The 111,367-nt window shown below is 66.7% G+C and carries 106 protein-coding genes, 4 tRNA genes and 3 pseudogenes; 70 read left to right on the forward strand and 43 right to left on the reverse strand.

Features of this window, described 5'->3' with window-relative positions; all coding sequences use genetic code 11:
* The first annotated feature begins 194 nt into the window (after window positions 1–194).
* The 8 genes and pseudogenes from adhP to ACZY0Y_RS00040 all read left to right on the forward strand — a co-directional run bounded on the left by adhP (window position 195) and on the right by ACZY0Y_RS00040 (window position 7,325).
* The gene (adhP, locus tag ACZY0Y_RS00005) at window positions 195–1,205 is read left to right on the forward strand and encodes an alcohol dehydrogenase AdhP (RefSeq protein ID WP_463956508.1); all 1,011 of its coding nucleotides are present in this window, start codon (window positions 195–197) and stop codon (window positions 1,203–1,205) included.
* A gap of 16 nt (window positions 1,206–1,221) precedes the next feature.
* Window positions 1,222–1,629 (forward strand): DUF779 domain-containing protein, encoded by a 408-nt coding sequence (locus ACZY0Y_RS00010; RefSeq protein WP_463883955.1) that lies wholly within the window; start codon window positions 1,222–1,224, stop codon window positions 1,627–1,629.
* A 183-nt stretch (window positions 1,630–1,812) separates the two neighbouring features.
* Window positions 1,813–3,411: an APC family permease gene (locus ACZY0Y_RS00015; protein WP_463956340.1), complete on the forward strand. Its 1,599-nt coding sequence runs from the start codon at window positions 1,813–1,815 to the stop codon at window positions 3,409–3,411.
* A 233-nt stretch (window positions 3,412–3,644) separates the two neighbouring features.
* On the forward strand, window positions 3,645–4,475 hold the full coding sequence (locus tag ACZY0Y_RS00020) for an ABC transporter substrate-binding protein (protein WP_463956509.1): 831 nt from the start codon (window positions 3,645–3,647) through the stop codon (window positions 4,473–4,475).
* Window positions 4,472–5,168: pseudogene (locus ACZY0Y_RS00025) on the forward strand (ABC transporter permease). The gene ACZY0Y_RS00020 and the pseudogene ACZY0Y_RS00025 overlap by 4 nt, the downstream one beginning before the upstream one ends.
* On the forward strand, window positions 5,165–5,557 hold the full coding sequence (locus ACZY0Y_RS00030; protein ID WP_463956341.1) for an ABC transporter permease family protein: 393 nt from the start codon (window positions 5,165–5,167) through the stop codon (window positions 5,555–5,557). Before ACZY0Y_RS00025 ends, ACZY0Y_RS00030 begins: the two are co-directional and overlap by 4 nt.
* 174 nt (window positions 5,558–5,731) lie before the next feature.
* Window positions 5,732–6,595, forward strand: a complete 864-nt coding sequence (locus ACZY0Y_RS00035; protein ID WP_463956510.1) for an ABC transporter ATP-binding protein — start codon at window positions 5,732–5,734, stop codon at window positions 6,593–6,595.
* Window positions 6,596–6,719: 124 nt separating this feature from the next.
* Window positions 6,720–7,325 carry a TetR/AcrR family transcriptional regulator gene (locus tag ACZY0Y_RS00040; RefSeq protein ID WP_463956343.1) on the forward strand — a complete coding sequence of 202 codons (606 nt, stop codon included), beginning with the start codon at window positions 6,720–6,722 and terminating at the stop codon, window positions 7,323–7,325.
* A 51-nt stretch (window positions 7,326–7,376) separates the two neighbouring features.
* Here the strand turns inward: ACZY0Y_RS00040 and ACZY0Y_RS00045 are convergent, their stop codons facing one another.
* From ACZY0Y_RS00045 to ACZY0Y_RS00055, 3 genes are all read right to left on the reverse strand, one after another.
* A complete protein-coding gene (locus ACZY0Y_RS00045; protein ID WP_463956344.1) occupies window positions 7,377–8,027 on the reverse strand; it encodes a DUF2461 domain-containing protein in 651 nt (216 codons plus the stop codon).
* A gap of 139 nt (window positions 8,028–8,166) precedes the next feature.
* A complete protein-coding gene (locus tag ACZY0Y_RS00050) occupies window positions 8,167–9,675 on the reverse strand; it encodes a catalase (RefSeq protein WP_463883945.1) in 1,509 nt (502 codons plus the stop codon).
* Window positions 9,675–10,166: a Fur family transcriptional regulator gene (locus tag ACZY0Y_RS00055; protein ID WP_463956346.1), complete on the reverse strand. Its 492-nt coding sequence runs from the start codon at window positions 10,164–10,166 to the stop codon at window positions 9,675–9,677. The genes ACZY0Y_RS00050 and ACZY0Y_RS00055 overlap by 1 nt, the downstream gene beginning before the upstream one ends.
* Window positions 10,167–10,292: 126 nt before the next feature.
* On the opposite strand from ACZY0Y_RS00055, the gene ACZY0Y_RS00060 reads away from it, so the two are divergent.
* On the forward strand, window positions 10,293–11,564 hold the full coding sequence (locus ACZY0Y_RS00060; RefSeq protein ID WP_463956348.1) for an MFS transporter: 1,272 nt from the start codon (window positions 10,293–10,295) through the stop codon (window positions 11,562–11,564).
* A gap of 51 nt (window positions 11,565–11,615) precedes the next feature.
* A pseudogene (gene htpX / locus ACZY0Y_RS00065) lies at window positions 11,616–12,487 on the forward strand (zinc metalloprotease HtpX).
* Between the two features lie 147 nt (window positions 12,488–12,634).
* Here the strand turns inward: htpX and ACZY0Y_RS00070 are convergent.
* Complete coding sequence (locus tag ACZY0Y_RS00070; protein ID WP_463883937.1) at window positions 12,635–13,126, reverse strand: YajQ family cyclic di-GMP-binding protein; 492 nt, start codon at window positions 13,124–13,126, stop codon at window positions 12,635–12,637.
* Window positions 13,127–13,323: 197 nt separating this feature from the next.
* Between ACZY0Y_RS00070 and ACZY0Y_RS00075 the strand changes: the two genes are divergently transcribed.
* The 5 genes from ACZY0Y_RS00075 (at window position 13,324) to ACZY0Y_RS00095 (ending at window position 15,008) form a co-directional block, all read left to right on the forward strand.
* Entirely contained in the window at window positions 13,324–13,578 is a 255-nt protein-coding gene (locus tag ACZY0Y_RS00075; protein ID WP_463956349.1) for a hypothetical protein, read from the forward strand.
* A gap of 150 nt (window positions 13,579–13,728) precedes the next feature.
* Window positions 13,729–13,810, forward strand: a tRNA-Tyr gene (locus ACZY0Y_RS00080).
* A gap of 134 nt (window positions 13,811–13,944) precedes the next feature.
* Entirely contained in the window at window positions 13,945–14,262 is a 318-nt protein-coding gene (locus ACZY0Y_RS00085) for an SRPBCC family protein (RefSeq protein WP_463956351.1), read from the forward strand.
* 355 nt (window positions 14,263–14,617) lie between these two features.
* A complete protein-coding gene (locus ACZY0Y_RS00090) occupies window positions 14,618–14,755 on the forward strand; it encodes a hypothetical protein (protein ID WP_463883933.1) in 138 nt (45 codons plus the stop codon).
* 73 nt (window positions 14,756–14,828) lie between these two features.
* Entirely contained in the window at window positions 14,829–15,008 is a 180-nt protein-coding gene (locus tag ACZY0Y_RS00095; protein ID WP_463956353.1) for an SHOCT domain-containing protein, read from the forward strand.
* Window positions 15,009–15,023: 15 nt separating this feature from the next.
* Here the strand turns inward: ACZY0Y_RS00095 and ACZY0Y_RS00100 are convergent, their stop codons facing one another.
* The 3 genes from ACZY0Y_RS00100 to ACZY0Y_RS00110 are packed head-to-tail and all read right to left on the reverse strand — an operon-like array spanning window position 15,024 to window position 16,186.
* Window positions 15,024–15,521 (reverse strand): SRPBCC family protein, encoded by a 498-nt coding sequence (locus ACZY0Y_RS00100; RefSeq protein WP_463956354.1) that lies wholly within the window; start codon window positions 15,519–15,521, stop codon window positions 15,024–15,026.
* Window positions 15,522–15,534: 13 nt separating this feature from the next.
* Window positions 15,535–15,867 (reverse strand): ArsR/SmtB family transcription factor, encoded by a 333-nt coding sequence (locus tag ACZY0Y_RS00105; protein ID WP_463956356.1) that lies wholly within the window; start codon window positions 15,865–15,867, stop codon window positions 15,535–15,537.
* A 52-nt stretch (window positions 15,868–15,919) separates the two neighbouring features.
* Complete coding sequence (locus ACZY0Y_RS00110) at window positions 15,920–16,186, reverse strand: hypothetical protein (protein ID WP_463883929.1); 267 nt, start codon at window positions 16,184–16,186, stop codon at window positions 15,920–15,922.
* Between the two features lie 1,006 nt (window positions 16,187–17,192).
* On the opposite strand from ACZY0Y_RS00110, the gene ACZY0Y_RS00115 reads away from it, so the two are divergent.
* On the forward strand, window positions 17,193–17,369 hold the full coding sequence (locus ACZY0Y_RS00115; protein WP_160664143.1) for a DUF1059 domain-containing protein: 177 nt from the start codon (window positions 17,193–17,195) through the stop codon (window positions 17,367–17,369).
* On the forward strand, window positions 17,366–18,520 hold the full coding sequence (locus ACZY0Y_RS00120) for an EAL domain-containing protein (RefSeq protein ID WP_463956357.1): 1,155 nt from the start codon (window positions 17,366–17,368) through the stop codon (window positions 18,518–18,520). Before ACZY0Y_RS00115 ends, ACZY0Y_RS00120 begins: the two co-directional genes overlap by 4 nt.
* Here ACZY0Y_RS00120 and ACZY0Y_RS00125 read toward each other — a convergent pair.
* The 3 genes from ACZY0Y_RS00125 to ACZY0Y_RS00135 all read right to left on the reverse strand — a co-directional run bounded on the left by ACZY0Y_RS00125 (window position 18,492) and on the right by ACZY0Y_RS00135 (window position 20,379).
* Window positions 18,492–18,965, reverse strand: coding sequence for a DUF1810 domain-containing protein (locus tag ACZY0Y_RS00125; protein WP_463956359.1), 474 nt, complete (start codon window positions 18,963–18,965; stop codon window positions 18,492–18,494). The genes ACZY0Y_RS00120 and ACZY0Y_RS00125 overlap by 29 nt on opposite strands.
* 26 nt (window positions 18,966–18,991) lie before the next feature.
* Window positions 18,992–19,357: an ANTAR domain-containing protein gene (locus ACZY0Y_RS00130; RefSeq protein WP_463883926.1), complete on the reverse strand. Its 366-nt coding sequence runs from the start codon at window positions 19,355–19,357 to the stop codon at window positions 18,992–18,994.
* A 176-nt stretch (window positions 19,358–19,533) separates the two neighbouring features.
* Entirely contained in the window at window positions 19,534–20,379 is an 846-nt protein-coding gene (locus ACZY0Y_RS00135; protein ID WP_463956511.1) for a GAF and ANTAR domain-containing protein, read from the reverse strand.
* 229 nt (window positions 20,380–20,608) lie between these two features.
* Between ACZY0Y_RS00135 and ACZY0Y_RS00140 the strand changes: the two genes are divergently transcribed.
* The 5 genes from ACZY0Y_RS00140 to ACZY0Y_RS00160 all read left to right on the forward strand — a co-directional run bounded on the left by ACZY0Y_RS00140 (window position 20,609) and on the right by ACZY0Y_RS00160 (window position 23,738).
* Window positions 20,609–21,331, forward strand: a complete 723-nt coding sequence (locus tag ACZY0Y_RS00140; RefSeq protein WP_463956360.1) for a GAF and ANTAR domain-containing protein — start codon at window positions 20,609–20,611, stop codon at window positions 21,329–21,331.
* Window positions 21,332–21,346: 15 nt separating this feature from the next.
* Window positions 21,347–21,694, forward strand: a complete 348-nt coding sequence (locus tag ACZY0Y_RS00145) for a hypothetical protein (RefSeq protein ID WP_463883924.1) — start codon at window positions 21,347–21,349, stop codon at window positions 21,692–21,694.
* A gap of 62 nt (window positions 21,695–21,756) precedes the next feature.
* On the forward strand, window positions 21,757–22,464 hold the full coding sequence (locus tag ACZY0Y_RS00150; RefSeq protein ID WP_463956362.1) for an MgtC/SapB family protein: 708 nt from the start codon (window positions 21,757–21,759) through the stop codon (window positions 22,462–22,464).
* A 552-nt stretch (window positions 22,465–23,016) separates the two neighbouring features.
* Window positions 23,017–23,283, forward strand: coding sequence for a GNAT family N-acetyltransferase (locus ACZY0Y_RS00155; protein ID WP_463956364.1), 267 nt, complete (start codon window positions 23,017–23,019; stop codon window positions 23,281–23,283).
* A gap of 50 nt (window positions 23,284–23,333) precedes the next feature.
* Window positions 23,334–23,738 (forward strand): VOC family protein, encoded by a 405-nt coding sequence (locus ACZY0Y_RS00160; RefSeq protein ID WP_463883921.1) that lies wholly within the window; start codon window positions 23,334–23,336, stop codon window positions 23,736–23,738.
* A 42-nt stretch (window positions 23,739–23,780) separates the two neighbouring features.
* Here the strand turns inward: ACZY0Y_RS00160 and ACZY0Y_RS00165 are convergent, their stop codons facing one another.
* Entirely contained in the window at window positions 23,781–24,269 is a 489-nt protein-coding gene (locus tag ACZY0Y_RS00165) for a GNAT family N-acetyltransferase (RefSeq protein WP_463956366.1), read from the reverse strand.
* A 104-nt stretch (window positions 24,270–24,373) separates the two neighbouring features.
* On the opposite strand from ACZY0Y_RS00165, the gene ACZY0Y_RS00170 reads away from it, so the two are divergent.
* Window positions 24,374–24,919: an acyl-CoA thioesterase gene (locus tag ACZY0Y_RS00170; protein ID WP_463883919.1), complete on the forward strand. Its 546-nt coding sequence runs from the start codon at window positions 24,374–24,376 to the stop codon at window positions 24,917–24,919.
* 12 nt (window positions 24,920–24,931) lie between these two features.
* Here the strand turns inward: ACZY0Y_RS00170 and ACZY0Y_RS00175 are convergent, their stop codons facing one another.
* Window positions 24,932–25,732 (reverse strand): ABC transporter permease subunit, encoded by an 801-nt coding sequence (locus ACZY0Y_RS00175; RefSeq protein ID WP_463956368.1) that lies wholly within the window; start codon window positions 25,730–25,732, stop codon window positions 24,932–24,934.
* Window positions 25,729–26,736 (reverse strand): ABC transporter ATP-binding protein, encoded by a 1,008-nt coding sequence (locus ACZY0Y_RS00180; protein ID WP_463956369.1) that lies wholly within the window; start codon window positions 26,734–26,736, stop codon window positions 25,729–25,731. Before ACZY0Y_RS00180 ends, ACZY0Y_RS00175 begins: the two co-directional genes overlap by 4 nt.
* Window positions 26,737–26,883: 147 nt before the next feature.
* Between ACZY0Y_RS00180 and trxA the strand changes: the two genes are divergently transcribed.
* Window positions 26,884–27,297: a thioredoxin gene (gene trxA / locus ACZY0Y_RS00185; RefSeq protein ID WP_160664163.1), complete on the forward strand. Its 414-nt coding sequence runs from the start codon at window positions 26,884–26,886 to the stop codon at window positions 27,295–27,297.
* 107 nt (window positions 27,298–27,404) lie between these two features.
* Here trxA and ACZY0Y_RS00190 read toward each other — a convergent pair whose 3' ends face one another.
* Complete coding sequence (locus ACZY0Y_RS00190) at window positions 27,405–27,683, reverse strand: putative quinol monooxygenase (RefSeq protein ID WP_024367726.1); 279 nt, start codon at window positions 27,681–27,683, stop codon at window positions 27,405–27,407.
* 102 nt (window positions 27,684–27,785) lie between these two features.
* Here ACZY0Y_RS00190 and ACZY0Y_RS00195 point away from each other — a divergent pair, with 102 nt between their 5' ends.
* Together ACZY0Y_RS00195 and ACZY0Y_RS00200 are read left to right on the forward strand one after the other, a co-directional pair.
* A complete protein-coding gene (locus ACZY0Y_RS00195) occupies window positions 27,786–29,462 on the forward strand; it encodes an AMP-binding protein (protein WP_463883916.1) in 1,677 nt (558 codons plus the stop codon).
* A 132-nt stretch (window positions 29,463–29,594) separates the two neighbouring features.
* Window positions 29,595–30,515, forward strand: a complete 921-nt coding sequence (locus ACZY0Y_RS00200; RefSeq protein ID WP_463883915.1) for a putative endonuclease domain-containing protein — start codon at window positions 29,595–29,597, stop codon at window positions 30,513–30,515.
* Between the two features lie 75 nt (window positions 30,516–30,590).
* On the opposite strand, the gene ACZY0Y_RS00205 is transcribed toward ACZY0Y_RS00200, so the two are convergent.
* Window positions 30,591–31,571, reverse strand: coding sequence for a DNA-3-methyladenine glycosylase family protein (locus ACZY0Y_RS00205; protein ID WP_463956371.1), 981 nt, complete (start codon window positions 31,569–31,571; stop codon window positions 30,591–30,593).
* 164 nt (window positions 31,572–31,735) lie between these two features.
* Here ACZY0Y_RS00205 and ACZY0Y_RS00210 point away from each other — a divergent pair, with 164 nt between their 5' ends.
* Window positions 31,736–32,164, forward strand: a complete 429-nt coding sequence (locus ACZY0Y_RS00210; protein ID WP_463956373.1) for a VOC family protein — start codon at window positions 31,736–31,738, stop codon at window positions 32,162–32,164.
* A 22-nt stretch (window positions 32,165–32,186) separates the two neighbouring features.
* Here the strand turns inward: ACZY0Y_RS00210 and ACZY0Y_RS00215 are convergent.
* Window positions 32,187–33,319, reverse strand: a pseudogene (locus ACZY0Y_RS00215) (SLC13 family permease).
* A gap of 142 nt (window positions 33,320–33,461) precedes the next feature.
* On the opposite strand from ACZY0Y_RS00215, the gene ACZY0Y_RS00220 reads away from it, so the two are divergent.
* From ACZY0Y_RS00220 to ACZY0Y_RS00245, 6 genes are all read left to right on the forward strand, one after another.
* A complete protein-coding gene (locus tag ACZY0Y_RS00220; RefSeq protein ID WP_463883912.1) occupies window positions 33,462–34,847 on the forward strand; it encodes a cystathionine beta-synthase in 1,386 nt (461 codons plus the stop codon).
* 84 nt (window positions 34,848–34,931) lie between these two features.
* On the forward strand, window positions 34,932–36,146 hold the full coding sequence (locus tag ACZY0Y_RS00225) for a cystathionine gamma-synthase (RefSeq protein ID WP_463956375.1): 1,215 nt from the start codon (window positions 34,932–34,934) through the stop codon (window positions 36,144–36,146).
* Between the two features lie 6 nt (window positions 36,147–36,152).
* Complete coding sequence (locus ACZY0Y_RS00230) at window positions 36,153–37,427, forward strand: glycosyltransferase 87 family protein (RefSeq protein ID WP_463956377.1); 1,275 nt, start codon at window positions 36,153–36,155, stop codon at window positions 37,425–37,427.
* A 33-nt stretch (window positions 37,428–37,460) separates the two neighbouring features.
* Window positions 37,461–37,976 carry a winged helix-turn-helix transcriptional regulator gene (locus ACZY0Y_RS00235; RefSeq protein WP_463956379.1) on the forward strand — a complete coding sequence of 172 codons (516 nt, stop codon included), beginning with the start codon at window positions 37,461–37,463 and terminating at the stop codon, window positions 37,974–37,976.
* Complete coding sequence (locus tag ACZY0Y_RS00240; RefSeq protein ID WP_463956381.1) at window positions 37,973–39,334, forward strand: MFS transporter; 1,362 nt, start codon at window positions 37,973–37,975, stop codon at window positions 39,332–39,334. Before ACZY0Y_RS00235 ends, ACZY0Y_RS00240 begins: the two co-directional genes overlap by 4 nt.
* Window positions 39,335–39,403: 69 nt before the next feature.
* Complete coding sequence (locus ACZY0Y_RS00245) at window positions 39,404–40,753, forward strand: glycosyltransferase 87 family protein (protein WP_463956383.1); 1,350 nt, start codon at window positions 39,404–39,406, stop codon at window positions 40,751–40,753.
* 66 nt (window positions 40,754–40,819) lie between these two features.
* Here ACZY0Y_RS00245 and ACZY0Y_RS00250 read toward each other — a convergent pair whose 3' ends face one another.
* Window positions 40,820–42,025 (reverse strand): acyl-CoA dehydrogenase family protein, encoded by a 1,206-nt coding sequence (locus tag ACZY0Y_RS00250; protein WP_463956385.1) that lies wholly within the window; start codon window positions 42,023–42,025, stop codon window positions 40,820–40,822.
* 244 nt (window positions 42,026–42,269) lie between these two features.
* Here ACZY0Y_RS00250 and ACZY0Y_RS00255 point away from each other — a divergent pair, with 244 nt between their 5' ends.
* From ACZY0Y_RS00255 to ACZY0Y_RS00280, 6 genes are all read left to right on the forward strand, one after another.
* Entirely contained in the window at window positions 42,270–42,923 is a 654-nt protein-coding gene (locus tag ACZY0Y_RS00255; RefSeq protein WP_463956387.1) for an MOSC domain-containing protein, read from the forward strand.
* Between the two features lie 393 nt (window positions 42,924–43,316).
* Window positions 43,317–45,422, forward strand: a complete 2,106-nt coding sequence (locus tag ACZY0Y_RS00260; protein WP_463956389.1) for a DEAD/DEAH box helicase — start codon at window positions 43,317–43,319, stop codon at window positions 45,420–45,422.
* 231 nt (window positions 45,423–45,653) lie between these two features.
* Window positions 45,654–45,725: transfer RNA gene (locus ACZY0Y_RS00265), tRNA-Thr, on the forward strand.
* A gap of 62 nt (window positions 45,726–45,787) precedes the next feature.
* Window positions 45,788–45,861 (forward strand) — tRNA-Met (locus tag ACZY0Y_RS00270).
* Between the two features lie 146 nt (window positions 45,862–46,007).
* Entirely contained in the window at window positions 46,008–46,667 is a 660-nt protein-coding gene (locus ACZY0Y_RS00275; protein ID WP_463956391.1) for an NAD(P)H-binding protein, read from the forward strand.
* A 122-nt stretch (window positions 46,668–46,789) separates the two neighbouring features.
* The gene (locus ACZY0Y_RS00280; RefSeq protein ID WP_463956393.1) at window positions 46,790–48,361 is read left to right on the forward strand and encodes a Na+/H+ antiporter; all 1,572 of its coding nucleotides are present in this window, start codon (window positions 46,790–46,792) and stop codon (window positions 48,359–48,361) included.
* 192 nt (window positions 48,362–48,553) lie between these two features.
* On the opposite strand, the gene ACZY0Y_RS00285 is transcribed toward ACZY0Y_RS00280, so the two are convergent.
* Together ACZY0Y_RS00285 and ACZY0Y_RS00290 are read right to left on the reverse strand one after the other, a co-directional pair.
* Window positions 48,554–51,661, reverse strand: a complete 3,108-nt coding sequence (locus ACZY0Y_RS00285) for a M43 family zinc metalloprotease (protein ID WP_463956395.1) — start codon at window positions 51,659–51,661, stop codon at window positions 48,554–48,556.
* A gap of 188 nt (window positions 51,662–51,849) precedes the next feature.
* Window positions 51,850–53,028, reverse strand: a complete 1,179-nt coding sequence (locus tag ACZY0Y_RS00290; protein ID WP_463956397.1) for an ROK family protein — start codon at window positions 53,026–53,028, stop codon at window positions 51,850–51,852.
* 107 nt (window positions 53,029–53,135) lie between these two features.
* On the opposite strand from ACZY0Y_RS00290, the gene ACZY0Y_RS00295 reads away from it, so the two are divergent.
* From ACZY0Y_RS00295 to ACZY0Y_RS00315, 5 genes are all read left to right on the forward strand, one after another.
* Window positions 53,136–54,842, forward strand: a complete 1,707-nt coding sequence (locus ACZY0Y_RS00295) for a glycoside hydrolase family 13 protein (RefSeq protein WP_463879654.1) — start codon at window positions 53,136–53,138, stop codon at window positions 54,840–54,842.
* Window positions 54,839–55,819 carry an aldo/keto reductase gene (locus ACZY0Y_RS00300; RefSeq protein WP_463879656.1) on the forward strand — a complete coding sequence of 327 codons (981 nt, stop codon included), beginning with the start codon at window positions 54,839–54,841 and terminating at the stop codon, window positions 55,817–55,819. Before ACZY0Y_RS00295 ends, ACZY0Y_RS00300 begins: the two co-directional genes overlap by 4 nt.
* An 81-nt stretch (window positions 55,820–55,900) precedes the next feature.
* A complete protein-coding gene (locus tag ACZY0Y_RS00305; protein WP_463956399.1) occupies window positions 55,901–56,764 on the forward strand; it encodes an HpcH/HpaI aldolase/citrate lyase family protein in 864 nt (287 codons plus the stop codon).
* A gap of 24 nt (window positions 56,765–56,788) precedes the next feature.
* Window positions 56,789–57,730 carry a DUF2797 domain-containing protein gene (locus tag ACZY0Y_RS00310; protein WP_463956402.1) on the forward strand — a complete coding sequence of 314 codons (942 nt, stop codon included), beginning with the start codon at window positions 56,789–56,791 and terminating at the stop codon, window positions 57,728–57,730.
* Window positions 57,731–57,858: 128 nt separating this feature from the next.
* Complete coding sequence (locus tag ACZY0Y_RS00315) at window positions 57,859–58,083, forward strand: DUF3188 domain-containing protein (RefSeq protein WP_463879665.1); 225 nt, start codon at window positions 57,859–57,861, stop codon at window positions 58,081–58,083.
* Here ACZY0Y_RS00315 and ACZY0Y_RS00320 read toward each other — a convergent pair.
* Together ACZY0Y_RS00320 and ACZY0Y_RS00325 are read right to left on the reverse strand one after the other, a co-directional pair.
* Complete coding sequence (locus ACZY0Y_RS00320) at window positions 58,073–59,734, reverse strand: SulP family inorganic anion transporter (protein WP_463956404.1); 1,662 nt, start codon at window positions 59,732–59,734, stop codon at window positions 58,073–58,075. The genes ACZY0Y_RS00315 and ACZY0Y_RS00320 overlap by 11 nt on opposite strands.
* The gene (locus ACZY0Y_RS00325; RefSeq protein ID WP_463956406.1) at window positions 59,731–60,108 is read right to left on the reverse strand and encodes an ArsR/SmtB family transcription factor; all 378 of its coding nucleotides are present in this window, start codon (window positions 60,106–60,108) and stop codon (window positions 59,731–59,733) included. The genes ACZY0Y_RS00320 and ACZY0Y_RS00325 overlap by 4 nt, the downstream gene beginning before the upstream one ends.
* A 139-nt stretch (window positions 60,109–60,247) precedes the next feature.
* On the opposite strand from ACZY0Y_RS00325, the gene ACZY0Y_RS00330 reads away from it, so the two are divergent.
* Genes ACZY0Y_RS00330 through ACZY0Y_RS00345 form a run of 4 tightly spaced genes read left to right on the forward strand, consistent with a single transcriptional unit; the run spans window position 60,248 to window position 63,567 of the window.
* A complete protein-coding gene (locus ACZY0Y_RS00330) occupies window positions 60,248–60,721 on the forward strand; it encodes an FAS1-like dehydratase domain-containing protein (protein WP_160664214.1) in 474 nt (157 codons plus the stop codon).
* 2 nt (window positions 60,722–60,723) lie between these two features.
* A complete protein-coding gene (locus ACZY0Y_RS00335; RefSeq protein ID WP_160664216.1) occupies window positions 60,724–61,161 on the forward strand; it encodes a MaoC family dehydratase in 438 nt (145 codons plus the stop codon).
* A 15-nt stretch (window positions 61,162–61,176) separates the two neighbouring features.
* A complete protein-coding gene (locus ACZY0Y_RS00340) occupies window positions 61,177–62,454 on the forward strand; it encodes an MFS transporter (protein ID WP_463956409.1) in 1,278 nt (425 codons plus the stop codon).
* A 45-nt stretch (window positions 62,455–62,499) separates the two neighbouring features.
* On the forward strand, window positions 62,500–63,567 hold the full coding sequence (locus ACZY0Y_RS00345) for a UDP-N-acetylmuramate dehydrogenase (protein ID WP_463956411.1): 1,068 nt from the start codon (window positions 62,500–62,502) through the stop codon (window positions 63,565–63,567).
* A 65-nt stretch (window positions 63,568–63,632) separates the two neighbouring features.
* Here ACZY0Y_RS00345 and ACZY0Y_RS00350 read toward each other — a convergent pair whose 3' ends face one another.
* Window positions 63,633–64,112 (reverse strand): hypothetical protein, encoded by a 480-nt coding sequence (locus ACZY0Y_RS00350; RefSeq protein WP_160664222.1) that lies wholly within the window; start codon window positions 64,110–64,112, stop codon window positions 63,633–63,635.
* A gap of 70 nt (window positions 64,113–64,182) precedes the next feature.
* On the opposite strand from ACZY0Y_RS00350, the gene ACZY0Y_RS00355 reads away from it, so the two are divergent.
* Complete coding sequence (locus ACZY0Y_RS00355) at window positions 64,183–65,286, forward strand: winged helix DNA-binding domain-containing protein (RefSeq protein ID WP_463956413.1); 1,104 nt, start codon at window positions 64,183–64,185, stop codon at window positions 65,284–65,286.
* A gap of 39 nt (window positions 65,287–65,325) precedes the next feature.
* Here ACZY0Y_RS00355 and asd read toward each other — a convergent pair whose 3' ends face one another.
* From asd to ACZY0Y_RS00420, 13 genes are all read right to left on the reverse strand, one after another.
* The gene (gene asd / locus ACZY0Y_RS00360; protein ID WP_463879680.1) at window positions 65,326–66,456 is read right to left on the reverse strand and encodes an aspartate-semialdehyde dehydrogenase; all 1,131 of its coding nucleotides are present in this window, start codon (window positions 66,454–66,456) and stop codon (window positions 65,326–65,328) included.
* A 105-nt stretch (window positions 66,457–66,561) separates the two neighbouring features.
* Window positions 66,562–66,966, reverse strand: coding sequence for a hypothetical protein (locus tag ACZY0Y_RS00365; RefSeq protein WP_160664230.1), 405 nt, complete (start codon window positions 66,964–66,966; stop codon window positions 66,562–66,564).
* Window positions 66,963–67,604, reverse strand: a complete 642-nt coding sequence (locus ACZY0Y_RS00370) for a hypothetical protein (protein WP_463956414.1) — start codon at window positions 67,602–67,604, stop codon at window positions 66,963–66,965. Before ACZY0Y_RS00370 ends, ACZY0Y_RS00365 begins: the two co-directional genes overlap by 4 nt.
* Before the next feature lie 21 nt (window positions 67,605–67,625).
* Window positions 67,626–68,642: a WXG100 family type VII secretion target gene (locus ACZY0Y_RS00375; RefSeq protein WP_463879688.1), complete on the reverse strand. Its 1,017-nt coding sequence runs from the start codon at window positions 68,640–68,642 to the stop codon at window positions 67,626–67,628.
* A gap of 156 nt (window positions 68,643–68,798) precedes the next feature.
* Window positions 68,799–69,017 (reverse strand): NF038396 family protein, encoded by a 219-nt coding sequence (locus tag ACZY0Y_RS00380; protein WP_160664236.1) that lies wholly within the window; start codon window positions 69,015–69,017, stop codon window positions 68,799–68,801.
* A gap of 4 nt (window positions 69,018–69,021) precedes the next feature.
* Entirely contained in the window at window positions 69,022–69,609 is a 588-nt protein-coding gene (locus ACZY0Y_RS00385; protein ID WP_463956415.1) for a dihydrofolate reductase, read from the reverse strand.
* Window positions 69,606–70,409 (reverse strand): thymidylate synthase, encoded by an 804-nt coding sequence (locus tag ACZY0Y_RS00390; protein WP_160664240.1) that lies wholly within the window; start codon window positions 70,407–70,409, stop codon window positions 69,606–69,608. The genes ACZY0Y_RS00385 and ACZY0Y_RS00390 overlap by 4 nt, the downstream gene beginning before the upstream one ends.
* Before the next feature lie 33 nt (window positions 70,410–70,442).
* Window positions 70,443–70,847, reverse strand: coding sequence for a GntR family transcriptional regulator (locus ACZY0Y_RS00395; RefSeq protein ID WP_463879697.1), 405 nt, complete (start codon window positions 70,845–70,847; stop codon window positions 70,443–70,445).
* The gene (locus tag ACZY0Y_RS00400) at window positions 70,844–72,490 is read right to left on the reverse strand and encodes a hypothetical protein (RefSeq protein ID WP_463956416.1); all 1,647 of its coding nucleotides are present in this window, start codon (window positions 72,488–72,490) and stop codon (window positions 70,844–70,846) included. The genes ACZY0Y_RS00395 and ACZY0Y_RS00400 overlap by 4 nt, the downstream gene beginning before the upstream one ends.
* Before the next feature lie 79 nt (window positions 72,491–72,569).
* A complete protein-coding gene (locus tag ACZY0Y_RS00405; RefSeq protein WP_463956417.1) occupies window positions 72,570–73,547 on the reverse strand; it encodes an NUDIX hydrolase in 978 nt (325 codons plus the stop codon).
* An 11-nt stretch (window positions 73,548–73,558) separates the two neighbouring features.
* On the reverse strand, window positions 73,559–75,823 hold the full coding sequence (locus tag ACZY0Y_RS00410) for an RNA degradosome polyphosphate kinase (protein ID WP_463956418.1): 2,265 nt from the start codon (window positions 75,821–75,823) through the stop codon (window positions 73,559–73,561).
* Window positions 75,824–75,936: 113 nt separating this feature from the next.
* Window positions 75,937–76,905, reverse strand: a complete 969-nt coding sequence (gene mshD / locus ACZY0Y_RS00415; protein WP_463956419.1) for a mycothiol synthase — start codon at window positions 76,903–76,905, stop codon at window positions 75,937–75,939.
* A 493-nt stretch (window positions 76,906–77,398) separates the two neighbouring features.
* Window positions 77,399–78,097 (reverse strand): winged helix-turn-helix transcriptional regulator, encoded by a 699-nt coding sequence (locus tag ACZY0Y_RS00420; RefSeq protein WP_307465631.1) that lies wholly within the window; start codon window positions 78,095–78,097, stop codon window positions 77,399–77,401.
* A gap of 257 nt (window positions 78,098–78,354) precedes the next feature.
* Between ACZY0Y_RS00420 and ACZY0Y_RS00425 the strand changes: the two genes are divergently transcribed.
* From ACZY0Y_RS00425 to ACZY0Y_RS00455, 7 genes are all read left to right on the forward strand, one after another.
* On the forward strand, window positions 78,355–79,089 hold the full coding sequence (locus ACZY0Y_RS00425) for a permease (protein ID WP_463956420.1): 735 nt from the start codon (window positions 78,355–78,357) through the stop codon (window positions 79,087–79,089).
* Between the two features lie 175 nt (window positions 79,090–79,264).
* Entirely contained in the window at window positions 79,265–79,879 is a 615-nt protein-coding gene (locus ACZY0Y_RS00430) for a nitrobindin family protein (RefSeq protein ID WP_463879711.1), read from the forward strand.
* Window positions 79,880–79,970: 91 nt separating this feature from the next.
* Window positions 79,971–80,696 carry a flavodoxin family protein gene (locus tag ACZY0Y_RS00435; RefSeq protein ID WP_463879713.1) on the forward strand — a complete coding sequence of 242 codons (726 nt, stop codon included), beginning with the start codon at window positions 79,971–79,973 and terminating at the stop codon, window positions 80,694–80,696.
* A 22-nt stretch (window positions 80,697–80,718) separates the two neighbouring features.
* Window positions 80,719–81,801, forward strand: a complete 1,083-nt coding sequence (gene ygfZ / locus ACZY0Y_RS00440) for a CAF17-like 4Fe-4S cluster assembly/insertion protein YgfZ (protein WP_463879715.1) — start codon at window positions 80,719–80,721, stop codon at window positions 81,799–81,801.
* Window positions 81,798–82,193, forward strand: a complete 396-nt coding sequence (locus ACZY0Y_RS00445) for an ankyrin repeat domain-containing protein (protein WP_463956421.1) — start codon at window positions 81,798–81,800, stop codon at window positions 82,191–82,193. The genes ygfZ and ACZY0Y_RS00445 overlap by 4 nt, the downstream gene beginning before the upstream one ends.
* Before the next feature lie 120 nt (window positions 82,194–82,313).
* Window positions 82,314–82,877: a PadR family transcriptional regulator gene (locus ACZY0Y_RS00450; RefSeq protein ID WP_463879718.1), complete on the forward strand. Its 564-nt coding sequence runs from the start codon at window positions 82,314–82,316 to the stop codon at window positions 82,875–82,877.
* A 75-nt stretch (window positions 82,878–82,952) separates the two neighbouring features.
* Window positions 82,953–84,479: a DHA2 family efflux MFS transporter permease subunit gene (locus ACZY0Y_RS00455; protein ID WP_463956422.1), complete on the forward strand. Its 1,527-nt coding sequence runs from the start codon at window positions 82,953–82,955 to the stop codon at window positions 84,477–84,479.
* A 23-nt stretch (window positions 84,480–84,502) separates the two neighbouring features.
* Here ACZY0Y_RS00455 and ACZY0Y_RS00460 read toward each other — a convergent pair whose 3' ends face one another.
* The 5 genes from ACZY0Y_RS00460 to ACZY0Y_RS00480 all read right to left on the reverse strand — a co-directional run bounded on the left by ACZY0Y_RS00460 (window position 84,503) and on the right by ACZY0Y_RS00480 (window position 88,634).
* The gene (locus ACZY0Y_RS00460) at window positions 84,503–85,213 is read right to left on the reverse strand and encodes a GNAT family N-acetyltransferase (protein ID WP_463956423.1); all 711 of its coding nucleotides are present in this window, start codon (window positions 85,211–85,213) and stop codon (window positions 84,503–84,505) included.
* A gap of 52 nt (window positions 85,214–85,265) precedes the next feature.
* Window positions 85,266–86,291, reverse strand: a complete 1,026-nt coding sequence (locus ACZY0Y_RS00465) for a 6-phosphofructokinase (protein WP_463879723.1) — start codon at window positions 86,289–86,291, stop codon at window positions 85,266–85,268.
* Window positions 86,292–86,449: 158 nt separating this feature from the next.
* A complete protein-coding gene (locus ACZY0Y_RS00470; protein WP_024367654.1) occupies window positions 86,450–86,704 on the reverse strand; it encodes a PspC domain-containing protein in 255 nt (84 codons plus the stop codon).
* A gap of 3 nt (window positions 86,705–86,707) precedes the next feature.
* Complete coding sequence (locus tag ACZY0Y_RS00475; RefSeq protein ID WP_024367653.1) at window positions 86,708–87,004, reverse strand: hypothetical protein; 297 nt, start codon at window positions 87,002–87,004, stop codon at window positions 86,708–86,710.
* Window position 87,005: 1 nt separating this feature from the next.
* The gene (locus tag ACZY0Y_RS00480) at window positions 87,006–88,634 is read right to left on the reverse strand and encodes a PspC domain-containing protein (RefSeq protein ID WP_463956424.1); all 1,629 of its coding nucleotides are present in this window, start codon (window positions 88,632–88,634) and stop codon (window positions 87,006–87,008) included.
* A 124-nt stretch (window positions 88,635–88,758) separates the two neighbouring features.
* Between ACZY0Y_RS00480 and ACZY0Y_RS00485 the strand changes: the two genes are divergently transcribed.
* Together ACZY0Y_RS00485 and ACZY0Y_RS00490 are read left to right on the forward strand one after the other, a co-directional pair.
* Window positions 88,759–90,171, forward strand: coding sequence for an ATP-binding protein (locus tag ACZY0Y_RS00485; RefSeq protein ID WP_463956425.1), 1,413 nt, complete (start codon window positions 88,759–88,761; stop codon window positions 90,169–90,171).
* Complete coding sequence (locus tag ACZY0Y_RS00490; RefSeq protein ID WP_463879730.1) at window positions 90,168–90,842, forward strand: LuxR C-terminal-related transcriptional regulator; 675 nt, start codon at window positions 90,168–90,170, stop codon at window positions 90,840–90,842. Before ACZY0Y_RS00485 ends, ACZY0Y_RS00490 begins: the two co-directional genes overlap by 4 nt.
* Before the next feature lie 157 nt (window positions 90,843–90,999).
* Here the strand turns inward: ACZY0Y_RS00490 and ACZY0Y_RS00495 are convergent, their stop codons facing one another.
* On the reverse strand, window positions 91,000–92,217 hold the full coding sequence (locus tag ACZY0Y_RS00495; protein ID WP_463879732.1) for a pyridoxal phosphate-dependent aminotransferase: 1,218 nt from the start codon (window positions 92,215–92,217) through the stop codon (window positions 91,000–91,002).
* A 284-nt stretch (window positions 92,218–92,501) separates the two neighbouring features.
* On the opposite strand from ACZY0Y_RS00495, the gene ACZY0Y_RS00500 reads away from it, so the two are divergent.
* From ACZY0Y_RS00500 to ACZY0Y_RS00545, 10 genes are all read left to right on the forward strand, one after another.
* Window positions 92,502–92,574: transfer RNA gene (locus tag ACZY0Y_RS00500), tRNA-Trp, on the forward strand.
* Window positions 92,575–92,653: 79 nt separating this feature from the next.
* Window positions 92,654–92,938, forward strand: a complete 285-nt coding sequence (gene secE, locus ACZY0Y_RS00505; protein WP_160664273.1) for a preprotein translocase subunit SecE — start codon at window positions 92,654–92,656, stop codon at window positions 92,936–92,938.
* A gap of 115 nt (window positions 92,939–93,053) precedes the next feature.
* Window positions 93,054–93,938: a transcription termination/antitermination protein NusG gene (gene nusG / locus ACZY0Y_RS00510; protein WP_463879734.1), complete on the forward strand. Its 885-nt coding sequence runs from the start codon at window positions 93,054–93,056 to the stop codon at window positions 93,936–93,938.
* Window positions 93,939–94,068: 130 nt separating this feature from the next.
* Window positions 94,069–94,500, forward strand: coding sequence for a 50S ribosomal protein L11 (gene rplK / locus ACZY0Y_RS00515; RefSeq protein WP_024365990.1), 432 nt, complete (start codon window positions 94,069–94,071; stop codon window positions 94,498–94,500).
* Window positions 94,501–94,639: 139 nt separating this feature from the next.
* A complete protein-coding gene (gene rplA, locus ACZY0Y_RS00520) occupies window positions 94,640–95,347 on the forward strand; it encodes a 50S ribosomal protein L1 (RefSeq protein WP_024365991.1) in 708 nt (235 codons plus the stop codon).
* Between the two features lie 83 nt (window positions 95,348–95,430).
* Entirely contained in the window at window positions 95,431–96,537 is a 1,107-nt protein-coding gene (locus ACZY0Y_RS00525) for a GNAT family N-acetyltransferase (protein WP_463956427.1), read from the forward strand.
* A 157-nt stretch (window positions 96,538–96,694) separates the two neighbouring features.
* The gene (locus tag ACZY0Y_RS00530) at window positions 96,695–97,804 is read left to right on the forward strand and encodes a GNAT family N-acetyltransferase (RefSeq protein ID WP_463879738.1); all 1,110 of its coding nucleotides are present in this window, start codon (window positions 96,695–96,697) and stop codon (window positions 97,802–97,804) included.
* A 311-nt stretch (window positions 97,805–98,115) separates the two neighbouring features.
* Window positions 98,116–98,724: a 50S ribosomal protein L10 gene (gene rplJ / locus ACZY0Y_RS00535; protein WP_463879740.1), complete on the forward strand. Its 609-nt coding sequence runs from the start codon at window positions 98,116–98,118 to the stop codon at window positions 98,722–98,724.
* A gap of 73 nt (window positions 98,725–98,797) precedes the next feature.
* Window positions 98,798–99,172, forward strand: coding sequence for a 50S ribosomal protein L7/L12 (gene rplL, locus ACZY0Y_RS00540; RefSeq protein ID WP_024365995.1), 375 nt, complete (start codon window positions 98,798–98,800; stop codon window positions 99,170–99,172).
* 215 nt (window positions 99,173–99,387) lie between these two features.
* Window positions 99,388–101,229 carry a bifunctional metallophosphatase/5'-nucleotidase gene (locus ACZY0Y_RS00545; RefSeq protein ID WP_463956428.1) on the forward strand — a complete coding sequence of 614 codons (1,842 nt, stop codon included), beginning with the start codon at window positions 99,388–99,390 and terminating at the stop codon, window positions 101,227–101,229.
* A 35-nt stretch (window positions 101,230–101,264) separates the two neighbouring features.
* Here ACZY0Y_RS00545 and ACZY0Y_RS00550 read toward each other — a convergent pair whose 3' ends face one another.
* Together ACZY0Y_RS00550 and ACZY0Y_RS00555 are read right to left on the reverse strand one after the other, a co-directional pair.
* Window positions 101,265–101,783: an aminoacyl-tRNA deacylase gene (locus ACZY0Y_RS00550; protein WP_463956429.1), complete on the reverse strand. Its 519-nt coding sequence runs from the start codon at window positions 101,781–101,783 to the stop codon at window positions 101,265–101,267.
* Window positions 101,784–101,788: 5 nt separating this feature from the next.
* The gene (locus ACZY0Y_RS00555) at window positions 101,789–102,988 is read right to left on the reverse strand and encodes an acetyl-CoA C-acetyltransferase (protein ID WP_463879746.1); all 1,200 of its coding nucleotides are present in this window, start codon (window positions 102,986–102,988) and stop codon (window positions 101,789–101,791) included.
* A 377-nt stretch (window positions 102,989–103,365) separates the two neighbouring features.
* Between ACZY0Y_RS00555 and rpoB the strand changes: the two genes are divergently transcribed.
* Together rpoB and ACZY0Y_RS00565 are read left to right on the forward strand one after the other, a co-directional pair.
* The gene (gene rpoB / locus ACZY0Y_RS00560; RefSeq protein WP_463879747.1) at window positions 103,366–106,884 is read left to right on the forward strand and encodes a DNA-directed RNA polymerase subunit beta; all 3,519 of its coding nucleotides are present in this window, start codon (window positions 103,366–103,368) and stop codon (window positions 106,882–106,884) included.
* 119 nt (window positions 106,885–107,003) lie between these two features.
* A complete protein-coding gene (locus tag ACZY0Y_RS00565; protein ID WP_160664292.1) occupies window positions 107,004–110,903 on the forward strand; it encodes a DNA-directed RNA polymerase subunit beta' in 3,900 nt (1,299 codons plus the stop codon).
* The last annotated feature ends 464 nt before the right edge of the window (window positions 110,904–111,367 follow it).

The following is a 111,367-nucleotide window of genomic DNA, read 5'->3' on the forward strand; positions in this document are numbered from 1 at the left end:
AACAAAAAAAAAAACAGCTTTGTCTTCTCAAAAACCCAACAAACCAGGGAAGGACGGCCCCGGCCTCCCCCCCCCCCGCCCGTACCACTTGTGCACCTGCGCGGAAGGACGCCGGCACGCTGCACACGCCCTCCAGCTACACCCAAGTTTGATGACGCAAGGATTTCGCTATGACGACGACAACGACGACGACAATGCAGGCCGCAGTAGTAACCGAATTCGGCAAGGACCTGCAGATCCAGACCCTCCCCGTTCCAGTGCCGGGCCGGGGCGAGGCCCTCGTGAAGGTACTTACCACGGGCGTCTGCCACACAGACCTCCACGCCGCGGAAGGCGACTGGCCGGTCAAGCCGACCCCGCCGTTCATCCCAGGCCATGAAGGCGTCGGGGAGGTCGTTGCCCTCGGCGAGGGCGTCACTGACCTGGCCGTCGGAGACCTCGTCGGGAATGCCTGGCTCTGGTCAGCCTGCGGCGATTGCCAGTACTGCCGGACCGGCTGGGAAACCCTCTGTGAAGCGCAGCAGAACGCCGGCTACAGCGTTGACGGCTCGTTTGGCGAGTACATGCTGGTGGACACGCGTTTCGCGGCCAGGATCCCGGCGGGCTCGGACCCCGTCGAGGTGGCCCCAGTACTTTGCGCCGGAGTGACCGTCTACAAGGGGCTCAAGATGACCGAGGCCCGGCCCGGCCAGTGGGTCGCGATCTCCGGCATCGGCGGGCTCGGCCACATCGCCGTCCAGTACGCGGTTGCCATGGGCCTGCGTGTTGCCGCGGTGGACATTGCTGACGACAAGCTGGCCCTGGCCAAGAAGCACGGTGCCGAGCTGACCGTTAATGCTTTGCATGAAGATCCCGCCGAAGTCATCCAGCGCGAAACCGGAGGTTGCCATGGAGTCCTGGTCACGGCAGTGCACCCGTCAGCATTCGGCCAGGCGATCGGGATGGCCCGCCGCGGCGGAACGATTGTGTTCAACGGCCTGCCGCCGGGTGACTTCCCGGCACCGATCTTTGAGATTGTGCTCAAGGGCCTGACCGTCCGCGGTTCCATCGTGGGAACGCGGCAGGACCTGGAGGAGGCCCTGGACTTCTACGCCCAGGGCAAGATCCACCCCACCGTCTCCACCCGGGAGCTCTCCGACGTGAATGCCGTGCTCGACGAAATGAAGCACGCCAGGATCGACGGCCGCGTTGTCATCAAGTACTGACAAAGAAAGGACTCTGATGCCCCAGACCAAGCTCGACGCCGCCGTGACCGTTCCCGGGGAGGACTTCTCCCGGGTGGCGCTCACCCCGGAGTCGGTGGAGCTGCTGCGCAAGATGTGGCTGCAGCACGGTCCGCTGATGTTCCATCAGTCCGGCGGCTGCTGCGACGGATCCTCGCCGATGTGCTACCCCGCCGGGGAGTTCATCACCGGGGACTCGGACGTGCAACTGGGCCTGTTCGACATTTCCGACGGGCTGCAGCCGCAGCCCATTGAGTTCTGGATGTCGAAGGAGCAGTTCAACTACTGGAGCCACACCCACCTGACCGTGGATGTTGTTCCCGGCCGGGGGAGCGGGTTCTCGGTGGAAGCGCCGGAAGGCAAGCGCTTCCTGATCCGGTCCAAGCTGATGGACTGGCCGGTCTAGCGGGTCTGGCCGAGTCTGGAGGGTTCAGAAGCGGGCAAATGGTTCACGAGCGGGCCGTGCAGGGCAACCTGCGCGGCCCGCTTTTCCCGTCTCACTATGTGGGACAAAAATAGCCGTCCAGTGGATGGACACTACTATGGATAGGTCTGTTTCCACCAAGCTACCGAGATTATGGACTTTGCTATGAACTTATTCCGGACCAAATCGATCGAGCAGTCCATGTCGGACGCCGAAGAACCCGGACGTAAGCTGAAGCGCTCGCTCAGCTCCTGGGACCTGATGATCATGGGCGTCGCCGTTGCTGTCGGCGCCGGCATCTTCTCGGTGGGCGCCAAGGCGGCAGCAAACTTCGCCGGCCCGGCCGTGACCCTTTCCTTCGCCATTGCCGCCGTCACGTGTGCCCTGGCCATCATGTGCTACGCGGAGTTCGCCACGGCCATTCCCGTTGCCGGCTCCGCCTACGTCTTCACCTACGCCACCATGGGCGAGTTGCTGGCCTGGATCATCGGCTGGAACCTCATCCTCGAGCTGTTCACCGCCGGCGCGGTGATCGCCAAGTACTGGGGCATCTACCTCAGCAAGGTGTTCGCGCTGATGGGCGTGGACATCCCGCCGTCGATCGCCCTGGGCGGTGTGGACCTGTACTGGGGTGCGTTCCTTATCGTCGCCGTGTTCACCGTGCTGCTGGTGCTGGGGACAAAGCTGTCCGCCCGCGTCGGCAACGTTTTCACGCTGATCAAGATCGCCGTCGTGCTCTTTGTGATCGTGGTGGGCTTCAGTTACGTGAAGTTCGAGAACTACGCCCCGTTCGTGCCCACCTCCGAGCCGACCGGCGGCACGGGCGTCGCCGACGTTATGAAGCAGTCCTTCTTCGGCTTCCTCACGGGCGCTGCCCCGGCGCAGTACGGCACGCTCGGCATCTTCGCCGGCGCCGCGCTGGTCTTCTTTGCCTTCATCGGCTTTGACGTTGTGGCCACCTCGGCCGAGGAGGTCAAGAACCCGCAGAAGACGCTGCCGCGCGGCATCTTCGGCGGCCTGGCCGTCGTCACGGTGCTCTACATCCTGGTGTCCCTCGCGCTGACCGGCATGGTCTCTTACACGAAGCTGGCCGAGGCCAAAAACCCCACCCTCACCACGGCATTCGAGGCCGTGGGCAACAATGATGCCGCCAAGGTCATTGCTTTCGGCTCGCTTGTCGGCCTGACCACCGTGATCATGGTGCTGCTGATGGGCCTCTCCCGCGTCGTGCTGGCCATGAGCCGCGACGGCCTGCTGCCCCGCTCACTGTCCAAGACCAGCACCATCCGTGCGACGCCGGTCCGGCTCCAGATCATCTGCGGTGCCGCCGTGGCGGTTGTCGCCGGCCTCACCAACGTGGACCTGCTCGAAGAAATGATCAACATCGGCACGCTGTCCGCGTTCGTGACGGTGAGCATCGGAGTCCTGGTGCTGCGCAAGAAGCGTCCGGACCTTAAGCCCGCCTTCCGGGTGCCGTTCGGCAAGGTGCTGCCGATTGTCTCCGCCGTCCTGTGCCTCTACCTCATGACCAACCTGGCCGTGGAGACCTGGATCTTCTTCGCCGTGTGGCTCGTGATCGGCGTGGTCATCTACTTCTCCTACGGCCAGCGGCACTCCCGCCTGAACGAGAAATTCGCCGAGGCAAAGGCTTCCGTCAATGGGCACGGCGACAAGCCCGCCGCCCAGGCTGGGTCCGGGGCCGCCCTACAGAACGGGGCCGCGGCGGAGGACGCCGGGCTCGACGCCACCCTCACCCGCTCCTAGCGAGCCCCAACAATTAACCCCAACGCGGGGTCACATATCGCCCATCCCGACCCCCGGGATGGGCGATATGTGACCCCGCGTTGGTGTTTGGGCCTACTCCGGCGACTTCTGCGGTAGAGGGCACATCCGGATGGCCCGTCTCATAGCTGTAACGATGGTCCGAATGTGGTTGACCTCACTCCCTCTTTAGATAAGACTAAATTTGAACTTATGTTCGAAGGGCGAACATTCCGATTGTCGACTGCGCCCCCATTTACCTCGGCGACAAGCAGGGCTTCTTCAAAGAAGAAGGTCTCCAGCTGGACATCCAGACGGCAACCGGCGGCGCGGCGATCGTTCCGGGCATTGTCAGCGGAAGTTTCGACTTCGCCTTCTCCAACCTGATCTCGGTCATGGTTGCCAAGGACAAGGGACTTGACCTGAAGTTCGTGGCCAATGGTGCGTCCACCACCGGCGAAAAAGGCAAGGACATCGGCGGCGTCGTCGTTCCTGCAGGGTCGGACATCAAGACCGCGAAAGACCTCGCCGGCAAGACCGTTTCCGTGAACAATCCTTCCAACATCGGCGACACCACCATCAAGTCGGTAGTCGAGAAGGACGGCGGGGACCCCAAAAGTGTGAAGTTCGTCGAGGTAGCATTCCCGGACGCCCCGGCGGCCTTGGCCAACAAGCAGGTTGACGCGGCGTGGATCCTCGAGCCCTTCCTTTCCACGGCCGTGGCCGAAGGCGGCAAGGTGGTTTCCTGGAACTTCGTGGAGATGAGCCCGGAGCTCGACATCGCCGGTTTCTTCACCAAGTCAGACACCATCAAGGGCAAGGCTGAGCTCACCCAGAAGTTCACCCGTGCCATGAACAAGTCGCTCGAATACGCGCAGCAGCACCCGCAGGAAGTCCGCGACATCGTGGGCACTTACACAAAGATCGACGCTGATGCCCGGGCCAAGATCGTGCTGCCGCGATACCGGGTCGAATTCAACCAGGATGCTTTCAAAACCCTCGGCGACGCAGCCGCCAAGTACGGCACGCTGACCAAAGCTCCGAACGCCGGCGAACTCCTCCCGTGAGTTCAACAACCCTGACCTCCGGTGGTGCCGCCCCGAGTACGGAGCGGCACCACCGGAAGGTGCGAAAAATACCAACAAAGCAGCTGCTCGGCCTCGCCGGGATCCTCGGCTTCCTGCTGACCTGGGAGATGATTCCCCGGCTGGGCATCATTGACCCGCGCTACCTGCCGCCAGCCAGCGAGGTCATTGCCGCACTGGTTGCTGACTTTGGACTCACGGCTTTCTGGGTTTCCGTGGGCGAAACAATGAAGGCCTGGTTCCTGGGTCTTCTGATCCCCGTGGTGGCGGCCGTGGTGCTGGGCTTCGTCATCGGCTCCAGCAACTTCCTGCGGAAGGCTACCAACTCCACCATCGAGTTCCTGCGCCCGATCCCGTCGGTCGCCCTGATCCCGCTTGCCGTGTTGCTTTTCGGCGTGAAGATCGAGTCCTCTTTGCTGCTGATCGTTTACGCGGCCTTCTGGCAGATCCGGAGCGGTGGCGCTGGTGCTGGCGATCACGGCCGAACTCGTGATCGGATCCCCGGGACTCGGCCGGGGAATCGCACTGGCCCAGTCCGGCGGCGCCATCTCCGGCATGTATGCCCTGGTTCTCGCCACCGGCCTGATCGGAGTCCTGATCAATATGCTGATGCGCTTTATCGAGAAGAAGACCCTGGCCTGGCACTCGTCGGTCCGCTCCGAGGTGATCGTATGAAAATTCTGAAGAATCTCGGCTACCTCCTGGGCCTGCCGGTGCTGCTGGTTCTGATCTGGTGGGCCGCCACCCTGGGGACGACCAACTTCTTCGTTCCCACCCCGGCGAACCTGGTCAAAACGTTCGGCGAGGTCTGGTTTGGCGAGCGTTTCTTCACGGACGTCCTGCCCAGTATCTGGCGGCTCGTGGTGGGCGTCGTCGCAGCGATCGTGATCGGCGTCGTCGGCGGAGTCCTGATCGGATCCATCCGGTGGCTCCGGGCGCTGCTGGAACCGACGCTGGAGTTCTTCCGCGCCATCCCGCCTCCGGTCCTGGTGCCGGTGCTGATGCTGCTCATGGGCATTACCGACTCCATGAAGGTCGTCGTTATCATTTCCGGCTGTCTCTGACCGGTGTTGTTGAACACGATCGAGGGTGTCCGCGCCGTCGACCCGGTGCTCTCCGATTCCACTCACACCTACGGCATCGACGGCTGGGCCCGCGTCCGGTACCTCGTGCTGCCGTCCGCCAGCCCCCAGATCATGGCCGGCGTCCGCCAGTCCATGTCCCTCGGGCTGATCCTGATGGTCATCTCCGAAATGTTCGCCTCGTCCTCCGTCCGCGGGCTGAAAAAGGTGTATCAGACCGACGGCGGCGACGTGGAGGCCGCACGGAACCTCACCTTCGACCTGCGCGCGGGCGAACTCGCCTGCCTGGTGGGGCCCTCCGGTTCCGGCAAGACCACGCTACTGAAGTGCATCTCCGGGTTAATGGCCCCGACCGAAGGCGAAGTGCTGCTGGACGGCAAGCGCGTGGTGGGTCCGCCCAAGAAGATGGCCGTGGTCTTCCAGGAATACGGACGCTCACTGTTTCCGTGGATGCGCGTCCGGGACAACGTGGAGCTGCCGCTGAAAAACCAGGGTGTCCCCAAGGCCGAACGCGACCGGCTCGTGGATGACGCCCTCGAGGCCGTGGGCCTGTCCCACGTCCCGCGGTCCTACCCCTGGCAGCTCTCGGGAGGCATGCAGCAGCGCGTGGCGATTGCCCGCGCCATCGCCTACCAGCCCGAGGTCCTGCTGATGGATGAGCCATTCGCGGCCGTCGACGCCCAGACCCGGGCCGACCTGGAGGACCTGATCCGCACCGTGTGGAAGAAGCTGGGCATCACTGTCCTCTTCGTCACGCACGACATCGACGAACCCGTGTACCTCGGCGAGCGGGTCATCATCCTCTCGAGCTCCCCGACAGTCGTGCAGGAAGACATCACCATTGACCTGCCCGCCGACCGCGACCAGCTGGAGACCCGTTCGCTGCCGCGCTTCACCGAACTGCGCCACCACGTCTACGAACAGATCCAGCTCGCTAAAAAGGGGCACCGCCCGGCTGCTGCGGGAGGGCCCGCAGCACGCCCGACGCCGGCAGCCGCCACGGACGCGGGCGTCGCCTAACAGCTAACGCCAGCAACAAAACACTCCGCCTCTGATCATCCATGGCGGGGTGTTCTTGTTGGAGGTTGCAACATCGATCAGACCTGTATCGCTGGCTGCCCGTTATGCTCCCTATGATGGAATCATGGCCCGCCCAGCACGACCTGAACGCAAGGCAGAGCTGCTGGCCGCCATTCTGGACTACCTGATGGACAAGACCCTCGCGGACCTCACCTTCCGGAGCCTGGCCGAGGGGCTGGGGGTCAGCAGCTACGTGCTCGTGTACCATTTTGGCCACCGCGAGGAGCTGGTGAACGAGATCATCCGCACCATCGAATCCCGGCTGGACAGCATCCGGGCCACGGATGTGAAAGACATCGACAGGGAAGCGTGGCGGGCATTCCTGCTGGAGTCGTGGCGTTGGACCATGGCGCAGCGCAACCGGCACTTGGCCAGGCTTGAGTTCGAGGCCACGGCGCAGGACATCGTGGCCGAGTCACCGCGGGGAACGGCGCAGGAGCATTTCAGGGTGCTGCATGAGAAAGCCCGTGACTGGCTCATGCTCCAGGGCATCCGGGAGGGATTCGCCGACATCGACGCCCGCCTCTTTACTGCCGCCTTTTACGGGCTGCAGTTCGACTTCGTGGTGAACAACCAGCCCGAGGAGGCCAGTGAGGCCTTCGACCTGATGCTGATGGTCTTCTTCGACAACCTGGACCGGCGCCTGGCCGCCGACGGCCAGCACATCTGACCCGCGCGCCTGACAGACGCATCTGGCGGGCCGGACCCAGGCCGCTCCCGGTCAAGGCGCGGCGTGGCGGCCGATCCAGTCGACCAGGGGCCTCAGCTCCTCCCACCGCCGGGCCACTTCAGCGGCCGCACCGGGGGTCGCGAGCCAGCCGGGTTGGCCCACGTTGACACCTGCGGTGAGGGACTTGTGCTTGAGGAGCTCCGCCCGGGAATGGTCCTTGTCGAAGCCGCGAGGAACCGTTTTGAGGCTGTCGCCCTCCACCGCAAAGCCGGCCGCCTCGATGGCTTCAACGATCCCCTGCAGGGCCTCGCCGCTGGCCGGTGCATCGACGGCGCTTCGATAACGTGTCAGCTGGGCAGGCGTATGGGTGTGGCAGCCGCCTCCGATGAGGAGGCCGTCGGCGCTGAGCTGGATGTAGAACCCCACACCCTCGGCAGTTGAGGCGAACGCGCCCTGGGCAGTCTTGTAGGGCGACTTGTCCAGTGAGAACCGGATGTCCCTGTTCGGCCGGAAGAGCTTGGCCGCACCGAAGGACGTTTCCAGCTCGGCAAGCAGCAGAGTCAGCGGCACCTTCACCGCGGAGTCGTAGGTTGCCTTGTGCTCCAGCCACCAGTCGCGGTTGTTGTTGCGTTCAAGGTCTGCATAGAACCGGAAGGCGGCATCCGGGATGCCTTCAAACGGGATGCCTTCAAATGTGTCCATAAAGGGATCGTAGGGACACCGCCTGCGTCCTGGCGAGCGGGTTCGGCGGCCATGTGGAAAAGCGCAAAACTCCCCGCCACGGGGATCCGTAGCGGGGAGTTTCAGCAAAGCGGGAAAGCGCGGGCAAGCGCGGGAAAGATCAGAACTTGTTGGCGGCCTCAGCGTCCGACTCGACCTGGCCTGCACCCAGGTTGGCCCGCAGCTTGGCGCCGAGTTCGGCGTCGACGTTGGTCCAGTACTGGATGGCGCGTTCCTTGACGGCGGCGTTCTTCACGCCGCCCACGGCACCGGTGATGGTGTCCAGGAAACGGGCCTTGGCTGCCTCGTCAAAGACGTCGCGGTACAGTGTGCCGGCCTGGCCGAAGTCGCTGTCCTCGGAGTGCAGGGTCGCTGCGGTGCGGACCAGGGCGCCGTCGAACTCCCAGGAACCTTCACCGGCGCGGGCCGGGTCGGCCACAGGGCCGCCGAAGGAGTTCGGGGCGTAGACAGGGGCCGTTGCCGGCTTGTAGCCGTGGCGCAGCGAGCCGTCCTGCGAGTAGTTGTTCACCGGCGAGACCGGGCGGTTGACTGGCAGCTCGTTGAAGTTGGTGCCGACGCGGTAGCGGTGTGCATCCGGGTAGGAGAACACGCGTGCCATCAGCATCTTGTCCGGCGAGATGTCGTGGCCCGGAACGACGTTCGCGGGAGACAGGGCGATCTGCTCGATCTCGGCGAAGAAGTTCTCCGGGTTGCGGTTCAGCTCGAAGCGGCCCACCTCGACCAGCGGGTAGTCCGCGTGCGGCCAGACCTTCGTCAGGTCGAACGGGTTGAAGCGGTAGGTCTTGGCGTCCTCGTACGGCATGACCTGGACGTGCAGGTCCCAGCTGGGGAAGTTGCCCTCGGCGATGGCCTCGTACAGGTCGCGGCGGTAGTAGTCGGCGTCGGCGCCGGCAAGCTGCTCAGCCTGTTCGTTGGTGATGTTGTGCTCGCCCTGGTTGGAGCGGAAGTGGTACTTGACCCAGAAGCGTTCGCCTGCGGCGTTCGTCCACAGGTACGTGTGGGAGGAGAAACCGTGCATCTCGCGCCAGGAGCGGGGCAAGCCGCGGTCACCCATGAGGTAGGTGACCTGGTGGGCGGATTCGGGGGAGAGCGTCCAGAAGTCCCACTGCATGTCGGCATCACGCAGACCGGAGCCCGGCAGGCGCTTCTGCGAGTGAATGAAGTCCGGGAACTTAATGCCGTCCTTGATGAAGAACACGGGGGTGTTGTTGCCCACGATGTCCAGGTTGCCCTCAGGGGTGTAGAAGCGGGTCGCGAAGCCGCGGACGTCGCGCCAGGTGTCCGGGGAGCCCTGCTCGCCGGCCACGGAGGAGAAGCGGATGGCCGTGCCAACCTGGGCGCCCGGCTGGAAGGCAGCCACGCGGGTGTAGCGGGACACGTCGCCGGTCACCGTGAAGGTGCCGAAGGCGCCACCACCCTTGGCGTGCACAATGCGCTCCGGGATCCGCTCGCGGTTGAACTGTGCGAGCTTCTCGACCAGGTAGCGGTCGTGCAGCGCGGTAGCCCCGTCGGCACCGGCGGTCAGCGAGTGCTCGTCGGACGCGACCGGCGCCCCGGTCTGGGTCGTGGTCGCGGTGTGCGGGATGGGCGCGGAAAGGTTCGCAGTCATCATTCTCCTTTGTTGATTACTTGCACTTCAGATGTGGCGGGAAGTTGTTGGGTGCGCTGGCAGTCCTGGCAGATGCCCTGGTACAGCACATCGGCGATCTGGATGGTCATCGGCTGGGAGTTCCCACCCCAGTGCGGCGTGAGGCAGGGGGCGTGGCCGACGGCGCATTCGACGTCCTCCACCCGGCCGCAGCTGATGCAGACGGCGTGGTGGTGGTTGTCGCCCACCCGCGTTTCATAGAGGGCGGGGGAGTGCGGGGGCTCGAAGCGGCGCAGCATCTGCAGGTCGGTCAGGTCGCCCAGGACCACGTAGACGGACTGTGCGGTCAGCTCGGGAAGCGCCTGGCGGGCGGCGGCGAGGATGTGCTCGGCGGGGGAATGCGGGTGATGCTCGACGGCGGTGAGCACAGCCAGCCGCTGTTTGGTCACCCGTCGGCCGTGGGCACGCAGGGCCGCGGCCCATGCTTCGTGGGTGCCCGTCGAATCCGTCATGCCACCATTCAAGCACCTATTATGATTCGATCATAATAAGGGCGGGCATGTTACGCGGGCTCACGTCACCCTGCGCGCGCCACTCACCTGGATCACCGGCCGCTCCGCCGCCGCTAGAGTGTCCGGGTGGGGAAATATCTGGCGGACATCACGCCCTTGCGCGAGAGTCCGGCGTTCCGCCGCCTGTGGCTGGGATCCGCCGTCGCCGCCCTGGGCAGCCAGTTGACTCTCGTTGCCGTGAGCCTGGAGGTCTACCGGCTCACCCAGGACAGCCTGTACGTCGGACTGCTGAGCATCTTCGCCCTCGTCCCGCTGGTTTTCGGCGGACTGCTCGGCGGCTCCATCGCCGATGCCCATGACCGCCGCAAGGTGGCCCTGCTCGCCTCCTCGGTGCTGTGGCTGACCACCGCCTGCCTTGCCTTGCAGGCCTGGCTGCAGCTGGGAAATGTCTGGCTGCTGTACGTCCTGATCGCGGTGCAGAGCGGCGCCCAGGCCATCAACCAGCCAGCCCGCAGCGCCATCATCCCGGTGCTGGTCCGCAGGGAGCTCCTGCCGGCCGCGAATGCACTGAGCATGATCAGTTTCGGCCTCACCCTGACGGCCGGGCCCCTGCTGGCCGGGCTTCTGGTGGCCACCGTCGGCTTCGCCTGGACCTACACGATCGACGTCGGCACCTTCGTCTTCGCCCTGTGGGCCCTGCTGATGCTGCCCGCCATGCCGCCCGGGGAACATGCGCGGCCGGCGGGACTGCGGTCCGTCGTCGAGGGCTTCCGCTTCCTGGGCACACGGCCCAACCTGCGGATGACCTTCATTATCGACCTCGTCGCCATGATCTTCGCCCAGCCCCGGGCGCTCCTGCCGGCGATTGGTGCCGTGATGATCGGCGGCGGTGAAACAACCGTGGGGATCCTGCTGGCCTCCACCGCTGTCGGCGCGTTCCTGGCCGGCCTCTTCTCCGGGCCGCTGGGGGCGGTGCGACGGCAGGGGACCGCCGTCGTCTGGTCCGTGATGGGCTGGGGCGCCTCCATTGCCGGCTTCGGCCTCGTCGTCGTCCTCGCCGGGAACGCCGGCGCCGGCGGCGTGACGTGGTGGCTGCTGCCCGCGGCCCTGTGCTGCGGGCTGGCCGGAATCGCCGACTCCGTCAGCGCTGTCTTCCGCACCACCATCCTGCAGGCCTCGGCGCCGGACCACCTCCGCGGCCGGTTGCAGGGCGTGTTCATTGTGGTGGTGGCGGGCGGCCCCAGGGTGGGGGACATGCTGGCGGGCGGTGGGACTAAGATTCTGAGTGAAGGCTGGGTCCTGCTTCTGGGCGGTCTGTTGTGCATCGCGGTGGCCTGGAGCGTGGCGCACTGGCAGTCGGGCTTCCTGGAGTATGACGCGCGGCACCCCGTGCCCTAGCGGGACGTTTTTCTTGTGTGGGTCGATATTGGGACGACTTCTGGAGGAACAGTGCATCAGCATCACAACGGACTGAAGACCGCCGCGCTGTTCGGCGTGCTGTGGGCGGTGCTGCTGGGCCTTGGCGCGCTCATGGCTTCGAGTATGCGCAGTGCCGCACCGATCTGGATCATGGCCCTGATCGGCGTCGCCACGACGGCGTACGGCTACTGGAACAGTGACAAAATCGCCATCCGGTCCATGCAGGCCTATCCCGTGACGGAGGCCGAGGCGCCCCAGCTCCACCAGATTGTCCGGGAACTCTCCGCCGCGGCGCAGCAGCCGATGCCCCGGATCTACCTCTCGCCGACGATGGCCCCGAACGCCTTCGCGACCGGACGGAACCCGCAAACCGCGGCGGTGTGCTGCACCGAAGGCATCCTGCGGCTGCTCGACGCCCGGGAACTCCGCGGCGTGCTGGGCCACGAGCTGATGCACGTGTACAACCGGGACATCCTGACCGCCTCGGTGGCTGCCGCCGTCGCCGGGGTCATCACCTCGGTGGCGCAGATGTTCCTGATTTTCGGCGGCGGGGGGACCGGCGCAACGCCAACCCGATCGCCGCGATCGCCATGGCCCTCCTCGCACCGTTTGCTGCCTCGCTGATCCAGATGGCCATCTCCCGCACCAGGGAGTTCGACGCCGACGAGGACGGTTCCAAGCTCACGGGAGATCCGCTGGCGCTCGCCTCCGCCTTGCGCAAGATTGAGCAGGGCGTGCAGCTGGCGCCGCTGCCACAGGACCAGCGGTTGGTCAACGCCTCTCACCTGATGATCGCGAACCCGTTCCGCGCCGGCGGGGTCGCGAAAATGTTCTCGACGCACCCGCCGATGAGCGAACGGATCGGCCGGCTCGAGCGGATGGCCGGCCGGCAGCTGGGCTAGTCCGCTGGCCCCGGGGCTGGCGACGCGCAAAAGTCCTGGCGACGCGCCTGCGGACTCGTGACACGCGGAAGGGCTGTCGACCCGGGAATACCCGGTGCGACAGCCCGTTTGCGCAGCGTGAGGAAATCTGCGCCGCGGAGAGAGAGCCTAGCTGCGGAAGTTCACGAACTGCAGGTCGGCCTCGTCAAAGTCCTTCAGCAGCGCCATGACGGCCTGCAGGTCATCGCGGGACTTGGACGAGACACGGAGTTCGTCGCCCTGGATCTGGGACTTGACGCCTTTGGGCCCCTCATCCCGGATCAGCTTGTTGATCTTCTTGGCCAGGTCCTGCTCGATGCCCTCCTTGATGGTGGCCTCGAGGCGGAACTCCTTGCCGGACGCGTAGGGCTCGCCGGTGTCCAGGGACTTCAGCGAGATGCCGCGGCGGATCAGCTTGGACTGGAGCACGTCCAGGACGGCCAGAACACGCTCTTCGGAGTTGGCCTTCATGAGGATTTTCTCGCCACTGAAATCGACCTCGGCCCCGACGCCCTTGAAGTCGTAGCGCTGGACCAGTTCCTTCTGCGCCTGGTTCAGCGCGTTGGCGACTTCCTGCTTGTCGACCTTGCTGACGACGTCGAACGTCGATTCGCCTGCCATAACTGTCCTCCTGGTGGTTGGGGGGCCCGGTGACGGGCTGAAGCATCTGCCATCCAGCCTAATACGGATGCCCCCGATATGAAGGCCGGCGGGGCATTGTCCCGTTCACAGTCCGCTCAAAGCTGGGTCAGGGCGGGAACGAAGTTTCGCACGGCACAGTTGCATGAGTTGGAAGAGTCGCTCGAAAGGTACAGCTCATGCAGAACCAGGCCGTCCGGTACGTCATCCGCTCCACCGTAGCTGCCGCCGGTGGCATTGCCGCAGCCGCGACGTCGGTGGCGGCGGCAACACTGGCAGCCTCGATCATCTTCAGCCCGGCTGCGGATGCCTCCTCGAGGCTCGACGGCGTCCATGCGGACCTGGCCCGTGCCGTCCAGCTGAACCAGGTCACGGCGGAGCAGGCCGCGAAGTTCGAGTCCAAACTCGCTGGCCGGATCCTCGGGGAGGCCTGAGTTTCCGGGCTTTTCAGGGCCACAACGCACCGATTCGATTCTTCGGCGGAAGTTCTGTAAAGTTGTCTTGCCCGCGGTTACTGGAAGCGGAACGGACTGGAAACAGGCGTTCTGAACACGGAGGCCGCGAGTGATCTTCTTTTGAAGTTCGGCAGATTACCCGAGCGGCCAAAGGGGGCTGACTGTAAATCAGCTGGCAACGCCTACGGGGGTTCGAATCCCTCATCTGCCACCCTTGGAAAAGCCTCCGGAACCAACAGGTTCCGGAGGCTTTTTCTTTGCCCTGCGGGGGTGGGGCTGCCCGCGGGCTTCAGGAGCACGCCGTCGCGCATCGAAAGTCTTCGCGCTTCGGCGTGACCTTCTCCCATGTTGAGGTCTGCGTGCGCTGTCTACTGTGCGAGGCATAGACCCGCTCACAGCGGCGGACTTCGCGAAGGAACCATCGAGTTCACCAGGGTCGTCCCCAGCCAGCGCATCCTCGCGAAGTCCTCTGCCGGCCCGACCTTCACATTCACGTGCGAGGCCAACGGCGGCGGAACAAAGCTGACGGTCGACGCCGAGTGGCACCTTCCGGTCCCGCTGGTCGGCCCGCCGGTCGAGGCGCTGATCATGAATCGGAGCGAGAAAGACGGCGAGGCGATGCTGGCAGGCATCAAAGCCCAGGTGGAGGGAACCGCGGCGTGACTGGAGGGGCCATCAGGCACCCTGCCACGAGTCCGGCGTCGTAAGCGTTGCCCCTGTGGGCTCAGCCGAAAGGGATGATGCGGCGACCGCGCGTTGGCGCTGTAGTGGTCTCAAGATCCCCTTGACGACAGAAGCGGACTGACCCGCGGCCCGCTGGCGCCCTGCCTCGGGTATCACCCCACGCGGGTGGTGACCGCCCGGCACGCGACGTCCACACCTAAACGAACGCGCCGGACAGCGCGCTCGAATCTGAATGGAGGAAAGCCAGTGACAACCACACCGGAGACCGAGGCCCACGGGCCGGTCGACTTTGTGCTCCTCGAGTTCCCCATGGCAGGACTGACCGGACGGGCGAGTGAAGAACTCGTACGGCTCGTCGAGGGACGAGGACGGTGCGGTCGAGGTGCTTGAACTCACCGACCCTGGTGGTCCTGCGGAGGCGTTCTCGTACTTCGACGGGGTGCGAGCACGCGGATCCCTGCGCCGGACGTGATGGCAGCACTCGAAGCCCTCGACGCCAGGACGCCGCGACCGCGGCGAAGCAGCAGCGGGCCTACGACCAACAAATGGGCCAGCAGCAGCAGGCTGCGTACCAGCAGCCGCCGCCGCCCCCGCCTCCGGCTGCCGCCGGCGGAATCTCCAACGACGCCATCGAGCAGCTCAAAGAGCTCGCGGCGTTGAAGGAGCAGGGGATTCTCACCGAGCAGGAGTTCGGAGCCCAGAAGGCGAAGATCCTCGGCGGATAGTGCCGCCGGAGCCCGTCAGCCGACTTTGGAGCCGGCGAGGATGGCGTCGATCTGGCCGAGGGCCTGCTTCATGCCCTCTTCCATGCCCATGGCGAGAACCTGTTCCAACGCCTCTGCGGAGTCAAAGGTCGACACAATGGTCATCCGGGTGCGGTTCTCGACTGCCTCAAGCCTCATCACGGCATGGCTCGTGCCCAGGTCGGGGTTCGGATCGCCGTTCTCGTCGGCAAAACCGTCGTCGAACTCCAGGTGGTGCGGAGCCTCGATGGCCGTGAACCGCCACCAGCCCCGGCTCTTCTCGCCGTCGGGCCCGGTCATGAAGTAGCTGGCCTTACCTCCGGACACGAAGTCGTGGCTTTCAAAGGTTGCGGGCCAGGTGGGCGGACCCCACCAGCGCTCCAGTTGGCGGGGGTCTTCCCAGACCTGCCACACGCGATCGACGCCGGCATCGAACTCGGCGACGACGGTGAAGCTCAGGGCTTCGGCATTCTTGTGCGAACTGATAACGGTCATGACGGAATTCTTCCTATCCCTCGGCGAGAATGTCGGCGATCCGGTCGGCCCGCTGCCGCCAGATCGTTTCGTACTCATCGAGCAGCCGTCGGGCCCTTTGCAGGCCTTCGTGGTGGGCCCGCACGATCTGCTCCCGTCCGCGCTTTTCCTTCGTAATGAGGGAGGCGCGCTCCAACACCGCCACGTGTTTCTGCACGGCGGCGAAACTCATGGCGTAGTGCCCCGCCAGCCTTGACACTGAATACTCGCCGGCGGTCACGCGGCTGACGATGTCCCGGCGCGTCGCATCGGCGAACGCCTGGAACAGGCGGTCAAGGTCGGCATCCCGGAGCTCATCTACAACCATTTGGTTGTAGAATAATCCGCCCGATCCGCGGTGTCAATGGGTGCCGGGGCGGCTATTTGGCCATCCCGGGGTGCACCGCGACGAACTCGATCTTGTTCGCAGGCTGGACCGTCCTTTTCGGTGCCCGGGAGTACCCCCTGGCATCCAGGTGGTTCTCCGCCCGGAAGACGGCTAGGGCATCGTCATAGATCGCGTTGAGTTGCTGCCCGGAAAACTCCTCCGACGAGCCATCGGTGAACGTGACGGAAATGATGGTGCTGCCCGGAAAGTGCCGCTTCATGCGGATGAAGCCTTCGGCGTCCTGCTGGAGATTGATCAATGCGGTCCTGCCTTCGTGATCGTGGACTTCCAGTCTCCCGTACCTTCTTCGGAACGTCCGCACGCCGCAGCCTGGCTGCCCCTCATAGAGGCGGAAGGCCCCTCATTGAGGAGCCTTCCGTTGACTGTCGGGTCATACCTTCTCGCGGGTCCGGTCAGCTGTCGCCGGCTCCTCGACCGTGAATGCCCTGCTGCGGCGGGGGAACGCCCAAAACTTGAAGTCAGGGGCTTCCGCCCGGGGCTCCGGGCGCGGCTCAGTTTCCTTTGATTCATCCTTCTTGATGTCCCGCCGGAAATCCCTGTCGTACGGATAGCACATCACTTACCTCCTTAAACGTGAGCGCCCTTTAATCGTCCTCCGCATCGATCCCTGCGTCGATACCCTGTTTCCGGATCCGCCGAATGGTCCGGGATGCCCTTCGGCCCCGGCCGGAGTTCCGGTTTACTGAACCATGAGACACACACTGGAGGGGGAACCATGATGTCCAAGGGAACATGGCAAATTGCAGCAGGGGGCGTTGCCCTGGCTGCCACCATCTTTGTCCTGCCGACGCCGCTGTTCCACGTTGCTTCCGGCAACGCCGATGCGGGGGCTGTGGGTCTTTTTGTTTTGGGACTGGCGCTGCTGGCGGGCCGGCCTCGGATCGCTCGGCTTCGGACTGTACCGACGCTCCCGCGACCTGAAAACCGCGCGGAGCTACGCCACCAGGGAGCCGTCCTCGTTGGATGAGGACCGGCCAGTCAACCCGTATGGGATCCCCAGGTCGTACGGCGCCGCGCCCCCGCTGACCTGAGGCGATCGCCCGGCCTGCCAGGGAGATGTTCGGCCCGGACCCATCCCTTGGCTGACGGACAACGAAGTCTCCTTCGGGAGGCCGCCGCGGCACGTGGTCCTACGCGGCCGTCCGGCAGCCAAAACACCTGGCGGTCTCGGGGCGGATATCGCTTCCTCCTTGTGCGCAAGGCAGTAGGGTGGTGCAGTTCGCCGTCGAATATAAGGAGCCTTAGTGAAATCGTTTGCGTGTGGAGATGTAGTGCCCGGATGCGAAGCCCGATGGGTTTGCAGCACGGAAGATGAAATCCTGGTCAACGTCGCCGCGCACGCCGCGTCCACGCATGGGCTGGTGGAACTGCCGGCCGAACTCGTCCAGTCGGTCCACAAAGCAATCAGTCCGGTGAGTTGAGCAGTACCGCGGCAGGCGGGCCGTCTCCCGCTGCCGGTGCAGCCAGGGGGCCGGACTGGGGTGAGCTCCTGGCGGCCGCCTGCCGCGGAGAAGGCCTGGCCTCGGCTTACCAGCCCATCGTCGACACGTCACGTGGCACGGTGGTGGGCTATGAAGCGCTCGCACGTTTCCCCGGCTTCGCCGAAAAGAACCCCGAGGTGTGGTTTTCTGCTGCCCGTGCCCACGGCAGATCCGCGGAGCTGGAGTCTGCGGCGCTGCGGACGGCGCTCGCGGCCCGTTCCTCGCTGCCCACAAACTGCTTCCTGACCGTCAACGTCTCGCCCGAACTGCTGAGCACCGAGGAGATCCGGAGCGTCTGGCGGGACGAGGGAAACCTGGGCGGCCTCGTCGTCGAGCTCACCGAGCAGACCCCCATCGACTCCTACGTGGGGCTGGAACCGGACCTCAACCAGCTGCGCGCGGCCGGCGCGTTGATCGCCGTCGACGACGCCGGTGCCGGCTACGCGGGATTGCGGCACCTGCTGGCGTTGCGACCCTCGCTGATCAAGATCGACCGTGAACTGGTCCAGGATATCGACCGGGATGAGGCCAAGCGTGCCCTGATCGAGATGCTTGGCACCTTTGCCGGCCGGGTGGATGCGTGGATCCTGGCCGAGGGTGTGGAACGGCTGGAGGAACTCGATGCGCTGGTTTCCCTGGGCGTGCCGCTGGTGCAGGGGTATTGCCTGGCCCGGCCGGCGCCGGCGTGGGCGGGCATCGATCTGGATTTGGCCCACCGCCTCGCCTCGAAGCCGCCGGTGACCCACAAGGCCGTGGTTCGCGATGTCCTCGAATCCGCGACGACAGCCGCGACTGCCGCGCTCGCCGCGGAGGCCTTCGCCGGGAACCCCGGGCTTCAGTCGGTGGTACTGATCGGCGACCACCTGCGGCCGGTCTCGGTGCTGGACCCGGTGGCGGCCGGGTTGGGCGTGGTGAGCCCCGGGATGCGCGTGAATCTGGACACCCCCCTGAACGAGGCGCTGGCCCGGTCCATGACGCGGACCGCCGCCAGCCGGTTTGAGCCCCTTTTGGTGACGGATAACGCCGGGCGGTACGCCGGCGTCGCGCGCATGGAACGGATGATTACTGCGCTGGCGGTGCCGGGGGAGTAGCTGGGTCCGCCTGGCCGCTGCCAAGGAGCCGGTCGGTGGCCGCGTCGGGCAGCCCGTCGAAGTATTTCGCCAGGACCTCCTGGAAGACACCCGCCCGGGGGTCGGCCCGGAGGAAGAGGGTCATCGAGGAGTGCAGTTTCCGCTCATCGATGCCGCCGAAGATCTGCCCCGCCGTGCGCCCTTCGAGACCGGCCACAGCCCTGGCGCATTCGACCAGCCGAGGACCGAGTGCGGGGTGCAGCAGATAGGCCTGCGCCTCATCCAGCGAGGTCACGGCATACTTCCGGGCCGTCGGGCTCTGCCCGAGCCCGGCGATCTGCGGAAAAACAAACCACATCCAGTGGCTGCGCTTGGAACCGCCGTGGAGCTCGTCGAGGGCGTGCCGGAAGGTTCCGCCCGAGTCCTGGGCCGTGACGAACCGTTCCAGATCGTAGGGATCTTCCACTGTGTCCTCCCTGGTCCCGCGTGACATCAGTCCTCGAATCGTGCCGTGATGTCGGTATCGCCGGCGATGGACGCCACGACTGCTGCTGCGACGTCGCGGATCTTCATGTTCCTGTTGTTGGAGGTATTCCGGAGGATCTTGAAGGCGGCTTCGCGCCCGCACCGGTTCTGGGCCATGATCGCCCCGATGGCAAGGTCGATGATGGTCCGGGACTGCATGGCGGCGGCGATGTCGTCCCGGGATTCCCGGAGCTGGGAGATCCTCAAGGCCAGAAGCAGTGCCCGCGAGGCGTCGGCGCCGAACCGCCGCGCCTGCTCCATGTCGTCCGGGGAAAATGCCGCGCTCCGCGCCGAGTAGAGACTGACGACGGCGGAGTTCTCACCGTCGAGCACCAGGGGGACCTTGAGGGTGCTGGCGGACCCCTCTCCGGTGCTGCCCCATTCTGCCGGCGGCTGCTTCCGCCTGGTGACGGTGATTCCGCACGGTGACGGTGATTCCGCACGTCACCTCGCGTTCCGGGCGGGACAGCTCCGCCGCCGCCAGCCGGGCCAGTCTGGCCAGGAAGTAGTCAACGTTGGATCCTGCTTCGGTGCTGTCCAGCACGAGATCCAGCAGCGTACTGCCGCTGACGGCGATGCTGTGCCACGTAGATGAAAGGGCGGGGCTGTCCCGCATGGTTCCCCCAATTCCTGGTCGCGCGCTGCAATAGAGCGGCGGCTTTTTCCATCCTATTGCGGGGGTCCGCCGCGGGTAGAGCGACTCCCCGCAGAATGTCCGCGGCAATCGTGTGGAGCTTCGTGTCCGTGGCCCTGGCGGCCAGGTGCAGCAGCTCCATGGACCGTTCCCTGCTGTACCGGTTCTGGACCATGACCAGAGCGACGGCGGCGTCAACAATGGCCCGGGATTTCAAGGCGGAGCGGAGATGCTCGGGATAGATTTCCGGGGGGTGGACCTTGAGCGCCAGCCGCAGAATCCGCGAGATGGACGTGGCATGGCGCTCCACCTCCGCAACGGTGGTGCTGTCAAAAACGCCCTTCGAGCGTGCGTAGCAGTTCATCGCTGCGGCTGCACCCGGATCCGTGGCGATCGGTACGGCCAGGACCGACACGATGCCCTCACCGGAGACCGCGGAGGCGTAGTGCTCCCAGCGGTCGTCAGCCGCCACATCAGGAACCAGAACTGTGGTGCCATGCCGCAGGGCCGTGAGGCAGGGGCCGTCGTCGAACGCGTACTGCTTCTCATCCAGCAGTCTCGCGTCCTCGCCGCTGCTGGCGACGGTGGCCGGAGTGCCGTCCCGTTCCACCGTGATGGCGCACAGCATCGGCTCGGACCCGCCGAGACGGGTCGCGGAGACGGTGGTCAGGCCCAGGAGGAATTCGGTGAACCCGGGACTTTCCAGCAGGAGGTCTTGCAGCTGCTCGGGTGTTGGAGACGCGCCGGCTCAGCGGCTGCGGACTCTTGATCGCCCGCAACCCAAATAGCGCACCCCGGACCCGTCCGGGCCGTGATCCAGCTACTCGCGACAATACGCCGTGCGGGGGGGACAGTGAATATAGGCCGCCCCGGCCGGCCCGCCGTATGCTTGGATCCTGCGGCGATGCGCGCCGGCTGGCGACCTGCCGGTATGGACTTCTGAGGTGAAGATGAGCGCCGAACTGCCGCTGGCTGACGAGATCACTGCCGTTTTTGCCCGGGCCACGAGGCTGCTGCTGACGGAAGAAACGGTGGGCCACGCCCTCCGGCTGATTACGGACGCCGCGACTGCTGCGATTCCCGGCGCGATCGGCGCCGGAGTGAGCCTGATCAACGGTTCAGGCCGGCGGCAGACGACCGCCGCGTCCGATGCCGTCGTCGCTGAAGCTGACGCACTCCAGTACAAGCTGGGGGAAGGCCCGTGCATCACGGCCTGGGCGAGCGGGGAAACGGTCCTGGTCGAGGAAATGGCCTCCGACCGGCGATGGTCCCGGTGGGCTCCCGCGGCCGCAGCGCTGGGAATTTCGTCCTCGGTGAGCTGCCCCCTGTTGTCCGGCGGTCTTGCGTTGGGAGCCGTCAAGGTGTACTCGGACGGCGGCCAGTTTGCAGGAAACGGCACGATCCGATTGGCTGAACTCTTTGCCGAACAGGCGACGCTCTTTGTCATCCACACCCACGCCCGGGAGGCTGCCCGGACGCTGAGTGACCGGTTGCAGGAGTCCCTTGCGCAGAGGGACACAATCAGCATGGCCAAGGGCCTGCTGATGGCCCGGAATGGAACCAACGATGAAGTGGCCCTCCGGGATTTGATGATGCTGTCGCGGCAGGCAGGGAAGCCCCTTGCCCTGGTCGCGGCAGAACTGCTGGCTGCGGCCAGTCCCTTCGAAAACTGAGCGCAGGACGACGGCATGGCCTTGGGTGACGAGGAGAGCGAGCAGCGGCGGCGATTCGCCGACTCGCTGCGCCACGCCGACGTCAGTATTGAGGAGCTGTGGCTGCGGTACTTTACGCTCGGTGGCCACGCCGGACAGTTCGAGATCGAGGCCTACATCCACGGCGCGATGGCACTGCCCGCCCTCCAGCGCGACATCCTCGCCCATGCCCTGAATGAACGCCTGGATGAGCTGCACTCCGGGGCGCCGCGGGCGCCGTACAGCGTAGACGGCCCCGATGAGGAGACCGGCGACCGGCCCGGCAAAGAGTCCGGCGACCGGCCCGACAAGGAGTCCCGCGACGACGGACCTTGGCCTTGCTAGAGTCAGCAACAGGGACAGTGATCCCGGGCCGGGTCCGTCGCTGACTAACGGGCCACAGGAAGGTGGGCGGCAAGTTCGCGTTTTTCCCCGAAACCAGCCTGGTGGAAGCCGGGCTGCTGCTCGCGACGTTTGTGCTGTGTTCGCTGATCGGCATCGAGCGGCAGGTCCGGCAGAAGAGCGCAGGCTACCGGACCCACGTGCTGGTGGGGCTTGGCTCGTGCGCCTTCACCCTGGTCTCCGCCTATGGCTTCGCGTTAGTGACGGGGCCCGGAGCTGTCGTGGACCCTTCCCGCATCGCGGCCCAGATCGTAAGCGGGATCGGCTTCCTGGGCGCCGGCGTCATCTTCAAGGGCCGGGACGTGGTCCGCGGCCTCACCACGGCCTCCACCATCTGGGTATCGGCAGCAGTGGGCATGGCCTGCGGAGCCGGCATGGTCTCCCTGGGGGTGGTGCTGACGATCTTCCACCTCATCACACTGTTTGTGATTGCCCCCGCGGTCCGCAGGATCCCCTCTGTGGACCGGAACCGGGTGATGCACGTCGACTATGCCGATGGCCAAGGGGTGTTGCGGCAGATCCTTGAAATCGCCACCACCATGGGGTTCAGCTCGTCGATCCTGCGCACCCGGCGGACCGGGGATGAGCAGAAGCCGATGGTCTCGATGGAGGTGCGGTGTCGGCGGGCGCCATCCGCTGCGCAACCTCGTCCTGCCCCTGATGGACCTGCACGGCGTGGCAAGTGTGATCGTGCGCGGTGCCGACTCCAGTGAGGATGACGACGACGATGACGATGAAGCCTGAGCTGCTGCCTCGATCATCACCCCGGGGCACGGGAACAAGACCGCCCGCACCGTGGCTGTGCGGCAGGGCGAGGCGATCAATGCCACGGCTCTGCTCGGGTTGTTCCGGCAGATCATCGCCAACAACCGCGCCGGTGGCTGGCGGAAGCTCAAACAGGAGGGTCGAGCGCGGCAGAGCCGGGCGGTGTTGACGGCGGTGCGGGGTGCAAGGATGGGGGCATGCGCTTCTTTGACGATCTTCCGGCGCCGCTGTGCCAGCCCAAGCAGCCGTGCCAGCCCAACTTTGTGCTGCCCCCGTGGGGGGAGTGAGGCTACGGATGCCCGGCAACAGCACGACCCTGGCCGGCAGCATCCGGATCCGGGTGTTGCGGGCCTCCGACGTGGAAGCTATGTGCGCCGCCTACCTGCGGAACCGTGAACATCTGGCGCCCTGGGAGCCGCTGCGGGCAGAGGAGTTCTTCACCGTCGACGGTCAAATGATGAGCGTCCAGTCCAAGCTGGCCCTGTTTATTGCGGGATCGGATGTTCCTCAGCGCCCATCTCGGATACTGGGTGGACAAGGACTACAACGGACGAGGGATCGGCTCGGCGGCCGTGGCTTTCGCCGTGGACGCTGCACGGGAGGAGCTGGGCCTGCACCGGCTGCAGGCCGCCACGCTCCAACACAATGCCGCCTCCCAGAAGATCCTGCAGCGCTCGGGGTTCACGGAGATCGGTGTGGCCCCGGCCTACCTCAACATCGCCGGAGCCTGGCAGGACCACATTCTCTTCCAGCGCATTTTGTATTGAGCCCCGGGGGCCGGCGAAAACCTGTGCCACGGCCGTGCGAGACTCTCCTCGTGACTGATGAATCACTCGGGGCCCTGCACCATGTGGAACTGTGGGTCCCGCACCTGGGCCGCGCCAAGGATGAATGGGGCTGGCTCCTGACCCGGCTGGGCTACCTCAAGTACCAGGCCTGGCCGGACGGGTGCAGCTGGCGGCGGGGCCCGACGTACATCGTCGTCGAGGAATCCCCGGCCCTGAGCAGCCGAACGCACGACCGCGCCGCTCCCGGCCTCAATCACCTGGCCTTCAGGGCGGGGACCCGGCCCCAGGTCGATGCCCTGGCGGCAGACGCGCTCGCGCACGGCTGGAGTGAACTGTTCCCGGAACAGTACCCGCACGCCGGCGGCCCGGACCACTTCGCCGCGTACCTGGTGAATTCAGACGGCTTCGAGGCCGAGCTGGTCGCCACGGACTGACGCCTGGCCCGCCGGACCCCGTATAGGGCGCCGGCACACGGCTCAGCGCACCATCCGCAGGATCCGGACTGGCGTACCGATCAGCTCATGCGCCGCGGTGGAACCGTCAGGGACGAAGCCGTTGCGCCGGTAGAAGGCGAGGGCGCGGGGGTTCTGTTCCGCAACCCAGAGGTAGGCGCCGCCGCCGGCCACGGCTGAATCGAGCAGCATTTGGCCTGCCCCGGAGCCGTAGTGGCTGGCCAGCACGTAGATTCCCTGCAGCTCCCAGTGCCGGGGTGCGTCGTCATCGCGTCCGGCCCCGGCGCTCGCCCAGGCGACGATATCCATACCCGCGCAGGCAACCCAGACGTTCGAGGCGGCGGCGGAGATGTTGGCGCGCCATTTGTCCTCCCGCGGGCCCTGTTGCAGCCCGGCCAAGTCTTCGGCCGGCAGCAGGTGGGCGTAGCACTCGCGCCAGGCCTGGATGTGCACCCGGGCAATGCCGGCGGCGTCCTCCAGCACGGCGGCCCTGACAGTCAGGTCTGTTCTCATCCGGCAAGAGTAATACGGGTTGCACGCGCTGATCCGCGGTGCCGGGCCACGAGCCACGGCCCCGGTCCTTGGCTGTGTTGTTACCCGCGGGTAACATAATCCCTATGCACCTGCTCCTCCGCACGCTTGTCCTGCTGTTCACGTCCTCCCGACGCTCCCCGCTGAGCATCTGGGATACCGCGTCATTGCCGTTGAAGGTCCTGCCGACCGACATCGACATCGCGATGCATGTCAACAACGGAATGTACTTCTCCCTGATGGACCTGGGCCGGTTCGATCTGATGGCCCGCAGCGGCACCTGGAAGGCCATGCGCCGCCGGGGATGGAGTCCCGTGGCGGCGGGGGAGACCATCGCCTTCCGCCGTTCGCTGCAGTTGTGGCAGCGGTACACGATCGAAACGAAGATCATTGGCCTCGACGAGAAGGCCATCTACTTCGAGCAGCGCATGGTGGTGGACGGGGAAATCTACGCCCGCGCCTTCATCGCGACCCGCCTGGTCAGCAAGGGCAAGCCGGTCAGCCAGGAAGAAATCATCCGGGAGTTCGGTGCGCCTCCGGCGGACCTGGAACTTCCCGCCTGGATCCATGAGTGGCGCGAAACCAACGCCCTTCCGGGGGCGCGGCGGCCCGCCCCGCACGCCTGGGCCTGAGACGGCCTGCGCCTAGGTCCCGACGTCGCGCCGGCCCAGTGCCACCGCGCTGAGCCCCACGAGCGCGGCCGAAATGCCCCATAGCCAGCCCGCGGCCAGCCAGTCCGCCCCGTTGGCCAGCGGGTTGTTGGCGTAGGCCCAGTTGTAGGGGGACAGGTTCAGGAGCCAGTCGACGTCCCTGCTTTGCCGTCCGACCGCGTTGAACACATAGCCCAGCACGCCGACGCCGGCGCCGGCGGCCAGCCCGTAAGTCTTCCGCCCCGTCACCGCGCCGGCGAACAGCGCCGTGCTGCCGGTGAGCATGCTCAGCCCGGCGAACAGCACTGAGGCGCCAAAAAGGTTCTCCGGCTGGATGTTCAACTCCGCGGAATCATTCGGCAGCCGGATGAGGGCGAACACGAGGGCCGCGAGAAGCAGCACGCGCAGCAAGATGGCCAGCGCCCGCTCCAGGACCACCTGCGTGCGGGTCACGCCGTGGGCCAGGGTGAGTTCGAGCTGGCCGGATTCCTCGTCCCCGCCGACTGCCGCCGCGCCCCACGCCACCGAGGCGATGGTCATCAGCAGGAAGCCGATCAGCCCGAACATCGTGGCCTGGGTGTAGCCGGGGCCGGTGGTCACCAGGTCGTAGTTGAGCGCCTTGATGATCTCCGGCGGGAAGGCCTGCACCATGCGCTGCATCTCCGGGCTTGCGCCGATCGAGGGGTAGAGCGGCAGGTAGAGGAAGATCGTGACGGCGAACCCCGCCGCCCACCCGAGCGTGGAACGCCAGGGGTCCACGAACGCCCGCGTGAACAGCGGCAGCGGCTTCCTCATCGGCCGTGCCCCTTTCGTCGTCGGCGGCCATTGTCGTCGGCGTCGGCTCCGCCGGTGCCGCTGCCGTTCGCGCGGATCGTTCCATACAGCTCCAATACCGATTCCTCGAGATCCGGTTCCTCCAGCACCAACTCGGTCAGCCTGAGGGAAGCCAGAACGTGGAGCAGCGGCTGGATGGCGCCGCCCAGGGTCGCGGACAGTTCGACGCCGTCGCCCGACGGCAGCACCTCGAGGTGCCCGATCCCGGGCACCCGTGCCAGCAGCGCGCCGGCGTCGGCCGCCGAAATCCCTGTGGCGGTGAGCCGCACGTGCCGCACCGCGCCTTCCCGCAGGCTGTCCACGGTGGCGACAGTGATAATCCGGCCGTCGCGGAGGATCGCGACCTCGTCGGCGGCCTGCTGGACCTCGCTGAGCATATGGGAGCTGAGGAAGATGGTCTGCCCGTTGCCCTGCGCCTCGCGGACCATCGCGAGGAATTCCTGCTGGACCAGGGGGTCCAATCCGCTTGTCGGTTCATCCAGCACCAGCAATTCCGGATCATGCATGAAGGCCTGCACGAGCCCCAGCTTCTGCTTGTTGCCCTTGGAGAGCTTGCGGGTGTGGCGGTCCAGGTCCAGGCCCAGCCGCTCGGCAAGGGTATCGATCCTGCCGGGTCTGACAGGGCCGCTGATGTCCGCGTAGTGCGAGAGCAGCTTGCGGCCGGTGATCCGTCCCTCCAGGAACAGTTCGCCGGGCAGATAACCGGTCCGGCGGCGGAGCGCCGGGCCTGCGGTCCGAGGGTTCTCGCCGAGCACTCTCGACGTTCCCGCGGTGGGACGGATGATGTCCAGCAGGCACCTCATGACGGTCGTCTTGCCTGCACCGTTGGGGCCGATCACGCCAAAGACGGAGCCCTTCCCGATCTCGAAGCTGACGCCGTGCAGCACTTCTCGGCGGCCGAATTTCTTGGTCAGGGAGTCGACAACAATGGCCTGGCTCGCGGTGTTTCCCGGGTCGTGGGGCATGGCGCCGATGGTAGGCCGCGGCCGCCATGCGGGCTAGGGTCCAAGGACCCCGCACCGGATGGCCGGGCGCGCGGGAGGGCCGTCATATGCATGTGCCAACAGCGAAATGCAGGGGACAAGGCGCCGCTGCTCGCGTACCGTTGACCCATGGCTACCGTAGACATTACAGGTGAACAGTTCGCATCTACTGTCGAGGACAATGACATTGTCCTCGTCGATTTCTGGGCCGAATGGTGTGGCCCGTGCAAGCAGTTCGGCCCCACATACGCCGCAGTTTCCGAGAAACACCAGGACGTCGTTTTCACCAAGGTGGATACCGAGGCCGAGCAGCAGCTCGCCGCCGAGGCCGGCATTACGTCCATCCCGACGTTGATGGCGTTCCGCGAAAAGGTGCTGGTGTTCTCCCAGCCCGGCGCCCTGAACGCCCAGCAGCTGGAACAGGTCGTTGACGCCGTCAAGGCCCTCGACATGGAAGAAGTCCACGCGCACGTTGCCCGGTCCCAGGCCGAGGCTGCCGCGGCGGTCAGCAAGCAGGACGGCAGCCAGATCCCGGAGGCCTAGTCGCCCTGCAGCAACCCGACAAACAACAACGCGGGGTCCCTCCGCTCCCGTTGGCGTGTGGGCGCGAAGTGACCCCGCGTTGTCTTTGTGACTTTGTCCGGGAGGGCCTAGAGTTTCACGAGCTTGACCGGCTCGGCCAGCAGAGCGCTGAGCGACTCATTGAGGTCCTGGACCGCGGTGCCCTTCGAGTGCTTGTCCAGGTCTTCCTGCGAGGCCCACTGCTCGGTCAGGACAAGCTTGTCCTCGCTGGCTTCGGTGAGCTCGTAGCGGATGCACCCTGGCTCGTTGACGACCTCGTCGATCGCGATCTCCAGCGCGAGCTTCACACGGAAGAACTCGCCGTCGTTGGGAATGAAGATGGCCTGAAGGTCAATGGGTGCGCTCATGGTTTTCACAATACCGGGGCCGCGGCTTCCTGTCCCGAAGATTTCGTAGGACATCCAAGCTTTACTCTTCTTTTGCCGGCCGAGTGTTGGTAGCGTCACACCATGCTTGCATACACAGCCGGGGACACTGACGTCCCGCTGCTCGAGGAAACCATCGGCGACAATTTCGAACGGATCGTGGCCAGGTTCCCCTTCCAGGACGCCCTGATCGAGGCCGCGGCCGTGCCCGGGGAAGAGGCCCGGCGCTGGAGCTACACCAAACTGAACGACGACGTCGACCGCGTGGCCCGCGCGCTGCTGGCCCTGGGCGTGGCCAAGGGCGACCGGATCGGCATCTGGAGCCCGAACTGCGCCGAGTGGACCATCCTGCAGTACGCGACGGCCAAGACAGGGGCGATCCTGGTCAATGTCAATCCCGCCTACCGCAGCCACGAGCTGGAGTTCGTGGTCAAGCAGAACGGCATGCGGATGCTGGTCGCGGCGCCGTCGGACCGCAACAGCGACTACACCGGTATGGCCCGGCAGGCGCTGGCTGAATGCCCGGAGCTGCGCGAACTTGTTTTCCTTCCCGACGCCGGCCTGCCGGCCCTGACGGCGGGGGTCCCCGAATCGGAGGCGGAGCGGACGTTCGCGGAGCTGCTCAAGCGGGCCGACGACGTCGCCCACGCCGACCTCAAGGCGCGGATGGCCGAACTGGACCCGCACGACGCGATCAACCTGCAGTACACCTCCGGCACGACCGGCTTCCCCAAAGGTGCCACGCTCTCGCACTACAACATCCTGAACAACGGCCACTCGATCGGTGAGCTGCTGGAGTACACCGAGCACGACCGGGTGGTGCTGCCGGTGCCGTTCTACCACTGCTTCGGCATGGTGATCGGGAACCTGGCCGCCCTGAGCCACGGCTGCGCCACCATCATTCCGGGCCGCGGGTTCACCCCGGCCGCGGCGCTGGAGGCGGTCCAGGACTTCGGCGGCACGTCACTGTACGGGGTGCCGACGATGTTCATCGCCGAGCTCGCACTGCCGGACTTTGCCTCCTATGACCTCTCGACCCTGCGCACCGGGGTGATGGCGGGTTCGCTGTGCCCCATCGAGGTGATGAACCGCGTCATCTCCGAGATGAACATGTCAGACGTGGCCATCTGCTACGGGATGACGGAGACCTCGCCGGTATCCACCATGACCCGCAGCGTGGACACCATGGCCCAGCGCACCGAGAGTGTGGGCCGGACCATGCCGCAGCTGGAGAGCCAGATCGTGGACCCGATGACCGGGGCGGTGCTGCAGCGCGGCGAGATCGGCGAACTGTGCACCCGCGGGTACTCCGTCATGAAGGGCTACTGGAACCAGCCGGACAAGACCGCCGAGGCGATTGACACCGAGGGCTGGATGCACACCGGGGACCTCGCCCGGATGGACGAGGACGGCTACATCGTGATCGAGGGCCGGATCAAGGACATGGTGATCCGCGGCGGCGAGAACGTCTACCCGCGCGAGATCGAGGAGTTCCTCTACACCCACCCGGACATCCAGGACGTGCAGGTGATCGGCGTGCCGGATGCCAAGTACGGCGAGGAGCTGATGGCCTGCGTCATCCTCAAGGCCGGCGCCGCGCCGCTGGACGCCGCCAGCCTGGCCGAGTATTGCCGAGGGAAGCTGGCGCACTACAAGATCCCGCGCTACGTCGACGTGCGCGAGAGCTTTCCGATGACCGTCTCCGGCAAGATCCGCAAGGTGGACATGCGGCAGGAAGCTGTATCCCGCCTCGGCCTCTGACAGCAACGCGGGGTCAGATCGCGCCCATAAAGTGGGCCCGGATGGGCGATATCTGACCCCGCGTTGCGGTAGGTCGCGAGGTCCTGTGGATAACCTCTGCGCTGGGTTTGAATCGAGGCCACAATGGGGCGCATGGTCCGCAGTTCGCCGCTCCCCGGAAGCCTCGCCCAGACACCGTTCACTGTCTATGAGTCCCGCGCGCTGGGGGTCTCGGCCAAACGCCTGCGGGCGTGTGACCTGTCCGACGGCGGCCGCCTCATCTACCTGCCCGCCGGCCGGCAGCTGGAGATTGTCGAGCGTGCCCGCGTCCTGGCCGCCGCCACGCCGGGCGCCTGGGTCTCGCACGAAACAGCCGCCGTCTTGACCCTGCTTGGCCTGCCGCCCTGGCTGGGCGGCTGTGCCACCATCCACCTCAGCAAACCGCATGAGCTTCCCAGGGTCCGCCGGGCCGGTGTGACGGGCCACCGGGTGCGGTCCAACCCCGGGGAGCTGACCGACGTCGACGGCATCCCCGTTACGGCGCCGCCCCGGACCTGGCTGGATCTGGCCGCGGTCCTGCCGATCAACTACCTTATTGCCCTGGGCGACCAGATCATCCGCCTGCCCCGGCCCGGCCTTGAGCAACGGTCCGAGCCGTATGCCTACAAGGACGGGCTGCGACTGCTCATCCGCCAGCATCCCAACATGAAAGGTGTCGAGAAGGCCAGGCTCGCCCTCGACGAGATGCGGGTAGGAGCCGATTCCTTCCCGGAGACCTTCCTGCGGCTGGCCCTGCTGGACGCGCGAATGCCCGAGCCGGAGCTGCAGGTCAGACTCTATCCGGACGACCCGCGCTCGCCGGCCGCAGACCTGGGCTACCGGAGGTTCCGGATCGCCATCCAGTACGACGGCGCACCCCACCTCACGCGCGAACAGCAGTCCCGCGACAGCCGGCGGGACGAAGCGTTCCACAACGCGGGCTGGACGTACTTCAAAGTCAACGCCGATGATCTGGCCGAGGATTTCGCGGGCGTCATCGGCCGGATCAAAAGGGCCAGGCTCCCTCGCGGCTGACCCCGCTTAAAGCAACGCGGGGTCACATCGCGCCCATAAAGTGGGCCCGGATGGGCGATATCTGACCCCGCGTTGTTAGTGGGCGCGGTGGTCCTGGAGGGTCATCCGCGGGCCGAAGGTGGGTTTCCGGAAGCCGCTGAGGCCGATCATCCGGACAACGCGCTGCCGGTGTCCGGCCCACGGAGCCAGCAGGCGGAGCATCCCGGCGTCGTCAGTCCGGCGGCCGGTCAGTGCCGCACCGACGTACGCGGCAAGGTGGTAGTCTCCCACCGCAATGGAGTCCGGGCAGCCGTGCGTGCGCTGCACCACCTCCGCCGCGGTCCACGCCCCAATGCCGGGAAGAGTCTGCAGCTTCGCGGAGGCCTCCGCCGCAGGGAGCGCCGCGAGCCGTTCCAGCGCGACGGCGGAGCGCAGCGCGCGCATGACGGTCGCCGAACGCTGGGGGCCAACCCCGGCCTGGTGCCATTCCCAGGACGGGATGCGCAGCCACTGCTCGGGGGTGGGCTGGACCATCAGGTTGGCGGGCGCGACAGTACCGGCGCCGGGGGCCGGCGTGCCGAAGCGGTACATCAGATACCGGTAGCCGCGCCGGGCCTCGATCACCGTGACCTTCTGCTCCAGGATCGTGGGCACGAGGGAATCGACCAGGCGCCCGGTGGCGGGCAGCCGCACAGCGGGGTTCCGGCGTCGGGCCTCCACAACCATCCGGGGGAGCGTGGCGTGGAACGCCGGCTCGTCAAAGCCGGACCAGTCGTCGTCACGGCCCAGCATCCGCGGCACGGAATCGGCGGCCGCGCCCGCGCCCGGTCCCCAGGCTTGGACGTCGATGGCCGGGTCCGCCCGCGGGCCGGCGGCGGTGAGGCGGAGTGTGGCCGGACCCGACGGCGTGGTGAATCCCAGCCAGAGCCCGTCCGGCGCTGCGCGGATGGACGGGTCGCCGTGCCCCCGCAGGAGCGTTCCGATTGTCTGGGACAGGTCGAAGGGGCCGCCCGGATGCCAGCGGAGCGAGGCGTCCGCCGCGGCGGCAAAGCCGGCGGGGACGTCTGCAATGGTCATCCGACCATGATTCCACGAACGCCTGGCAGCGGCCGTGTCTGCGGCACCCGGGGCTGGGGCCGTACGGCCCTAAACCTCCCTCGCTGCCGGGGCTAGACTCCGGCTGTCGGCCGGGCTGCCTGTGCTTGCCCTTTGGCCCGAATCCTTGTTCTTAGGAGAGTGTTATGGCTGGTGGAGTAGTACATTTTGAGATCCCCGCGGACGATGAGAACCGCGCACGGGAGTTCTACAGCTCGGTGTTCGGCTGGGGCTTTCAGGTGCTGCCGGAGATGGAATACAGCCTGGCGATGACCACGCCGATGGACGAGCATGGCCGGCCGGCGGTGTCCGGTTCCATCAACGGCGGACTGTTCAAACGGGGGGAAGGGCTCACGGCGCCGGTGGTCACGGTGGACGTGGACGACATCGACGCCACGCTGGAGAAAATCACCACGCTCGGCGGATCGATGTACCGGGAAAAGATGGAGGTGCCCGGGTCTGGCTGGAACGCCTACTTCAAGGACTCCGAAGGCAACGTTGTGGGACTGTGGCAGAACGCGGCCCCTGACGCCGTCGCGGGCTCCGCGGCTGCCGGAACCGACATCGGCGCCTGACGCCGTCGGCGGCGTCCTGCCTTCAGTGCATCCCGGTGGTGAGCCAGAGTGCGACGACCGCGAGCGGCACGGTGAGGACGACGGCGGCGAGGCCGGCGGCCGCGAATCCGCCCCAGCGGATCTCGACGTTGAGGGTGCGGAGCCGTTCGTGCCAGAGCAGTGTGGCCAGCGACGCCCACGGGGTCACCAGCGGCCCGAGGTTCACCCCGATCAGCAGGGCCGCCAGCCGCACCGGCGAGTCTCCTACCGGTTCCAACGCGAGGTAGGCCGGCAGGTTGTTCACTGCGTTCGCCGCTCCGGCCCCCAGTCCCGCAAGCTGCAGCAGTGCCGGGAGGCCCTCGCCCGATCCGGCGATCCCGGACAGGAAACGCGTCAGGCCGTTCGCGTGCAGGGCCTCCACCACCATGAACAGCCCCGAGGTGAGCATGAGCGGGCGCCAGGGAACCATGGACCAGCGCAGCGCCGAGCGGCGCCGCCAGAGGAAAAGACCAAGCAGGACCGCCGCCGCCGCCATCGCAGGGAACTGCACGGGTACACCGGAGATGAGGGCGGGGAGCAGCAGCACCATCACCCCCGACGCCGAGTACAGCAGCACCAAGTCCTGCGCCCTGTGGGCCGGCTGCGGTGCGTAGCGGCCGGCCAGGTCCTTCCGGAAGGCCAGCCACAGCAGCCCGATCGGGACCAGGATCCCGACCAGCGCCGGCGCCCAGACGAGGCCGGCGAAGGCGGCCGGGCTGAGGTTCAGCCGGGCCTGGGCCAGCAGATTGGTCAGGTTCGACACCGGCAGCAGCAGGGAAGCGGTGTTGGCCAGCCCGACCGTGGTCAGGGCAAACGGCAGCGGCGGGATCCGGGCGTGGACCGCCAGCAGCACGACGACGGGGGCACGAGCACCGCCGTCGTATCCAGGGACAGGAACACGGTGGAGACGGTGGCCAGGCCGATCACGAGCAGCCACAGCAGGGAAGCCCGGCCCCGGCCCAGCGCCGCGAGACGCTCTGTCACGACCCGGAACAGGCCGGCGTCGTCGACCATTTCCGTCACCAGGGACATGGCGACAACGAAGGTCAGCACGGGGACGGTGCGGCCGGCCAGTTCCTGGAAAGCGGGCCAGGGCAGGAGGCCGGTGAGCAGCGCGGCGGTGCCCGCCGCCAGCATCCCGGCAGGGAGCAGATAGCTCTTCAGGGGCTTCAGCCAGCGCCAGCTCGTCTCCGCATCATCTTCGCAGTCGGCGGCCCCGATGACCGCCCCGACGTGCCTGAATCCGCCCCTGGCGGGTGGAGACGGTAACTTTGTACCTATGAAGTACGCCCAGTCCGTTCTGGACCTCATCGGCAATACGCCGCTCGTCAAGCTCCACCACGTCACCGACGGCATCGGGGCCACGGTCCTGGTGAAGCTGGAATATCTGAACCCCGGCGGTTCCATCAAAGACCGCATCGCGGTGAAGATGATCGAGGAGGCCGAACGCGCCGGCAAGCTCCTGCCCGGCGGCACCATCGTGGAGCCCACCTCCGGCAACACCGGCGTCGGGCTGGCCCTCGTGGCCCAGCAGAAGGGCTACCGGTGCATCTTCGTGGTGCCGGACAAGGTCGGCGAGGACAAGCGCGCCGTGCTGCAGGCCTACGGCGCCGAGGTCGTGGTGACGCCCACCGCCGTCGCCCCCGACAGCCCGCAAAGCTACTACGGTGTCTCGGACCGGCTGGTCACCGAGATCCCCGGCGCCTACAAGCCCGACCAGTTCTCCAACCCGGCCGCCCCGGCCAGCCACTACGAATCCACCGGCCCGGAAATCTGGCGCGACACGGACGGCCGGGTCACGCACTGCGTGATCGGGGCCGGCACGGGCGGAACCATCACCGGCACCGGCCGGTACCTCAAGGAAGTTTCCGCGCACCGCGCGGAGTCCGACGGCGGCGTGGTCAAGATCATCGGCGCGGACCCGGCAGGTTCGGTCTACTCCGGCGGCACCGGCCGGCCGTACTTCGTCGAAGGTGTCGGCGAGGACATGTGGCCGGCCAACTACGACAAGGCCGTCCCCGACAACGTCATCGCCGTGAGCGACGCCGACTCCTTCGACATGACGCGCCGGCTTGCCCGCGAGGAAGGCCTGCTCGTGGGCGGTTCCTCCGGCATGGCCGTCGTCGCCGCCCTGCAGGTCGCCAAGGACCTGCCGGATGATGCCGTCGTCGTTGTGATCCTGCCGGACTCCGGCCGCGGCTACCTCGCCAAGATCTTCAACGACCAGTGGATGCGCTCCTACGGCTTCCTCGCCAGCGGGGACGAAGCCTCCGTGGGCGAGATCCTCAAGGCCAAGACCGGGGAGCTGCCGGACCTCGTGCACATCCACCCCAACGAGAGCGTCCGCGACGTCATCAACATCATGAACGAGTACGGGGTCTCCCACATCCCGGTGCTGTCGCAGGAGCCGCCGGTGGTGATGGGCGAGGTCCTCGGCGCCGTCGACGAGCGCACCCTGACCGCGAAGCTGTTCCGCGGTGAAGCCAAGCTCTCGGACAAGATCTCCGAGCACATGGAGGCCCGGCTGCCGGTGATCGGCTCGCTCGAATCGATCTCGACGGCCCGCGAACTCCTCTCCGACGCGGACACCCTGATGGTGACCTTCGTCGGCGCTCCGGTGGGGATCCTGACCCGCCACGACCTCCTCGCCTACCTGAGCAACTGACCCCAGTAACTGGTTTCAGCAACTGACCCGGATGCCGGACCGCCCTCCCGGGGGCGTCCCGGCCGCCGGCCGAAAGGAACGCATATGTCTTTGCCAGAAAGCTCTTCCGCCAAAACCGCCGGGTTCAACACCCGCGCCGTGCACGCCGGCCAGGAGTTCGAGCCGCGCACCGGCGCCGTCGTGCCGCCCGTGCATTTCTCCACCACCTATGCCCAGGAAGCGATCGGCGTGCTGCGGGCCGGCTACGAATACGGCCGCGGGACCAACCCCACCCGTGACTCGCTGCAGGAACAGCTCGCAGCGCTGGAAGGCGGGACCGCCGCGTTCTCCTTCAGCTCCGGCCTCGCCGCCGAGGACTCCATGATCCGCGCCCTCACCCGGCCCGGCGACCACATCGTGCTCGGCAACGACGCCTACGGCGGCACCTACCGGCTGATTGCCCGGGTGCTGGGGGAGTGGGGCATCGGCAACACCCCGGTGGACATGTCCAACCTTGACGCCGTGGCGAAGGCCGTGGCAGCTGGGGGGTCGAACGGCGGCAAGACCCGGCTCGTCTGGGTCGAGACGCCGTCGAACCCGATGATGAAGATTACCGACATCGCGGCCCTGTTCGAGGTGGCGCACGACGCCGGTGCCCTCCTCGTGGTGGACAACACCTTCGCCTCGCCATACCTGCAGAACCCGCTGGCCCTCGGCGCCGACGTCGTGGTTCACTCCACCACCAAGTACATCGGCGGACACTCCGACGTCGTCGGCGGCGCCATCATCGTCAACGACCCGGAGCTGGCGGAGAAGATCGGCTTCGTGCAGTTCGCCGTCGGTGCCGTCTCCGGCCCGATGGACGCGTTCCTGACCACCCGGGGCCTGAAGACCCTCGGCGTGCGGATGGACCGGCACAGCGACAACGCCCAGGCCGTAGCGGAGTGGCTGCTGCAGCGGCCCGAGGTGGAGGCCGTGCTGTACCCGGGTCTGCCCTCGCACCCCGGGCACGAGCTCGCGAAGAAGCAGATGAAGAAGTTCGGCGGGATGATCTCCGTGCAGTTCAAGGGCGGCGAAGCCGCGGCACGCAAGGTGGCCGAGTCCACGTCCGTGTTCACCCTCGCGGAGTCCCTTGGCGGGATCGAATCCCTCATGAACTACCCCTCGGAAATGACGCACGCCTCGGTCAAAGGCACCGAACTGGCCGTCCCGGTCAACCTGATCCGGCTCTCCTGCGGCATCGAGGACGTCGAGGACCTCATCGCCGACCTGGAGCAGGCGTTCGCGCAGATTGCCACCGCCGGCGAGTCAGGCAGCTAACCACCCGTGACCACCACCACCGCCAGGGCCAGGCCCTCCACCACCCGCGGCTGGCTCGCGACGGCGGCCGGCGCGCTCGCCGTCGTCGTCGCCCTGGTGGTGCTGTACTCGGCCTACATCCCGCTGATGAACGACTTCGAGGTCTACTTCTACGGCGGCAACCGGGTGCTGCAGTCCGGCGAGACCGGCGTCAACGAGCTTTACGCGGCGCGGGACGGGCTGCCGTTCACGTACCCGCCCTTCGCCGCGCTGCTGTTCGCCGCCCTGGCGACGCTGGGCCAAAGCGGCGGCAGCCTCGTGTTCATCACGACCGCGCTGCTGGGCGCCGCAACCGTGTCCGCCTGGCTCGCACGGCACTACTTCCGCCTCGGCAGCTGGCGGAACGCGTTCGCCGACTGGCGTTTCCGGGCCGTGGCGCTGGCCGGCACCGCGGCGATCCTGCTCCTGGGGCCGTGGCGGGACACCTTCGACTTCGGCCAGATCAACATCATCCTGATGGGCCTGATCCTCGCCGACTTTGCGCTCTACGGGAAAGCCCGGGCGGGGCAGATCCGCTGGCCCGCAGGGCTGCTGATCGGCATCGCGGCGGGCATCAAACTGACGCCGCTCGCGTTCGGGCTCTATTTCCTGGTCCGCCGCGACTTCAAGGCCCTCGGCTGGATGGCCGCCGGCTTCTTCGGCTCGATCGGTCTGGCCTGGGCCGTGCTGCCCACGGCCTCGCTGACTTTCTGGACCAAGATCCTGCCCGACACCGGACGGATCGGCGGGCCGGCGTACGTGGACAACCTCTCGGTCAAGGGCCTGCTGCTGCACCTGGGACTGCCGGATTCCGGCCTGACAAGCCTGTTGTGGCTCGCGCTGTCAATGGCACTGGCCGCGACTGCCGCGCTCGTGATCAAGTGGGCGGGGGCCGCCGAGGAGAACTTCGTCGCCGTCTCCGCCACCGCCGTGCTGATGCTGTTGGTCAGTCCGGTGTCCTGGTCCCACCACTGGGTCTGGATGGCCGTGGCCCTGCCCTGCATGGGCTTCGCCATCCACCGGGTGCCGTCCCGCAACGGACGGATGCGCCTGGCCGGGTGGATCATCGTCGCGTTCTCGGCCCTGTCCTTCTACCTGACGCCCAAGTACCTGTCGGTCATGGCAGGAGCGGCCGAGTGGGGCAAGGACCCGCAGACCCCATGGCAGCTCATCGTGGCCAGCCTCGGAGTGCTCTGCGGCATCGCCATGCTGGTCTACTGGGCCCTGGCCTACCGGCCGTCCCGCGGGGCGCTCCGCCCCTAGCTTTCTTGAAGAAAGTCAGCTAGGGTCGTCCGCATGGCACTTCGATCCGACTGGTCCCAGCGGAACTGCAGCATGGCCCGCGGCCTGGACATCCTTGGCGACCCGTGGGGCATGCTGGTCCTGCGCGAGGTCTTCTTCGGCAACGGCCGTTTCGACTCGATGAAGGCCCGGCTCGGGGCGGCGGATTCCGTCCTCACCAGGCGCCTCGCAGCCCTCGTTGACGCCGGGCTGCTCACCCGCCGGCCGTACGACGACGGCGGCCGCGCCCGCCAGGAGTACGTGCTCACCGCCAAAGGTGAGGACGCGCTGCCGGTGCTCAACGCCGTCGTCATCTGGGCCGAAAAATACCTCCCGGCCCCGTCCGAGCAGGCCCACATGTTCGTGATCCACTCCACGTGCGGCCAGTGCACCACCTCGGCGGACACCTGCACTTCCTGTGGGGAGCGGCTCACGGCGGACAACACCAGCTGGCACAGCCTGACCCGCACCGCCGAGCCCGTGGCCCTCGCCACCGCCCCCACGACACAGCAGAGCGGAACCGCGGCATGAGTGCTCCCGAAGCCGCCCCTCGGCAACGCCTCCACCCGGCCCCCAAGCGCCGCCTCCACCCGGCCTGGGTGGTTGCCGCCGTCGCGTTCCTGGCGCTGGTCGGCGCGGCCGGCTTCCGTGCCGCGCCCGGCGTGCTGATGGTGCCGCTGCAGAGCGAATTCGGCTGGTCCACCACGGTGCTCTCAGCCGCTGTCAGCATCAACCTGGTGCTCTTCGGCCTCACGGCACCGTTCGCCGCGGCCCTCATGGAACGGTTCGGAATCCGCGCCGTCACGTCCGTCGCGCTCGTGCTGATCGGGGCCGGCAGCGCCCTGACCGTGCTGGTCAACCAGTCCTGGCAGATCCTGCTGACCTGGGGCCTGCTGATCGGGCTCGGGACGGGATCCATGGCGCTGGTCTTCGCCGCCACCATCGCCAACACCTGGTTCGTCAAGAGCCGCGGGCTGGTGATCGGCATCCTCACCGCCGGCAGCGCCGCGGGCCAGCTGGTCTTCCTGCCGTTCATCGCCGCGCTCGCCCAGGATCCGGGCTGGCGGCAGGCCTCGCTGCTGATCGCGGCCGGCGCGCTGGCTGTGGTGCCGCTCGTGTTGAAGTTCCTCAAGAACTCACCCGCCGACGCCGGTGTGCTGCCGTACGGCGCCGACGCCGGGGAATCCGGGGAGGCCGGGGGTGCCATCGCTGCAGAGGCGGCGCCGAAAGCCCCGGGGGAGCCCGCGGAACCGAGCCGGAACGCCGCCGTGCGGGCGCTGCAGGTGCTCAAACGGGCCAGCAAGGTCCGGACCTTCTGGGCCCTCGTCGCCGGGTTCGCGATCTGCGGCGCCACGACCAACGGGCTGATCGGCACACATTTCATCCCGTCCGCCCACGACCACGGCATGACCCAAACCACGGCGGCGGGCCTGCTGGCCGTCGTCGGAATCTTCGACATCGTCGGCACCATTGCCTCCGGCTGGCTGACCGACCGCTACAACCCGCGGATCCTGCTGGCCGTCTACTACCAGTTCCGCGGGATCGGCCTGCTGGTGCTGCCGCTGCTGCTCAGCGCCACCGTGCAGCCCAGCATGATCGTGTTCGTCGTGATCTACGGCCTGGACTGGGTGGCCACCGTCCCGCCGACCGCCGCGATCTGCCGCCAGGTGTTCGGCGCCGACGGCAGCGTGGTGTTCGGCTGGGTCTTCGCCGCCCACCAGCTCGGCGCTGCCGCTGCGGCGCTGGCTGCGGGCGCCATCCGGGACGCCACGGGCCAGTACACCTATGCCTGGTTCGGCGCCGCCGCGATGTGCACCATCGCCGCCGTCATCAGCGCGACCATCCGCAAGGACGCAGGCAAGAAGGACGTAATCCCGGTACCGGCGTAGCGGCTCGGTAGGATAACAGCAGGGGTCCCGGCCGCGGCCGGCCCCCGACGACACCAAACTGGGGGAACCATGTCACTGCTTGATGCCGAAAACAGGCCCGTCACGGCGCCGGACCCTGTGACGGAAGCCCAGCCAGCGCGGTTCCCCGGCCGGCTTCCCGAGCGGGCTCCCGTCCCGCAGCTGCTTCAGCTCTCCACGGTCCTGGCCGTGGCCGCCGTGGTTTACCTGGTGTGGCACTGGCTCGGCGTCTGGGGCAAACAGGGCCTCGACTTCAGCGTCTACTGGTATGGCGGCACCATCCTCAACGAGGCGGGCCAGGCACCGTCAGACCTCTACCAGGGCAACGTTGACTGGGCCGGCGGCCCGCAGCTTCCTTTCACCTACCCGCCGTTCGCCGCCCTCCTCTTCAGCCTCCTGGCCCTGCTGCCCCAACACGCTGCCCTCATGCTCTTCAACGCCGCCGGCGCCATCGTGGCACTGTGGGTGGCCGTCCGCGGCGTCCGCTACTGGAATGGCACGGCGGACTGGCGCACCACCTTCCGCTCCCCGGGCAACCGCTGGGCCGCAGCCATACTGGTCCTCGCCGTGCTGAACCTTGGGCCGTGGCGCGAGACCCTGGCGTTCGGCCAGATCAACATCCTGCTGATGGGCCTGATGGCCGCGGATCTGCTGGCCCGCAATCCGCGCTGGACCCGGGGCTTTCCCGGCGGCGGCTTCCTCGTGGGCGTCGCCGCCGGCATCAAACTGACGCCGCTGGTTTTCGGCCTGTACTTCCTGGTCCGCAGGGACTGGCGCGGCCTGCTGAACATGGGCGCAGGGTTCGCCAGCACCGTGCTGTTCGGCTGGCTGGTGCGGCCGACTGAATCCCTGCAGTTTTGGCAACAGATCCTGCCGGACACCTCCCGGATCGGCGGCGCCGGCTACGTCGACAACCTCTCCCTCAAGGGCGCGCTGCTGCACTTCGGCGTGCCCGAAACGTCCGTTACCGTTCCCTGGCTTGTGCTGAGCATGCTCGTGGTGGCGCTGGCTGCCGGAGTTATCAAGACCGCCAGCGATCAAGGTGCCCGCGTGGTTGCCATCTCGACGACGGCGCTCGCCATGCTGCTGATCAGCCCGGTCTCGTGGTCCCACCACTGGGTCTGGGTCGCGGCGGTCCTGCCAGCCTTCGCCTGGACCCTGCGGGAGATCCCGCACCGCTACCGCGGGATGCGGTGGCTCATGGGCGGAGTCCTGGGCGTGTCGGTGCTGGTGTTCCTGTTTTCGCCGAAGACCATCGGCACGGCCCTCGGCGCCGAAGACCTCAACATCCAGACCCCGGGGCTCTGGATCATGGCCTCCAGCGCCGGGGTGTTCTGCGCCCTGGCCATCATGGTGTGCTGGCTTGTGGTCCTCCGGCGCGGCTCCCTGACGACGGTGTGACCGCGCCGAGTGCGCACTTCGCGGCAATGTTTGCGCCAAACACTGCCGGGAAGTGCCTACTCGGGGCTAGCGGAAGGCGGCCAGTCCGGTGATGTGCTGGCCGAGGACCAGGGTGTGGACTTCGTCGGTGCCCTCGTAGGTGCGGACCGACTCCAGGTTGGCGGCGTGCCGCAGCGGGGAATAGTCCAGGGTGATCCCGTTTCCGCCCAGGATGGTGCGGGCCTCGCGGGCAATCGAGATCGCCTCGCGCACGTTGTTGAGCTTGCCGAGCGAGATCTGCTCCGGCCGCAGCTTCCCGGCGTCCTTGAGCCGGCCCAGCTGGAGCGCCAGGAGGGTGCCCTTCTGGATCTCGAGCAGCATGTTCACGAGTTTCTCCTGCGTCAGCTGGTACCCGGCGAGGGGCTTGCCGAACTGCAGCCGCTCCTGCGAGTACTTCAGCGCGGCCTCGTAGGAGTCCCGGGCCGCGCCCATCGCGCCCCATGCGATCCCGTACCGGGCCTCGTTGAGGCAGCTGAACGGGCCGCGCAGGCCGCGGGCTGCCGGGAGCAGGGCCTCCGGTCCCAGCAGGACGCCGTCGAACGTGACATCGCACTGGATGGAGGCGCGCATTGAGAGCTTCTGCCCGATCGGCGTCGCGGTGACCCCGGGGGTGCCGGCGGGGACCAGGAATCCGTGGACACCATCGTCGGTCATCGCCCAGACCACCAGCACGTCCGCCACGGAGGCGAGCCCGATCCAGCGTTTGGTGCCGTCCAGGATCCAGCCGGCGCTGTCGCCGGAGCCGTCGCGGCGGGCGAAGGTCTTCATCGAGGCGGGGTCCGAGCCGGCAGTGGGCTCGGTCAGGGCGAAGCTGCCGATCAGTTCGCCGGCGGCCATCCGGGGGAGCCACTCCAGCTTCTGCTCCTCGGAGCCCCACTTGTGGATGGCCGTCATGGCCAGTGAGCCCTGCACGGAGACGAACGTGCGGATGCCGGAATCGCCGGCTTCCAGTTCCATCGCGGCCAGTCCGTATTCGACGGCGGAACGCCCCGGGCAGCCGTATCCCTGCAGATGCATGCCGAGGACGCCGAGTTCGCCCAGCTCGGGGGCCAGCTCCAGCGGGAAGACGCCGTCGTCGTACCAGCCTGCGATGCCTGGCCGGATCCGCTGGTCCGTGAAATCGCGGACCCTCTCCCGGACGGCCAGCTCGTCGGCGCTCAGTAGCGAATCGATCGCCAGGACATCGGACACATTCACTTCAGACCCGTTGGGGAAGCCAGCCTCGTTGCTCATTCCAGCATCCTACGGTCTTGTCCCGGCGCGGGCCCCGCCTTCCTGCCCAGTTACTTCCGGACCCGGTTGCGGATCCGGGCCGACTCGCCGGTGTCGCCAGCCACTTGCATGGTGCGCGGGAAAGTAACTGGGCAGGAGCGTCGCGCGGGGTTTGATGGCCTGGCTGCGGCGGGGGTCGGGGGTGGCGTGCGGGGGACATGTCCAGTCGGAGCGCCCCCCGCGGGGCCGGGCCTACACTGGTGCCATGGACACCGCTTCTGTTCTCGCCGTCTGCCGCGTACACCAGTTGCTGAACGATCCCGGAAGCGTGGGCGTGACGGCGATCGACAAACGGCCCGTGGCGGGGCCGGTCAAAGTGCACAGGCTCGGACTGCACGGTGACATCCAGGCCAGCCGGGTCCACCACGGCGGCGAAGATCAAGCGCTCTACGCCTATTCCCAGGATGACGCCGACTACTGGGCCGCGGAGCTCGGCCGCGACCTCCCGCCGGGGATCTTCGGTGAGAACCTGCGCGTCGCCGGCATCAGCGCCACCGACGTCATCATCGGCGAACGCTGGAAGATCGGACTCGACGTCGAAGTTGAGGTGACCTCGCCCCGCACCCCCTGCGCCACTTTCCAGCGCCGGATGCATGAGCAGCACTGGGTCAAGCGGTTCGGCGATGCCGGGCGGGTGGGAACGTATCTGCGCGTGGTGCGGGTCGGCAGCATCCAGGCGGGCGACCACATCCACCGGATCTTTGTCCCCACCCACGGGGTGACCATTGGCAAATGGTTCAGCGACCCCTCGCTTGGGGACATGGAGGCCCTGCGGGACGCCGACGCCGACGGGCAGATCCGGCTCCAGCCCGAGTATCAGCAGGAGTTCGAGAAGCTCCAGCGCCGCCTCGGGGTGTAGCCGGGCAGATGCCTGTGTGCGCAAGCTCACCGCCCTTACGGGCCCCCTGGTTACCCATGCGCGGATCCATGCCCTACAATTGAACTATCCCCCACTCCGGAAATCCCTTATTTCCTGCCCAATTCTTGAGGCAAGACTGGTAAGTGTTGGGGCCCGCGCAATTGCGATGCGGGCATTTTCATAGGGAGAGCCGGCTAAAGAAAACGCTGTACAGACTGCTGGGATAGCAGCCAAGAGATGCAGCGGGAAGTCCTGCCACGGGATTGCGAAAGCGCCGGGCTTCTATGTGACCGGCCGGTCAAAGTATGCCCGGCGATTTAGCGTCACGCGTACTGCGGCTCCGCTCACCTCGGGTTGTGCCGCTTGGCCCCTATGGATGAGGATATTTCACCTATGCCCGAAAATCAGAACAACTCCGTCGAAACCGAAAACATTCAGAGCGACGTCGAGACTTCTGAAACGGCTGCCCCCGCAGCCGGCTCCGCCCCGGTATTCACCGAGGCTCCTGCACACGTTGAGGTTCCGGCTGCTGCCGAGACCGCGCCGCAGGCTGACACCAAGACTGCCCCGGCCAAGGACGAGGACGAAGAAGAAGGCGTCAAGTTCGTCGACCTCGGCATCGACGGCCGTGTCCTCGCTGCCCTGCAGGACGTCGGCTACGAGAAGCCGTCCCCTATCCAGGCCGCAACCATCCCGTTGCTGCTTGAAGGCCGCGACGTCGTGGGCCTGGCCCAGACCGGCACCGGTAAGACTGCAGCATTCGCAGTACCGGCGCTGTCCCGCCTGGCCGAGCTCCACGACCTCAACGGCCCGTCCCGCAAGACCCAGGCCCTGGTGCTTGCTCCGACCCGTGAGCTCGCGCTCCAGGTCGCCGAGGCCTTCACCTCCTACGCCAAGCACATCGATGACTTCACCGTCCTCCCGGTGTACGGCGGCTCCGCCTACGGCCCCCAGCTCGCCGGCCTGCGCCGCGGCGCCCAGGTGGTTGTCGGTACCCCCGGCCGCGTGATCGACCACATCGCCAAGGGCTCCCTCGACCTGTCCGAACTCCAGTACCTGGTACTGGACGAGGCTGACGAGATGCTCCGCATGGGCTTCGCCGAAGACGTTGAGCAGATCTTCCAGCAGACCCCCGAGGGCCGCCAGGTTGCACTGTTCTCCGCCACGATGCCGAGCCAGATCCGCCGGCTCTCCAAGCAGTACCTCAACAACCCGGCCGAGGTGCAGGTCAAGTCCAAGACCACGACGGGAGCCAACACCCGCCAGCGCTACCTGCAGGTCATGGGCCCGCACAAGCTCGACGCGCTGACCCGCATCCTCGAGGTTGAAGAGTTCGAGGGCGTCATCGCCTTCGTGCGCACCAAGATGGCGACCGAGGACCTGGCCGACAAGCTGCGTTCACGGGGCTTCCAGGCTGCCGCCATCAACGGCGACATCCCGCAGCAGCAGCGCGAGCGCACCGTTGAGGCCCTGCGCGACGGAAAGATCGACATCCTCGTCGCCACCGACGTCGCGGCCCGCGGCCTTGACGTCGAGCGCGTTAGCCACGTGGTCAACTACGACATCCCCCACGACACCGAGTCCTACGTGCACCGCATCGGCCGCACCGGCCGTGCAGGCCGTTCCGGTGACGCGATCCTCTTCATGACGCCGCGGGAGAAATACCTGCTGCGTTCCATCGAAAAGGCGACCCGCCAGCCGGTCGAGCAGATGCACCTGCCGACCGCGGAATCGGTCAACACCCTGCGCCTGGGCAAGTTTGCCGAGAAGATCACGGAGACGCTTGCGTCCGAGGACGTCGCCGCATTCCGCGACCTGATCTCCTCCTACGAAGAAGAGCACAACGTTCCGGCGTCGGAGATCGCTGCTGCACTGGCCGTCATGGCCCAGGGCGGCCAGCCGCTCCTGGTCAAGGAACTGCCTGCCGCTCCTGAGTTCCAGAAGCGCGAGCGGTCCAAGGACGGCTTCGGCTCACGCGGCCCGACCCGCACCCTGACCGAGGGCAATGCCACCTACCGGATCGCCGTCGGACGCCGTCAGCGCGTTATGCCGGGTTCCATCGTTGGCGCCATTGCCAACGAAGGCGGCATCTCCTCGGCCCAGATCGGCGGCATTGACATCCGTGCGGACCACTCCCTCGTGGAGCTCCCGGCGGACCTCAGCGCCGACCAGCTGAAGGCGCTGTCCCGCACCCGCATCGGCGGCGAGCTGATCCACCTCGAGCTGGACAACGGCCGTTCGCCCGCGAGCGACCGTGGCGGCTACCAGGGCGGCAGCCGCGGCGGCGACCGTGGCGGTTACTCCGGCGGCGGCGACCGTGGCGGCAACTTCAAGGGCAACGGCGGCTTCAAGCGCGAATTCCGCAAGACCGACGGCGAGCGGTCCTCCGCTGACCGTGGCGGACGCTCCTTCAGCGACCGCAACGAGCGTGGCGTCGGCACCGACGCGGCCCGCAAGCCGCGCACCGAGGGCGGCTTCAAGCCCCGCACCAAGTGGTAACCAGCAGCTGCTAAGCACTGATTCACCCTGAGAACGGGCCGGCTCTTGAGCCGGCCCGTTCTTCGTTAAGTTCCCTTGGTCACATGCCGGCATCCCGTGCTGGCGCGGGTCGCTGTCTGGCTGGCCGCAGGGCCCCATCCACCCCGGATTTCCGCCGATTTTGACGCTTTCAGGGCCGCCTCGACATCGATTTGTTGGGAGGGGAATCTTCCGGTAGAGTATTTACTCGTTGCCCCCCTAGCTCAGTGGTAGAGCGCGTTCTTGGTAAGAACGAGGTCACCGGATCGATTCCGGTGGGGGGCTCTGAATGAGGGCCTGTGTCAAGGCGGTTTTTGACCGGCTTAGCGCAGGTTTTCCTCATTTATGGCGGCGTAGCTCAGTTGGTTAGAGCGCACGACTCATAATCGTGAGGTCGGGAGATCGAGCCTCCCCGCCGCTACAGAATGACCCTGCAGGCCACGGCCGCAGGGTCCTTTTGTTTTAACCACTTTGCGCTATCACTCTTGGTGCTTAAACGGGCCGTTTGGCCGCGAAAAGTGATAGCGCATCGGTGGCAGGTGCGGGGTTATGGGACAGAATGGGTCCATGACGCGAATCGCAATCATTGGCGGCCACGGCAAAGTGGCTCTGGAACTGTCCCGCAATCTTTCCGCAGAGGGAACGGACGTAACGTCCTTCATCCGCAACCCCGACCACGGGACAGACGTCGCGGCAACGGGCGCCACTCCTGTTGTCCTGGACGTTGAACATTCGACGACCGCGGAGATCGCCGGGGCGCTGCGGAACCACGACGCCGTGGTCTGGTCGGCCGGCGCCGGCGGCGGAAGCCCCGAGCGGACCTACACGGTGGACCGGGACGCCGCCATCCGGTCGATGGATGCGGCCGCGGCGGCCGGCGTCGGGCGGTACGTCATGGTGTCCTACCTTGGCGCCGGACCGGACCACGGCGTCCCCGAGGACAGCAGCTTCTTCGCGTATGCCGAGGCCAAGGCCGCCGCGGACTCCTACCTGCGCGGAACGGACCTGGACTGGACCATCCTGGGACCTGGAGCGCTCACCGACGGGCCCGGCAACGGCCTGATCGACGTCAACCCAGCCGACGACTCCGGAGGCCGGGAAACGGCCCGCGCCAACGTGGCACTCGTCGCCGCGGCAGTACTGGGCCTGCCCTCAACCGCCGGGCGCACCATCGAATTCCGGGATGGGGACCTGCCCATCGCGGCCGCCCTGGAACCCGTGAGCTAGCCCAGCAGGCCGCTGACCGGGGCCTGGCAGGGCCATCCACCATGGGCCGATAAAGTGGTGGGGGGCGGCCCGCTCATCCGACGCAGCGGGTTGACCCGAAGCACTCCCGGGGAAGTGGGGCTATGGACCAGTTGGCAATCATCATCGGACTCCTGCTGGCCACTGTGGTGGCCGTCGGCGTCGGGGACCGGCTGCGGCTGCCGTTTCCGGTCCTCATGCTGATCCTGGCGGCCTCGCTGACCTTCATTCCTGGATTTCCGGACATCGCCATCTCACCGGACCTGATCCTGCCCATCTTCCTGCCGCCATTGCTCTTTGCCACGGCCCAACGCAGTTCGTGGGCCGTTTTCAGGGTCCGGTGGCGTACGCTGCTGATGCTCGCGGTGGCCCTCGTGGTGGTTTCGACCGCGGTGGTGGCAGGAGCGGCCTGGGTCCTGATCCCGGGCATCGGAATTCCCGCGGCGATCGCCCTGGGCGCGATGGTGGCGCCGCCGGACCCGGTGGCCGTGGAGTCCATCGCGGGGCGGGTGCACATGCCCCGGCGGCTCATCACGGTGCTGCAAAGCGAGGGCCTGTTCAACGACGCCGCCGCCATCGTCATCTTCCAGACTGCTGTCGCCGCGACCGTGTCCGGCACTGAAGTCTCGGCCGACGTCGTCCTGCAGTTTGTGCTTGGCGCGGTGATCGCGGTGGCCGTGGGAATCGGCATGGGCTGGCTCACCAGCCTCATCACCAGGCTGGTGCAGGCTATGGTGGCCCGCAGCGCCGTCACCCTCGTGGTGCCGTTCGCGGCCTACATCCTGGCCGAGGAGGTGCACGCCTCGGGTGTGATTGCTGTCGTCGTCACGGCCTTGGAGATTCAGCGCCACGCCCGGCCGCAGGACGCCGCCGAGCGGGTGACCCGCACCGCCTTCTGGGACGTGGTGGAACTGTTGGTCACGGGTCTGGCGTTCGGCCTGGTGGGGCTGGAAGTTCGGCAGGTCATCCGCGACGAAGGCAACGGAATTGTCGGCATGATCGGCAACGCCGTGGTGGTGTGCGTGCTGGTGTTTGCTGTCCGGTTTGCGTGGCTGGCGATGATGTCCGTCCTGGCGCGCAGCACAAAGGATTCCCTGCGGCCCAACTCCGCCAAGGAAGTCCTCATCCTCACCTGGTGCGGCATGCGGGGGCTCGCCACCCTGGCGCTCGCTCTGGCGCTCCCGCTTACCCTGGCCGACGGGAGTCCGTTCCCGGCCCGAAGCCAGCTCATCGTCATCGCCTGCGCGGTCCTGCTGGCCACCCTGGTGCTGCCGGGGCTGACGCTGCCGTGGCTGATGCGGATACTGAAGGCTTCCGGCGACGGTTCGGAAGAGCGCGACGCCGCGCGGGTTCTCGCCGGGCGGGCACAGGAGGCGGCCATCGCGGCGCTGAAGGCGCACGAGCTGATGAAAGAGCTGCCGGCGGAGAAGGTGGCGCTGGTCAAGGAGAAAATGACCCGGCTGCACGCCGAACTGCTCGATGGCAGCATCCGCAACGAAAGCGTTGGGGAGATGCGCAAGCGCGGACGCGAGCTGGCGATTGCCGTGCAGACGATCGCGCTCGATGCGGCCCGCCAGGAACTCGTCGCGGCCCGCAACGAGCCCGGTGTGGACCCCGAGGTCGCGGACCGGGTCCTCCGGCAGCTGGACCTGCGCACCATGATCATGCCGGAGTAGCCCGCCGGGGTAACCGCTGTCCCTACCGGCCCAGCTCAAGCTCCAGAGCATTCGCCTCGACCCGCTCTACGGGTAGCCGCGGAAGCCGGGCAACCCAGGCGGCCTGTGCCTGGCGCAGGCTTCGGACGTGCACCCGGATACGGCTCACTGTGAGATAACAGTTTGCGTGGGAGGCCCTGCGCACAACGAGGTTCAATAGGCGGCCGTGGTGCATCCGAGCAGGCTGTTGCCGTAGGACATGGGGCTGACGGCGATACCGTAGGAGCAGATTCGGTAGGTACCGGGTTTGGTGATGGGCAGCGAGGCTGTGAATCCGTGGTTGCCGGTGACGCCGAGGTACTGGTTGACGTCCGGGCGCGGGTTGTCGGCGGTGAACGGGTAGCCGAGGTTTGTGCCGTCGGGGTAGGTCACGTAGATATGGGCGGGGATTGAAGCGGAGGGCGTTCCCTTGTCCACTGTCCAGCCGGACACGGTCAGTGCGGCCCCGCTTGCTGTTTTGCTGACAGTGACGCCGTCCTGGAAGCCGACCGGGGCTGGGGCTACCACTACGTCCTTCGTGGTGCATCCGAGCAGGCTGTTGCCGTAGGACATGGGGCTGACGGCGATACCGTAGGAGCAGATTCGGTAGGTACCGGGTTTGGTGATGGGCAGCGAGGCTGTGAATCCGTGGTTGCCGGTGACGCCGAGGTACTGGTTGACGTCGGGGCGCGGGTTGTCGGCGGTGAACGGGTAGCCGAGGTTTGTGCCGTCGGGGTAGGTCACGTAGATGTGGGCGGGGATTGAAGCGGAGGGTGTCCCCTTGTCCACTGTCCAGCCGGACACGGTCAGTGCGGCCCCGTTTGCTGTTTTGCTGACAGTGACGCCGTCCTGGAAGCCGACCGGGGCTGGGGCTACCACTACGTCCTTCGTGGTGCATCCGAGCAGGCTGTTGCCGTAGGACATGGGGCTGACGGCGATACCGTAGGAGCAGATTCGGTAGGTACCGGGTTTGGTGATGGGCAGCGAGGCTGTGAATCCGTGGTTGCCGGTGACGCCGAGGTACTGGTTGACGTCCGGTCGTGGTGTGTCGGCGGTGAACGGGTAGCCGAGGTTTGTGCCGTCGGGGTACGTCACGTAGATGTGGGCGGGGATTGAAGCGGAGGGCGTTCCCTTGTCCACTGTCCAGCCGGACACGGTCAGTGCGGCCCCGTTTGCTGTTTTGCTGACAGTGACGCCGTCCTGGAAGCCGGCCGGGGACGCTGCGCCAGCTACATCAGTATTGGTGCATCCGAGCAGGCTGTTGCCGTAGGACATGGGGCTGACGGCGATACCGTAGGAGCAGATTCGGTAGGTACCGGGTTTGGTGATGGGCAGCGAGGCTGTGAATCCGTGGTTGCCGGTGACGCCGAGGTACTGGTTGACGTCCGGTCGTGGTGTGTCGGCGGTGAACGGGTAGCCGAGGTTTGTGCCGTCGGGGTAGGTCACGTAGATGTGGGCGGGGATTGAAGCGGAGGGTGTCCCCTTGTCCACTGTCCAGCCGGACACGGTCAGTGCGGCCCCGTTTGCTGTTTTGCTGACACTGACGCCATCCTGGAAGCCGACCGGCGGTGGCGGTCCCGGAACCTCAATGTCCTTGCAACCGACTTGTGGGCTGGCGTAAATACCGATGGCATAGACACAGACACCGTAAGATCCCGGTGCAGTCACCCCGAATGACTGGTCGAATCCATGGTTCTGTCCCAGACCGTACGTCGATTGAACGTCAGGGCGGGCACCCGCTGCGAGCACTGCATAGCCCGTTCGAACCCCGTTGGGAGAAGTGATGTAGACGTGTGCCTCGGTGGACTTTGCGGGCTCGGCCCTGTCGACGGCCCAGCCTGTCACCCGCAGCGAGGTCTTGCCGTCCGAGAGGATCATGTCCAGGCTGTCAAAGTTGCCGGTGGGAACCGGAATCGCGTTGACTGTCACGCCGGCGGCGGTATCGGAAATCCAGTCTATGGTCACGCGCGTGCCTGCATGGGTGGTGAACGTCTGGCCTGCTTGCCATGCCTGGTTGTAGCTGTAATAGCCGTTGAACGTCGTGGTACTTGGCTGCAGGGCGAGGGAGCCAGCGCCGAATGCTTGGACAATTTTGACTCCGCGGTTGCCGCTGAGGGCCGTAGCCGCATCATTGCCCACAGGCAGGCGCAACTCAAGGTAATACACCTCGCCGCTAACGGGGTCTGAGAACTTGACGGCACGGTAGTCGTCCGCGCTTCCCCACGCCTTCAATTGGTAGGAGTTCTTGCCCACTGCCGTGCCGAGGTTTCTGACCTCGTTGCCGGAGCCGAAGCCGCCGAATTCATAAGTGGGCGAGCTGATCACCGGTTGGCTAGTCTGAGAGACGCCCATCAGGTCAAGGTTGTCCTTGTATTCCTCGATGCTGCACGTGCCGTTGGCGAACGATCCGTCGGCGTTGCTGGCGGTGTCCACGGCTCCGTCCGCACACCGGAGGCGGTTGGCGTGCATCAGGCCGAGGACGTGCCCGAATTCGTGAGTCAGTACGCTCCTGGTCAGTGTTGCCGGGAGCGGCATGAGGACGCGTCCGCTGGTTCCGTTGTAGCTCCAGCCCGCGCCGAACGCCCCATCGGACAACGTGGGAGTCGACACGAAAACCACAAGTGCCGTGTAAGAACTGGGGACCCAGCCGATTTCGGCCGCGATCGTGTTCATCATTGATGAATAGCTCTGTGTGGAGGTTGCCTTGCTCGACCTGTTTTCGACACTGGCGACGCTCATGGACAGCCTGCCATTCGACATGGCCTGCCAGTAGTTGCTGCTGGTCGTGATAGCCGCCCGGGCGTCCGCTTCCGGGATGGTCGCTTGCCGGTCGGCCAGCTGGACCATCACCAGCTTGACCTTGATGTCACCGCTCCGAGCAAGAGAGTACGCCTCGGTGGTCGCGTGGGGCGATTCAGCGCCCTTTCTTTCCTGCGTTGCAGTGATATCGACCGACTCACTGGTTGCGGGATTGCTGCCACCGATAACTTCCGTGAAGAGGGGTTCCGGAGACACCAGGGTCCCTGACTCGACCGTTGCCAGGGAATCCGTGGGTACAACAGTCGGTGAAGTTGTTGGCAGGGGCGCAGTTGCGCCCTCTGGCGACGTGGCCGCCGTCGGCGCAGGACTCGAGGCCGACGCGGGCTCGGGCGCCGCCGACGAAGCAACTGTCGGTGCCGGCGCCGGCTCGGCGAGCGCAGGCGAGAGCGGCACGGCGGTGAGCGAGGCAAGAGTGACGACAAGCGCCGCCAGAAGCGCTGTCGTCTTCCGTATTGAATTCACGTGGTGTCTTTCATGAGACCGCCGCCCCACTGAACACTCAGCGAGACGGCCGGGAGACCGGGAAGTGAGGTCAGTCTACGGATGGCTCGCCGTCAGAACCGGCAACCTGCAACAAACTTTCGTCTTAGGTAGCGAATCGTTGCCTAATCTTGAGCAAAGTCAGCCCGTCCCACCAATGTGCGCTGTCCCTACTGCCCCAGCATCAGCTCCAGCGCGTTCGCCTCGACGTAGTCCAGCGCGTGCCGGACGGCGCCGACTGTGACAATCGAGGCGCCCAGGGGCGAGACCGTCACGAGCGGGGGAGTGGCCGTGAAGCGGGGGAGCAATGCGGTGATCCGCGGCAGCAGGGCCCCCGCGGATTCAGCCACAGCGCCGCCGATGACCACCTGTTCCGGGTTGATGAAGCTGGCCACGGAGGCGATGACCCGGGCCATCCGCTCCGAAATCCGGTCCAGGATAGCCAGCGCTGCGGGATCCCCGGCAGCGGCATCCTCGAAGACGCGCCGGGCGCTTGCCTCGCCGCCGGCCGCGGGGCCTCCGTCCGCCGCCTGCCACTGCCGGGCCAGGCTCGCAATGCCGTCGCTGGAACCCACGCCCTCCACCATGTCCAGGAAGCCCATTTCGCCGGCGCCGCCGCCGTAGCCGTGCAGCAGCCGGCCGGACTCCATCACACCGGCGCCCAGCCGTTCGCCGGCCAGCAGTACCACGAGGTCGTCCACCCCCGTGCCGGAGCCGCGCCAGCGTTCGCCCAGGGCGGCCAGGTTCGCGTCGTTCTCCAGCAGCACCGTCCAGCCGTGCAGGTCCTGCAGCGCCGAGCGGAGCCCGACGTCGAACAGGCTCCAGAAATGCTGGCTCACCAGCACCTTGCCGTCGCGGTCCACCGGGGCCGCGATGCCCGCGCCCACGGCCAGGACCCTCTTCGGGCTGGTCCCGGCGGCCGCCAGCGCCTGCCGGCAGGCCCGGTCGACGACGTCGATCCGCTCCTCCGCGGGGATGTCGACGGCCCGGAAGCTCCCGCTGGAGCGTCCGACGACGGTCCCGCGGAGGTCCGCGACGGCCGCGGTGGTGGTGGCGGCGCCGATGTCGAGGCCGAGCACGAACCCGGCCCCGCTGTTGAGCTCGAAGCGCCGGGCGGGACGTCCTTTGCGGGGGCTCCCGGGCTGTTCCTCGTCGCGGGCGCCCAGTTCCCGGATCCAGCCGCGCCGGATCAGGTCCTCGCAGACAGCGATAACGGACGCCCGGGTCAGTCCGGTCCGGGCCATGAGCTCGGTCCCGGTGGCCACCTCCGTGTTCCGGATTGCAGACAGCACCGCCTGGGCGTTCACCCGGCGCAGCAGCTGGGGCGTGGCGGCGGCTGCCTGCGGCATCAAAATCTTGACCTCCCCGTAAGTCCGGACCCATAATTGATCCGGAAATATATTTAGCTTCTATCTAAATTATCAGAAGCCTGTTCCGAGCCCCGAAGGATTACCTCTTGTCCAACACCGCCACGCTGGCAACCCTGTCCGGTTCCGATCCCGCTGCCGACCCCAACTGGTGGCGGCAGGCGTCTGTGTACCAGATCTACCCGCGCAGCTTCTCCGACTCCAACGGTGACGGCCTGGGCGACCTCAAGGGCATCACGGCCAAGGTGCCCTACCTGAAAGAACTCGGGATCGACGCCGTCTGGCTCTCCCCGTTCTACCCCTCGGCTCTTGCCGACGGCGGCTATGACGTCGACGACTACCGCGACGTCGATCCCAAGCTCGGCACGCTGGAGGACTTCGATGAGATGTCCGCAGCCCTGCACGCCGCCGGCATCAAGCTGATCGCCGATATCGTCCCCAACCACTCCTCGAACCGCCACGCCTGGTTCCGGGAAGCCCTCGCTTCCCCCCGCGGCTCCGACGCCCGGGAACGCTACATCTTCCGGGATGGGCTTGGGCAAAACGGCGAGATCCCGCCGTCGGACTGGGAATCCGTCTTCGGCGGCCCGGCCTGGGAGCGCATTACCGAACCCGACGGCACTCCCGGCCAGTGGTACATGCACATCTTCGCCAAGGAGCAGCCGGACCTGAACTGGTCCAACCGCGAAATCCGCGACGACTTCCTCAAGACCCTGCGCTTCTGGTCCGACCGCGGCGTCGACGGCTTCCGGGTCGATGTGGCGCACGCCCTGACCAAGGACCTCACTGAACCACTGCTGTCCAAGGTCGAGCTGAGCGAGGCCAACAGCGGCACCGACGGTTTCGACGACGGCTCGCACCCTTTCTGGGACCGTGACGAGGTCCACGAGATCTACGTCGAGTGGCGCGAGGTCTTCAACGAATACAATCCGCCGCGCACCGCCGTCGCCGAAGCCTGGGTGCACGCCAGCCGCCGCGGCCGCTACGCGAGCCCCCAGGGCCTGGGCCAGGCGTTCAACTTCGACCTGCTCCAGGCCGACTTCGACGCCGGCGAATTCCACGAGATCATCACCCGCAACCTCGCCGAAGCCACCGAATCCGGCGCCTCCTCCACCTGGGTGTTCTCCAACCACGACGTCGTCCGCCACGCCACCCGCTACGGCCTGCCCAAGGGCGGCGGCAAACACGCCAAGGGCCAGGACGGCAAGGGCTGGCTGCTGGCCGGCGCCCCGGCCGAGGAGCTGGACGTCGAGCTCGGACTGCGGCGCGCCCGTGCGGCCACCCAGCTGATGCTGGCGCTCCCGGGATCCGCATACCTGTACCAAGGGGAGGAGCTTGGACTGCAGGAGGTCGCGGACATCCCCGACTCGGAGCGCCAAGACCCCACTTTCTTCCGCAACAAGGGCGTCGAGATCGGCCGGGACGGCTGCCGCGTGCCGCTGCCGTGGGCCGCCGAAGGAACCTCCTTTGGATTCGGCGACGGCGGAGCGCACCTGCCGCAGCCGGCGTGGTTCAGCCGCTACGCCGTCGCAGCCGAGGACGGCGTGAAGGGTTCCACCCTCGAGTTCTACCGCCAGGCCTTGAAGCTGCGCCGCGAACTGCAGACCTCGGAAGAACTGCAATGGCTGGAATCCGGCAACGCCCACGTCCTGCACTTCAGCCGCCCCGGCGGCTGGCAGACCCTGACGAACTTCGGTGACGAACCCGTTGAGCTGCCGGCAGGAACGGTACTGCTCAGCAGCGGACCGCTCGACGGGAACCTCCTGCCGGGCAGCACCACCGTCTGGCTGCGGTGAGCTCCACGCCCGGAGGGGAGCCGGCCGAACAGCCCGTCCAGGAACTGATTTACGGCTGCATGGGCCTGGGCGGCAGCTGGTCACCGGAGCCGCACTCGTCCGCCCACGTGGACGAGGCGGCGGCCGCGGTCGACGCTGCCCTCGAGGTTGGCATCACCCTGTTCGACCACGCCGACATCTACCGCGGCGGCAAGTCCGAAGCGGTGTTCGGCGAGGTGCTGGCACAGACGCCGGGGCTGCGGGACCGGATCCGGCTGCAGACCAAGTGCGGCATCCGGCTCAACGAACAGGGCCTGGAGACCCACTACGACCTGAGCCGGGACGGCATCCTGACGAGAGTCAACGAAAGCCTGGCCCGGCTCCGCACGGACTATGTGGACGTCCTGATGCTCCACCGCCCCGATCCGCTGATGGACCCTGCTGAGGTGGCCTCCGCCGTCGGGCAGCTCATGGCGGAGGGCAAGGTCAGGGCGTTGGGCGTGTCCAACATGTCCGGATCGCAGATTGAAGTGCTGCAGGACCGGCTGGAGACCCCGGTGGTCGCCAACCAGCTGGAGATGAGCCTGCTCAAACGCGCCTGGCTGGAGAGCACGGTGCTGGTCAACCATGCCGAGGGAACGGACTACAGCTTCCCGCACGGCACCGTGGAGCACTGCGTCCGGCACGGAATCACCCTGCAGGCCTACGGCTCCCTGGCGCGGGGCCTCTACACCGGGGCGCCCGCCGCAACGCCGTCCGCCGCGGAAGAGGCGACCGCGGGGCTCGTGGCGCAGCTGGCGGCGGAGAAAAAGACCACCGGGGAATCGATCCTGCTGGGCTGGCTGATGAGGCACCCGGCCCGGATCGCCCCCGTGATCGGCACTGCCAACCCGGACCGCATCCGCGCCTGTGCGGACGCGGCCGCGGTGGCCGCGGGCCTGACCCGGGCGCAGTGGTACCGGCTCTGGGTGACGGCGCGCGGCAGCAACATCCCGTAGCTTGTGATTTTGGTCGTATTGGTCGGTCTCCAGGGCCGGATAACTTGGCTGGGGACAGCCCTGAACGGATAGCGTAGGGACATGACCTCCACCACCACTGCCGGGACCGTCCGGCCTCAAGGCAACATCCCAGCTGAAATCGCACGCTCCTGGCTGCTGGTCAACGCTATGAAAACCGAGCTCTTCGACCAGTCGGCCGCCTCCCGCGCGGACGCGATCATCCTGGACATCGAAGACGCGGTGGACCCCTCACAGAAGGATGCCGCCCGCGGAAACGTCGTGGACTGGCTGACCGGCGGCGGCAGCGCCTGGGTCCGGATCAACGACACCACGAGCCCCTTCTGGGCCGACGACCTCGCCGGCCTCCGCGGCACGCCGGGCCTGCTCGGCGTGATGCTGGCCAAGACCGAGTCCGCCGACCAGGTCACCGAAAGCTTCCACCGGATGGATGGCAAGACGCCGGTCATCCCGCTGGTCGAGTCCGCCGTCGGCATCGAGGAAGCCAACAACATCGCGAAGGCCCAGGGTGCGTTCCGGCTGGCCTTCGGGTCGGGCGATTTCCGCCGCGACACCGGCATGGCAGCCACCCCGGAGGCCATGGCCTACCCGCGCGCCAAGCTGGTTGTGGCCAGCCGCGTCGGCAACCTGCCGGGCCCCATTGACGGCCCTACTGTCGGCACCAGCCACCCGATCCTGCGCGAACAGACGGGCATCACGGTGATGATGGGCATGACCGGCAAGCTCTGCCTCGCGATCGACCAGACCCCGGTCATCAACGAGGTCATCAGCCCCACACCGTCCGACGTCGCCTGGGCCACTGACTTCATGGCCGACTTCGAGGCCAGCGGCCGCGTCATCCGCGACGGCTCGGACCTGCCGCGCCTGGGCCGCGCCGAGAAGATCATGAAGCTCGCGGTAGCCTTTGGGGTGCAGCCGGCCCTGTAGCCACCCGCCACTGAAGGAGACCCCGTGACCGATACCCGCTATCTGGTCCACGGGGTCTTTTGGGATGCCGTACCGGGGGAAGCCGGCATACCCGACGGCGGCAGCCCGGTCCTGCGCCTGCAGGACCCGGGCGGCGGCTTCACCGATCTGGCGCTCGACGCCGGGACCCGCCTCGGCTTCCGGCTCGCCGCCGCGGGAAAATCCTGTCTCGGGCACCACAAGGTCCACGGGCCAGCTGACCGGGATCACGTCCGTTGCCCGGACCGGGCGCAGGCCGTGAAGGGCAGCCAGTGTGAGCGCTGCTTCGTCGTGGACGATTCGCGCCTCATCCACGATTTCCACCGCGGCGGACATGTGCCGCCCGGGCTGCGGGCCTACCTGATGCAGCCGCACTGGCTCTACATCGCCACCTTCGCCAGCGGCGCCAGCAAGGTGGGCACGGCAGCGAACCTGCGCAAATGGAAGCGGCTCGCGGAGCAGGGCGCCGTCGTCGCCCGGTACGTCGCGCGCGCTGACGACGGCCGGGTGGTCCGGAACCTCGAGGACCTGGTGACCCGCGACGCCGGTGTCCCGCAGCAGATCCGCTCGGCTGCCAAGGCCGCAGCCCTGACCGGGCCGGCGCCCGCCGTCGAACTGGATGCCCTGAACTTCAGGCTGGCAGGGGTCGTCCGCAGGCTGCTCGCCGGTGCCGGGGGCGGGGGCTTCGAGGTCGTGGACGAGCGGTGGCTGCGGCCGGGACTGTCGGATGCGGTCTGCGGGCAGGCCGTCCGGCACGCCTACCCGCATGAGCTCAGCACGGGTGCCCACGGGTTCCGGATCGACTCGCTGAGCGGCAGCGTTGCGCTGGCCAGGCTGGACGGCGCCGACCTTGAGTTCGTCGTCAACCTTGGCCGGCTGAAGGCGCGGACCATCGAACTCGGCGGCCACGGAAGCGACGTTCCGGCAGTCCAGGAGCCGCTGTTCTGACGCGGAGCCTGCCCCGCGAGGCGCGAAATACCGGACGCGCCTGTATTCCCGCGTCGCCGGGCATTTTGTGCGTCGCCAGGCATGTTGCGGCTCACAGCGGCCCCGGCGGTCCCCAGTAGACTGGCACGGTGCTGAAAGAATTCTGGGACTCCGCGTCAACCACCTACAAGGTGCTGGTTTTCAGCGCGATGGGGCTGCTCGCCATCGGCATCACCCTGAACGTCGTGGGGAACTCCTCCGGCAACCAGGACCTCGCCGTGGCCTCCCTCGCCGTGATCGGGCTCGGCCTGATCCTGCACATTGCGGGGATCGTGGTCCGCGGCCAGACGATCCGGAAAAACCTCAAGCGTTAGCAGCGGCATTCCGGAGCACGTGGCTGCGGGCGTGCGCCACGGCCTCGGGCAGCGAGGTGAACAGGTGTTTGTGGTGCCGCAGCGAGCGGATCACCCCGACGTTGGTCACGAGCTCAAGGTGCTGCGGCTGGACGCCCTTCAGCAGGACCGTCACGCCGCGCAGCTCGAGCGCAGAGATGACCTCCACGAGCGTATGGGCCCCGGTGGCGTCGAGCATCCGCACCTGGGACAGCCTGATGATGGCCACCTGGATGTCCTTGACCTGGCTGATTTCCTGCAGGACGCGTTCCGCGGCGCCGAAGAACATGGCCCCGTCCAGCCTGAAGATCGCGATGTGCTCGTCCCCTGCCTCGTGCGGTCCCGGAACCTCCTCGCGCTTTACCCCGCTGAGCGAGGCGAACTTGCGCAACGTAAAGAGAGCCGCGGTGACAAGCCCGATCTCGATGGCCACAATCAGGTCGAAAGCCACGGTGATGAGTGCCGTCAGGATGAACACGAAGGCGTCGGCGCGGGTGGAGCGCATGATGGCTCCGACCGTGTGCCTGGCGACCATGCGGGTTGCCGTCACCATCAGGATCCCGGCCAGGACCGCGAGCGGAATCTTCCCGACCAGTCCCGCTGCCAGGTAGATGATGGCCAGCAGCACCAGCGCGTGCACTATCGCGGAGAGCCGGGTTTTGGCGCCGGAGCGGACGTTGACCGCGGTCCGGGCGATGGCGCCGGTGGCCGGCATGCCGCCGAAGAATCCCGCCGCGACGGAGGCGAGTCCCTGCCCCATCAGCTCCCGGTCCGGGCTGTAGGCCCCGGAGGGCCTCCCGTCAGGGCCCACCATGCCGGCGGCCACCCGTGCAGAGAGCAGGGATTCGATGGCGGCGAGCATCGCGATGGAGACCGCCGGCATCAGCAGGCCGCCCAGGGTCGCCGGATCAAGGGACGGCAGCGACGGTGCTGACAGGGAATGCGGCAGCTCGCCGATCCGGGGAATCTCGAGCTGGAGCAGCTCGGCGGCCACGGTGGCCAGCAGGACCGCGATCAGGCTCGCCGGCAGGGCCTTGTTCAGCTTCGGGAGCAGGAGCATCACGGCGGCCACGCCCGCCACGACGCCCAGCGTCTGGAAAACGGCGGGCGCGGTGGCCTGTGACGCGCTCTCGAAGGCGGCCATGAGGGTATTGTGGCCCGGTATCCCCTCGGTGCCGGTGGCCATCGGGACCTGCTGGAGGAAGATGATCGCGGCGATTCCGAGGGTGAAGCCCTCCACCACCGGCCACGGGATGAAGGCCACGGCCCGGCCCAGCCCGCTGATGCCCAGGATGATCACCAGCAGTCCCGCCATCAGCGACACCAGGGCGATGCTGCCAACGCCGTGGGCCGCGACGACCGGTGCCAACACAACGACCATGGCGCCGGTCGGGCCGGAGACCTGGACGTGCGAGCCGCCCATCACCGCGGCGACGAGGCCGGCCACGACGGCGGTGATGAGTCCGGCTTCGGCGCCGACGCCGGAACTCACTCCGAAGGCCAGCGCCAGCGGCAGGGCCACGATCCCCACGGTGATGCCTGCCAGCAGATCTGTTTTCCAGGACGAGCGCAGCCCGTCATAGTCACGCCGGGACGGCAGGAACCGACTGAGATGCGCCAGGGCCGCGCTCATGAAACGGAATCCTTGAGGTGTTCATTGGGCAGTTCCTGCGCGAGTCTGAGCTGGTCGTTGGAATCGACCAGGCTGTCGAGGAGGAAGGTCCGGGCGATGGACAGCAACTCGGCGATTTTCGGATGGGCCAGCCGGTAGGTCACGGTGTTGGCGGCGCGGGTCGACGTCACCACCCCGTGCCGGCGCAGCGTGGCGAGGTGCTGGGACAGGTGGGACGCTTCGAGGCCCGTCTCGGCCAGCAGGTAGCTCACGGGCGCGGCGTTATCCGGGGCGGCGGACAGCAGTTCGAGCACGCGGATCCGCGCCGGGTGGGCGAGGGCCTTGAACAGGTTCGCCTTGATCTCGTACAAGGGGGTTTGTGCTGCCGAAATCATCGCTGCCTGTGCTTCCTGGCCCCCGCGAATCCGAAGACCGGCCGTGAATTGATGAAATGATGTTTTCATCATACCGCATCCCGTTTAACCCCATGTCATCGGCGCGGGCGGCCGGCGGCCTGGCGCTAGGCTGGAACCCATGACTATCAATCCGGATCTGCAGGGGCGCAGCTACCCTGCCAAAGAGGTGTACGACGTGGGCCGCGAGAAAATTCGCGAGTTCGCCCGCGCGGTCAAAGCCACCCATCCCGCCCACTTCGATGTGGATGCGGCCAAAGCCCTGGGCCACAGCGACCTCGTGGCGCCCCCGACCTTCGCCATCATCGTGGCGCAAAGGGCCGACGCCCAGCTGATCGAGGACCCGGACTCCGGCATCGACTTCTCCCGCGTGGTCCACGCGGACCAGCGGTTCATCCACCACCGGCCCATCATCGCCGGGGACCGGCTGGTTGCCGAACTCCACGTCGACGGCGTCCGTGCCATGGGCGGCGGAGCCATGATCACCACCCGCTCGGAAATCTTCGCTGTGGCCGCCGGAACTGCCGCTGACGCAGCACGCGAGGCCGTCGCCACCGCCACCTCATCCATCCTGGTCCGCGGAGAGGGACAGTAGACATGACACCCACCCTTTCAGAACTCGCTGTCGGCCAGAACATCGGCAGCCGCAGCATCGACGTCACCCGCACGGACCTCGTCAAGTACGCGGGCGCCTCCGGCGACTTCAATCCGATCCACTGGAACGAGGCCTTCGCCACGAGCGTGGGACTGCCTGGTGTGATCGCCCACGGCATGTTCACCATGGGCTCCGCCGTCCAGCTCGTGACCGACTGGGCCGGCGACCCCGCCGCCGTCGTCGATTTCCAGACCCGCTTCACCAAGCCGGTCCCGGTGTCCGACACCACGGGGACCGCCGACGCCGGCGCCGTGATTGAGGTCAGCGGCGCCATCGGAGCGCTCGACGCCGAGGCAGGCACCGTCCGCGTGGACCTCACCGTCACCTCGGCCGGCCAGAAAGTGCTGATGAAGGCCCAGGCCGTCGTCAGGCTGGCCTAGCCGCATGGCGATGCCGTGAACGTGCGCACGGGCCAGGCTGCTGAGGTCACGCACTGGCGGAACGCCGTCGTGGTTGCCTACGCAGTCAGCGGCATCGCCTTCGCCACCTGGGTCTCCCGGCTGCCGGCCATCCGTGACGGACTGGACCTCACCCCGGGGAATGTCGGGCTCCTGCTTCTGTGCATGGCCCTGGGCTCCTTCATCTCGGTCTCCGCGTCCGGGCTGATCGTGCTGCGGTTCGGGTCCAAGCAGACCATCCGGATCGGCAGCATCATGGTGGGCGCCGGGCTGGTCGTCGCCGGCGCAGGAACCTCCGTCCTGGCCAGCCCGCTCGTCGTCGCCGCGGGGCTGGCCGTGATCGGCCTCGGCACGGCGAGCTGGAACACGGCTTCCAACGTCGAGGGAGCCGCTGTGGAGCGGGCCGTCAGCCGGCACATCATGCCGCGGCTGCATGGAGCGTTCTCCCTTGGCACCGTCGCCGGCGCGGGGGCAGGCGCCTGGGCCGCGGGGGCCGGGGTACCCGTCTTCTGGCACTTCGCCGCAGTGGGTCTGCTGGTCGCCGGCTCCGTGGCCACCGCAGCGTCGTGGTTCCGCGCGGACATCACCCCGGTGGAGGGCGGGCAACGCTTCAAGCCAGCCAAGCCCGATACGTTCGAGGATCCCTCCACCGGGCCTATTCCGATCATCAGCCCGGATACGGACCGGCCCGAGGCCCCGCTGGACAGCAAACGCCAGATTGCGCAGGCCTGGCGGGACCGCCGGACGCTCTTGCTGGGGGTGCTCGTCCTGGGGCTCGCCCTCGCCGAGGGGGCGGCGGGGGACTGGGTGGCCCTGGCGCTCGCCGACGGCCACGGCCAGTCGGACGCCGCGGGCGCCGCCGGCTACGGGCTCTTCGTCACGTTCATGACCGTGGGACGCTTCACCGGCACCGTGGTCCTGGACCGCTTCGGCCGCGTCCCGGTGATGCGCTGGTGTGCGGCCCTTGCCGTGCTGGGCCTGGGTCTGTTCGTCTTCGCGCCCGTGCCGTGGGTGGCTTATGTGGCCCTCGCGGTCTGGGGGCTCGGCGCCTCGCTGGGCTTCCCGGTGGGCATGTCCGCCGCTGCCGACGATCCCCTCAAGGCCGCCGCCCGGGTCTCCGTCGTCTCCACGATCGGCTACGGCGCGTTCCTCTGCGGGCCGCCCCTGCTGGGCCTCCTGGCGGAGCACGTCGGCATCCTGCACTCCCTGCTGGCCGTGATGGTGATGCTCGTGGTCAGCTTCCTGCTCTCGCCGGTGGCCCGCAAGGTCGGCTAAGGACCTGCTTAGGGGAGTCCGGGCATACCCAGCTAGGCTGGTCGGGTGACCCAGACACTGCTCTCCGCCCTGACCACCGCCGCCGTGGGCGGCCCCGCCGGCAGCTTTATCGAGGCCCGCGCCGAGGCCGCGATCATCGACGCCGTCCGCTCAGCGGACGCTGCCGGCGAGCCGTTGCTGATCCTCGGCGGCGGCTCCAACCTGCTGGTATCCGACGACGGGTTCCCCGGCACTGTGCTGAAGATCGCCTCGGAGGGTTTCACTGTCAACGCGGAGGACTCCTGCGGCGGCGTCGCCGTGGTGGTCCAGGCCGGCCATAACTGGGACGCCCTGGTGGAGCACGCCGTGCTCCACGCCTGGTCCGGGATCGAGGCGCTCTCCGGCATCCCGGGCGCCACGGGCGCCACCCCGGTCCAGAACGTCGGTGCCTACGGCTCGGACGTGTCCCAGACCATCGCCGCCGTGCGGACCTGGGACCGTCAGCGCAACGCCGTGCAGACCTTCGCCAACTCGGAGCTGAAGTTCGGCTACCGCGACTCGATCCTGAAACAAACCACCGTCGACGGCTCGCCGCGCTACGTCGTGCTGACGGTTGAGTTCCAGCTGCCCCTGGGCCGGATGAGCGCCCCGATCCGCTACGCAGAGCTCGCCCGCGCCCTGGGCGTTGAGGCAGGCCAGCGGGCCTATTCCAACGATGTCCGGCGCGAGGTCCTCCGGCTCCGGGCGTCCAAGGGCATGGTGTGGGACATCGCGGACCGGGACACGTACTCCACCGGCTCCTTCTTCACGAACCCGATCGTGCCGGCGGACGTAGCCGCCGGGCTGCCGGACGACGCACCGCGCTACCCGGGCGGCGCCGACGGGCTGACCAAGCTCTCGGCGGCGTGGCTGATCGACCAGGCAGGCTACGGCAAGGGATTCGGGCTGGAGCCGGAGAGTGTGTCCGGCGGCCGGGCCGCGTTGTCCACCAAACACACCCTGGCGATCACCAACAGGGGAGGGGCAAGCACCGCGGACCTGCTGGCGATCGCGCGCGAGGTGCGCCGCGGCGTCGTCGAACGCTTCGGGATTGAACTGCACCCGGAACCGCTGCTCATCGGCGTGGAGCTCTAAGGCACGGAATCAACGGGTTCCGAAGGTGCTGCAGCGCCCTGCGCTTGCCGCCGCCAACGCGGCGCTCAGTTCCTGCCGTGGCGTCCGACGACCCGGCTGAAGAGCATAAACGTGAAGCCGGACGCCGCGGCGCCCAGGAAGAAGACCTGGCAAAACGCCACGGACTGTTCGCTGGGCCCGCTGCGGAGCAGGAAACCGGCGAGGGCGAAGACGACCGCCCCTGCCAGGAGCGCCAGAGAGCCGAGCAGGAAGCTTTGCACGGTGTCGGGGAGGCCCCCGGGTTCGCGGCCGTCCGGTGCTTCGACGTCGTCCCGCACTGGCGACCGCGGCTGCACCGATGCGGCCGTCACAAAACTGGCCACCGCCACGGCCATAGACACCATGGACACCAGCTGCAGGGTACTCATCGTGGGGGAGAGCCGGGTGCCGCTGGCAATGGCAACGGTGAGCCCGGCGGTCATGCCGGCAGCGCTGGAAGCCCAGCCCAGCAGGGCCAGCCTCCGGCTCAGGGGCCGCAGCAGCGGCCACATCTCACTTAAGGTCATCCATCAAGGGTAGGGAGCCCGGCTGGAAGGCGGCTGGGAACCGCCCGGCAGGCGTCCTAGCATGGGGTGCATGACAGCAAAGGCGCGTATCCGGTTAAGCCGGGGGATCATTGGCCGGCTGCGGTTGGCCTCGCAGGGGCTGGCCGGGTCCGGGTTCCGCAGCGTCCCTGCGGCCGTGCGCTGGATGACCGCCCTGCAGGCGCAGGACCTGCAGTCCGTCCTCTGGGCGGTCGGACAGCGTGTGCCGGGTTCCCGGGTGGGCGATGTCCGCCGCGCCCTGGACCGGGGGGAGATCGTCCGGTCCTGGCCGATGCGCGGCACCTTGCACCTGCTGGCTCCCGAAGACCTGAAGTGGATGCTGGCCATTACCTCCGATCGGCTGATCCGGGGGATGGCCGGGCGCCACCGGGAGCTCGATATCTCGGCCCGGGACGTCGACGCTGCAGCGGGCGCCGCGCTGGAGCTGGTGTCCGGCGGTGCAGCGGCCAGCCGGGCGGAGTTGTTCCAGGCCTTCGAACGGTCCGGCCAGTCCACGGCCGGCCAGCGCGGCATCCATCTGCTGGGGATGATGTGCCAGCGGGGTTGGCTGGTGCAGGGTCCGCTGGCCGGCAACCAGCAGCTGGTGGTGGCCTTCGACGACTGGATCACGGAGTCGCGGATGCTGGACCGTGCGGAGGGGACCGCGGAGTGGCTGCTGCGGTACCTGCGCAGCCACGGGCCCGCCACCGAGCGTGATTTTGCCTGGTGGTCCGGCATCCCCCTGACGGAGGTCCGCGCGGCCCTTGGCCGGGTGAAGGACCAGGTGGTGGAACTGGAGTTCGAGCGGACCAGCTACTGGCTCTCCCCGGAGGCGGCGGCGCTGCTGGACGAAGGCGTCCCCGCCGGGCGGCTGGTCCTTGCGCTGCCGGGATTCGATGAGTTCCTGCTCGGCTACACGGACCGGTCGATCGTGCTGCCGCCGGAACATGCGAACAGGATCGTGCCGGGCGGCAACGGGGTCTTCCGGAGAACGATTGTTGCCGGCGGCCGGATCGTCGGCACCTGGGACGTGTCCCGCAGCGGGGGCGCGGTGGCCGTGCCTGAGCCGTTCGACGACGTCAACGGATTGCGGCCTGCCGCCCAAAGGTCCTTTGAGCTGCAGGCCGCGAAGTACCGGAGATTCCTTGGCACCTGAACCGGGGCTTCGGCGTCCGGTGAGGATGCTGCAGAGGTCCTACAGGGTGCCGGTCGCGATGTTGAGCATCCGGCGCAGCGGTTCGGCCGCGCCCCACAGGAGCTGGTCGCCCACGGTGAAGGCGCTGATGTACTGCGGCCCCATTTCCAGCTTCCGGATGCGGCCCACCGGGATATCCAGGGTGCCGGAGGCTGCCACCGGCGTGAGGTTCTGCATGGAGGCCTCCTTGGTGTTGGGCACCACTGTGGCCCACTCGTTGTCCGCGTCCAGGAGCTTCTCGATCTCAGCGACGGAGAGGTCTTCGCGGAGCTTGAGCGTGAGCGCCTGGGAGTGGGACCGCATGGCGCCGATCCGGATGCACAGCCCGTCCATGATGATGTGCTCATCGCCGGAGGTGCCGAGGATCTTGTTGGTCTCCACCCCGGCCTTCCACTCTTCCTTGGACTGGCCGTTGCCGAGGTCCGCGTCGATCCAGGGGATCAGCGATCCGGCCAGTGGCACGCCGAACTGGGTGGCGTCGATGTCGGTGCGCTGGTGGGCCAGGACTTTGCGGTCGATCTCCAGGATGGCCGACGCCGGGTCGTCCAGTTCCGGGCTGACCTGGGCGTTAAGCGTACCGAACTGGCTCAGCAGTTCGCGCATGTGCCGGGCGCCGCCGCCGGAGGCAGCCTGGTAGGTCATGGACGTGCCCCATTCGACGAGGCCGTTCTTGAACAGCCCGCCGAGGCCCATCAGCATGCAGGAGACGGTGCAGTTGCCGCCAATGAAATCCTTGGTGCCGTTGGCAAGGCCCTTGTCGATCACGTCGCGGTTGATCGGGTCCAGCACAATGATCGAATCGTCGTTCATCCGCAGGGTGGATGCGGCGTCGATCCAGAGGCCGTCCCAGCCGCGGCTGCGCAGTTCGCCGTGGACCTTCTTGGTGTAGTCGCCGCCCTGGGCGGTCACGATGATCGGCAGCTTCGCGAGCGTCTCGACGTCGAACGCGTCCTCGAGCTTGCCGGCCCCGTCAGCGAACGCCGGGGCAGCACCTCCCGCGTTGGAGGTGGAGAAAAATACCGGGTTGATGGTGGCGAAGTCGCCCTCGTCCTGCATGCGCTGCATCAGGACGGAACCGACCATGCCACGCCAACCGACCAGTCCAACGGACGGAGTAGCTGCTGTAGTCATTGACCCAGTTTAGACTTTGCCGGCCCACGGACGCAGTCGGTTACGTCACCGCTGTTACTCAACAGGCCGGGGGAGGTTGCGGGCGGGCTACTCAACGGACGGGGTCTAGTCCCGGATGGTTGAACGGCGGGTGGGGGGCTGAAGTGTCTTGCCGCTGGCCCGTCGAAGGCGGACGGCCTTGCGTTCCTTCAGGTAATACGCCCATGACGTGGGCACGACGAACAGGACGATGGCGAAGGCGACGATCAATTCCACCCAGCTCGTCACCTCGTCGTCGATGAGGATCTTGATGCCGCCTACAACAACCACGCTGGAGAACAGCGAGATCAGGAGGGCGAGGAACAACAGGCCCCCGGCCGAATTGATCGGCTCGATGGCACTCCCCACTGAGCCTTTGTAGACGCCGTATTCCTCAACCGTGAGTCCCTGCTTCGCGGCTTCCAGCTCGATCTGGCGCTTGTAGTAGCCCTTGCGCCGGGACGGGCGTTCCTTCTCCGAAGCGTCGCTCATGATGCGGCCCCTCTGGTTTCCCGAATCCGGGCGAGCAGTCCCGCGGTGTCCAGCCCCGTTGTTTCCTCGACGTCCGTTGAGGGATCGACAACTTTGGCGACCGCCCAGCCGCCCCTGTCCGGGCGGATGAGGAGGTGGTCTTCGCCGGAGATCGACTTGACGCGGATGAACGCTGTGCCCGCGGGGTGGGTTCGGGTGTGTTCTTCGATGATGGACAGCTCGGCGTCCGCACCGTCAATCTCGGGGTCCTGGGCAAAGACGAACCACGTGCTGAGGGTTCGGGGCTGCATCAGCAGTGATACCTTGTCGGACTCCACGTGCACGACGGTATCTGTCTGTTCACCGTCGACCAGACTCATTTCGGTCCAGCGGTCCGCCCGCGACAGGGCGTACGCGGTGGGTGCTGCCGGGCCTTCCAGTTCAAGGTCGTCGTCGACGCTGGCAAAGCCGCGGCCCAGAAGCGAGGATCCTCCGGCGATGCAGATCGGATCGGACTGGACTTCCTCTTCAAGCCGCAGTACCTGAGCAGATTTCCTTGCGGCGTCGGTGTCGAACCTCCGGATCAGGTAGGCGATTTCGGCAAAGCCGAAGCCGACTGCCGTATCCGGCGATTCGGTGGATTCGATGCTGGTTGTCACGAAGTTACCCTTCAATTGAATTTATCCGAAGCCAAGGAAGCTGGCGGCGCCCTTGCCGAGGTCGGCCAGATTCTTGCCGGTGTCTTCGACGAATTTGCCGGGATCCTTCACCGCGCTGGCCACGGTATCCGCGACATTGCTTGCAGCGCCGTTTACGAATTCCTTGACCGCAGGGATCTCGTAGATCGCTATCGCCGCGCTGGCCACGGTACAGACGGTCCCAACTGGCGGGGGCAGGAAACACGCAACGCCGAGGGCCGCCTTGCCTCCGGACCAGATGGCATCTCCTGTTTTGCCCTCTGAAATGTATCTGGCGGCGTCTAGTCCGTTCAGGCCCACGCCGGCCCAGCCCAGACCACGGCCGAGGCCGCCCTTGCCCAGGCTCTCAAGGACCGAGCCCTGGCCTTTGAACAGCCATGCGCTCTCTTTGAAAACGCCACCGAACTGGTTGAGCGCCGGGATGTATTTCTGGAGATTCTTGAGCCCGATAAGGTCTGTGCCCGAATCCAGAAGGTTGTAGGTGACGCTGGTGGCGGGGAGCTTGGCCCAGCGGGCGGCGTCGGTAAAGTTGTCGAGGCCCTTGGAGGCCATCGTGGCCAAACCGAAAACATTCTTGGGAAGGTCAAGGGCTGCTTTCGACAGGCCCCGGAGGCCCCATGCGTCCCTGAACGGTGAACCCTTTGCCAGCCAGTCCGGTCCCCAGGGATTGCCGGCAGTACCGGCCCCGGCGGTAATGCCGGAGATTCCGGCGCCTGCCCCGGCGGCCGTGTTGCTGGCCTTCTCCTGCTGTTCGGCGTGGGTCAGCAGTCGCTTGGACTCTTCCTTGAGGGCAAAGGCGGTCTTCTGGATCAGGGCACGGTGGCTGCCGTTCCAGTCGGAGGTGAAGCGGGCGCCGTCGGCTCCCTTCCAGGACGTGGTGCCGTTGATGGCCGACGTCAGGGTGGTCGACTGCTGCAGCAGCGTCTCGGACGTCTTGCCAAACTGTTGTGCGAGTGTGCGCAACTGGGCGACGTCGGCGCCCCACAAGTTTCCTGCCATAGTGGCTCCCCCTATACGTGCATCAGCCTAACCGGCTATGGCCGGGACCCGGTGCATGCCGGCGTACGTATCCAACCGGGACCAATGTAACCGGAACCGCTCTCCGCGGCGATGGGGTGATCTCCCCATGCGGGCCCCGGCGCCGGGGCGCAGCCGCTACTCGCCGTCGGGCTCCGGGAGCAGGACGTGTTTCCGCCTCCGGAGGACGAAGAACGCCCCGAAGGCAAAAGCCTGGGTGACCACCACGAGCACGATCGCGCCCACGATCTTGTCGCCACCCAGGATCATGGTCAGCCCCACGATCGCGGACAGCAGCGCCAGCAGCGGAAGCAGCATGTAGCCAAGGACAAAAAGAAGTTCGGGTTTTGTCAGCATTTCCTTAGCCTTCCGTCCGGCGCCACACGTTGATGCGGTAGCGGGTGCCGTTGGCGGAGGTCTCCCAGCCGTCGGCCGGCAGGCTCCCGTTCATGGTCCAGTCGTACCCGAGGTCCGGGGCGAACGTGTCGCCCTCCGTGGTGGTGTCGATCGTGGTGATGACGGCGACGTCGGCGAGGTCCATGGACTGCGCGAAGATGTTGCCGCCGCCGATGATCCAGACCATGTCGTTGCCCGGCGCGAACTGGGACTCGAGGAGCGCGTCGTCCAGGGACCTGACCGCGGTGGCGCCGTCGGCCGCCGGAGTCGCACCCCAGCCTTCCTGGCGGGTGATGACAATGTTCGTCCGCCCGGGCAGGGGACGGTATTTGTCGGGAAAGGACTCCCAGGTCTTGCGGCCCATGATCACCGGGTGGCCTGTCGTGAGGCGGGCGAAGTGCGCCATGTCCTCCGGAAGGTGCCACGGCATGCCGCCGTCCTTGCCGATGACACCGGTGCTGGTTTGGGCCCAGACAAGGCCGAGGCCGGTGAGGGCGGCCAGCCTGTCGGGAAAGTCGGCGGGCTGGGCGCCCTGCATGTTGTCGTCGCTCATACGGCTATCGGGGCCTTAATCGTCGGGTGGTGCTGGTAGCCGACCACTTCGAAGTCATCGAGGGTGTAGTCGAAGATGGAGTCCGGCTTGCGGTTGATCTTGAGCTGCGGGTACTCGTAGGGGGTGCGGGTGAGCTGTTTGAGGACCTGGTCCATGTGGTTGTCGTAGATGTGCACGTCGCCACCGGTCCAGACGAATTCGCCGGGTTCCAGGCCGGTCTGCTGGGCGACCATGCAGGTCAGCAGGGCGTAGGAGGCGATGTTGAACGGCACGCCCAGGAAGGTGTCCGCGGAGCGCTGGTACAGCTGGCAGGAGAGCTTGCCGTCGGCCACGTAGAACTGGAAGAACGCGTGGCACGGCGGCAGGGCCATGTCCTTGAGCTCGGCGACGTTCCAGGCCGAGACGATGTGGCGCCGGGAATCCGGGTTGGTCTTGAGGTTTTCGATAAGTTCGGCGATCTGGTCGATGTGGCCGCCGTCGGGGGTCGGCCAGGAGCGCCACTGGACGCCGTAAACCGGGCCCAGTTCGCCGTCGGCGTCGGCCCATTCGTTCCAGATGGTGACACCCTGGTCCTGCATCCATTTCACGTTCGTGTCCCCGCGGAGGAACCAGAGAAGCTCCACGGCGACGGACTTGAAGTGCACGCGTTTGGTGGTGACCAGGGGGAAGCTCTGGCTCAGGTCGAACCGCATCTGGCGGCCGAACACACTCAGGGTGCCGGTACCGGTCCGGTCCGATTTGTGCGTGCCGTGGTCCAGGACATCGCGCAGCAGGTCTTCATAGGGCGTTGGAATGCTCACTGTCCCAGTCTACTGAGAAGTCGCGGTCGCTCCTTATTCGTCTTGGTGGGTGAGCTTCGTCCGCAGGATTGCCAGCAGCGCGGTGTCGTCCAGGCCGGCGCGCCTGCCTTCCGCAATGTAGCGCTCGACGGCGGCAGTCACCTCCGCGGCGACGGACTCCGGCGCGGGGGTGCCTGTTGGGGTCGCGGGTGGAGGCGTCTCGGCGACCACAGTCCCGTTGCGCCGCCTGGCCTCGGTCAGCCCTGCCTGCTCGAGCTCCCGATAGGCCCGGGCGACGGTTCCGGCCGCGATGCCGAGGTCCGCCGCAAGGCTCCGCACCGTCGGCAGCCGGGTTCCCGGCGTCAGCGCTCCGAGGGCGATCAGGGAGGATACCTGTGCCCGGATCTGTTCGTATGGCGGCGTGGCCGACCCCAGGTCCACGGAGATCCCCGCCGTCACGCGGAGACTTCCTTTCTCGGCAGGGGAGCCGGGGCGCGCCCGGCCAGTGTCCCCACCGGGATGACGGCGATGACCGTTGCCACAAGGCAGAGGATTGCGCCGGCCGTGACCGCCGGCCCCCAGATGGCCGCGGCGGGGTCGGTCTCCCCAAAGGCCGTCCGGCCCAGGACCGCTGCCCAAGCGTTGCTCTGGGTCAGCAGCAGGATGCCGGCCTGCGCGGTGAGGGTGGCCGCCACGGTCCGCACGACCCGATGCACCGTGATGGCGCGCAGGGCCGCGTCCAGTCCGGTCTGGGGGCCGGCGACACCCTGACGGAGCCTGGCCGTGAAGAGTGCCGGGAGTGCGATAACGCAGACTCCGGCTGTGAGCAGCGCGGCCGGAACCCAGTCCGGGCCCGTGGCGAGGCGGCCCTGCCCCAGCGCCGTGACGATCAGGACGACGAGGAAGACCAGCAGTGCCAGGACGGCAGTGCCCAGCAGGGCCGGACCCACCGGATGCCGCGGCCAGCGGCGCGGCGCTTCCGGAGTTCCGTAGTTACGCTGCAGCAGGAGCTCGCCGGCGGTGATGACCCCCAGCACGGATGCTGCCATCGTCGCCACGAAGCCCGCAAAACCAGAGCTGGCGGCAGCCATCAGGGCCTGGGCGAGGAAGACGCCGGCCAGCAGCGGCACGGCGGCCGCCAGTCCCAGGAGCGCCCCGAGGGAGCGGACGAGCCGGGCGGCCGGGTGCTGCCGGCCGGCGGCGAGCCCCGCTTCCGGCCGGTTCCGGACGTCCAGCCCGGCAGCCGCGAGCCGGGGCGGCCGCCACCACCACATGACCAGCAGGACCGCCGTGCCCGCCAGCCCGGCGGGATTCGTCCACGACGGGTTTCCGGCCGACTGGTCGGACCGGGCCGCGAAGTTCCCGGCGATCACACCCAGCCCGGCGGCCACCGTGGACACCGTGCGCAGCAGCCGGTTCATCGCGATGGTCCGCAGCACGGCGTTGTCCGCCGTGTCGAGGGACTCCAGCTGGCGCCGGCTGGAGATCAGCCACAGCACCAGCCACGTCCCGCCGGCCAGCAAGAGCAGGGCGCCGCCGAGCCAGCCGGCCGCGTCCGCCCCGGGGATGCGGCCGTCACCGCCGCCGTTGTAGTAGTTGTACTGGCCGTCGCTGACCCTGGTGGGGGCCACGGCCGCGAATCCCGGCAGGGTGGCCGTCCGGGCGATGGCCGCGGCGGCTGAGACGAAGATGGCCGCCGTGGTGAGTGCCAGCCGTCGGGGCAGGAAGTCCCGGATGTGCCTCACCGCAAGCACGGCCTGCCGCCGGATTCGCCGCGGACCCGGATAACTGATCTGGCCCAGGGCATGCACCGTCAGGCAGCCCAGAACCGGCCAGGCCAGGGCCGGCCAGATCGTGCCAGCGCTGGTCAGGGAACTGCCGGTGGAGGGATTGGCCGGAATGATGCCCAGAGTCATCGACCCCTGCAGGGAGCTCGCCAGCCAGCCGATGACGCCCACCCACAGCGCGTGTTCGGACACCGACGTCGGCGAAATCCCTGTGCGCGGTGCCCAGATCACCCAGCGCAGGACCACGTACACCACCAGGGCGGCCAGGAGCGGACCGAGCAACAGCATCGGCGGCAGATTGAACTGGACCGGCATGGAATCCCCCAAAGATTCTGCAGCAATGTATCAAGTGCTTGATACAAACTATGGCCGGCAGGGCGGAGGGTCAAGGACCTTAGTCGTCGAAGGGCCTGAACCGCTCGACGGCGACCACCTTGTCCTTGCTGTGGTGCGCCACATGGCACACGACAATCTCACCGGGAGCCAGGAACGGGTCGGTGTCCGGCAGCTGGGCGCGCAGGCGCGAACCCATGTGCTTTCCCAGCTGGGCGAACACGGTGGGGAGGGCGGGGCGGTGGGTGCACAGCGCCACTGCCCGCTGCTTGTCGAAAAGACCCTCGACGGCAGCGGCTGTCTTGTGCGGATGGCGGCCGTGCCGGTGCTCGGTCAGGGCCTCGTTCAGCTTCACCTTCGCATCCGACGCCTTGGCGTACGGGGCGATGGTGGCCACGCACCTGAGCCACGGGCTGGAGACAATCCGCATGGGTTTCCAGGCCTGCAGGAGGCGCCCCACCGCCTGTGCCTGCCGCATCCCGGTGGCGGCAAGCGGCCGGTCCCCTTCGGCTTTGGTCCAGGAGGAGCGCGGCTTGGCCTTGGCATGGCGGACGATCACGAGCGGCCACGTCTTCAGCTCGCCCCGGGCATGCGCGGCCGCCAGGTGCTCCAGCGGGCCCACGTCGCTCGGGTTGCTCAGCAGCCGGGCCGCCTTCTCCGGCGAGCACCACATGACGCTGTCCACCTCCTTGCCGTCCGGCAGAAGGGCGGCCCCGTCGACGTCGACAGCCCAGTAATGGACCACCTTCAGCCCGGCGGGGACGTGGTAGTGGATGGCCGGCAGCGGGATGCCCAGCGGCGCCTTGAGCCCGATTTCCTCATCGACTTCGCGGGCGGCACATTCGGGCACCGTCTCGCCGGGATCGATCTTGCCCTTGGGCCAGGACCAGTCGTCATACCGCGGGCGGTGGATCAGCAGGACCTCAAGCTGGCCCTTGTCGCCCGGGGCGACACGCCAGGGCAGGGCGCCCGCAGCCACCACCACGATTGTTTCGCCGGGATGGTCGCTCTGGTCGGCAACCGGTGAATCGCTACTCAATGCCAGAGCCCCTACCGCAGCCCGGACGAGCGCTGCCGCGAGCGGGAATTGAGCAGCCAGGACTGGATGTCCTCGAGATCGTGGCCGTCCTCGGCGAGGTGGTGGCGGGTCCAGACGGCCTGGTTGTCGAGGTGCCAACTGGCGGTGCCCGGGTCCATGTAGCGGCGCAGCAGATCCATGACATACGTTGTGTCGTCCCCGCTGGTGAGCTGGACGAGGGCTTCCACCCGGCGGTCAAGGTTCCGGTGCATCATGTCCGCCGAACCGATGTAGACCACCGGGTCGCCGGCGTTGGCGAAGGCGAAAACGCGGGAGTGCTCCAGGAAACGGCCCAGCACGGACCGGACCGTGATGTTCTCGCTGAGTCCGGGCACTCCCGGGCGCAGCGAGCAGATGCCGCGGACGATAATGTCCACGGGAACGCCCGCCTGGGAGGCCCGGTACAGGGAATCGATGATGGCTTCGTCCACCATCGAGTTGACCTTGATCTGAACCCGGGCGGCCAGGCCGGCGCGCGCGTTCCGGATCTCTGTTTCGATCCGGTCGATGAGTCCCGAACGCACCGACCGCGGGGCCACCAAAAGGCGCTTGAAGGTTGACTTCGGAGCATAGCCGGAGAGCTGGTTGAAGAGCTTGGAGAGGTCCTCGCCCACCTGCTCATTGGCCGTGAGGAGGCCCAGGTCCTCGTAGTAACGGGCCGTGCGCGGGTGGTAATTGCCGGTGCCGATGTGGCAGTAGCGGCGGAGCCCGTCCACTTCCTGGCGCACCACGAGGGAGAGTTTGCAGTGGGTCTTGAGGCCCACGATGCCGTAAACCACATGTACGCCGGCCTGCTCGAGCTTCCGTGCCCACGAGATGTTGGCCTGCTCGTCGAACCGGGCCTTGATTTCGACGAGGGCCAGGACCTGCTTGCCGGCCTCGGCGGCGTCGATCAGGGCGTCAACGATCGGCGAGTCGCCCGAAGTACGGTACAGCGTCTGCTTGATGGCCTGGACCTTCGGGTCTGACGCAGCCTGTTCCAGGAACGCCTGCACCGAGGTGGAGAACGAGTCATACGGGTGGTGCAGCAGGATGTCACGCCGCCGCATGGCCGCGAAGACGTTCGCCGCCTTGGAAGTTTCCGATTCGTTGAGGTACCGGGACGTGTGCGGGACATGCTTCGGGTAGTGCAGGTCGGCGCGGTCGATTCCGGCGATGACCGAGAGCCCGCGGAGGTCCAGGGGGGCCGGGACCGAGTAGACCTCGGATTCCTCGACGCCCAGTTCGCGGATCAGCAGCGCCCGGATGTTCGGATTGATGTCATTCGTGACTTCGAGCCGGACCGGCGGGCCGAAACGGCGGCGCAGCAGTTCTTTCTCGAGCGCCTGCAGCAGGTTCTCGGCGTCGTCCTCTTCGACCTCCACGTCTTCGTTGCGGGTGACGCGGAAGGTGTGGTGCTCCAGCACCTCCATGCCGGCAAAGAGCTGGTCCAGGTGGACCGCGATGACTTCCTCGAGGGCGATGAAGCGTGCCACCCGGCCCGGCACGGAGCCGGCGCGGGGCCCGTCAATGGAGATCAGCCGGGGGAGCTGGTCCGGGACCTTGAGACGGGCAAAGAGTTCCTTGTCGCTGACCGGGTTGCGGACGACGACGGCGAGGTTCAGGGAGAGCCCCGAGATGTACGGGAAGGGGTGGGCCGGGTCCACCGCCAGCGGGGTCAGGATCGGGAAGACCTTCTCCGCGAACATGGCGCTGAGCTGGTCCTTGGCCTGGGAATCAAGCTCCTCCCAGTGCATGAGATGGATGTGCTCGTAGGCCAGCGCCGGACGGATCTGCTCGGCGTAGACGCGGGCGTGGCGCTGCTGCAGCCGGTGGGCCTCGTCCCCGATCTGGTCCAGGACCTGCATCGGGCTGAGGCCGGCGGGGGAGGGGACGGCCAGTCCCGTGGCGATCCGGCGCTTGAGGCCGGCAACACGGACCATAAAGAACTCATCCAGGTTGGACGCGAAGATGGAGAGGAAGCTGACACGCTCCAGCAGGTGCAGGTTCGGGTCTTCGGCGAGTTCCAGCACGCGCGCGTTGAACGAGAGCCAGCTCAGTTCGCGGTCCAGGAATCGGTCCGGGCTGAAATCGCCCTCCGGCTCCAGGTTGGGCGCGAACTCAGGAATGTCGATCCGGTCCTGGGTGGCACGTGAGGCAGGCACTTCGGAGGAGCCGAACCGGGCACGCGCGGGTCGCACTTTTTTGTCCGACGTAGCGGCCTCAGACGTGGCTGTCCGGGCAGATTCCCGTTGCATGGTGTCTCCTAATGCTGGCGCGGTGTGCTTCAACCTTACAAGCATTCACCGTGCCATTAGCTTTCGACGAGTCCAGATTTCCCGGGGTGGACACCTGATGTCCGCCGAATGGATTATTGCTCCTCCATCGGGGCATACATCACGTCGACGTCCCAGCGGGTGAACCCCAGCCGCCGGTACAGCGACACGGCCGGAATGTTGTCCGCATCGACGTAGAGCATGACGGCGTGCAGGCCCCGGTGCTGCAAATGCCGGATGCCGGCGACCGTCAGGGCTTTCCCCAGCCCGGTGCCCTGCGCGCCGGGAGTCACGCCCACCACATACACTTCGCCGATCGCCGGACGGTCTCCGTGCCGGGGGTGCACCTTGGTCCAGTGAAAGCCCAGGATCCGGTCGGAGGCGTCGACGGCCAGCAGGAAACCGGCGGGATCGAACCAGGGCTCGGCCATCCGGGCGTCCAGATCGCCGCGCGTCATGTTTCCCTGCTCCGCATGGTGCGCGAAGGCGGCGCGGTTGGCAGCCAGCCAGGCGTCCTCATCCCGGCCCGGGACGAAGGCGCGGAGTGTCACCCCGACCGGCAGGGGGACGTCGGGCAGGTCCGCCGCCGCGCTCGTGAGCCGCATTTTCCACAGCTCCCGGACGGGCCCGTAGCCGTAGCGCGCGGCGAGGTCGGCCGCGGCCTCGTGGTTGCCGTGGGACCAGGCCTTGAGGCCCGCGAAGCCGCGGATGTTCTTGAGTTCGCGGACCAGCCGGTCCGCTACGCCCTGGCTCCGGTAGCTGGGGTGGACGGCAATTTCCAGCACGCCCGTACCGTCCGGTTCCCCGATGACGACGGCAACCCCGGCCAGATCCTGCGCCGTCGCCGGGTCGGACCTCTCCTCGGGGCTGTAAAGGGCGAGTGTCAGAACAGCATGGCCGCCGTCGGCGGCACGCAGCGTCACGAGCGTCTGTTCGGACAGCGGCGGATTGCCATCGGATTCCTCCGCGGCGGTCACGAGGGCTTTGACGTCCTTCAGGAGCTGCGCATCCGCAGCTCCCTTGACGGCGAGCACGGGCCAGTTTTCAGGATGGGCGGGACTCATGGTGCAAGGCTATACGGTACCGCCGGGGCGGGCCCGATTTTGTCGTTTCCGGAACTGTTACGTATAGTCGTTAACTCATCCGGCTGTTCGGTCCAGAACCTGTTTCTCGGAACGGCCAGCCCAGATGCGAGGGGGATCCACCACTGGGGTGGCCTCGATACGTTCGACCCGTATGTCCTCCACCCGATATGCAGAAAGCCCCGGACCGATGTCCGGGGCTTTCTGCATGTTCCGTGCACGTTGACCGGGGGTTATGGGGCAAAGCGTGTGGAAATCCCCGGCGTGCCGCGCGCATCCTGCCTGGACCCTGAGCAAGCGGACCCGGGCGCGCCCCCTGGTTTCGCCCGTCGTGGGCGGTCCGGGGGCACTTTGACACGGACACGCCGCAAACACCGGACCTCAGGGCCGGAAATCGTGGTCAAAGGCGCCCCGGACGGCGAACGGCGCCCTCCGGAGTTCAGGTCAGATGAACCGGGCGCCCGTTGGGCGCCGCTCAGGCCTCGGTGAGTTCTTCCTCCGGATGCCGGACCAGGGTCAGGCGGTAACCCACGTTGCGGACCGTGCTGATCAGGTTCTCGTGGTCAGCGCCGAGCTTCGCCCGCAGGCGCCGGACGTGCACGTCCACCGTGCGGGTGCCGCCGTAGTAGTCGTAGCCCCAGACCTCGGTCAGCAGCTGCTGGCGGGTGAAGACCCGTCCGGGGTGCTGGGCCAGGTACTTGAGCAGTTCAAATTCCTTGAAGGTCAGGTTGAGCGGCGCGCCGTTGACCCGGGCGGTGTAGCTGGCCTCATCGATGACGACGCCGGCGGCCCGGATCTCTGTCGGGGCATCGTCCTGGTCCGGCACGGCCCGGGCGACGCCGAGGCGGATGCGGGCTTCGACTTCGGCGGGCCCCGCGGACTCCAGCAGGATGTCATCGACGGCCCAGGCGGAGGACACGGCGGCCATGCCGCCCTCGGTCAGGATCAGCATAAGGGGGGCACTTAGGCCCGTGGCCTTGAGCAGCTGGGTGAGGGAGCGTGCGCCGACAAGGTCTTTGCGCGCGTCCAGCAGGACGATGTCGCAGGGGTCCGTCTCCAGCAGTGCCGTCGGCTCGGCGGGGAGGATATGGACCCGGTGGTTCAGTAGTTCCAAAGCAGGCAGGACGTCCACCGACGAGCCGGTGCTGTTGGTCAGTAGCAGGATGTGCGACATGTTTCCTCCAAGGGGTGTCCGCGCATCGTTGGGCGTCTGTAGCTGAGTCTGAGTATACCCAAACGACCCTTCCCGGACATGCTTGCGTCACCTGCGTCCGGTTCTTTTGCGACACAAAACGGTCACATAGGGCAGGATTGATCCGTCGGGGCCCGCAGCCCCCTGACGAAAGATCAGGTCGAATTGGGGTCCGCAGTGAGCGAAAGTACGACGATGACTGGAAAACGGATGACGGATACGACGATGCCGGGTAAACAGTGAAGACGTGGTCCATCGGCGTCATCGGGCTGTCCGGACTCGCCGCGATAGTCGGCGCGTCGTACATCTCGCCGGAGGCGCTCCTGGCGGTGGGAGTGCTCACCGCCGCCGCCGTCGGGATCGGCTGGCCGCACTTTCTGGGGATTCCGGCCAAGAAGACCCTGGCCGCCTTGATCGGTCTGCCGGGCATCGGCGCCGCCGTTGCCGCCACTTACCTTCCCGCCCCGGGATTCCTGGACTGGACCCCGTCGTTTATGGCGGCAGGCGTCATGGCGGTCTTCGTGATGCAGCTGATCCGCGGCACCGGGCAGGCGCAGCGCCTGGAGTCCACGCTCGGTTCGAGTGCCGGCGTTATGCTCTCCTGCCTGGGCGCCGGCTGGATTGCGTGCTCCCGCTTCAACGGCGTTCAAGAGATGCTCCTGGTCGCCGCCATCAGCGCTGCGATCGCCCTGCTGGCTGGCCTGATCCGCTGGCCGGACCGGGTCGTGGCGCCGCTGGGCGTCGTCGGCGCCGGGCTGGCGGGACCGCTCGCGGGCCTCGTCTTCTCCGATATCGCAGTGCTGCCGGCCGCGATCGTCGGCGTGGTGGTCGGGGCCGTGCTGATGAGTTTCCGCCGGCTGGTGATCATCCGCGGCGAATCGCTAAGCTTTGCGGCGGCACTCGGAATGGGGCTGGGCCCGGTCTCCGCCGTCGGTTCCCTGGCCTACTTCATAGACAAACTACTCATCTACTAACACGCTAGGATGGCATCATGTCCGTACTTGCATTTGAAATCTTCTTCCTTGTACTGCTCGGCGTTGCCAGCCTGGCCATGGCGTGGTTTGCCGGCTTTGTTGTCTACCGCCTCTTCAAAGGCCAGAAGTAACAGCCAGAAATCAATAGCCGTCTTCGTTTCCAGAGGTAGCTGCTGTGCCGATTGAAATACCTACAGATCTGACACCCGAAATCGTTCCGCTTTCCTGGCTCATTGGTGAGTGGGAGGGCGGGGGCCGGCTGGGGGCCGGGGAAGAGGATTCCGAGCACTTCCGGCAACACGTGTCCTTCACGCACAACGGTTTGCCCTACCTGCAATACCGTGCCGAGAGCTGGCTGACCGACGACGCAGGCACCACGTTGCGTCCGCTGACCGTCGAAACCGGTTTCTGGGCGCTGGAGCGAAAACAGCGCGAAGAGGATGGCGGCCCCGGGCTTATTCCGGCCGACATCGTTCCTGTGCTTAAGAGCGCCGACGAAGTCGAGGCGCTGCGCAACAAGGACGGCGGCTTCGACATCTCCGTGTCGATCTCCCACCCCGGCGGGATCTCCGAGCTGTACTACGGTCAGATCAAGGGCCCGCAGATCCAGCTCAGCACCGATATGGTGATGCGGGGCAGCCACTCCAAGGAGTACACTGCCGCCACCAGGATCTTCGGCCTCGTGGACGGCAACCTGCTCTGGCGCTGGGACGTGGGAACGGGCAAGGGCCCTGCCGGGGGCAGCGGCCTGGAAGCCCACGCGTCCGCCATCCTCCACAAAGTCAGCTGACCGGCGGCGCCCGGCGCGCCGGCGGACAGCTGCCCGATCCTGAGGTCTCACTGATTTTCCGTTGTCCGCCGCGACCGCAGGGAGTACCCCAGTGAATGCCACACCCGCAACAACCCCCGATTTCAGCGACCTCAAAGCCGTGTACTTCAACGGCACTTTGAAGAAGTCCCCCGAGGCCTCCAACACGCAGGGCCTGATCGACGTCAGCCGCCGGATCATGGACAAGCAGGGCGTCGCCACCAGGGTTATCCGGACGGTGGACCACGACATCGCGAGCGGCGTTTATCCGGACATGCGCCGGCACGGCTGGGCGAGCGATGAATGGCCGGAGCTCTATCCGGCCGTCCGGGACGCGGACATTGTTGTGGTGGCCGGGCCAATCTGGCTCGGAGACAACTCCTCGCAGACCAAGAAGCTGATCGAGCGCCTCTACGCCCACTCGGGCGAGCTGAACGGGAAGGGCCAGTGGGCGTTCTATCCCAAGGTGGGCGGCTGCCTCATCACCGGCAATGAGGACGGGATCAAGCACTGCGCCATGAACGTCCTCTACAGCCTCCAGCACATCGGCTTCACGATCCCGCCGCAGGCCGATGCAGGCTGGATCGGCGCCGTCGGGCCGGGCCCGAGCTACCTCGATGAAGGCTCCGGCGGTCCCGCAAGTGATTTCACCAACCGCAACACCACCTTCATGACATGGAACCTGCTGCACCTGGCCCGGATGCTCAAGGACGCCGGCGGCATTCCTGCCTACGGCAACCTGCCCGAGGCCTGGAAAACCGGGACCAGGTTTGACTTCGAAAATCCGGAATACCGCTAACCGCTGAGGACTTCTACTACATATGACTACCAAGAGCCCACTGCTCGCGCGCCCTGGCGCCGTCGAAGCCGGCGGCGCTGACGCCGGCGTCGCCTCCCACTACGGCGAACCGCTGCGCGAACAGCGGGCACTGGCCGCCGGAACCGCCGTCGTCGATTTGTCGCACCGCGGCGTCGTCACCGTTACCGGGCCGGACCGGCTGAGCTGGCTCAACACGCTGTCCTCCCAGCAGCTCACGGACCTGCCGCCGGGGCAGTCCAGCGAACTGCTGCTCCTGAGCGTGCAGGGCCGGATCGAATTCGACGCACGGGTGGTGGACGACGGCGCCACGACCTGGCTGATCGTCGAGGCCGCCGAGGCCGGCCCGCTGGCGGAATGGCTCAACAAGATGAAGTTCATGCTCCGGGTCGAGATCACCGACGTGTCGGCGGACTGGGCCGTGCTGGGGTCCACCCGACGGGTGCCCGAATGGTCCGGGCTGCTTGTCTGGGAAGACCCGTGGCCGCATGTCGGCGCCGGCGGCTACTCCTACGCGGTGGTGGGGGAGGATTCCCACCCCGGGCTCGAACGGCCGTGGTTCGAGTACCTCGTCCCGGCCGCTGAACTTGAAGCCACGGCCGGCGAACGCCCGCTGGCCGGGGTCTGGGCAGCCGAAGCCCTGCGCATCGCAGCGTGGCGGCCGCGCTGGGGTGCCGAAACCGACGACAAGACCATCCCGCACGAACTCGACCTGCTCCGCACCGCCGTGCACCTGAACAAGGGCTGCTATAAGGGCCAGGAGACTGTGGCCCGGGTCCACAACCTGGGCCACCCGCCGCGCCGGCTGGTGTTCCTGCAGCTCGACGGCTCGCAGCACACCATGCCCGCGGTCGGCAGCGAGGTCCGGTCCGGTGACCGCAGGGTCGGCACCGTAACGTCCGTGGCGCAGCATTACGAAATGGGGCCGGTGGCCCTGGCCGTGGTCAAACGCTCGGTAGCGCCCGGGGAAGTACTGACCGTCCTTGACGGCGAAGAGCCCTACACGGCGGCGCAGGAGGTCATTGTGGCTCCCGACGCCGGCCAGGTCGTGGGGCGGCAGACCGGTTTTCTGAGGGGGACCCGATGACAGAGGGAAGCACCGCGCCGGACGAGGAGACTCTGGCCCTGGCCCACAGGCTCCTTGATGCTGCCCGCCAGGGTGACTCCGCCATGCTCGGAAGCTACCTCGCCGCCGGGGTCCCGGCCACCCTGACGAACGCGGCCGGGGATTCCCTGCTGATGCTCGCGGCCTACCATGGCCACGCCGACACCGTCCGGCTTATCCTGGCGCACGGCGGAGACGCCAATACCGCCAACGACCGCGGCCAGACGCCTCTTGCCGGTGCCGTTTTCAAGGGCTACACGGATGTGTCGCAGGTGCTGATCGACGCCGGCGCGGACCCCGACGCCGGGACGCCCTCCGCCCGGGCGGCCGCCCGGATGTTCGACCGGAAGGACATCCTGGCCCTGCTGGGCTGACCATGTCCCGGGGGCCCGAATGGTAGTTTGCGTGCTCATACTCCATGTGGAATATTTCTAGTGGAATATACCCGCGGCTTCTCGCCGCGTTGACAGACACCGCGTGAAGGAAAATGCTCCATGGTCCGAACCGCGCCGCTGACACCGCTGGGTGTCGCCGCTCTCTCCCTGCTGGTGGAAGAGCCCATGCATCCCTACGAGATGTACCAGCTCCTGATGGCCCGGCATGAGGACCGGCTCGTGAAGGTCCGGCCGGGAACGCTGTACCACGCGGTGGGGCGGCTTGAGGAGCAGGGGCTGGTCCTGGCTGCCGGTACAGACCGTGAAGGCAACCGTCCCGAACGGACCACGTATGAGATTTCCGAGGCAGGGCGGGCAGCCCTCACCCAAAGGCTCCGGGACATGCTGGCCAGCCCCGTCAACGAGTACCCCTCGTTCCCGCTGGCCGTCTCGGAAGCGTATAACCTTCCGGCCGGCGTCGTCACCGGATTGCTCGACCGCCGCCTCCAGGGCCTGCAGGGGCACCTGGATTTCCTCGCCGCGGCGCAGGACCGGGTCCGGACGAAGGGCGTCGAACGCAAGTACTGGATCGACATGGACTACCAGCAGGTGATGCTGCAGGCCGAGATCGGCTGGATCCGGCACCTCCAGGACCAGCTCGGCAGCGGCCAGCTGGCCTGGTAGCCCATCCGGGGCTTCGGCCCCTCCGAACTCCTTGAGAACTAAAACAAGCATCCTTTTCGACCCGTAAGGAATCCCATGGAAATCGTTGCCAGGCCGTGGCCGGCGCTGTGGTCCCTCGTGATCGGGTTCTTTATGATCTTGATCGACACCACCATCGTCTCGGTGGCCAACCCCCGCATCATGGAAGGCCTGAACGCCGACATCAACGCGGTGATCTGGGTGACCAGCGCCTACCTGCTCGCCTACGCCGTGCCGCTGCTGATCACCGGCCGGCTGGGCGACCGCTTCGGCCCGAAGAAGCTCTACCTGACGGGGCTCGTCGTCTTCACGCTGGCTTCGCTCTGGTGCGGGCTCTCCGGCGACGTCCAGACACTGATCCTGGCCCGGGTCTTCCAGGGCTTCGGCGCCGCGCTGATGACACCCCAGACCATGGCCGTCATCACCCGGATCTTCCCGCCGGACCGCCGCGGCGCCGCGATGGGCATCTGGGGCGCCACCGCGGGCGTCGCCACGCTCGTGGGACCGATCCTCGGCGGCGTCCTCGTGGACGGCCTCGGCTGGGAGTGGATCTTCTTCATCAACCTCCCGGTCGGCCTCGTCGGCTTCTTCCTGGCCGTGCGCTACGTGCCCGCCCTGAGCACCCACCCGCACAAGTTCGATATCCCCGGCGTGCTGCTCAGCGCCGTCGGGCTGTTCCTGCTGGTGTTCGGCATCCAGGAAGGCGAGACCTACAATTGGGGCACCATCACCGGACCCATCACGGTGTGGGGGCTCATTATCTCGGGGATCGTCGTGCTGGTGGCGTTTGTCGTGTGGCAGAAGGTGAACAAGGGCGAGCCGCTGCTGCCGCTGTCCCTGTTCAAGGACCGGAACTTTTCCCTGGCGAACATCGGCATCACCACCGTCGGCTTCGCCATCACCTCCTTCACGCTGCCGCTGATCTTCTACTTCCAGATCGTCCGCGGGCTGACCCCCACCCAGTCTGCACTGATGATGGTGCCAATGGCGCTCATTTCCGGCGGGCTCGCGCCCGTGGTGGGCAAGATCATCGACCGGGTCAACCCGAAGTTCATCACCGCGACCGGTCTGCTCCTGATGTCGGTGGCGCTGGCCTGGAATGCCGTCCTGATGCACCCGGATACGCCGATCCTGCTGTTCCTCCTGCCCAGTGCCGTGCTCGGTTTCGCGAACGCCGGCATCTGGGCGCCGCTGAGTACCACCGCCACCCGGAACCTGCCGCCGCGGCTGGCCGGCGCCGGTTCAGGCGTGTACAACACGACCCGCCAGATCGGGGCAGTCCTCGGCAGTGCCGCGATAGCGGTCCTGATCCAGGCGCGGCTCGCGGCCGAACTCCCGGCAGTTCCGGGCGGATCCGGGGAGGCAAGCCCGATGTCGTTTGGCGGCACACTGCCCGCAGCGTTGCAGGAGGGGTTCTCGACGGCGATGGGCCAGTCCATCCTGCTGCCCGCTGCTGTGATCCTGATCGGCATGGCGGTGGTGCTGTTCTTCGCCAAGCCCCAGCCGGTCCAGGACTGGGGCACGCCCGGCTCCGTGCCGGCAGCGTCAGCCGGCACCGGGGGCGCCGGACTGCAGTCCCGCTGAGTTGACGCCGGTGTGCTGCCGGGTCAGCCCAGCAGCACACTGGTCTGGATGCCGCCGGCGGAAAAACCCAGGCTGCGGGCGATGGCCAGGGAGCCTTTGTTGCTGACCTCGGCGCGCCACTGCAGCGTCAGCCCGGAGGCGAGGGCCTCATGGGCCGCGATGGAGGCGGCCAGTGAGCCCAGTCCCTGGCGGCGCCGCTCCGGGGCGACCAGCACCCCCATCTGGGCCAGGATGCCCTCCCACTCGGTGTAGGCGCCGCAGGCCACCGGGGTCCGGCGGCCGTCCTCCAGGTGCATGATGGTGAAGCGGTGCTCGAGGTCCGAGAGGCCCACTTCGTTGACGTCATCCGGCGGGCAGGCGGCTTCCAGCTCGACCGCTTCCGGGCTACCCTGCGAGACGGTCAGTTCCTCCGCGGGCTGCTGCAGGGGCAGGTCGTCCGCGAAGAACAGCGCCGCGGCGCCGAGCCCGTGGCCGCCGTGGTCCCGTGTGATGGTCAACAGGGTGCCGTGCTGGGCCAGTTCCCCGTCGGACAGCCCGACGGCGGCGTCGAGCGCCCATTGCGGTCCCACCAGGGCGGAATTGCCGAACAGCCGGACGAACTGGACGGCGCGGGCCGACTCGTCGGCACGTGCGATGCGTTCGCCCGCGGCAGCCGCAAACGCGCCGTCGTCGAGGCCCAGGCGGCGGGCCCACGCGAGCTGGATGATATCGACCGAACCGGGCTCAAGTGTCATGGCTCCACCCTACCCACCGGCGTGTCGGGCTCAGTGCAGCGGATCAGGCGGCTCAGCCGAAGAGGACCGCGGCCTCGTCATAGCGGTACTGCGGGACGGTCTTGAGGTTGCCGAGCGCGGCGTCGAAGCCCACGTGGACGATGTCGGTGCCGTTGAGGGACACCATGGTGCCCCAGCGTTTTTCGACGACCGAGTCGATGGCGGCCATGCCCAGGCGGGTCGCCAGCACACGGTCGAATGCGGTGGGGACCCCGCCGCGCTGGATGTGGCCCAGGACCGTCGCCCGGGTTTCGATGCCGGTCATGGCCTCCAGTTCGGGGGCCAGCCGCTCGGAGATCCCGCCCAGCCGCGGACGGCCGAAGGTGTCCAGCCCGCGTTCGGAGTGCGGCGTTTCCTGGTCATCCGGCACGAAGCCCTCCGCGACGACCACGAGCGGAGCGCGGCCGCGGTCGCGTGCGGAGACGACCCATTCGGCGATTTGCTCCATGGAGGCTTTCTGCTCCGGGATCAGGATGGCGTGGGCGCCCGAGGCCATGCCGGCGTGCAGGGCGATCCAGCCAACGTGGCGGCCCATGACCTCGGCGATCATGCAGCGGTGGTGGGACTCGCCCGTGGTCCGCAGCCGGTCGATCGCCTCGGTGGCGATCTCGACGGCGGTGTCGAAGCCGAAGGTGTAGTCCGTTGCGTCGAGGTCGTTGTCGACGGTCTTGGGGACGCCGACAATCTTCAGGCCGGCGTCGGTGAGCCTCTTGGCCGCGGCCAGGGTGCCTTCCCCGCCGATGGCGATGAGGGCGTCGATGCCCAACCGGTCCATGTTGGCCTTGATGACCTCGGGCCCGCCGTTGTTTTCGAACGGGTTGGTGCGGGACGTGCCCAGGATGGTCCCGCCCTGCTTGGCGATGCCGCGGACCATGGTGCGGGGGATCTCGATGGTGTCGCCCTCGACGACGCCGCGCCAGCCGTCCAGGAACCCCACGAACTCGTGGCCATGCACGGCGATGCCCTTCAGGACGGCGCCACGGATCACGGCGTTCAGTCCGGGGCAGTCGCCGCCACTGGTGAGGATTCCAATTTTCATGTCTCGGCTCAAATCCTGGTTCGAAGGGTTACAGGCAGAGCGCCACGCTGAGCTCACCTAGAGTCTAGTAGCGCATGTGGGGCGGGACACAAACGTTGACAACGGAGAAGTGCCCCCGCCGGGCGGCAGGGGCACTTCGCCGTCTCGCGGGCCGGATCTTAGGGGCGGGACGAACGGTTCGCCAGGAACGTCTCAAGGACGATGGCGTTCCGCTGGTCCGGGAGGAGCAGCCAGGCCGCCAGATAGAACACGAAGGCCGGACCGGGAAGCAACGCGAAGAGCAGGAACGCGATCCGGACGAACGCGACATCCACATTCAGCTTGGCGGCGATGCCGCCGCAGACACCGCCCAACCAGCGCTGCGGACCACGTTTCAGGCCGAGGCCCCTGACGGTGCTGAAGAACTTTTCCATGGTTCAAGACTTCCCTGTCGATGCTGCTTTGTCACGTCCGCGGGCCGAAAGCAGCCCGCCCACCACAAGTGCCGCCCCCGCGCCGATCATCAGGCCGATCACCACGTAGGTGCCGTTGAGCGCGACGATGCCGAGCTGGGAAACGATGATCAGTGCGGCGAGGGCCACCACAATCAGCCCCCAGACGATGGTGCCTACGCGCGGCGGGGAATCCTCCGGCGGCTCCGGGGCGCCGGAGCGCGGGGGAGTGGCGGGGCTGCTGCCTTCCGGGCTGCCGGACGGTGCGTCATAGCTGCTCATGTCAGTTCCCTTCCTTGATGGTGACGTTGCTGAAGGTGCCGTTGATCTTCACGACCAGTGTCGCTCCCGGCTTGCCGGTGTTGTAGTTGCTTTGCTGGGTGGTCATGCCGCCGTGGTTCTGGCTGCCTTCGTTGAGGTTGCCCATGGTCATGTCGGCGCGGACCTCCACCGGAACAGTGTTCGGGATAACCACCGTGAGGTTGCTTGCCGTCGCGTCAATGGGGACCACCAGATCTGTTCCCAGCGGAGGATTAAGCGAGATCCTGGTCAGGTCCACGGTCCCGGTGCCGGCCGTGATATCAAAGCCGCCCAGCGCCTGCTCGATGCTCACCGGTGACCAGTCGGCGTTCTGCGGGCGGAAGCGGTCGCCGTTTGGGAGCACATTGAAGATGCCGCCGACGATCAGGGCGACCGCGGCGAAGAATCCGAGGATGCCCGAGGTGCGGCCCCGGAGCCCGGCGATGAGGATCCCGAGACCCAGGACCACGGCGGCGCTGGCCCAGACGACGGCATTGCTGGAGGTGCCAAGGTCGATCACGTTCGCGACGTCGAGGGCCTTGATGCCGCCGCCCACCAGCAGTGCGAGCCCGGCGGTCACCGCCACCGCGGGGGCGCCGGGGCCGAGGTTCCGGGGTTTGGCCGGCGGGACAGGTCCGCCGCCCGGCACCGGCCGGTAGCCGCCCCCGGGGGGAGGCACGGGGCCCGACGGCGGAGGCGCGCCCCAGCCCGGTCCGGGCACGGTTGACTCGCCATAGCGGGGCAGCGCAGTCGACGCGCCGTAGCCGGTCGTGGCGAAAGGCGTTCCCGGCGTTGCCGGTGTCGAGAGTGTCGAAGGTGTTGCCGCGGCCGGTGGGTAGGCGGGGCCTGCCGGGCCGCCGGCCTGCGGGCCCGGGGACAGGGGTGTCACTCCGTTCCGGGGCTTGTTGCGTTGGCTCAGGTAGTAGATGAGGTAGATGACGCCGCCCACCCAGAAGACGGTCCAGATGAAGGGGCCGACGCCGTAGCGGTCCCAGCCCCAGACGCCGGTGCCCAGGCTGGGGAAGCCGATGATCGTGGTGATCAGGGCCCCGGTCATGCCGGACGACCACCGGCCGGCGGCGGCCTCCTGGACGTGGATGCGGCCGTCGGGCTCGGGCAGGAGTGCCCACGCGATGCCATAGAGGAGGACTCCGACGCCGGCGAAGACTGTCAGGACAATCAGGATGCCGCGGACAATCAGCGGGTCGACGCCGAAGCGCCCGGCGATGCCACTGGCCACCCCGCCCACCCAGCGCTCGCGTCCGCGGTGGATACCCTGGCTGCGGATCCAGTCGAAGAAGTTCTGCGGCTGGCTGCCGGCCGGCGGGGGTGTTGGACCGTAATAGTGCGGCGGCGGTGGGGGCGGCGGCGTCCCGGCGCCGGCCGGGAAGTCCAGCGGGAGAGTCGCGGACGTATCAACCGGAGCGGTGGCGGAGTCGTCTGCGGCAGGCGCCCGGTCCGCGGCGGAACCGGCAGAGGTGGCCGGCGACCGCTCGGCCGGTGCTCCTGCGGCTGGTTCTGCGGCTGGTTCCACCGGTGACCCGGCAGGTTGTCCGGCGGTGCTGCCCGAAGGGACGTCGCCTTCATCAGGGTGCTCAGTGTGCGGATTCATACTTCGATCCTCCCGTCAGACACGATTCTGCTCTACTGGGGAACACCCTGACCTGTCCCTGAGTCGCCCCCGGTTAGGGCTGGAAACACGTCCGGGGAACCCTGATCCGTGCTTGGATTGACTCATGACAACCGCCGCGTCCCGCCCGCCGCTGGTCCGCGGCAGCGACCGGGTGGTAGCCGGCGTCTGTGCCGGCCTCGCCCGGCACCTGGGCTGGCCGGTGCGGATGGTCCGGATCGGGATGGCCGTCGCCGCGCTCGCCGGCGGCGCCGGTGTGGCGTTCTACGCCTGGCTCTGGATCATGGTTCCCACCGCTGACGAAAGCGCCAGGCGCAATGCCCGCCAGCCGGCGTCGCCCATTGCCCCGGCCGTGAGTGAGCCCTACCCGGCCTACGCGGACCCTTACTCCAGGCTCCCGACGGCGGCCGCCTCCCCCGGCCTGGCCGCACCAGCAGGCGGCGCAGCGCCGGGACCGGCGGCTGCGCCGGACGGGGCAGCCCCTGGCGGTTCCTGGCGGGACCGGGTCACCGGCATGCGCTACGGCAAGGAGATTCTGCTCGGAGCGGGCCTGCTGCTGGCCGCCGGCATCCTGATCGCACGCCTGCTTGGCGTTGATGTTCCCCTCGGGACCCTCATCCCGGTTGCGGCCATCCTGGGCGGCGCGGCCATCGCCTGGATGCAACTGGATGAGACGCGCCGGGCCGGCCTCGTGGACAAGACGAAAGCGGACCAGGCCGGCGGCTGGGCACGCCTTGCGGCCGGGCTGGCCCTGGTTGTGACCGGGGTCCTGCTGATGGTGTCCGGCTCAGGGTCGTGGGAACAGACCTGGCTTGCCCTGCTGGCCTCGGTGGCGGTGCTGGGCGGCGTGGCGCTGGTGCTGCTGCCCTGGGGGCTGAAGTTCTGGCGAGACCTTGAAACGGAGCGGGCCGGGCGGGTCCGCGCCACCGAACGGGCCGAGATCGCCGCGCACCTCCACGACTCGGTACTGCAGACACTTGCCCTGATCCAGCGGCGCGCCGGCAACGAGACCGACGTCGTGCGCCTCGCCCGGGCCCAGGAGCGCGAATTGAGGGGCTGGCTGTACCGGGATCCGGGCAAGGAAGCCGGTCAGTTGTCCGAGGGCATCCAGGCCGCGGCGGCGGAAGTGGAGGACTCCCTGGGCCACGCGGTCGAGGTGGTGGCCGTGGGCGACTGCGCCATGACCGAACGCCACGAGGCGCTCGTCCAGGCCGCCCGGGAGGCGATGCTGAACGCCGCCCGGCACGGCGGGGGCGCCGTGTCGGTGTACCTGGAAGTCACGGCCGGCGCGGCGGAGGTCTTCGTGAAGGACCGCGGTCCCGGCTTCGACCCGGACGCAGTCCCCGCTGACCGGCTGGGAATCCGTGAGTCGATTGTGGGACGGATGAAACGCCACGGCGGCACTGCCACCATCACCAGCAACCAGGACGGCACCGAGGTGCGGCTCAGGCTGCCCCTGCCGGCGGGGGCATCCACCGGCGCTGCCGCCAACAACAGCAACGGAGAGGCAAAACTGTGAGCAACACCGAAACGGGGACTCCCGTCCCAGTGATCCGGGTGGTGATCGTGGACGACCACACCATCTTCCGGTCCGGTCTGAAGGCCGACCTGGATCCGGACATCATCGTTGCCGGCGAGGCCGCAACCGTGGAAGACGCCGTTGCCGTGATCGCAGCCGTCCGACCCGACGTCGTGCTCCTCGATGTCCACCTTCCCGGCGGGCTCGGCGGCGGCGGACGCGAGGTGCTGGCCGGCTCGGCACCCTTGTTTGGCAGCACGCGGTTCCTGGCGCTGAGCGTCTCGGACGCGGCCGAGGACGTCGTCTCCGTGATCCGGGCAGGGGCGCGCGGCTATGTCACCAAAACCATTTCGGGTGCGGAAATTTCCGACGCCGTCCGCCGGGTTGCGGGCGGGGACGCCGTCTTCTCTCCCCGGCTGGCGGGCTTTGTGCTGGATGCCTTCGGGACCGCCCCTGCGGATATTGCCGACGACGAACTGGACAGGCTGTCAGCCCGCGAACTCGAAGTGATGCGGCTCATCGCCCGCGGCTACAGCTACAAGGAAGTCGCCAAGGAGCTGTTCATCTCGATCAAGACGGTCGAAACCCACGTCTCGGCGGTGCTGCGCAAACTCCAGCTTTCCAGCCGGCACGAACTCACCCGCTGGGCCGCCGAGCGCCGGCTCCTCTGACCCTCCCGCACATGCACCCACGGGACATGCTCATTCTTGGACACCAGCAGTGGGCAGAATGGCATTCTGCCCACTGCTGGTGTTTGCCGCTGGGCATGTCCAGTGGTGCGTGGTCCGGGAGCGTCGGGTTTAGTGCTGCAGGATCTGCGGGAGCGTCCTATTTGGCCTTGCCGAGGAAGTCCTGCAGGCGGGCGACGCCGGTGGCGAGGTCCTCGTCGCCGAGGGCGTAGGACAGGCGCAGGTAGCCGGAGGGGCCAAAAGCCTCGCCCGGAACGACGGCCACCTCGACCTCATCCAGGATCAGGGCGGCCAGCTCCGCCGACGTCGAGGGCCGGACGGGGCCGTTCGCGGACGGGAACTCCTTGCCGAGCAGGGCACGGACGTCCGCGTAGACGTAGAAGGCGCCTTTCGGCGTCGGGCATTCCACACCCTCGATGGCGTTCAGGCCGGCCACGATCGCTTTGCGGCGCCGGTCGAAGGCGAGCTTCATGTGGTCGACGGCAGTCAGCGGGCCGGACACTGCGGCGAGGGCGGCCATCTGCGGGATGTTGGACACATTGGAGGTGGCGTGCGACTGCAGGTTGGTGGCGGCCTTGATGACGTCGGCCGGGCCGATCATCCAGCCCACGCGCCAGCCGGTCATGGCGTAGGTCTTCGCCACGCCGTTGAGGATCACCACTTTGTCGCCCAGCTCCGGGACGGCCGTGGCGATCGAGGTGAAGGGCACGCCGTCGTACGTCAGATGCTCGTAGATTTCGTCCGTGACCACCCACAGGCCCTTGGCGGCGGCCCACTGGCCGATCTCCCGGACCTGCTCCGGGGAGTACACGGCTCCGGTGGGGTTGGAGGGGGAGACGAAGAGGAGGATCTTGGTGCGGTCCGTGAGGGCCGCCTCGAGCTGCTCCACCGTGACGAGGTATCCCTGCTCCGGCCCGGCGAACACCTCCACCGGAACGCCGCCGGCGAGCCGGATGGCTTCCGGGTAGGTGGTCCAGAAGGGCGTGGGGACAATGACCTCGTCGCCCGGGTCAAGCAGCGTGGCGAAGGTGTTGTATACGGCCTGCTTGCCGCCGTTCGTGACGAGCACCTGGGACGCCTCGGCCCGGTAGCCGGAATCCCGGAACGTCTTGTCCGCGATGGCCTGCTTCAGCTCCGGCAGCCCGCCCGCCGGGGAATAGCGGTGGTACTTCGGCTGGCTCGCTGCCGCGATGGCTGCCTGCACGATGTAGTCGGGGGTCGGGAAGTCCGGCTCGCCGGCGCCGAAGCCGATGACCGGCCGGCCGGCCGCCTTCAACGCCTTCGCCTTGGCATCAACAGCCAATGTGGCGGATTCGGCTATGGCGGAAATACGCTGTGAAATGCGGGCGGCAGGCATCGCGGGTCCATTCTTCGCTAGCAGCTTCGGTGGCTGTTTGTGGGATTCGACGGAACCTACTCTATGCTGTTCACCGGATCGCCCGCGGTGCCGGCGTGGAAATGTGACTGCATGTTCGTCAGGACATTTTCGAGGCTGATTTCCCGGCGGGCGGGCGTCCGGAGTGGCCGGTTCGACGTAGGCGCAGTTCTTGCGTAGACTGGTTCTCCGGTGTTGAAAACACGATGATGGCCTGCGCCTCAGGGAAGTCTGGGGAAACGGGCCGGAAGTGGTTTTCGATCCATAGGGTAGTGGCGCAATTGGTAGCGCAGCGGTCTCCAAAACCGCAGGTTGCAGGTTCGAGTCCTGTCTGCCCTGCGCAAGCTGCTCCGGATTCTCCGGAGCAAGCGCAGCAACCATGGTTCAGTTCAGAGCCGGGTATCCGACATTTGCGAGGATGAGTGAGATCCAGGTGACCGAAACGGCTGCAAGCAGCTCCAGTGGCCGCCCCGCCAAGAATGCCCCCAAGGCAGGCTTTTTCGCTCGAATCACGCTCTTCGTCCGCCAGGTCATCGGCGAGCTGAAGAAGGTCGTTGCACCGACCCGCAAAGAACTGATCAACTACACGCTCGTGGTGCTGGTGTTCGTGGTCATCATGATGCTCATCGTCACCGTGCTCGATCTGGCCTTCGGGATCGGCGTGGGCTGGGTCTTCGGCGGCACGGGCCCCACGGACCGCTAAGGCGACCGGTCCGCAGACTGCGTGGATCACCACCGGGATTCCGGAGGTTCCGCGGGGTGTGCGGAATTGAGTCATTTAAATAGGCATGTTAGGCAATGAGGAAGCAGGAGACCAAGTGTCTGAGCAGGAGCTCGAGGTAACTGAGACTGAGCTGGATAAGAGCCAGGACGCCGCGGTGGAAACCGGGGAACAGTCCGAGGCCGCGTCCGCTGCGCCCGCATCCGACGTCGCTGACGAGGTAGAAACGGCTGACGAGGCCGACACGGCTGAAGCCGGCGACGCCGCCGCAGAGTCTGTCGAGGCGGGCTCTGACGACGAAGCCGCCATCGAAGAAGCCGCCACCGGTGAAGACGAAGCCGAGTCGGGCGACGCGCTGGCAGCCGCTGCCGCCGCCGCAGAGGTTGATCCGGCTGACGAGTTCAAGGCCAAGCTGCGCCGCCAGGAGGGCGACTGGTACGTCATCCACTCCTACGCCGGCTACGAAAACCGCGTCAAGGCCAACCTTGAAACCCGCATCCAGACCCTGGACATGGAAGATTACATCTTCGAGATCCAGGTTCCGATGGAGGAAGTCGTTGAGATCAAGAACGCTCAGCGCAAGGTCATCAACCGCGTCCGCATCCCGGGTTACGTCCTGGTCCGCATGGACCTGACGGATGCCTCCTGGGGCGCCGTCCGCCACACCCCCGGTGTCACCGGATTCGTGGGCAACGCCCACAACCCGGTCCCGCTGCGCCTCGATGAGGTCTTCTCCATGCTCGCCCCGGTCTTCGAAGAAGAGCAGGCCGAGAAGGGCAAGCCCATCAAGCACGCAGCCGCGCAGATCGACGTCGACTTCGAGGTCGGCGAGTCCGTCATCGTCAAGGAAGGTCCGTTCGAGACCCTTCCGGCCACGATCTCCGAAATCAAGGTGGACTCCCAGACCCTCGTGGTGCTGGTCTCCATCTTCGAGCGCGAGACCCCGGTCACGCTGGCCTTCAACCAGGTCAGCAAGATCTAGCTTTCCCCACAGAATTCGCTCCGGACTGCCCGCTTAGCAGCCCCTGAGCGGCCGGCCGCCTCGCCATGGCGGCCACCAACCTGAGGCACGCTCCTGTGCCCCAGGACGAAATTGAGAGAAGGACCCTACATTGGCTCCCAAGAAGAAGGTCACCGGCCTCATCAAGCTGCAGATCCAGGCAGGTGCCGCTAACCCGGCCCCGCCGATCGGTCCTGCGCTTGGCCAGCACGGTGTCAACATCATGGAATTCTGCAAGGCGTACAACGCTGCGACGGAAGCCCAGCGCGGCAACGTTATTCCGGTTGAAATCACGGTCTACGAGGACCGTTCATTCACGTTCATCACCAAGACCCCGCCGGCCGCGGAACTCATCAAGAAGGCTGCAGGCGTTGCCAAGGGTTCACCGACCCCGCACACCGTCAAGGTTGCCAAGCTGACCCAGGCCCAGGTAAACGAGATCGCCACCACCAAGATGGAAGACCTCAACGCCACGAGCCTTGAAGGCGCCGCGAAGATCATCGCCGGCACCGCCCGCTCCATGGGTATCACCGTCGAAGGCTAATAGCCTTTACCGCCGGGCAACCGGCACCACCTAAACATTGAAATGTTGGAAACCCGGCACGGATAAACCGGCCGGGCCCCGACTGTGGCAGGGCCCAGCGCGGTCCGCAGACCACAACTGCACAAGGAGAATAAGCAGCATGGCAAAGCGCAGCAAAGCATATGAGGCAGCCGCAGCCAAGATCGACGCGGAGAAGTTCTACGCGCCGTTCGAGGCAGTGACGCTGGCCAAGGACACCAACCCGTCCAAGTTCGACGCCACCGTTGAGGTCGCTTTCCGCCTGGGCGTAGACCCTCGCAAGGCCGACCAGATGGTCCGCGGCACCGTTATCCTGCCGCACGGCACCGGTAAGACCGCCCGCGTCCTCGTCTTCGCAACGGGTGACAAGGCTGAGGCAGCAATCGCGGCCGGCGCCGACTTCGTTGGTTCCGATGACCTGATCGAAAAGATCGCAGCCGGCTGGACCGACTTCGACGCGGCCGTCGCCACCCCTGACCTGATGGGCAAGGTTGGCCGCCTCGGTAAGGTCCTGGGTCCGCGTAACCTGATGCCGAACCCGAAGACCGGCACCGTGACCGCTGACGTCGCCAAGGCCGTCAACGACATCAAGGGCGGCAAGATCGACTTCCGCGTCGACAAGCACTCCAACCTGCACTTCATCATCGGCAAGGTCTCGTTCGACGCCCTCAAGCTGGCCGAGAACTACGCCGCCGCGCTGGAAGAGGTCCTTCGCCTCAAGCCGTCCGCTTCCAAGGGCCGGTACATCCAGAAGGCTACCGTCGCCACCACGTTTGGCCCGGGCATCTCGGTTGACCCCAACGTCACCAAGGTCCTGACCGAGGTCTAATCCTCAGTAGGCAATAGGAAAAGACCGTCCCGCACCTGCGGGACGGTCTTTTCTGCGTTTTGGGGCACGGTTACGCTGTTCCGGTGACCACAGCGCCGTACCGCATCGAACGCCTCGTGCTCCCGGACGCCCTCGATTCCCCGGACGCGGGCAATTTCCTCGACGTCGGAGCATTATGCGACGCCCTCACGCTCCAAACCTGGGGCACCCTGGACCGGTCAACTCCGCCCGAGGCCCGCCTGCAGTTCTGGCGGGACAACGAGTACCGGAAGATCCAGCTCTTCTTCGTGCGCCAGAACGGGCGGATGGCTGCCCGGTCGTGGGTCCGCTGCGAGCTCCAGGAGAACCTCCGCAGCGCGATGGTCCACGTCGACGTGCTGGAGGAGTTCAGCGGCCGGGGGATTGGCCAGGCCCTGCTGCGCCATGCGGAAGCGCTGGCAGCCGCGGCCGGCCGCACCATCCTGCAGAGCTACACGGAGCATCCCGCTGGCTTCGACCCGGAGGACCGGCACGCCACCGTGAGGCCGGCCACCGGAACCGGAGCGGTTCCCGCTGACGCGCGGGGCGTCCGCTTTGCCCTGCGGGCCGGTTACCGCCTGGAACAGGTCTCGCGCTTCAGCGCCCTGGATGTTCCCGCCCATGCCGCATCGTGGGACGCGCTGGAACGGGAGGCGCTGGCCACCGCGGGGGCGGAGTACGAGCTTGTGTCCTGGACGGGCCGCTGCCCGGAGGAGTACGCCGGCCAGCTCGCCGTGTTGATGTCCCGGATGAGCACAGACGCGCCGACCGGAAACCTGAGCTACGACCCGGAGGAGTGGGATGTGGCACGGGTCCGCCATGTCGAGGACACGTGGCGGCGGGCCGGACTGGAGTCCCTCGTGGCAGCCGCCCGGCACCGGGACAGCGGTGAACTGGCCGCGTACTCGGTGCTGCAACTCACGCCGTCGAAACCGTGGCTGGCCGATCAGGACGACACCCTCGTCACGGCCAGCCACCGCGGCCACAGACTGGGCATGCTCGTCAAGATCCGTAACCTTCGACGACTGCTGGCGGAGTATCCGGCCGTGGTGCGCGTCATCACGTTTAATGCAGCAGAAAACGATCACATGCTCGCGATCAATAGTGCCCTGGGCTTCCGGGCCGCCGGCTGGGACGGGGAATGGCAGCGGAGCGTCGGCACCGGCGGCTGAGCGGCGAAGAGGGCCCGCCGCACATCGATGATGGAACCAGATGGAACCGTAGTGATGGAACGCTGGCGCAAACCGGCATATGCTGGCGGTGGTAACCCGGTTGTCGCCGGGTTTCCGGCACCCATGGATGGCAGAACAGCTGGGGATGATGCCCGTGATGGCAAACGACGTACGGATTGAACAGCTGTGGATCCCCGATTCCCTTGACGGGACGGACGCCGCCGACTTCATTGCCGCCGTCGAAGTGGGACGCAAGGTGCGAATGCAGACCTGGGGGAGCGACGATCTCGCCTACGCGCCGCAGGAAAAGCTGCTGGAAATGGCGGACCCGTACGAGCGCCAGGTCATTCTCGTGGCCAGGGTCGGCGGCGAAATCGCCGGAACCGTCGACATCGCGCTGCCTCTCGCGGACAACCTCGACCTGGCCGAATTCGCCCTCGACGTCCTGCCGGAGTTTCAGGGACGGGGAGTGGGCCGGCAGCTTCTCGAAGCCGCGGAGCACTTCGCCCGCGACGAGGGCCGCCACACCATCCTGATCGACACGAACCATCCGAGTTCCTCCCTGGGCGACAGCGAAGCCGGGCAGCTGGTGCCCGGCACGGGCCTGGGCTTCGTCCCGATGGACAGCCGGGAGGTCGAGTTCGCCCGCCGCAGCGGCTACACCCTGCAGCACATCGAGCAGTTCAGCGCCTGCACGCTGCCCCTCGACAGCAAGCTCGTGGAGGAGCTGGAGACCGAGGCCGAGGAAGCCAACGCAGGCCGCTACCGCCTCCACCACTGGACGGACCGGTGCCCGGACCAGTGGCTCGAGGCCGTCGCAGTGCTGGAAAACAGCGCGGGCGAAGACGGAGTGCCCGGAGCCGACGACACGGACATGGTCTTCGACGGCGGCATCCTCCGCGAGGCGGAAGACGTCGCCATCGCGCAGGGACGCCGGACAGTGGTCACCGCCGTCGAACATATCGGCAGCCGCGAGCTGGTGGGCCTGACCACCATCAGCGTCCTGGCGCTGCGGCCCGACGTCGTGTTCCAGGACGACACCATGGTCCTCAGCGAGCACCGCGGCAACAAACTGGGCCTGCTGATCAAGGTCGCGAACATGGAACGTCTCGCCGAGCAGTTCCCGGACGCCCGGGTCCTTTACACCTGGAATGCCCCGGAAAACCGGTACCTGCTCAAGGTCAACCAGCAGCTGGGATTCACGACCGCAGGCGTGACGGGAATCTGGCAAAAAGAACTCCCGGACTTCGGACCCAGCGTCAGCTGAACGGCACGTCAGGCGCCCGATTTGGAGCACACGGCCCGGCTCGCGTAAGCTGGGGGAACCAAAGACCGTCGGTTGTTGGAAATCCACTCTCCCAAGCAAGACTCACTTCTGCAGTCGCGCCGGGAGAGCCAGTGGATCTCCAGACGAAGGACCCTGAACATAGGGCGGCCGGCGCAGGTGAACGAAGCAAAGCTCCGCAGTCATGGACTGCGTCGAGACAAGCCCCGTGCATCTGCGCGGGGCGTTTTTTAGTTTCTAGCTCTTTTGAGCGGGGTCCGGGAAACACCGGCACTATCCCCGGAAGGAGGGTTATGGCAACGCCTAGCAAGGTTTCAGCAGTAGCTGAGATCACTAACGATTTCAAGGAATCGAACGCCGCTGTCCTGACCGAATACCGCGGGCTCACCGTTGCACAGCTCAAGCAGCTGCGTGTCTCTCTCGGCCAGGACACCAAGTTCTCGGTCGTCAAGAACACCCTGACCGCCATTGCAGCCAAGGAAGCTGGTGTCGAAGCATTCGACGGCCAGCTCGCCGGCCCCACTGCAATCGCGTTCATCAAGGGTGACGCAGTTGCCGCTGCCAAGAGCCTGACGGATTTTGCCAAGACCAACAAGCAGCTGGTTATCAAGACCGGTTACTTCGAGGGCAAGGCACTGAACGCCAGCGAAGTTGCTGCCCTGGCAGCACTCGAGTCCCGCGAGCTGCAGCTCGCCAAGGTTGCAGGCATCCTCAAGGCTCCTGCTGCCGCCGCTGTACGCATCATCGACGCGCTGCGCCTCAAGCTTGAAGAAGAGAACGGTGCACCGGCTGAAGCCGAAGCGCCCGCCGCTGACGAAGCCCCGGCCGACGCAACTGCCGAAGCCCCGGCCGATGCCGCCGCTGAAGCTCCGGCCGACGCCGCAGCCCCCGAAGAGAACTAACTCTCTAAACCAGACTCCGGTGCAAAGGCACGGCTTCGGCCGCCGAGCACCACTATAGGAAGGACGCCACACCATGGCGAAGCTCACCAACGAAGAGCTCATTGAAGCTTTCAAGGAACTGACCATCATCGAGCTCTCTGAGTTCGTAAAGCTCTTCGAAGAGACCTTCGAAGTTACGGCTGCTGCTGTTGCAGTTGCTGGCCCCGCTGCCGGCGGCGCCGCTGAAGAAGAAGAGCAGACCGCATTCGACGTCATCCTGGAGCACCCGGGCGACAAGAAGATTGCAGTCATCAAGGAAGTTCGCGCCATCACTTCCCTGGGTCTCAAGGAAGCCAAGGACGTTGTTGACAGCGCCCCGAAGGCCATCCTCGAAGGCGTCACCAAGGAAGCTGCCGAGAAGGCTGTTGCACAGCTCGAAGAAGCCGGCGCTCGCGTTACCCTCAAGTAACTCGCCGCTTCAGGAACTGTCCGGGAACCACGTGTTCCCGTTCCGCTCCGGGAAACCCCGTCCACTCCGGTGGGCGGGGTTTCCTGCGTTCCGGCCGGAAGCCAACGGCACGTGAATTCCCGAAAAAGATTGCTGACTCTCTGTTCTCCCCGGCACGTGCGCCCCTAGACTTTGGCTTTGTGCCAACAGGCCGCCAACTTTGAGGAGCTCACACAATGACCGACCCCAACACTCCGCTCTCCCGCCGCGCCATGCTCACCGCGGCCCTTGTCGGGGGCGGCGCCGCCGCCGCGACCCTTGCCGGAGCCCCGACCGCCCAGGCCGGGACCGGTGCCCCGGGCTCCGGCCGGAAGCCGTTCACCCTGACGGTGCTTGGCACCACCGACCTGCACAACAACGTCTTCAACTGGGATTACTTCAAGAACACGCCCTACGCCGACACGGCAGGAAACAAGATCGGCATCGCCCAGGCGGCCACCCTGATCAAGGCGATGCGGGCCGAACGGGGAGCGGCGAACACGCTCACCATCGACGCCGGCGACACCATTCAGGGGACACCGCTTGCCTACTACTTCGCCAAGATCAACCCCGTGTCCGCGACGGTCAAGCACCCCATGGCGCTGGCCATGAACGCGGTGGGCTACGACGCCGTCGGCCTCGGCAACCACGAGTTCAACTACGGCATCCCGCTGCTGCGCACCTGGGAAAGCCAGCTCGATTTCCCCCTGCTGGGCGCCAACGTCCACGACGCCGTCACCGGACGCCGCGCCTTCAGCCCCTACGTCCTCAAGCGGGTCAAGACGGACAACGGCTGGGTCACCGTGGGCCTGGTCGGGTTTGTCACCCCCGGCTGCGCCCTGTGGGACCGCGACAACGTCCAGGGCAAGTTGGACTTCAACGGCATCGTCGAGGAAGCCAAAGTCGTCATCCCGCAGCTGAAGGCCGCCGGCGCCGACATTGTCATTGTCACGAGCCACTCGGGCGCGACCCCGGGATCCTCCTACGGCGATGCCCTGCCGTTCCCGGAGAACGCCTCCACGCAGTTGGCCGAAGAGGTGCCCGGCATCGATGCCATCCTGGTCGGCCACGCCCACCTGGAGATCCCGGAACGCTTCGTCACCAACAAGGCCACCGGCAAGCCGGTCCTCCTGACCGAACCGCTCAAGTGGGGCATGCGGGTCTCCGTCATGGATTTGGAGCTGGCCAAGGACAAGGGCCAATGGACGGTGACCGCCGCACACTCGCACCTGCTGGACGCCAAGACGGTCGACGCCGATCCCGCCGTCGTGCGGGCCGTCCGGGCCGGGCACGAGGCCACCGTGAAGTACGTCAACGAGGTGATTGGCACGTCCACGGCCCCGCTCAACACGGCCACCGCCTGCTGGGAGGAGTCGGCGGCCATCGACGCCATCAATTACGTCCAGGCCAGCACTATCAAGGCCGAACTGGCCAACGGCCCGGCGGCCGGCCTGCCGGTGCTCTCCATCGCTGCGGCCTTCTCCCGCTCGGTGGACGTCAAAGCCGGGCCGCTGACCATCAGGGACGTCGCCGGTCTCTACATCTTCGACAACACGCTGCTCGCCATCAAGGTCACTGGAGCCCAGATCAAGGATTACCTGGAATGGTCCGCGCAGTACTTCAAGCCGGTCCTCAGCACCACAGCACGCGCCGCCGACGTTACCAACGCTGCCACAGCCATGGCCCCGGGCGGGACGCCGGACTACAACTACGACGTCGTGTACGGCCTTGACGCAGCCTTGAACTACGAGATCGACCTCGCCAGGCCGGTGGGGCAGCGCATCACCGGCCTCAGCTACGGCACCGAGGCCCTCCGGATGGACCAGGAATTCGCCCTGGCCATCAACAACTACCGGCAGAGCGGCGGCGGCAACTTCCCCGCCGTGAAGACGGCACCGGTGCTCTCCAACAGCCAGCAGGAAATCCGGCAGCGGATCATCGACTACGTCATGGATCACGGCACCCTGGACGTGGCCGTGTTCAGCCAGGACAACTGGCGGCTCACCGTCAACGGAGAGGCTCTGACCGTCACGGCCTAACGGCAACGCAGTTCGTTGAAGTTAACCCGGCTGGGCTAGTTCGGTTCGGAGATGTCCGCGACCACGGCATCGAGGGCGGCGGTCAGGGCGTCGGCGTCCACGAAGGCGCTGTAGCCATGCTCGCCCGCCCCCAGGGAAACCCGGCGTCCGGTGATGCTCCGGTCCGCGTAGACCGGCCAGGCCACGGTACTGCCGAGCGGTGTGATGGTGCCGCGCTCGTATCCGGTGGCATCCAGGGCGACGTCCGCAGTCGGAAGCGACAGCTTGTTCACCCCGATCAGCGCATGGAGCTTGGGCCAGGAAATCTGCCGGTCGCCCGGGATGAGCGCGAAGAGGAAACTGCCGTCCTTGTGCTTGACCACGAGGGACTTCACGATATCCCCGGGCTCGATTCCGAGGATCCGGGCCGCCTCCTCGAGGCTTTTCGCGGCAAGGCGCTCCACGAGGTGCACATCGAGGCCGCGGGCGGCGGCGTCCGCCAGGAACCGTTCCCGGCCGGCGGCGCCACCACCGGTGGCCGCCGCGCCGGGAACGGGCACTGCGGGCTCTGTCACGGCGCTCAGTCGCGGAACAGCAGGAGCGCTTCGCCCTGGCCGCCGCCGCCGCAGAGGGAGACAGCAGCCTTGCCGGTACCGCGCCGCTTCAGCTCGTGCGCCGCATGCAGCGCAAGCCGCGCACCGGAGGCGCCGATCGGGTGGCCCAGGGCGATCGCGCCGCCGTGGATGTTGCACTTCTCCAACGGGTAGCCGAGGTCCTTGAGTGACTGCACGGCGACGGAACCGAAGGCCTCGTTGATCTCGATGAAGTCCAGGTCAGCGGCGGACCAGCCGGCCTTGTGCAGCGCGCTGTTGATCGCGTTGGAGGGCTGGGAGTGCAACGAGTTGTCCGGGCCGGCCACCTGGCCGGGCTTGCCGACGACGGCAAGGTACTCAAGGCCGTTGTCCTCGGCGAACTTCCGCGAGGACAGCACGAGTGCGGAGGCGCCGTCGGACAGGGGAGAGGAGTTGCCCGCCGTGATGGTGCCGTCCGTGACGAATGCCGCCCGCAGGCCCGCCAGCGAGCCGACAGTCGTGTCCGGCCGGATGCCCTCATCCGCGGCCAGGATGACCGGGTCGCCCTTGCGCTGCTTGACGCTGATCGGGGCGATTTCGCCGTCGAACACGCCGTCCTTGGCGGCCCGGGCGGCGCGTTGGTGCGACGCTGCCGCCACCTCGTCCTGGGAGGCGCGGTCAATCCCCAGCGTGAGGTTCTTGGTCTCGGTGGACAAGCCCATGGACTGCCCGTCGAAGGCGTCGGTCAGGCCGTCATGGGCCGCGACGTCGAGGGCCTGGATGGAACCGTAGGTCCAGCCCTGCCGGGAACCCGGGAGGATGTGCGGGGCCCGGGTCATGGATTCCTGACCGCCGGCGACGACGACGGTGGCGTCGCCGCTGCGGATCATCCGGGCCGCATCGATCACGGCGGTCAGCCCGGAGAGGCAGACCTTGTTGATGGTCACCGTGGGGACGTTCCAGCCGATGCCGGCGCCGATGGCGCTCTGGCGCGCGGGGTTCTGGCCGGCTCCGGCCTGCAGCACCTGGCCCATGATCACCGAGTCCACCTGCTCGGCCTTCACGCCGCTGGCGGCCAGGGCCGCACGGATGGCGTGCGCGCCGAGTTCCACGGCTGTGAAGCTCGCGAGTTGCCCGTTGAGGCGTCCCTGGGGCGTGCGGGCGGCAGCGAGGATGACAACATCATTGTTGTCTGCAGAGTTGCTCATGGTTTTCTCTTCCGATCTTGAACGATGTACAGCAAGGCTATCGTGACCCCAGTCACGGGGCCATTCGCCCGCCGGGGGAGCGGACCGGCGCCGCGGCCCCGTGCTTGCAATCCCGCGCGAAGTGGGGTAGACAAGTAGGTTGCTTTGCCGTATCGTAGATATTTGCGTCTTCCCTGTTTACCTTCAGCCTTCATATAGCGGTGGGCTTAGCCTGGCAGCTGCGCCATCAATGTGCCGTCTACAACGTGCACCACCCATGGCCAGCGCGGGTCCCGGGTCATATAGCGGAACCGGACTGGTAGCACTGCGGAGTCACTCCGCAGGGTGCATAACGGGGGAGATCTGAAAACGCCTGAAGGTCTGTGGAAGGATCCCTCTTGGTCGCCTCGAGCACCTCTAATGTAAACAACGCTGCAACCGCTATCAATGCCGACAGTACCGACGGTGCAACCCGCCGGCTCTCATTCGCAAAGATTCACGAACCTCTTGACGTTCCGAATCTGCTTGCCCTGCAAACGGACAGCTTTGACTGGCTGGTCGGAAACGAACGCTGGCAGGCACGCGTAGCCAAGGCCGTCGAAGAAGGCGACCTCAGCGTCGCCACCTCCTCGGGTCTGTCCGACATCTTTGAAGAGATCTCCCCGATCGAGGATTTCCAGGGCACCATGTCCCTGAGCTTCTCGGAGCCGGAGTTCGCTGATCCGAAGTACACCATGGCTGAGTGCAAGGACCGGGACGCAACGTACTCGGCGCCGCTGTACGTCAAGGCCGAATTCATGAACAACAACACGGGCGAAATCAAGCAGCAGACCGTGTTCATGGGTGACTTCCCGCTGATGACCGAGAAGGGCACCTTCGTCGTCAACGGCACCGAGCGTGTTGTTGTCTCGCAGCTGGTCCGCTCCCCGGGCGCCTACTTTGAGCGCACCGCCGACAAGACCAGCGACAAGGACATCTTCACCGCGAAGATCATCCCGTCCCGCGGCGCCTGGTTCGAACTCGAAATCGACAAGCGCGACCAGGTCGGCGTTCGCCTCGACCGCAAGCGCAAGCAGTCCGTCACGGTGCTGCTGAAGGCCCTCGGCTGGACCGAAGGCCAGATCCTCGAAGAGTTCGGCCAGTACGACTCCATGCGCGCAACGCTGGAGAAGGACGCCACCGAAACCCGCGAAGATGCCTTGCTGGACATCTACCGGAAGCTGCGACCGGGCGAGCCGCCCACGGTCGAGGCTGCCCAGTCCCTGCTGGACAACCTGTACTTCAACTCCAAGCGCTACGATCTGGCCAAGGTTGGCCGCTACAAGATCAACCGCAAGCTCGGCATCGACCGCTCCCTTGGCGACAAGGAAGCGTCTGTCCTGCACGTTGAAGACATCGTCGCCATGATCAAGTTCCTCGTTGCCCTGCACGCCGGTGAGAAGACCCTCACGGGCAAGCGCGACGGCCAGGACCACGAGCTGCGCGTTGAGATCGATGACATCGACCACTTCGGCAACCGCCGCATCCGCGCCGTCGGCGAGCTCATCGAGAACCAGGTCCGCACCGGCCTGTCCCGCATGGAGCGCGTTGTCCGCGAGCGTATGACGACCCAGGACGTCGAGGCCATCACGCCTCAGACCCTGATCAACATCCGCCCCGTCGTGGCAGCGATCAAGGAGTTCTTCGGAACGTCCCAGCTGTCCCAGTTCATGGACCAGAACAACCCGCTGTCGGGTCTGACCCACAAGCGCCGCCTGTCGGCCCTTGGCCCCGGTGGTCTGTCCCGTGACCGTGCAGGCATGGAAGTCCGGGACGTTCACCCGTCCCACTACGGACGTATGTGCCCCATCGAAACCCCTGAAGGCCCGAACATTGGCCTGATCGGTTCACTGGCTTCCTACGGACGCATCAACCCGTTCGGGTTCATCGAGACGCCGTACCGCCTCGTGTCCGAGGGTGTTGTCTCCGACGAGGTCGAGTACCTCACGGCCGATGACGAGGCAGAGGTTCTGATCGCACAGGCCAACGCTCCGCTCGATCCGAACAAGAAGTTCGCCGAAGAAACGGTCCTCGTCCGTGCCCGTGGTGGTGGAGGCGAGCCCGTGCTGGTTCCCGCCGCCGAGGTCGAGTTCATGGACGTTTCCCCGCGCCAGATGGTGTCCGTGGCTACCGCCCTGATTCCGTTCCTTGAGCATGACGATGCCAACCGCGCACTCATGGGTGCCAACATGCAGCGCCAGGCCGTGCCGCTGGTCCGTTCCGAGGCACCGTTTGTCGGTACCGGCATGGAACGCGCCGCTGCAGTGGACGCCGGTGACGTCACCATCGCGAAGAAGGCAGGTGTGGTTACCGAGGTCTCCGCTGAGCTCGTGATCGTGCTCAACGACGACGGTACGGAAACCAACTACCGCATCAACAAGTTCGCCCGCTCCAACCAGGGCAACTGCTACAACAACCGCGTTCTGGTGAACGAAGGCCAGCGCCTGGAAGTCGGCGGCATCATCGCCGACGGCCCGGCAACGGACCAGGGCGAACTGGCCCTCGGTAAGAACCTGCTCGTGGCATTCATGTCATGGGAAGGCCACAACTTCGAGGATGCCATCATCCTGTCCCAGCGGATCGTGGCTGAGGACGTTCTTTCCTCCATCCACATCGAGGAGCACGAGATCGATGCCCGCGACACCAAGCTTGGTGCCGAGGAAATCACCCGTGACATCCCGAACGTGTCCGAGGAAGTCCTGGCCGGCCTGGACGAGCGTGGCATCATCCACATCGGTGCCGAGGTCGAAGCCGGCGACATCCTGGTTGGAAAGGTCACGCCCAAGGGCGAGACCGAGCTGACCCCGGAAGAGCGCCTGCTGCGCGCCATCTTCGGTGAGAAGTCCCGCGAAGTGCGCGACACCTCCCTGAAGGTTCCGCACGGCGAGTCCGGCACCGTTATCGGTGTCCGCGTTTTCGACCGCGACAACGACGACGAGCTGCCCCCGGGCGTCAACCAGCTGGTCCGCGTCTACGTCGCAGCCAAGCGCAAGATCACCGACGGCGACAAGCTCGCCGGCCGTCACGGCAACAAGGGCGTTATCTCCAAGATCCTCCCGATCGAGGACATGCCCTTCCTTGCCGACGGTACCCCCGTTGATATCGTCCTGAACCCGCTGGGTGTTCCGGGCCGTATGAACGTCGGCCAGGTGCTCGAAACGCACCTCGGCTGGGTTGCCAAGACCGGCTGGAAGATCGAGGGCGAACCTGAGTGGCTCAAGCAGCTGCCGAACCTGCCGCGCGAGAGTGGCTCGACCACTGTTGCAACGCCGGTCTTCGACGGTGCGCGCGAAGAGGAAATCACCGGTCTCCTCGATTCCACCAACGTCACCCGCGACGGTGTCCGCCTGATCAACTCCTCGGGCAAGACCCGCCTGTTCGACGGCCGCTCCGGCGAGCCGTTCCCGGATCCGATCTCGGTCGGCTACATGTACATCCTGAAGCTCCACCACCTGGTGGACGACAAGATCCACGCGCGCTCCACCGGCCCGTACTCCATGATCACGCAGCAGCCGCTGGGTGGTAAGGCACAGTTCGGTGGCCAGCGCTTCGGTGAAATGGAAGTGTGGGCGCTCGAAGCTTACGGCGCCGCCTACACGCTCCAGGAGCTCCTCACGATCAAGTCGGATGATATCCACGGTCGTGTGAAGGTCTACGAAGCCATCGTCAAGGGCGAGAACATCCCGGAGCCGGGCGTTCCTGAGTCCTTCAAGGTCTTGATCAAGGAAATGCAGTCGCTGTGCCTGAACGTGGAAGTTCTTTCCACGGACGGAACCACAATTGAAATGCGTGACTCTGATGACGCAGTCTTCACGGCTGCGGAAGAACTGGGCATCGATCTGTCTCGTGCAGAGCCCAGTTCCGTAGAAGAGGTTTAGCAGGGGGTTTACCGGGAAAAGCCAAGCGGCCCCGCCGCCTGACTTTTCCCGGTAACCACCTCCCTCTTCCCGTAACCCAAGACTTCAGAATTTAGAGAACAAGAGAGAACAGGGACCATATGTCCAGCGAATCCTCCTTCGGCCTCATGCAGATCGGCCTCGCCACCGCGGAAGACATCCGTGGCTGGTCTTACGGCGAGGTTAAGAAGCCGGAAACCATCAACTACCGCACGCTCAAGCCTGAGAAGGACGGCCTCTTCTGCGAGAAGATCTTCGGCCCGTCCCGCGACTGGGAGTGCTACTGCGGTAAGTACAAGCGCGTGCGCTTCAAGGGCATCATCTGCGAGCGGTGTGGCGTTGAGGTCACCCGCGCAAAGGTGCGCCGTGAGCGCATGGGCCACATCGAGCTGGCCGCCCCCGTCACGCACATCTGGTACTTCAAGGGTGTACCGTCCCGACTGGGCTACCTCCTTGACCTGGCGCCGAAGGACCTCGAAAAGGTCATCTACTTCGCCGCCTACATGATCACGAGCGTCGACGCCGACAGCCGCCACGAGGAACTGCCCAACCTGCAGGTTGAGCACGACATCGAGAAGAAGCAGCTGATCGACAACCGCGACTCCGACATCGCCACGATCGCCCGCGACCTCGAGAACGAGCTCGCCCGTCTCGAAGGCGAAGGCGCCAAGGCTGCCGACAAGAAGAAGGCCCGCGACTCCGCTGACCGCCAGATGGCCAACGTCCGCAAGCGCGCGGATGCTGAGATCGAGCGGCTCGAGCAGGTCTGGGACCGCTTCAAGAACCTCAAGGTCGCCGACCTCGAAGGTGACGAGGGCCTGTACCGCGAACTGCGTGACCGCTACGGCATGTATTTCGAAGGCTCCATGGGTGCCGAGGCCATCAAGAAGCGTCTTGAGAACTTCGACATGCAGGCCGAGTCGGACATGCTCCGCGACATCATCGCCAACGGCAAGGGCCAGCGCAAGACCCGCGCCCTGAAGCGGCTCAAGGTGGTCAATGCATTCCTGACGACCAACAACAGCCCGCTCGGCATGGTCCTGGACGCCGTCCCGGTGATCCCGCCGGAACTGCGCCCGATGGTCCAGCTGGACGGTGGCCGCTTTGCGACCTCCGACCTCAACGACCTCTACCGCCGCGTGATCAACCGCAACAACCGCCTCAAGCGCCTGCTTGATCTCGGTGCCCCGGAGATCATCGTCAACAACGAGAAGCGCATGCTTCAGGAAGCTGTTGACAGCCTCTTCGACAACGGCCGCCGCGGCCGTCCGGTCACCGGACCGGGCAACCGTCCGCTGAAGTCCCTGTCCGACATGCTCAAGGGCAAGCAGGGCCGTTTCCGCCAGAACCTCCTCGGCAAGCGCGTCGACTACTCCGGCCGTTCGGTCATCGTCGTCGGCCCGCAGCTGAAGCTGCACCAGTGTGGTCTGCCGAAGCAGATGGCCCTGGAGCTCTTCAAGCCGTTCGTGATGAAGCGCCTGGTTGACCTCAACCACGCGCAGAACATCAAGTCGGCCAAGCGGATGGTTGAGCGTTACCGCCCGCAGGTCTGGGATGTCCTCGAAGAGATCATCACCGAGCACCCCGTGCTGCTGAACCGTGCACCCACCCTGCACCGTCTCGGCATCCAGGCGTTCGAACCGCAGCTTGTTGAAGGCAAGGCAATTCAGCTTCACCCGCTGGTTTGTGGCGCCTTCAACGCCGACTTCGACGGCGACCAGATGGCAGTCCACCTGCCGCTGAGCCCCGAAGCCCAGGCGGAAGCCCGGATCCTGATGCTGTCCTCGAACAACATCCTGAAGCCGTCTGACGGCCGCCCGGTGACCCTGCCGTCGCAGGATATGATCATCGGCCTCTACCACCTGACCACCAAGCGTGTCGGTTCAGCTGGCGAAGGCCGGATCTTCTCCTCGGTGTCGGAAGCCATCATGGCGTACGACCTGCACGAGCTGCACCTGAACTCCCAGGTCAAGATCCGGCTGGAGGGCTTCGTCCCTTACGCCGGCTGGGAAGCTCCGGAAGGCTACGAGCCGGGTCAGACCGTGCTCGTCCAGACCTCCCTGGGCCAGGTCCTCTTCAACGAGACCCTGCCCGCGGACTACCCGTGGGTTGAGAACGTTGCGGACAAGGGCGAACTGTCCACGATCGTCAACGATCTCGCCGAGCGCTACCCGAAGGTGATCACGGCGGCAACGCTGGACAACCTGAAGGATGCCGGTTTCTACTGGGCCACCCGGTCCGGCGTCACCGTCGCCATCTCCGACATCGAGGTGCCCAAGGACAAGCCCCGGATCCTCGCCGGCTACGAGACCATGGCCGCCAAGATCCAGGGACAGTACGACAAGGGCCTGATCGACGACGACGAGCGCCGCCAGGAACTGATCGAGATCTGGAACAAGGCTACGAACGAAATCGCCCAGGCGATGCGTGACAGCCTGTCCCCGATGAACACCATCAACCGCATGGTGTCCTCCGGTGCCCGTGGTAACTGGATGCAGGTCCGCCAGATTGCGGGTATCCGTGGCCTGGTGGCCAACCCTAAGGGCGAGATCATCCCGCGTCCGATCAAGTCCTCCTACCGCGAGGGCCTGTCGGTGCTGGAATACTTCATCGCCACGCACGGTGCCCGTAAGGGTCTGGCTGACACCGCGCTGCGTACCGCCAACTCGGGTTACCTGACCCGCCGTCTGGTGGACGTGTCGCAGGATGTCATCGTCCGGGAAGAGGACTGCGGCACCGAGCGCGGTCTCATCACCGCCATCGCCGTGGCTGACGCCAACGGCGAGCTGGTCCTCGACGAGAACGTCGAGAACAGCGCGTACGCCCGTACCCTGGCCGTGGATGTCGTTGACTCCAAGGGCAAGGTCCTGGCAGCAGGCGGCACCGACTGCGGCGACGTCGTCATTGCCGAGCTGTTCGCGGCCGGCATCACCGAGGTCAAGGTCCGCTCCGTACTCACCTGTGAGTCCAGCGTCGGCACCTGCGCCCTGTGCTACGGCCGTTCGCTGGCCACGGGTAAGACCGTCGACATCGGTGAGGCAGTCGGCATCATCGCCGCACAGTCCATCGGTGAGCCGGGTACCCAGCTGACCATGCGTACGTTCCACACCGGTGGTGCTGTCTCCTCCAGTGGTGGCGACGACATCACCCAGGGTCTGCCCCGTATCCAGGAGCTGTTCGAAGCCCGTACTCCGAAGGGTGTCGCGCCGATTGCTGAAGCAGCCGGCCGCATCACCATCGAAGAGTCCGAGCGCCAGATGCGCCTGGTCATCACCCCGGATGACGGATCCGAAGAGATCGCTTACCCGGTCCTGCGCCGTTCACGTCTTCTCATTGAAGACGGCGAGCACGTCAGCGTCGGCCAGAAGCTCATCAACGGCCCGGTCGACCCCAAGCAGGTTCTGCGCATCATGGGCCCCCGTGCCGCGCAGAAGTTCCTGGTGGACGAAGTCCAGGGTGTGTACCGCAGCCAGGGCATCGGTATCCACGACAAGCACGTCGAGGTTATCGTCCGCCAGATGCTGCGCCGCGTCACGGTTATCGAGTCCGGCGAATCGGACCTGCTGCCCGGCGAGCTCGCCGAGCGCAGCCGCTTCGAAGATGCCAACCGCCGTGTTGTGTCCGAGGGAAAGACGCCGGCTTCCGGCCGTCCCGAGCTCATGGGCATCACCAAGGCGTCCCTGGCGACGGAGTCCTGGCTGTCCGCAGCTTCCTTCCAGGAGACCACCCGCGTCCTGACGCAGGCGGCCATGGAAGGCAAGAGCGATCCGCTGCTCGGCCTCAAGGAAAACGTCATCATCGGTAAGCTCATCCCGGCCGGCACGGGTCTCCCGCGCTACACCGAGGTCACGGTGGAGCCCACTGAAGAAGCAAAGGCCAATCTGTTTACCGGCCCCAGCGCGTTCAGTGACTTCTCCTACGATTCCCTGGGCGGCGACGGAGCTCCTGAGTTCCACGCCATCCCGCTGGATGACTACGACCTGGGCAACGATTTCCGCTAGCCGCTAACACAACGCGGGGTCACCTACGGCCCAATCCGCCCCATGGATTGGACTCGAAGTGACCCCGCGTTGCTGTTTAACGAGTTGGCTGTAACGGACGGGGTCCGCGCCGCAAGGTGGGGGACCATCCTCCTTTAACCCGTCGACTGCTCCGTTAACGCCCTTTTGGGTCCTCAAAACGGCGTTAGCGGAGCAACCGATGGGGGTGAGGGCGCCGATTAAGGGCTGGGACCTGTGCGTGTTAGACTTGAGACTAATTGTTATTGTGGCAGTGGATGAGTGCGCCGGTTCTAGTTAGAACCAGGACGACGTTTCCGGTTTGCAGGGTTCTTGTGCAACGTATGCCACATTTTCGCATGCCTAGGGGCAAATCGGGATGAAAGTCCGCGGATGCCGGCGTGCGGTCCGACTATTAAGGCTTCGCCTCAGCTGCTCTGGAGAGAACTTCAAAGCTCGAGCGGCGG

It is taken from the genome of Pseudarthrobacter kochi (genome assembly GCF_055412805.1).

Excerpts from the sequence above, each read along its gene's own strand:
- adhP (WP_463956508.1), top strand. The coding sequence starts at position 195 with ATGCAGGCCGCAGTAGTAACCGAATTCGGCAAGGACCTGCAGATCCAG.
- ACZY0Y_RS00010 (WP_463883955.1), top strand. The coding sequence starts at position 1,222 with ATGCCCCAGACCAAGCTCGACGCCGCCGTGACCGTTCCCGGGGAGGAC.
- ACZY0Y_RS00015 (WP_463956340.1), top strand. The coding sequence starts at position 1,813 with ATGAACTTATTCCGGACCAAATCGATCGAGCAGTCCATGTCGGACGCC.
- ACZY0Y_RS00030 (WP_463956341.1), top strand. The coding sequence starts at position 5,165 with ATGAAAATTCTGAAGAATCTCGGCTACCTCCTGGGCCTGCCGGTGCTG.
- ACZY0Y_RS00035 (WP_463956510.1), top strand. The coding sequence starts at position 5,732 with ATGGTCATCTCCGAAATGTTCGCCTCGTCCTCCGTCCGCGGGCTGAAA.
- ACZY0Y_RS00040 (WP_463956343.1), top strand. The coding sequence starts at position 6,720 with ATGGCCCGCCCAGCACGACCTGAACGCAAGGCAGAGCTGCTGGCCGCC.
- ACZY0Y_RS00045 (WP_463956344.1), bottom strand. The coding sequence starts at position 8,027 with ATGGACACATTTGAAGGCATCCCGTTTGAAGGCATCCCGGATGCCGCC.
- ACZY0Y_RS00050 (WP_463883945.1), bottom strand. The coding sequence starts at position 9,675 with ATGACTGCGAACCTTTCCGCGCCCATCCCGCACACCGCGACCACGACC.
- ACZY0Y_RS00055 (WP_463956346.1), bottom strand. The coding sequence starts at position 10,166 with ATGACGGATTCGACGGGCACCCACGAAGCATGGGCCGCGGCCCTGCGT.
- ACZY0Y_RS00070 (WP_463883937.1), bottom strand. The coding sequence starts at position 13,126 with ATGGCAGGCGAATCGACGTTCGACGTCGTCAGCAAGGTCGACAAGCAG.
- ACZY0Y_RS00075 (WP_463956349.1), top strand. The coding sequence starts at position 13,324 with ATGCAGAACCAGGCCGTCCGGTACGTCATCCGCTCCACCGTAGCTGCC.
- ACZY0Y_RS00085 (WP_463956351.1), top strand. The coding sequence starts at position 13,945 with ATGTTGAGGTCTGCGTGCGCTGTCTACTGTGCGAGGCATAGACCCGCT.
- ACZY0Y_RS00095 (WP_463956353.1), top strand. The coding sequence starts at position 14,829 with ATGGGCCAGCAGCAGCAGGCTGCGTACCAGCAGCCGCCGCCGCCCCCG.
- ACZY0Y_RS00100 (WP_463956354.1), bottom strand. The coding sequence starts at position 15,521 with ATGACCGTTATCAGTTCGCACAAGAATGCCGAAGCCCTGAGCTTCACC.
- ACZY0Y_RS00105 (WP_463956356.1), bottom strand. The coding sequence starts at position 15,867 with ATGGTTGTAGATGAGCTCCGGGATGCCGACCTTGACCGCCTGTTCCAG.
- ACZY0Y_RS00140 (WP_463956360.1), top strand. The coding sequence starts at position 20,609 with ATGAGCGCCGAACTGCCGCTGGCTGACGAGATCACTGCCGTTTTTGCC.
- ACZY0Y_RS00145 (WP_463883924.1), top strand. The coding sequence starts at position 21,347 with ATGGCCTTGGGTGACGAGGAGAGCGAGCAGCGGCGGCGATTCGCCGAC.
- ACZY0Y_RS00155 (WP_463956364.1), top strand. The coding sequence starts at position 23,017 with ATGTTCCTCAGCGCCCATCTCGGATACTGGGTGGACAAGGACTACAAC.
- ACZY0Y_RS00165 (WP_463956366.1), bottom strand. The coding sequence starts at position 24,269 with ATGAGAACAGACCTGACTGTCAGGGCCGCCGTGCTGGAGGACGCCGCC.
- ACZY0Y_RS00170 (WP_463883919.1), top strand. The coding sequence starts at position 24,374 with ATGCACCTGCTCCTCCGCACGCTTGTCCTGCTGTTCACGTCCTCCCGA.
- ACZY0Y_RS00175 (WP_463956368.1), bottom strand. The coding sequence starts at position 25,732 with ATGAGGAAGCCGCTGCCGCTGTTCACGCGGGCGTTCGTGGACCCCTGG.
- ACZY0Y_RS00180 (WP_463956369.1), bottom strand. The coding sequence starts at position 26,736 with ATGCCCCACGACCCGGGAAACACCGCGAGCCAGGCCATTGTTGTCGAC.
- trxA (WP_160664163.1), top strand. The coding sequence starts at position 26,884 with ATGGCTACCGTAGACATTACAGGTGAACAGTTCGCATCTACTGTCGAG.
- ACZY0Y_RS00190 (WP_024367726.1), bottom strand. The coding sequence starts at position 27,683 with ATGAGCGCACCCATTGACCTTCAGGCCATCTTCATTCCCAACGACGGC.
- ACZY0Y_RS00195 (WP_463883916.1), top strand. The coding sequence starts at position 27,786 with ATGCTTGCATACACAGCCGGGGACACTGACGTCCCGCTGCTCGAGGAA.
- ACZY0Y_RS00200 (WP_463883915.1), top strand. The coding sequence starts at position 29,595 with ATGGTCCGCAGTTCGCCGCTCCCCGGAAGCCTCGCCCAGACACCGTTC.
- ACZY0Y_RS00205 (WP_463956371.1), bottom strand. The coding sequence starts at position 31,571 with ATGACCATTGCAGACGTCCCCGCCGGCTTTGCCGCCGCGGCGGACGCC.
- ACZY0Y_RS00210 (WP_463956373.1), top strand. The coding sequence starts at position 31,736 with ATGGCTGGTGGAGTAGTACATTTTGAGATCCCCGCGGACGATGAGAAC.
- ACZY0Y_RS00220 (WP_463883912.1), top strand. The coding sequence starts at position 33,462 with ATGAAGTACGCCCAGTCCGTTCTGGACCTCATCGGCAATACGCCGCTC.
- ACZY0Y_RS00225 (WP_463956375.1), top strand. The coding sequence starts at position 34,932 with ATGTCTTTGCCAGAAAGCTCTTCCGCCAAAACCGCCGGGTTCAACACC.
- ACZY0Y_RS00235 (WP_463956379.1), top strand. The coding sequence starts at position 37,461 with ATGGCACTTCGATCCGACTGGTCCCAGCGGAACTGCAGCATGGCCCGC.
- ACZY0Y_RS00240 (WP_463956381.1), top strand. The coding sequence starts at position 37,973 with ATGAGTGCTCCCGAAGCCGCCCCTCGGCAACGCCTCCACCCGGCCCCC.
- ACZY0Y_RS00245 (WP_463956383.1), top strand. The coding sequence starts at position 39,404 with ATGTCACTGCTTGATGCCGAAAACAGGCCCGTCACGGCGCCGGACCCT.
- ACZY0Y_RS00250 (WP_463956385.1), bottom strand. The coding sequence starts at position 42,025 with ATGAGCAACGAGGCTGGCTTCCCCAACGGGTCTGAAGTGAATGTGTCC.
- ACZY0Y_RS00255 (WP_463956387.1), top strand. The coding sequence starts at position 42,270 with ATGGACACCGCTTCTGTTCTCGCCGTCTGCCGCGTACACCAGTTGCTG.
- ACZY0Y_RS00260 (WP_463956389.1), top strand. The coding sequence starts at position 43,317 with ATGCCCGAAAATCAGAACAACTCCGTCGAAACCGAAAACATTCAGAGC.
- ACZY0Y_RS00275 (WP_463956391.1), top strand. The coding sequence starts at position 46,008 with ATGACGCGAATCGCAATCATTGGCGGCCACGGCAAAGTGGCTCTGGAA.
- ACZY0Y_RS00280 (WP_463956393.1), top strand. The coding sequence starts at position 46,790 with ATGGACCAGTTGGCAATCATCATCGGACTCCTGCTGGCCACTGTGGTG.
- ACZY0Y_RS00290 (WP_463956397.1), bottom strand. The coding sequence starts at position 53,028 with ATGCCGCAGGCAGCCGCCGCCACGCCCCAGCTGCTGCGCCGGGTGAAC.
- ACZY0Y_RS00305 (WP_463956399.1), top strand. The coding sequence starts at position 55,901 with ATGACCTCCACCACCACTGCCGGGACCGTCCGGCCTCAAGGCAACATC.
- ACZY0Y_RS00320 (WP_463956404.1), bottom strand. The coding sequence starts at position 59,734 with ATGAGCGCGGCCCTGGCGCATCTCAGTCGGTTCCTGCCGTCCCGGCGT.
- ACZY0Y_RS00325 (WP_463956406.1), bottom strand. The coding sequence starts at position 60,108 with ATGATTTCGGCAGCACAAACCCCCTTGTACGAGATCAAGGCGAACCTG.
- ACZY0Y_RS00330 (WP_160664214.1), top strand. The coding sequence starts at position 60,248 with ATGACTATCAATCCGGATCTGCAGGGGCGCAGCTACCCTGCCAAAGAG.
- ACZY0Y_RS00335 (WP_160664216.1), top strand. The coding sequence starts at position 60,724 with ATGACACCCACCCTTTCAGAACTCGCTGTCGGCCAGAACATCGGCAGC.
- ACZY0Y_RS00350 (WP_160664222.1), bottom strand. The coding sequence starts at position 64,112 with ATGACCTTAAGTGAGATGTGGCCGCTGCTGCGGCCCCTGAGCCGGAGG.
- ACZY0Y_RS00355 (WP_463956413.1), top strand. The coding sequence starts at position 64,183 with ATGACAGCAAAGGCGCGTATCCGGTTAAGCCGGGGGATCATTGGCCGG.
- asd (WP_463879680.1), bottom strand. The coding sequence starts at position 66,456 with ATGACTACAGCAGCTACTCCGTCCGTTGGACTGGTCGGTTGGCGTGGC.
- ACZY0Y_RS00365 (WP_160664230.1), bottom strand. The coding sequence starts at position 66,966 with ATGAGCGACGCTTCGGAGAAGGAACGCCCGTCCCGGCGCAAGGGCTAC.
- ACZY0Y_RS00375 (WP_463879688.1), bottom strand. The coding sequence starts at position 68,642 with ATGGCAGGAAACTTGTGGGGCGCCGACGTCGCCCAGTTGCGCACACTC.
- ACZY0Y_RS00380 (WP_160664236.1), bottom strand. The coding sequence starts at position 69,017 with ATGCTGACAAAACCCGAACTTCTTTTTGTCCTTGGCTACATGCTGCTT.
- ACZY0Y_RS00385 (WP_463956415.1), bottom strand. The coding sequence starts at position 69,609 with ATGAGCGACGACAACATGCAGGGCGCCCAGCCCGCCGACTTTCCCGAC.
- ACZY0Y_RS00400 (WP_463956416.1), bottom strand. The coding sequence starts at position 72,490 with ATGCCGGTCCAGTTCAATCTGCCGCCGATGCTGTTGCTCGGTCCGCTC.
- ACZY0Y_RS00410 (WP_463956418.1), bottom strand. The coding sequence starts at position 75,823 with ATGCAACGGGAATCTGCCCGGACAGCCACGTCTGAGGCCGCTACGTCG.
- mshD (WP_463956419.1), bottom strand. The coding sequence starts at position 76,905 with ATGAGTCCCGCCCATCCTGAAAACTGGCCCGTGCTCGCCGTCAAGGGA.
- ACZY0Y_RS00420 (WP_307465631.1), bottom strand. The coding sequence starts at position 78,097 with ATGTCGCACATCCTGCTACTGACCAACAGCACCGGCTCGTCGGTGGAC.
- ygfZ (WP_463879715.1), top strand. The coding sequence starts at position 80,719 with ATGACTACCAAGAGCCCACTGCTCGCGCGCCCTGGCGCCGTCGAAGCC.
- ACZY0Y_RS00445 (WP_463956421.1), top strand. The coding sequence starts at position 81,798 with ATGACAGAGGGAAGCACCGCGCCGGACGAGGAGACTCTGGCCCTGGCC.
- ACZY0Y_RS00450 (WP_463879718.1), top strand. The coding sequence starts at position 82,314 with ATGGTCCGAACCGCGCCGCTGACACCGCTGGGTGTCGCCGCTCTCTCC.
- ACZY0Y_RS00455 (WP_463956422.1), top strand. The coding sequence starts at position 82,953 with ATGGAAATCGTTGCCAGGCCGTGGCCGGCGCTGTGGTCCCTCGTGATC.
- ACZY0Y_RS00460 (WP_463956423.1), bottom strand. The coding sequence starts at position 85,213 with ATGACACTTGAGCCCGGTTCGGTCGATATCATCCAGCTCGCGTGGGCC.
- ACZY0Y_RS00465 (WP_463879723.1), bottom strand. The coding sequence starts at position 86,291 with ATGAAAATTGGAATCCTCACCAGTGGCGGCGACTGCCCCGGACTGAAC.
- ACZY0Y_RS00470 (WP_024367654.1), bottom strand. The coding sequence starts at position 86,704 with ATGGAAAAGTTCTTCAGCACCGTCAGGGGCCTCGGCCTGAAACGTGGT.
- ACZY0Y_RS00475 (WP_024367653.1), bottom strand. The coding sequence starts at position 87,004 with ATGAGCAGCTATGACGCACCGTCCGGCAGCCCGGAAGGCAGCAGCCCC.
- ACZY0Y_RS00480 (WP_463956424.1), bottom strand. The coding sequence starts at position 88,634 with ATGAATCCGCACACTGAGCACCCTGATGAAGGCGACGTCCCTTCGGGC.
- ACZY0Y_RS00485 (WP_463956425.1), top strand. The coding sequence starts at position 88,759 with ATGACAACCGCCGCGTCCCGCCCGCCGCTGGTCCGCGGCAGCGACCGG.
- ACZY0Y_RS00495 (WP_463879732.1), bottom strand. The coding sequence starts at position 92,217 with ATGCCTGCCGCCCGCATTTCACAGCGTATTTCCGCCATAGCCGAATCC.
- secE (WP_160664273.1), top strand. The coding sequence starts at position 92,654 with ATGAGTGAGATCCAGGTGACCGAAACGGCTGCAAGCAGCTCCAGTGGC.
- rplA (WP_024365991.1), top strand. The coding sequence starts at position 94,640 with ATGGCAAAGCGCAGCAAAGCATATGAGGCAGCCGCAGCCAAGATCGAC.
- ACZY0Y_RS00530 (WP_463879738.1), top strand. The coding sequence starts at position 96,695 with ATGGCAAACGACGTACGGATTGAACAGCTGTGGATCCCCGATTCCCTT.
- rplJ (WP_463879740.1), top strand. The coding sequence starts at position 98,116 with ATGGCAACGCCTAGCAAGGTTTCAGCAGTAGCTGAGATCACTAACGAT.
- rplL (WP_024365995.1), top strand. The coding sequence starts at position 98,798 with ATGGCGAAGCTCACCAACGAAGAGCTCATTGAAGCTTTCAAGGAACTG.
- ACZY0Y_RS00545 (WP_463956428.1), top strand. The coding sequence starts at position 99,388 with ATGACCGACCCCAACACTCCGCTCTCCCGCCGCGCCATGCTCACCGCG.
- ACZY0Y_RS00555 (WP_463879746.1), bottom strand. The coding sequence starts at position 102,988 with ATGAGCAACTCTGCAGACAACAATGATGTTGTCATCCTCGCTGCCGCC.
- ACZY0Y_RS00565 (WP_160664292.1), top strand. The coding sequence starts at position 107,004 with ATGTCCAGCGAATCCTCCTTCGGCCTCATGCAGATCGGCCTCGCCACC.